Source organism: Nitrospira sp. Nam74 (assembly GCF_965152615.1).
On sequence record NZ_OZ224220.1, the window covers coordinates 4,052,753 to 4,168,095 of the forward strand.

102 protein-coding genes (2 of these 102 running past the window's edge) are annotated in these 115,343 nt (G+C 53.8%); 19 read left to right on the plus strand and 83 right to left on the minus strand.

Annotated features, from left to right (window positions below; all coding sequences use genetic code 11):
- The 3 genes from ACWHYZ_RS19165 to ACWHYZ_RS19175 all read left to right on the plus strand — a co-directional run.
- Nucleotides 1-116 carry the final stretch of a PEP-CTERM sorting domain-containing protein gene (locus ACWHYZ_RS19165; protein ID WP_447984264.1) on the plus strand. 598 nt of this gene lie to the left of the window's left edge, so the window shows 116 of its 714 coding nt (coding positions 599-714); the start codon falls outside the window, past its left edge; its stop codon occupies nucleotides 114-116.
- A gap of 341 nt (nucleotides 117-457) precedes the next feature.
- Nucleotides 458-967, plus strand: coding sequence for a hypothetical protein (locus ACWHYZ_RS19170; RefSeq protein ID WP_447984265.1), 510 nt, complete (start codon nucleotides 458-460; stop codon nucleotides 965-967).
- A 137-nt stretch (nucleotides 968-1,104) separates the two neighbouring features.
- Nucleotides 1,105-1,278 carry a hypothetical protein gene (locus ACWHYZ_RS19175; RefSeq protein WP_447984266.1) on the plus strand — a complete coding sequence of 58 codons (174 nt, stop codon included), beginning with the start codon at nucleotides 1,105-1,107 and terminating at the stop codon, nucleotides 1,276-1,278.
- A 410-nt stretch (nucleotides 1,279-1,688) separates the two neighbouring features.
- Here the strand turns inward: ACWHYZ_RS19175 and ACWHYZ_RS19180 are convergent, their stop codons facing one another.
- The 15 genes from ACWHYZ_RS19180 to ACWHYZ_RS19250 all read right to left on the minus strand — a co-directional run bounded on the left by ACWHYZ_RS19180 (nucleotide 1,689) and on the right by ACWHYZ_RS19250 (nucleotide 16,766).
- Nucleotides 1,689-1,964 carry a LuxR C-terminal-related transcriptional regulator gene (locus tag ACWHYZ_RS19180; protein ID WP_447984267.1) on the minus strand — a complete coding sequence of 92 codons (276 nt, stop codon included), beginning with the start codon at nucleotides 1,962-1,964 and terminating at the stop codon, nucleotides 1,689-1,691.
- A 343-nt stretch (nucleotides 1,965-2,307) separates the two neighbouring features.
- Complete coding sequence (mgtE, locus tag ACWHYZ_RS19185; protein WP_447984268.1) at nucleotides 2,308-3,738, minus strand: magnesium transporter; 1,431 nt, start codon at nucleotides 3,736-3,738, stop codon at nucleotides 2,308-2,310.
- 84 nt (nucleotides 3,739-3,822) lie between these two features.
- Complete coding sequence (era, locus tag ACWHYZ_RS19190; protein WP_447984269.1) at nucleotides 3,823-4,710, minus strand: GTPase Era; 888 nt, start codon at nucleotides 4,708-4,710, stop codon at nucleotides 3,823-3,825.
- A gap of 285 nt (nucleotides 4,711-4,995) precedes the next feature.
- Entirely contained in the window at nucleotides 4,996-5,328 is a 333-nt protein-coding gene (locus tag ACWHYZ_RS19195; RefSeq protein WP_447984270.1) for an FtsB family cell division protein, read from the minus strand.
- An 87-nt stretch (nucleotides 5,329-5,415) separates the two neighbouring features.
- A complete protein-coding gene (gene eno / locus ACWHYZ_RS19200; RefSeq protein WP_447984271.1) occupies nucleotides 5,416-6,693 on the minus strand; it encodes a phosphopyruvate hydratase in 1,278 nt (425 codons plus the stop codon).
- 71 nt (nucleotides 6,694-6,764) lie between these two features.
- Nucleotides 6,765-8,192, minus strand: a complete 1,428-nt coding sequence (gene gatB, locus ACWHYZ_RS19205; protein ID WP_447984272.1) for an Asp-tRNA(Asn)/Glu-tRNA(Gln) amidotransferase subunit GatB — start codon at nucleotides 8,190-8,192, stop codon at nucleotides 6,765-6,767.
- Complete coding sequence (locus ACWHYZ_RS19210) at nucleotides 8,192-8,518, minus strand: YtxH domain-containing protein (RefSeq protein ID WP_447984273.1); 327 nt, start codon at nucleotides 8,516-8,518, stop codon at nucleotides 8,192-8,194. The genes gatB and ACWHYZ_RS19210 overlap by 1 nt, the downstream gene beginning before the upstream one ends.
- 135 nt (nucleotides 8,519-8,653) lie before the next feature.
- Entirely contained in the window at nucleotides 8,654-9,307 is a 654-nt protein-coding gene (locus ACWHYZ_RS19215; RefSeq protein ID WP_447984274.1) for a DNA polymerase ligase N-terminal domain-containing protein, read from the minus strand.
- Nucleotides 9,308-9,506: 199 nt separating this feature from the next.
- Nucleotides 9,507-9,920 (minus strand): DUF948 domain-containing protein, encoded by a 414-nt coding sequence (locus ACWHYZ_RS19220; protein WP_447984275.1) that lies wholly within the window; start codon nucleotides 9,918-9,920, stop codon nucleotides 9,507-9,509.
- Nucleotides 9,921-10,001: 81 nt separating this feature from the next.
- Nucleotides 10,002-11,468 carry an Asp-tRNA(Asn)/Glu-tRNA(Gln) amidotransferase subunit GatA gene (gatA, locus tag ACWHYZ_RS19225; protein WP_447984276.1) on the minus strand — a complete coding sequence of 489 codons (1,467 nt, stop codon included), beginning with the start codon at nucleotides 11,466-11,468 and terminating at the stop codon, nucleotides 10,002-10,004.
- 36 nt (nucleotides 11,469-11,504) lie between these two features.
- Entirely contained in the window at nucleotides 11,505-11,885 is a 381-nt protein-coding gene (panD, locus tag ACWHYZ_RS19230; protein WP_447984277.1) for an aspartate 1-decarboxylase, read from the minus strand.
- 65 nt (nucleotides 11,886-11,950) lie between these two features.
- Nucleotides 11,951-12,244, minus strand: a complete 294-nt coding sequence (gatC, locus tag ACWHYZ_RS19235; RefSeq protein ID WP_447984278.1) for an Asp-tRNA(Asn)/Glu-tRNA(Gln) amidotransferase subunit GatC — start codon at nucleotides 12,242-12,244, stop codon at nucleotides 11,951-11,953.
- A 290-nt stretch (nucleotides 12,245-12,534) separates the two neighbouring features.
- A complete protein-coding gene (gene glmS, locus ACWHYZ_RS19240; RefSeq protein ID WP_447984279.1) occupies nucleotides 12,535-14,364 on the minus strand; it encodes a glutamine--fructose-6-phosphate transaminase (isomerizing) in 1,830 nt (609 codons plus the stop codon).
- 5 nt (nucleotides 14,365-14,369) lie between these two features.
- Nucleotides 14,370-16,028, minus strand: coding sequence for a bifunctional UDP-N-acetylglucosamine diphosphorylase/glucosamine-1-phosphate N-acetyltransferase GlmU (glmU, locus tag ACWHYZ_RS19245; RefSeq protein ID WP_447984280.1), 1,659 nt, complete (start codon nucleotides 16,026-16,028; stop codon nucleotides 14,370-14,372).
- A gap of 51 nt (nucleotides 16,029-16,079) precedes the next feature.
- Nucleotides 16,080-16,766: a DUF502 domain-containing protein gene (locus tag ACWHYZ_RS19250; RefSeq protein WP_447984281.1), complete on the minus strand. Its 687-nt coding sequence runs from the start codon at nucleotides 16,764-16,766 to the stop codon at nucleotides 16,080-16,082.
- Between the two features lie 96 nt (nucleotides 16,767-16,862).
- Here ACWHYZ_RS19250 and tmk point away from each other — a divergent pair, with 96 nt between their 5' ends.
- The 8 genes from tmk (at nucleotide 16,863) to ACWHYZ_RS19290 (ending at nucleotide 26,062) form a co-directional block, all read left to right on the plus strand.
- Complete coding sequence (tmk, locus tag ACWHYZ_RS19255) at nucleotides 16,863-17,600, plus strand: dTMP kinase (protein WP_447987616.1); 738 nt, start codon at nucleotides 16,863-16,865, stop codon at nucleotides 17,598-17,600.
- Nucleotides 17,601-17,639: 39 nt separating this feature from the next.
- On the plus strand, nucleotides 17,640-18,668 hold the full coding sequence (gene holB / locus ACWHYZ_RS19260; protein ID WP_447984282.1) for a DNA polymerase III subunit delta': 1,029 nt from the start codon (nucleotides 17,640-17,642) through the stop codon (nucleotides 18,666-18,668).
- A 41-nt stretch (nucleotides 18,669-18,709) separates the two neighbouring features.
- Complete coding sequence (gene metG, locus ACWHYZ_RS19265) at nucleotides 18,710-20,806, plus strand: methionine--tRNA ligase (protein ID WP_447984283.1); 2,097 nt, start codon at nucleotides 18,710-18,712, stop codon at nucleotides 20,804-20,806.
- Nucleotides 20,807-21,658, plus strand: coding sequence for a hypothetical protein (locus tag ACWHYZ_RS19270; protein ID WP_447984284.1), 852 nt, complete (start codon nucleotides 20,807-20,809; stop codon nucleotides 21,656-21,658).
- A 93-nt stretch (nucleotides 21,659-21,751) separates the two neighbouring features.
- Entirely contained in the window at nucleotides 21,752-23,644 is a 1,893-nt protein-coding gene (ftsH, locus tag ACWHYZ_RS19275; RefSeq protein ID WP_447984285.1) for an ATP-dependent zinc metalloprotease FtsH, read from the plus strand.
- Nucleotides 23,641-24,312, plus strand: coding sequence for an HAD family hydrolase (locus tag ACWHYZ_RS19280; RefSeq protein WP_447984286.1), 672 nt, complete (start codon nucleotides 23,641-23,643; stop codon nucleotides 24,310-24,312). Before ftsH ends, ACWHYZ_RS19280 begins: the two co-directional genes overlap by 4 nt.
- A gap of 46 nt (nucleotides 24,313-24,358) precedes the next feature.
- Nucleotides 24,359-25,072, plus strand: a complete 714-nt coding sequence (locus ACWHYZ_RS19285) for a class I SAM-dependent methyltransferase (protein ID WP_447984287.1) — start codon at nucleotides 24,359-24,361, stop codon at nucleotides 25,070-25,072.
- A gap of 60 nt (nucleotides 25,073-25,132) precedes the next feature.
- Complete coding sequence (locus ACWHYZ_RS19290) at nucleotides 25,133-26,062, plus strand: cation diffusion facilitator family transporter (RefSeq protein ID WP_447984288.1); 930 nt, start codon at nucleotides 25,133-25,135, stop codon at nucleotides 26,060-26,062.
- Here the strand turns inward: ACWHYZ_RS19290 and ACWHYZ_RS19295 are convergent.
- From ACWHYZ_RS19295 to ACWHYZ_RS19325, 7 genes are all read right to left on the minus strand, one after another.
- On the minus strand, nucleotides 26,028-26,606 hold the full coding sequence (locus tag ACWHYZ_RS19295; RefSeq protein ID WP_447984289.1) for a phosphatase PAP2 family protein: 579 nt from the start codon (nucleotides 26,604-26,606) through the stop codon (nucleotides 26,028-26,030). The two genes, ACWHYZ_RS19290 and ACWHYZ_RS19295, sit on opposite strands and share 35 nt — an antisense overlap.
- A gap of 265 nt (nucleotides 26,607-26,871) precedes the next feature.
- Nucleotides 26,872-27,303 (minus strand): energy transducer TonB, encoded by a 432-nt coding sequence (locus tag ACWHYZ_RS19300; protein ID WP_447984290.1) that lies wholly within the window; start codon nucleotides 27,301-27,303, stop codon nucleotides 26,872-26,874.
- A 102-nt stretch (nucleotides 27,304-27,405) separates the two neighbouring features.
- Complete coding sequence (locus ACWHYZ_RS19305) at nucleotides 27,406-29,844, minus strand: TonB-dependent receptor (protein ID WP_447984291.1); 2,439 nt, start codon at nucleotides 29,842-29,844, stop codon at nucleotides 27,406-27,408.
- Between the two features lie 86 nt (nucleotides 29,845-29,930).
- Nucleotides 29,931-30,248, minus strand: coding sequence for a hypothetical protein (locus ACWHYZ_RS19310; protein ID WP_447984292.1), 318 nt, complete (start codon nucleotides 30,246-30,248; stop codon nucleotides 29,931-29,933).
- 352 nt (nucleotides 30,249-30,600) lie between these two features.
- Nucleotides 30,601-32,388 (minus strand): all3515 family Zur-repressed PEP-CTERM protein, encoded by a 1,788-nt coding sequence (locus ACWHYZ_RS19315; RefSeq protein WP_447984293.1) that lies wholly within the window; start codon nucleotides 32,386-32,388, stop codon nucleotides 30,601-30,603.
- A 367-nt stretch (nucleotides 32,389-32,755) separates the two neighbouring features.
- Entirely contained in the window at nucleotides 32,756-33,085 is a 330-nt protein-coding gene (locus ACWHYZ_RS19320; protein WP_447984294.1) for a hypothetical protein, read from the minus strand.
- On the minus strand, nucleotides 33,064-33,486 hold the full coding sequence (locus tag ACWHYZ_RS19325; RefSeq protein ID WP_447984295.1) for a Fur family transcriptional regulator: 423 nt from the start codon (nucleotides 33,484-33,486) through the stop codon (nucleotides 33,064-33,066). The genes ACWHYZ_RS19320 and ACWHYZ_RS19325 overlap by 22 nt, the downstream gene beginning before the upstream one ends.
- Nucleotides 33,487-33,611: 125 nt before the next feature.
- On the opposite strand from ACWHYZ_RS19325, the gene ACWHYZ_RS19330 reads away from it, so the two are divergent.
- A complete protein-coding gene (locus tag ACWHYZ_RS19330) occupies nucleotides 33,612-34,388 on the plus strand; it encodes a TatD family hydrolase (protein WP_447984296.1) in 777 nt (258 codons plus the stop codon).
- On the opposite strand, the gene ACWHYZ_RS19335 is transcribed toward ACWHYZ_RS19330, so the two are convergent.
- On the minus strand, nucleotides 34,375-34,896 hold the full coding sequence (locus ACWHYZ_RS19335) for an NYN domain-containing protein (RefSeq protein WP_447984297.1): 522 nt from the start codon (nucleotides 34,894-34,896) through the stop codon (nucleotides 34,375-34,377). The two genes, ACWHYZ_RS19330 and ACWHYZ_RS19335, sit on opposite strands and share 14 nt — an antisense overlap.
- A 113-nt stretch (nucleotides 34,897-35,009) precedes the next feature.
- On the opposite strand from ACWHYZ_RS19335, the gene ACWHYZ_RS19340 reads away from it, so the two are divergent.
- Nucleotides 35,010-36,290, plus strand: coding sequence for an N-acetylmuramoyl-L-alanine amidase (locus tag ACWHYZ_RS19340; protein ID WP_447984298.1), 1,281 nt, complete (start codon nucleotides 35,010-35,012; stop codon nucleotides 36,288-36,290).
- Between the two features lie 126 nt (nucleotides 36,291-36,416).
- On the plus strand, nucleotides 36,417-37,151 hold the full coding sequence (gene truA, locus ACWHYZ_RS19345) for a tRNA pseudouridine(38-40) synthase TruA (protein WP_447984299.1): 735 nt from the start codon (nucleotides 36,417-36,419) through the stop codon (nucleotides 37,149-37,151).
- A gap of 63 nt (nucleotides 37,152-37,214) precedes the next feature.
- Here truA and cysE read toward each other — a convergent pair whose 3' ends face one another.
- The 21 genes from cysE to ACWHYZ_RS19450 all read right to left on the minus strand — a co-directional run bounded on the left by cysE (nucleotide 37,215) and on the right by ACWHYZ_RS19450 (nucleotide 57,312).
- Nucleotides 37,215-37,856: a serine O-acetyltransferase gene (gene cysE, locus ACWHYZ_RS19350; RefSeq protein WP_447984300.1), complete on the minus strand. Its 642-nt coding sequence runs from the start codon at nucleotides 37,854-37,856 to the stop codon at nucleotides 37,215-37,217.
- Nucleotides 37,857-37,885: 29 nt separating this feature from the next.
- Nucleotides 37,886-38,311, minus strand: a complete 426-nt coding sequence (locus tag ACWHYZ_RS19355; protein WP_447987617.1) for a four helix bundle protein — start codon at nucleotides 38,309-38,311, stop codon at nucleotides 37,886-37,888.
- Nucleotides 38,308-38,781: a 2-C-methyl-D-erythritol 2,4-cyclodiphosphate synthase gene (gene ispF / locus ACWHYZ_RS19360; protein WP_447984301.1), complete on the minus strand. Its 474-nt coding sequence runs from the start codon at nucleotides 38,779-38,781 to the stop codon at nucleotides 38,308-38,310. Before ispF ends, ACWHYZ_RS19355 begins: the two co-directional genes overlap by 4 nt.
- A gap of 19 nt (nucleotides 38,782-38,800) precedes the next feature.
- Nucleotides 38,801-39,583 carry a 2-C-methyl-D-erythritol 4-phosphate cytidylyltransferase gene (ispD, locus tag ACWHYZ_RS19365; RefSeq protein ID WP_447984302.1) on the minus strand — a complete coding sequence of 261 codons (783 nt, stop codon included), beginning with the start codon at nucleotides 39,581-39,583 and terminating at the stop codon, nucleotides 38,801-38,803.
- Nucleotides 39,576-40,598 (minus strand): PIN domain-containing protein, encoded by a 1,023-nt coding sequence (locus ACWHYZ_RS19370; RefSeq protein WP_447984303.1) that lies wholly within the window; start codon nucleotides 40,596-40,598, stop codon nucleotides 39,576-39,578. The genes ispD and ACWHYZ_RS19370 overlap by 8 nt, the downstream gene beginning before the upstream one ends.
- A gap of 63 nt (nucleotides 40,599-40,661) precedes the next feature.
- Nucleotides 40,662-42,218: a DegQ family serine endoprotease gene (locus tag ACWHYZ_RS19375; RefSeq protein WP_447984304.1), complete on the minus strand. Its 1,557-nt coding sequence runs from the start codon at nucleotides 42,216-42,218 to the stop codon at nucleotides 40,662-40,664.
- A gap of 56 nt (nucleotides 42,219-42,274) precedes the next feature.
- Nucleotides 42,275-43,198, minus strand: a complete 924-nt coding sequence (locus tag ACWHYZ_RS19380; protein ID WP_447984305.1) for a class I fructose-bisphosphate aldolase — start codon at nucleotides 43,196-43,198, stop codon at nucleotides 42,275-42,277.
- Nucleotides 43,199-43,284: 86 nt separating this feature from the next.
- Nucleotides 43,285-44,298 carry a class 1 fructose-bisphosphatase gene (gene fbp, locus ACWHYZ_RS19385; protein WP_447984306.1) on the minus strand — a complete coding sequence of 338 codons (1,014 nt, stop codon included), beginning with the start codon at nucleotides 44,296-44,298 and terminating at the stop codon, nucleotides 43,285-43,287.
- Nucleotides 44,299-44,409: 111 nt separating this feature from the next.
- Complete coding sequence (locus tag ACWHYZ_RS19390; RefSeq protein WP_447987618.1) at nucleotides 44,410-45,144, minus strand: DUF3108 domain-containing protein; 735 nt, start codon at nucleotides 45,142-45,144, stop codon at nucleotides 44,410-44,412.
- Nucleotides 45,145-45,209: 65 nt separating this feature from the next.
- Entirely contained in the window at nucleotides 45,210-46,610 is a 1,401-nt protein-coding gene (locus tag ACWHYZ_RS19395; RefSeq protein WP_447984307.1) for a phosphomannomutase/phosphoglucomutase, read from the minus strand.
- 25 nt (nucleotides 46,611-46,635) lie between these two features.
- Nucleotides 46,636-48,084, minus strand: coding sequence for a mannose-1-phosphate guanylyltransferase/mannose-6-phosphate isomerase (locus tag ACWHYZ_RS19400; RefSeq protein WP_447984308.1), 1,449 nt, complete (start codon nucleotides 48,082-48,084; stop codon nucleotides 46,636-46,638).
- A complete protein-coding gene (locus ACWHYZ_RS19405) occupies nucleotides 48,084-48,656 on the minus strand; it encodes a KdsC family phosphatase (protein WP_447984309.1) in 573 nt (190 codons plus the stop codon). The genes ACWHYZ_RS19400 and ACWHYZ_RS19405 overlap by 1 nt, the downstream gene beginning before the upstream one ends.
- 55 nt (nucleotides 48,657-48,711) lie before the next feature.
- Entirely contained in the window at nucleotides 48,712-49,689 is a 978-nt protein-coding gene (locus tag ACWHYZ_RS19410; protein ID WP_447984310.1) for a GDP-mannose 4,6-dehydratase, read from the minus strand.
- Nucleotides 49,686-50,603 carry a dTDP-4-dehydrorhamnose reductase gene (gene rfbD / locus ACWHYZ_RS19415; RefSeq protein ID WP_447984311.1) on the minus strand — a complete coding sequence of 306 codons (918 nt, stop codon included), beginning with the start codon at nucleotides 50,601-50,603 and terminating at the stop codon, nucleotides 49,686-49,688. The genes ACWHYZ_RS19410 and rfbD overlap by 4 nt, the downstream gene beginning before the upstream one ends.
- A 47-nt stretch (nucleotides 50,604-50,650) precedes the next feature.
- A complete protein-coding gene (gene rfbB, locus ACWHYZ_RS19420) occupies nucleotides 50,651-51,661 on the minus strand; it encodes a dTDP-glucose 4,6-dehydratase (RefSeq protein WP_447984312.1) in 1,011 nt (336 codons plus the stop codon).
- Entirely contained in the window at nucleotides 51,661-52,395 is a 735-nt protein-coding gene (locus tag ACWHYZ_RS19425) for a sugar phosphate nucleotidyltransferase (protein ID WP_447984313.1), read from the minus strand. Before ACWHYZ_RS19425 ends, rfbB begins: the two co-directional genes overlap by 1 nt.
- Nucleotides 52,392-53,441: a UDP-glucuronic acid decarboxylase family protein gene (locus tag ACWHYZ_RS19430; protein ID WP_447984314.1), complete on the minus strand. Its 1,050-nt coding sequence runs from the start codon at nucleotides 53,439-53,441 to the stop codon at nucleotides 52,392-52,394. Before ACWHYZ_RS19430 ends, ACWHYZ_RS19425 begins: the two co-directional genes overlap by 4 nt.
- Before the next feature lie 72 nt (nucleotides 53,442-53,513).
- Nucleotides 53,514-54,596, minus strand: a complete 1,083-nt coding sequence (locus ACWHYZ_RS19435) for a glycosyltransferase family 4 protein (protein ID WP_447984315.1) — start codon at nucleotides 54,594-54,596, stop codon at nucleotides 53,514-53,516.
- Between the two features lie 174 nt (nucleotides 54,597-54,770).
- Nucleotides 54,771-55,850 carry an AroB-related putative sugar phosphate phospholyase (cyclizing) gene (locus ACWHYZ_RS19440; protein ID WP_447984316.1) on the minus strand — a complete coding sequence of 360 codons (1,080 nt, stop codon included), beginning with the start codon at nucleotides 55,848-55,850 and terminating at the stop codon, nucleotides 54,771-54,773.
- Complete coding sequence (locus ACWHYZ_RS19445) at nucleotides 55,841-56,503, minus strand: SDR family NAD(P)-dependent oxidoreductase (protein WP_447984317.1); 663 nt, start codon at nucleotides 56,501-56,503, stop codon at nucleotides 55,841-55,843. Before ACWHYZ_RS19445 ends, ACWHYZ_RS19440 begins: the two co-directional genes overlap by 10 nt.
- Complete coding sequence (locus ACWHYZ_RS19450; RefSeq protein WP_447984318.1) at nucleotides 56,500-57,312, minus strand: aldolase/citrate lyase family protein; 813 nt, start codon at nucleotides 57,310-57,312, stop codon at nucleotides 56,500-56,502. Before ACWHYZ_RS19450 ends, ACWHYZ_RS19445 begins: the two co-directional genes overlap by 4 nt.
- Nucleotides 57,313-58,152: 840 nt before the next feature.
- Here ACWHYZ_RS19450 and ACWHYZ_RS19455 point away from each other — a divergent pair.
- Together ACWHYZ_RS19455 and asnB are read left to right on the plus strand one after the other, a co-directional pair.
- Nucleotides 58,153-60,132 (plus strand): hypothetical protein, encoded by a 1,980-nt coding sequence (locus ACWHYZ_RS19455; protein ID WP_447984319.1) that lies wholly within the window; start codon nucleotides 58,153-58,155, stop codon nucleotides 60,130-60,132.
- A gap of 160 nt (nucleotides 60,133-60,292) precedes the next feature.
- On the plus strand, nucleotides 60,293-62,173 hold the full coding sequence (gene asnB, locus ACWHYZ_RS19460; RefSeq protein ID WP_447984320.1) for an asparagine synthase (glutamine-hydrolyzing): 1,881 nt from the start codon (nucleotides 60,293-60,295) through the stop codon (nucleotides 62,171-62,173).
- A gap of 95 nt (nucleotides 62,174-62,268) precedes the next feature.
- Here the strand turns inward: asnB and ACWHYZ_RS19465 are convergent, their stop codons facing one another.
- The 39 genes from ACWHYZ_RS19465 to bamA all read right to left on the minus strand — a co-directional run bounded on the left by ACWHYZ_RS19465 (nucleotide 62,269) and on the right by bamA (nucleotide 110,867).
- Nucleotides 62,269-63,864, minus strand: a complete 1,596-nt coding sequence (locus ACWHYZ_RS19465) for a B12-binding domain-containing radical SAM protein (protein ID WP_447984321.1) — start codon at nucleotides 63,862-63,864, stop codon at nucleotides 62,269-62,271.
- Nucleotides 63,865-63,897: 33 nt separating this feature from the next.
- Complete coding sequence (locus ACWHYZ_RS19470; protein ID WP_447984322.1) at nucleotides 63,898-64,794, minus strand: glycosyltransferase family 2 protein; 897 nt, start codon at nucleotides 64,792-64,794, stop codon at nucleotides 63,898-63,900.
- Nucleotides 64,791-65,657: an NAD-dependent epimerase/dehydratase family protein gene (locus tag ACWHYZ_RS19475; protein WP_447987619.1), complete on the minus strand. Its 867-nt coding sequence runs from the start codon at nucleotides 65,655-65,657 to the stop codon at nucleotides 64,791-64,793. Before ACWHYZ_RS19475 ends, ACWHYZ_RS19470 begins: the two co-directional genes overlap by 4 nt.
- 63 nt (nucleotides 65,658-65,720) lie before the next feature.
- Complete coding sequence (locus ACWHYZ_RS19480) at nucleotides 65,721-67,271, minus strand: GMC oxidoreductase (protein WP_447984323.1); 1,551 nt, start codon at nucleotides 67,269-67,271, stop codon at nucleotides 65,721-65,723.
- Nucleotides 67,272-67,377: 106 nt separating this feature from the next.
- Entirely contained in the window at nucleotides 67,378-68,877 is a 1,500-nt protein-coding gene (locus tag ACWHYZ_RS19485) for a hypothetical protein (RefSeq protein WP_447984324.1), read from the minus strand.
- A 177-nt stretch (nucleotides 68,878-69,054) separates the two neighbouring features.
- A complete protein-coding gene (locus ACWHYZ_RS19490) occupies nucleotides 69,055-69,978 on the minus strand; it encodes a Rieske (2Fe-2S) protein (protein WP_447984325.1) in 924 nt (307 codons plus the stop codon).
- A gap of 30 nt (nucleotides 69,979-70,008) precedes the next feature.
- A complete protein-coding gene (locus ACWHYZ_RS19495) occupies nucleotides 70,009-70,833 on the minus strand; it encodes a class I SAM-dependent methyltransferase (protein WP_447984326.1) in 825 nt (274 codons plus the stop codon).
- A gap of 91 nt (nucleotides 70,834-70,924) precedes the next feature.
- Nucleotides 70,925-74,245, minus strand: coding sequence for a hypothetical protein (locus tag ACWHYZ_RS19500; RefSeq protein WP_447984327.1), 3,321 nt, complete (start codon nucleotides 74,243-74,245; stop codon nucleotides 70,925-70,927).
- Nucleotides 74,246-75,087: 842 nt separating this feature from the next.
- Nucleotides 75,088-77,097 carry a hypothetical protein gene (locus ACWHYZ_RS19505; RefSeq protein ID WP_447984328.1) on the minus strand — a complete coding sequence of 670 codons (2,010 nt, stop codon included), beginning with the start codon at nucleotides 77,095-77,097 and terminating at the stop codon, nucleotides 75,088-75,090.
- 602 nt (nucleotides 77,098-77,699) lie between these two features.
- Nucleotides 77,700-78,119: a GtrA family protein gene (locus ACWHYZ_RS19510; RefSeq protein ID WP_447984329.1), complete on the minus strand. Its 420-nt coding sequence runs from the start codon at nucleotides 78,117-78,119 to the stop codon at nucleotides 77,700-77,702.
- Complete coding sequence (locus ACWHYZ_RS19515) at nucleotides 78,116-79,048, minus strand: glycosyltransferase (RefSeq protein ID WP_447984330.1); 933 nt, start codon at nucleotides 79,046-79,048, stop codon at nucleotides 78,116-78,118. The genes ACWHYZ_RS19510 and ACWHYZ_RS19515 overlap by 4 nt, the downstream gene beginning before the upstream one ends.
- 43 nt (nucleotides 79,049-79,091) lie before the next feature.
- On the minus strand, nucleotides 79,092-80,909 hold the full coding sequence (locus tag ACWHYZ_RS19520) for a thiamine pyrophosphate-binding protein (protein WP_447984331.1): 1,818 nt from the start codon (nucleotides 80,907-80,909) through the stop codon (nucleotides 79,092-79,094).
- A 20-nt stretch (nucleotides 80,910-80,929) separates the two neighbouring features.
- Nucleotides 80,930-81,835: an NAD-dependent epimerase/dehydratase family protein gene (locus ACWHYZ_RS19525; RefSeq protein WP_447984332.1), complete on the minus strand. Its 906-nt coding sequence runs from the start codon at nucleotides 81,833-81,835 to the stop codon at nucleotides 80,930-80,932.
- On the minus strand, nucleotides 81,832-83,199 hold the full coding sequence (rfbH, locus tag ACWHYZ_RS19530) for a lipopolysaccharide biosynthesis protein RfbH (RefSeq protein WP_447984333.1): 1,368 nt from the start codon (nucleotides 83,197-83,199) through the stop codon (nucleotides 81,832-81,834). Before rfbH ends, ACWHYZ_RS19525 begins: the two co-directional genes overlap by 4 nt.
- A complete protein-coding gene (rfbG, locus tag ACWHYZ_RS19535) occupies nucleotides 83,196-84,326 on the minus strand; it encodes a CDP-glucose 4,6-dehydratase (RefSeq protein ID WP_447984334.1) in 1,131 nt (376 codons plus the stop codon). The genes rfbH and rfbG overlap by 4 nt, the downstream gene beginning before the upstream one ends.
- A gap of 2 nt (nucleotides 84,327-84,328) precedes the next feature.
- On the minus strand, nucleotides 84,329-85,099 hold the full coding sequence (gene rfbF / locus ACWHYZ_RS19540; RefSeq protein ID WP_447984335.1) for a glucose-1-phosphate cytidylyltransferase: 771 nt from the start codon (nucleotides 85,097-85,099) through the stop codon (nucleotides 84,329-84,331).
- Nucleotides 85,100-85,316: 217 nt separating this feature from the next.
- Entirely contained in the window at nucleotides 85,317-86,987 is a 1,671-nt protein-coding gene (locus ACWHYZ_RS19545) for a DUF2079 domain-containing protein (protein WP_447984336.1), read from the minus strand.
- 21 nt (nucleotides 86,988-87,008) lie between these two features.
- Nucleotides 87,009-88,064, minus strand: coding sequence for a putative lipopolysaccharide heptosyltransferase III (gene rfaQ / locus ACWHYZ_RS19550; RefSeq protein WP_447984337.1), 1,056 nt, complete (start codon nucleotides 88,062-88,064; stop codon nucleotides 87,009-87,011).
- Nucleotides 88,061-89,185, minus strand: coding sequence for a glycosyltransferase family 4 protein (locus tag ACWHYZ_RS19555; protein WP_447984338.1), 1,125 nt, complete (start codon nucleotides 89,183-89,185; stop codon nucleotides 88,061-88,063). The genes rfaQ and ACWHYZ_RS19555 overlap by 4 nt, the downstream gene beginning before the upstream one ends.
- Nucleotides 89,186-89,255: 70 nt before the next feature.
- On the minus strand, nucleotides 89,256-90,062 hold the full coding sequence (locus ACWHYZ_RS19560) for a glycosyltransferase family 2 protein (RefSeq protein ID WP_447984339.1): 807 nt from the start codon (nucleotides 90,060-90,062) through the stop codon (nucleotides 89,256-89,258).
- 109 nt (nucleotides 90,063-90,171) lie between these two features.
- A complete protein-coding gene (locus ACWHYZ_RS19565) occupies nucleotides 90,172-90,996 on the minus strand; it encodes a glycosyltransferase family 2 protein (protein ID WP_447984340.1) in 825 nt (274 codons plus the stop codon).
- Nucleotides 90,997-91,007: 11 nt separating this feature from the next.
- Nucleotides 91,008-91,853 carry a hypothetical protein gene (locus tag ACWHYZ_RS19570; RefSeq protein ID WP_447984341.1) on the minus strand — a complete coding sequence of 282 codons (846 nt, stop codon included), beginning with the start codon at nucleotides 91,851-91,853 and terminating at the stop codon, nucleotides 91,008-91,010.
- Nucleotides 91,850-92,626 (minus strand): glycosyltransferase family 2 protein, encoded by a 777-nt coding sequence (locus ACWHYZ_RS19575; RefSeq protein ID WP_447984342.1) that lies wholly within the window; start codon nucleotides 92,624-92,626, stop codon nucleotides 91,850-91,852. The genes ACWHYZ_RS19570 and ACWHYZ_RS19575 overlap by 4 nt, the downstream gene beginning before the upstream one ends.
- 61 nt (nucleotides 92,627-92,687) lie before the next feature.
- Entirely contained in the window at nucleotides 92,688-93,695 is a 1,008-nt protein-coding gene (locus ACWHYZ_RS19580) for a class I SAM-dependent methyltransferase (RefSeq protein WP_447984343.1), read from the minus strand.
- Between the two features lie 240 nt (nucleotides 93,696-93,935).
- Nucleotides 93,936-94,979, minus strand: coding sequence for a glycosyltransferase family 9 protein (locus tag ACWHYZ_RS19585; protein WP_447984344.1), 1,044 nt, complete (start codon nucleotides 94,977-94,979; stop codon nucleotides 93,936-93,938).
- Entirely contained in the window at nucleotides 94,976-96,007 is a 1,032-nt protein-coding gene (gene waaF, locus ACWHYZ_RS19590; protein WP_447984345.1) for a lipopolysaccharide heptosyltransferase II, read from the minus strand. The genes ACWHYZ_RS19585 and waaF (ACWHYZ_RS19590) overlap by 4 nt, the downstream gene beginning before the upstream one ends.
- Nucleotides 96,008-96,079: 72 nt before the next feature.
- Entirely contained in the window at nucleotides 96,080-97,852 is a 1,773-nt protein-coding gene (gene waaF, locus ACWHYZ_RS19595) for a lipopolysaccharide heptosyltransferase II (RefSeq protein WP_447984346.1), read from the minus strand.
- Nucleotides 97,849-98,940, minus strand: coding sequence for a tetraacyldisaccharide 4'-kinase (gene lpxK, locus ACWHYZ_RS19600; protein ID WP_447984347.1), 1,092 nt, complete (start codon nucleotides 98,938-98,940; stop codon nucleotides 97,849-97,851). The genes waaF (ACWHYZ_RS19595) and lpxK overlap by 4 nt, the downstream gene beginning before the upstream one ends.
- Nucleotides 98,941-98,949: 9 nt before the next feature.
- Complete coding sequence (locus tag ACWHYZ_RS19605) at nucleotides 98,950-100,305, minus strand: 3-deoxy-D-manno-octulosonic acid transferase (protein ID WP_447984348.1); 1,356 nt, start codon at nucleotides 100,303-100,305, stop codon at nucleotides 98,950-98,952.
- A 115-nt stretch (nucleotides 100,306-100,420) separates the two neighbouring features.
- Nucleotides 100,421-101,041, minus strand: coding sequence for a lysophospholipid acyltransferase family protein (locus tag ACWHYZ_RS19610; protein WP_447984349.1), 621 nt, complete (start codon nucleotides 101,039-101,041; stop codon nucleotides 100,421-100,423).
- A 30-nt stretch (nucleotides 101,042-101,071) separates the two neighbouring features.
- Nucleotides 101,072-102,805, minus strand: a complete 1,734-nt coding sequence (gene msbA / locus ACWHYZ_RS19615; protein ID WP_447984350.1) for a lipid A export permease/ATP-binding protein MsbA — start codon at nucleotides 102,803-102,805, stop codon at nucleotides 101,072-101,074.
- Nucleotides 102,802-103,932 carry a lipid-A-disaccharide synthase gene (gene lpxB / locus ACWHYZ_RS19620; RefSeq protein ID WP_447984351.1) on the minus strand — a complete coding sequence of 377 codons (1,131 nt, stop codon included), beginning with the start codon at nucleotides 103,930-103,932 and terminating at the stop codon, nucleotides 102,802-102,804. The genes msbA and lpxB overlap by 4 nt, the downstream gene beginning before the upstream one ends.
- Nucleotides 103,933-103,986: 54 nt before the next feature.
- Nucleotides 103,987-104,949 (minus strand): Gfo/Idh/MocA family protein, encoded by a 963-nt coding sequence (locus ACWHYZ_RS19625; protein ID WP_447984352.1) that lies wholly within the window; start codon nucleotides 104,947-104,949, stop codon nucleotides 103,987-103,989.
- Nucleotides 104,950-105,021: 72 nt separating this feature from the next.
- A complete protein-coding gene (locus ACWHYZ_RS19630) occupies nucleotides 105,022-105,873 on the minus strand; it encodes an LpxI family protein (protein ID WP_447984353.1) in 852 nt (283 codons plus the stop codon).
- Complete coding sequence (lpxA, locus tag ACWHYZ_RS19635; protein WP_447984354.1) at nucleotides 105,873-106,679, minus strand: acyl-ACP--UDP-N-acetylglucosamine O-acyltransferase; 807 nt, start codon at nucleotides 106,677-106,679, stop codon at nucleotides 105,873-105,875. The genes ACWHYZ_RS19630 and lpxA overlap by 1 nt, the downstream gene beginning before the upstream one ends.
- Nucleotides 106,680-106,795: 116 nt before the next feature.
- Nucleotides 106,796-107,239 (minus strand): 3-hydroxyacyl-ACP dehydratase FabZ, encoded by a 444-nt coding sequence (fabZ, locus tag ACWHYZ_RS19640; RefSeq protein ID WP_447984355.1) that lies wholly within the window; start codon nucleotides 107,237-107,239, stop codon nucleotides 106,796-106,798.
- 30 nt (nucleotides 107,240-107,269) lie between these two features.
- Nucleotides 107,270-107,812, minus strand: a complete 543-nt coding sequence (locus ACWHYZ_RS19645) for an OmpH family outer membrane protein (protein WP_447984356.1) — start codon at nucleotides 107,810-107,812, stop codon at nucleotides 107,270-107,272.
- 44 nt (nucleotides 107,813-107,856) lie between these two features.
- Nucleotides 107,857-108,489 (minus strand): OmpH family outer membrane protein, encoded by a 633-nt coding sequence (locus tag ACWHYZ_RS19650; protein ID WP_447984357.1) that lies wholly within the window; start codon nucleotides 108,487-108,489, stop codon nucleotides 107,857-107,859.
- Nucleotides 108,490-108,560: 71 nt separating this feature from the next.
- A complete protein-coding gene (gene bamA / locus ACWHYZ_RS19655; RefSeq protein WP_447984358.1) occupies nucleotides 108,561-110,867 on the minus strand; it encodes an outer membrane protein assembly factor BamA in 2,307 nt (768 codons plus the stop codon).
- A gap of 359 nt (nucleotides 110,868-111,226) precedes the next feature.
- Between bamA and galU the strand changes: the two genes are divergently transcribed.
- The 3 genes from galU to thiL form a co-directional block, all read left to right on the plus strand.
- The gene (gene galU / locus ACWHYZ_RS19660; protein WP_447984359.1) at nucleotides 111,227-112,120 is read left to right on the plus strand and encodes a UTP--glucose-1-phosphate uridylyltransferase GalU; all 894 of its coding nucleotides are present in this window, start codon (nucleotides 111,227-111,229) and stop codon (nucleotides 112,118-112,120) included.
- Between the two features lie 79 nt (nucleotides 112,121-112,199).
- Complete coding sequence (gene lon / locus ACWHYZ_RS19665) at nucleotides 112,200-114,698, plus strand: endopeptidase La (protein ID WP_447984360.1); 2,499 nt, start codon at nucleotides 112,200-112,202, stop codon at nucleotides 114,696-114,698.
- A 1-nt stretch (nucleotide 114,699) separates the two neighbouring features.
- Nucleotides 114,700-115,343, plus strand: the 5' portion of a protein-coding gene (gene thiL / locus ACWHYZ_RS19670; protein ID WP_447984361.1) for a thiamine-phosphate kinase. The gene runs 439 nt beyond the window's last position; the window shows 644 of its 1,083 coding nt (coding positions 1-644); the start codon lies at nucleotides 114,700-114,702; its stop codon lies off the right edge, out of view.

The following is a 115,343-nucleotide window of genomic DNA, read 5'->3' on the forward strand; positions in this document are numbered from 1 at the left end:
CCAGTCGATTGGTGCAGAACCCTGAGCCGTCCACACTCCTATTGTTTGCATCGGGGTGTGCGGCCCTGGCCTGGCGCCTCCGAAGAAGGGGTCGGAAGGCGGCCATCGAGAGATGATGGGCGGACTAAAGAGCGTTTAGGCTGATCTGCTACCGGGACTCGCATTTTTAGCCACTCCGGACACTTATCTGCCACAACGCGCGTCCCTACCCCCCTCCATATTGCTCGAGTTGATCCAGGTCCTATCGGAGGCGCTTTATCATAGCAGCATACGTATAAAAGATTGGCAAGAGACTGAACACCTCTCTAGTCAGGACGAGTCACTGGTATGCCAGGGCAGTAACACCCGGCCGATCATGCTCATAAGAGGGACGCGCTGTATGGAACATGGTGACTCCAGAACATCCTGCCTGCCAAACTCGTATGTGCCGAACAGTTATGTCATGTTACATTAACCGATGCTTTCTGACCCGCATACCCTGAGAACCAGTCGTTTCCTCATCCCTGTCACACTACTCTTGATCGCCGCCATCATGGTGGCCCAGTTCGCGATTCCTTTTGGCTGGGCATTGGCTGGACTCTATATTGTCCCTGTGAGCGTGTGCGCCTTTTGGTCTTCTTTCCGGCATGTATTTCTTGTCGTCTGGGTCGCCACTGTGTGCACCATTCTCAGCACCGTGATCTTTTTCGGTTCAGCATTTTGGGACAGCCATGCCACCATGGCCATGGCGTATGTGTTGCCCGTGGGGTCTATGTGGATCATCGCGATTCTTTCGGTTCTGCGCAAAACCTTGGAACGGAGATCTCAGCGGCGCACCAAGATTTACACTCTCTGTACCTCCTGCCGGCAGATCGGAAGTGAAGGCAAGATGTTGAGTATTGAAGAGTTCGGGCATCACAAACTTGGCACATTTGTCACTATAGGCGTGTGCGATGGATGTGCCCGAAAGCAAGGGATCCGATATTAGGCGAACCATATACCGTGTAGGACATGCGTCTCATCTCAAGGCGTGCAAAGGCGACAGATAAATGGAATCACCACCGATATCCTCGATGGCCGCGCTCCTTTATCTATACTCCTACCTTTGATTTTAGGAGGAGCAGCATGGAGAACTTCGTATCGATCGCCTTGTTGTTAATTGTCAAAGTAGCCGAACGTCCGCAAGCTCACCCGGTTCAGCTTCAACTCAGCCCGCCCGAGGATCTTCACGTCTCTCCACACCTTAGGCTTGCCCCAGGAAGCGGCGCAACGGTAAGCCATACCGGCATTGGAATATAGGATTGGAACATACAGTCAAGAAAAGGGGCCCTGGCATTGAAGCCGTGCCCGCTTCTATGCGGAAGCGATGACTTCAGACTCACCAGCGGAAGGAAGGAACTGGCTTCTGAGAGGAGGACACCACTTTTGCGGGCCTACTATGGGCAATACTACTTGATTAACACACGAGCACCGATGAACACCAACCGGGTACTAGTCGGAAGAGCCAGGGGGCGCCTCAAAAGCCATTCTCCCTTCGGCAATTGTGTCTCGGTGTGGATGGGGTGCAATTGCCACGTCTTCGGATGTAGTAAGACCGGTGACGTGGCAAAATGCCATCGCAAATAGTTAAGCAGTCGCAGCCACTTCTTCATGATCGTTTACCCGTTCAAGCGTGCCATCCCTCGCGCCTGACTCCAGAACCGCATAAGCTAAGATACTCGGCTATTCGCTGGATAGTTTTTCGGCAGGTACTTGAGCAACAGCGCCTGACGAATGAGTTGCGCAACATTTCTCACTTCCAGTCGCCGCATCAGATTAAACCGATGAACTTCGACCGTTTGCACACTGATTTGCAATTGTTCGGCGATTTCACGGCTGGTATGGCCTTGCGTAATCAGATGCAAGATCTGCTTTTGACGGGGGGTTAATGCGGGACCCGCGGGCGCCTTGCTCCTCGCTATCCGCTTCTCCATTAATCGATACATAGTAGTCCTCCTCTACGAGTGAGATGGGAGATGTGGCATCGTTGAGAGTAGGCCAGCAACATTCGTACCGATTTTCAAGCTATTGATTTTCAATACGTACGTTTACCGACAGATGAATAGGTGTAAATTTAAACGGCGTAGTCCTGATCAGGGCAACGTGAGTCCCATCTCCTAACCAGCTACTTTCGGCCTTTTTTAGTGATCCGGCAAGATCGAGTCGCGCAACGATGTGTCAAGGCTCCAAGACGTAGCCTCTGAACCTACAACAAAGGCATTACTATGCCTTCACAGTAGGGCCGAATGGACCGACGGCAATGTATTAGAAAACAAGGTCGAAGGAAGGTTATCTCAGGTAATCGAGTAAGGCCGTGGCAAGCGTCAGGTAAATAGTGATCCCTGAAATATCATTCGCCGTCGTCACGAAGGGTCCTGCAGCGACGGCCGGGTCGACACCGACTCGCTTCAGCATAATCGGCATAATCGTTGCCATACTGGTAGAGGCCAGAAAGGCAATCATGAGAGACGCACCGACGACCATTCCAAGAAACCATTGGCCATGCCATAGCCATCCGGCAGCGGTGAGCAATAACCCGCACGCAAGGCCAAGCAACATGCCGATCCGGACCTCCCTAAAAAAGACTTTCCACATATCGCCCAACTCAATACCCCCGGTCGCCAGCCCCCTGATAATCAGAGTGGACGACTGGAGCCCTACATTGCCGCCCATGGCCGCAATGACGGGGATAAAGCTTACGATGGCCACGACTTCCTGAATGGTGAAACGGAAGTACCAGAGAATGGCGCCCGACAAGAGACTGCCGATAAGATTGGTGAACAGCCACGGCAGACGAGAACGAGCCGCGTCGAAGCTGGAGGATCGCAAGAGCGCATCGCCTTCCGCGGCGCCGGCCATTTTCAGCATATCCTCGGTCGCCTCTTCGCGAATGACGTCCACGACATCATCGACTGTAATGATACCTACCAGAGTATTGTCTTTTTCGACGACCGGGATCGCGAGGAGATTGTACCGTGCCACCTGCCGGGACACTTCTTCTTGATCCATGTCGACGGCGACGCTGATGACATCGCGCGTCATAATATGTTTGAGCGGCGTCATGGGCGGCACCGTGAGCAACTGGCGCAGGGACAATACACCGACCAAATGATCTTCCTTATCCGTAACGTAGATATAAAACACCATTTCCGCATCGGTGGCATGCTGCAAGCGGCGGATCGCTTCCTGTGCCGTCGTATCCTCGGGAAGCGAGAGAAATTCCGTCGTCATGATACCGCCGGCTGTGTCCTTCCGGTATTTCAGAATTTCTTCGACTTCCGATGAATCCTCGGCCCGCATGCGCGTGAGGATCTCCTTGGCCTGTTCTTCCGGCAACAGGCCGAGAAGATAGGCCACGTCGTCCTTGCCGAGATCCTTCAACAGCATCGCGACGTCCCCAGGCGCAAAGTCCACCAGCACCTGCGACACATCGGCCGGGTCCATCTCGCTGAGCACCTTGCCGCGCAGTGTTTCCCCCCTGACCAACTCAAAGATTGTCCGTTTTTCCTTCTGGGAAGATAGATGCTCAATCAGCTTCGCGATATCAGCGGGATGCATCTTCCCCAGCATTTTGCTGATGTTCGTAATCGCCCCTCGACGCAGCAAACGCTGGAATGATGCCAAGACGAGGTCAAACCTGCTCTGGCCTCTATCCGACTCCTTGGGGAGATCCTTTGAAGGCTCGCGGTCAACTGAACGTGGACGCTCGGCAGGTTGCATAGTCTCTAGAAAGTCCGAATGTCTAAAAGTCTTCACGTCGAGACTTGATGACGTTATGACTTGATGTGATATTACGACGGTTTTCTAATATCCCAGTTCCCCTAGTACCTGTTCATCTTCGCGCCAGTCCGGCCTCACTTTGACCCACAATTTGAGAAACACCTTCATGCCGAAGATGTGCTCCATGTCGAGCCGTGCCTCGGTGCCGACCGTCTTCAAGCGTTCGCCGTTCTTTCCGATCACGATCGCCTTTTGCGAGTCTTTTTCGACGAGAATCGACGCGGCAATCCTGGCCAGACGGCCCTCCTCGACAAATTGTTCAATGTCCACCGCGACGGAATAAGGAATTTCTTCTCGTGTGTGATGGAGAATTTTTTCGCGAATCAGCTCAGACGCCAGGGTCCGCATCGTCTGATCTGTCAACATGTCTTGCTCGTACAGCCTGTCGCCCTCCGGCAACAACGCCACGGTCACATCCAGGAGACGATCAAGGTTGAACCCGGTCTGAGCCGAAATCGGGATAATCTCCGTCCACGGAAAGGTCGTGCGAACCGAATCGATCAGCGGCAAAATGCGGGACTTGTTCACTAAATCCACCTTATTAATTAACAAGAAGACGGGTTGCTGACTCTTGGCGGTCACCTCGCGAATGCGTTGGACAACCATACGGTCTTGAGGACCCAACGATGGCCGCAACGCCTCAATCATCACGTAGAGAAGATCCGCATCCGGCATGCTCTCCATGGCCGTCCGTACCATGCGCCGATTAAGCCGATGCTGCGGCTCATGGAGCCCCGGCGTATCGAGATACACAATCTCGGCATCAGGCCGATGGAGGACGCCTAGAATCCGCGTTCGTGTCGTCTGCGGCTTGTTGGAGACAATGGCAACCTTCTCCTTCAGCAATGCGTTCAACAGCGTCGATTTCCCGACGTTTGGACAACCTATGATCGCAACCGTCCCCGATTTCATCGTTCCCACCATGTTGATACATTCCCCGTACCGATTCTATCGGGCATTCTCCCCGCTGACCGAAGAAATGACAAGACTTTTCGACTCATTGTACCAAAAGATTGAAAGATCGCTGTCTGGATCACCGTGCGGGATCAGGTGAACAGACTTATTGGGAAAGGATCACATCCTGGGAGAGGCAGCTATTCGCGACCTATCCGGCCATAACCAAGGTAAAGGGTGAGAAGGCTCGTGTGAACGACGTCACATCCCGGATGCGACGATGATGACTGCTTCTATCCTCGTTCACTTCGAATCAGGCACGAGCTGGTACACGGTCTCCCCTTTTCTGACAAACCCCAGCCGTTCTCTGGCCAATTCTTCAATCCGGGCAGGATCGTGCTGAATACGTTTCACCTCGACACGGAGGGCACTATTCGTCTGCTCCAATTCCTTAATCTCCAACTCGAGCTCGCGAGCATGTTTCTGCATCGCCACATATCTGCGCACGCCCATCTCATCGAAAAAAAATGAAACGGTCAGTGCCACGGCAAAAATCGCACCGATGACGAAGGCAATCCTCGTTGCGGTCTGCCGAATCCGTTGTACGGACCGGTGAGTGCGATTGCGTCGACTCATGCTTTACTCGTCTTACAGTTGCACAGTCCGAACGTGTTCAGCGGGGAATGGAGACATGGCGCCGTGATGACGTTACGACATACTTTGTCACCGAATCACCGCGCATCCCGGGTAGACAGCGGCGCGTCCCAATTCCTCTTCAATTCGCAGGAGCTGGTTGTATTTGGCAATCCGGTCCGTCCTTGACAAGGATCCCGTTTTAATGAGGCCGGTGTTTAGCGCCACGGCGACATCCGCAATAGTCGTATCCTCGGTCTCACCGGAACGATGCGAGACGACGGCTGTATAGCCGGATCGCTTAGCCAGCTCAATGGCTTCCAGCGTTTCCGTCAGTGTCCCGATCTGATTCAACTTGATGAGAATCGAATTCCCGATGCCGTCCTTAATCCCTTGCGAGAAAATTTCCACATTCGTCACGAAAATATCGTCGCCGACCAACTGGACACGGTCGCCCAGTCGCTCAGTGAGCATCCGCCAGCCTTTCCAATCAAGCTCACTCAAGCCATCCTCGATGGAGACGATGGGGTACCGGTCCACAAGCCGCTGATAGTATCGAATCATCTCGTCTGACGAATGATCCGGTTGCTTCTCGGCTTCCAGGCGATACCGCCCCTTCCCATAGAACTCACTGGCCGCGGCGTCGAGCGCCAACACGACATCCTTTCCCGGCTTATACCCTGCCTGCGCAATGGCTTGGACGATCAATTCGAGAGCCTCTTCATTGGAGCCAAGATCAGGCGCAAAGCCGCCTTCATCCCCGACCGCCGTATTGAGTCCCTTCTTTTTTAAGATGCCTTTGAGCGTATGGAACACCTCAGTGGCGATGCGTAGCGCGTCACTGAACCGTGTCGCACCCACCGGCATAATCATAAACTCTTGGAGGTCAAGGCGGTTATCGGCATGGGCACCGCCATTGATAATATTCATCATCGGCACCGGCAGGGTTCGTGCGTTGGCCCCGCCCAGATACCGATACAATGGCTGGCCGGATTCTGCGGCAGCGGCTTTTGCCACGGCCAACGACACGCCAAGAATGGCATTCGCTCCCAGCCGCGCTTTCGTCTTGGTCCCGTCGAGCTCGATCATGGCCCGATCGACCGCAACTTGCTCGAAAGCCTCCATACCAAGCAATTTCGGGGCGATCAATTTGCTGATGTTCCCGACCGCTTTTGAGACACCCTTTCCCATCCACCGTTTTTTATCGCCATCCCGCAGCTCAATCGCTTCTTTCTCACCGGTAGACGCACCAGAGGGGACCGCCGCCCGTCCGTGCGCTCCGCTCTCCAGTACGACATCGACCTCAACCGTCGGATTTCCCCTGGAGTCGACAATTTGGCGGCCGGTAATTTTTCGAATTGCACTCATCGTCCTGACCTCATGAAACAATAAAATATAGGAGACAAATTATCCCAGACATATTTGTACTCGGACTGTGCTTATCCGGCGAGCTTTTTCTTGAGCAGTTCATTCACCTTGCCCGGATTTGCCTTGCCGCCGGACGTCTTCATGACCTGACCGACGAAAAAGCCCAACACCTGATCTTTTCCGGACCGGTACTGTGCCACTTGTCCGGCATTCTTTGCCATCACGTCGTCAATAATTTTTCCCAGTGTACCTTCATCGGAGACCTGCGTCAGTCCTTTTTCTTGCACCAGCTGCTCCGGCGACTGACCACTCGCATAAAGTTCAGGAAACAGGTCTCGGGCGACCTTGAGACTGACCGTCCCGTTGTCGACCAATTTCAGCAAGCTCACCAAGCGTTCCGGGGTGACAGGCGAGTCAGCGACCGGCGTGCCTGAATGATTCAGCTCACGCAGCAGCTCACCCATGACCCAATTGCTCACGGTTTTGGGCTGCGCAAAAAGCTTCACGCACGCTTCGAAATAATCCGCCAACTGACGAGACGACGTTACCACGCCGGCATCGTATTCCGGCAATCCATATTGCGAGACAAATCGTTCCTGTCGCGCGACCGGCAACTCCGGCAGCGTGCGTCTGGCCTCGTCGAGCCTGTCCGGCGTAATGTTGATGGGAACCAGATCGGGGTCAGGAAAATATCGATAGTCATGCGCCTCTTCTTTACTCCGCATGACGGCGGTCTGCTCCTTGTCAACATCCCACAATCTGGTTTCCTGATGAATCTTTCCGCCTTCGTTCAGAACCTTGGTCTGGCGCCTGATCTCGTATTCAATAGCGTCCTTGACAAACTTAAACGAATTGATGTTCTTGAGTTCGACCTTTGTGCCGAAGGCCCGCTGCCCGATCGGTCGCAACGACAGATTCGGTTCGCACCGGAGGCTGCCCTCTTCCATATTGCCGTCACAGACGTCCAAATACACGAGAAGATCTCTCAATGTCTTCAGATACGCCACCACCTCATCGGCTGACCGCATGTCGGGTTCGGTCACAATTTCCAACAATGGAGTTCCCGCGCGGTTGAGATCCACCCGGCTGCCGTCCATCCCGCCGCCATGCATATTTTTCCCGGCATCCTCTTCGAGATGTGCCCGGGTAATGCGAACCCGCTTCGTTGCACTGTCCGTCTTAATGTCGAGCCACCCGTTCTCACAGATCGGCGTCTCGTACTGAGAGATCTGATAGCCCTTCGGAAGGTCCGGATAGAAATAATTTTTTCGGGCAAACCGGTTGGACGCTACGGCGCAATTCAATGCCAGTCCGGTACGTATGGCCATCTCAACCGCAGCGCCGTTGATCACCGGCAAGCTGCCGGGCATGCCCAGACAGACTGGACACGTTTGCGTATTGGCCGGAAGCCCGAATCGGGTTCCGCAGCCACAAAACATTTTAGACTCGGTCAGGAGCTGGGCATGCACTTCCAGCCCAATCACGACTTCATAAGTCACTAGGTATTCCTCTGCTCCGTTTGCTGGCGCTGCTGCCGCATCGCCTCTCGACCGGCATCGACCGCTTCTTTGAAGATCGACTTTTGTTCTTGGACGACCTCCCGGCCTTTCTCAATCGCCGTTTCCCAGGTGTGACCCGCCTTGTCCGTGGCCTCACGCAGATTCTCTCCTGCCCGTCGAGCATACTCTTTCAATTGTTCGCGGGACTCGCGTCCCGACTGAGGCGCCATGAGGAACGCGGCCACTGCGCCCACGGCGGCTCCTCCTAAAAATGCCAAGACAATGGCGCTGCCGGACACACCTCGACGTCCATCATACTCACTCATGGCAATCCCTCCTCTAAACTTCCGCCTCTACAGAAAGGCCCTTTGATACTTTTCCTAATTTTGCTGAGAGTATTCGATACTCTGACTTCTGTCAACGATGAGATGCCGGCGCGTTCTATCATCGGGAATGAGGCATTACGACGTTTTGTTTCGCCGGGAAGGCCGCCCTGACGGCTTGGTCGATGATGTAGGAGAAGGTGGGCGATCGCCACTCGCGGCCTTCTCCACGTCGCCCCCTTCATCGGCCGCGATGTCTGCCAGCTTCCGTCCAGTCAAAACTGAGGCGGGCTGGGACACCGCGATGTCATCGGCCGAAGCGTGGTCATCGCGATGCTTGATCAACAACCACTGACGGTCCCGCGTGCGCACGAGCGCCCACGAGCCTTTAAGCTTGATCCCATGCAAGTTGAATTTCAGTTCGCCCTTCTTGAGCGCAGTCTCGACGTCGTCTTGCCCCTCTACTTGATATGTTCCTCGGTCCCATACCATGACGGTCCCACCACCGTATTCGCCTTCTGGGATAATGCCTTCAAAGTCAGAATAGTCCACCGGATGGTCTTCGACCGCCATGGCCAATCGCTTGACGCTCGGGTCGAGCGAGGGTCCTTTGGGGATCGCCCAAGACTTCAGGACACCATCGTGTTCCAGACGAAAATCGTAGTGCAGATGGCTGGCACGATGCTTTTGGACGACAAAGCTTCGCCCTGATGCGGACCGCTTGGACTCAGGCGGTGGCTCGGGAGTGGAGCCGAATCGGCGCTTCTTTTTATATTCGTCGAGAGGTATCATAAGAAAATGACAGATTCTAAATGTAGAATGAACAATGTTTCATATTGAATTTAGGTACTTAGCGCAGGTTTCACTGCCACGTCAGTCCAGCTACGGTACTCAGTCAGCATTTCGGCAAAGTGTACGAGAACGCATGTGTGGCGCGTAGTGGAAGAGGCGCATGCGCGCTGTAGGATACGTGCTGAGGAGAAAGCGCTTCCTAACGAGGGCTGGCCCCATTGCAGTCATCGTGTGATTTCGACAATCGGTCTTTGACCACGGCGGAAGCGGCTTTGACGCCGGCCACGACGCTGAACAACTTGGAGACGAGGCCTTCCCCTTGTCCTCTGACCAGCTCATGCACCTGCTCCACGGTCTCGCCTACGCCTCCGACGGCATGGAGAAAAACGGACGCATGATCGATCCCATCCCGGGCCTGCTCGCTGAGTGCATTCACATTTTCAGTCATGACGCGAAGGTCTTTCAGCAAAGAGGGTAGCTGACTGTTCAGTTGGACCAAAACAACCTCGAGTTCCACCAACGTCTTCCTGGCTTGAATAAGCGTGTAGACCACATAACCCACGAGCACAGCAAATGCGATGGCCGCGATGATACTGGCGATTTCAATCAACATGGGGCACCTCTTTTCTCAGGAATCTCTCAAGAGATCTTCAGCCCTTCAGCGCGAGGTCAAGCTGAAGCCTACAACTCTACGTTATCGTAGATTTGGCTTTTTTAACCGCCATTCCGTGGCTTGTTCGTACGCATGTGCGCCGCGCAAGACGATATCCTCCTCGAATTGGCGACCGATGAGCTGTAAACCAATCGGCAACCCACCCTTGCTGAAACCGCAAGGAACAGAAATGGCTGGAATGCCGGCTAAATTAATGGAAATCGTATAGATGTCGGACAGGTACATTTGAAGCGGGTCCTGAGCTTTCTCGCCGAGCTTGAACGCTGAGGTGGGAGTCACCGGCGTCGCGATAAGATCGACTTCTTTGAAGGCCGACTCAAAATCGCGGCGAATCAGTGTCCGAACCGCTTGCGCCTTTCCATAATACGCATCATAGTATCCCGCGCTCAGCGCATATGTACCGAGCATGATCCGACGCTTCACTTCCGGACCGAATCCCTCCTGCCTCGTCTTCATATACATGTCGAGCAGATCTTTCGATTGTTTTGCTCGAAGACCGTATTTCACGCCATCATAGCGTGCCAGGTTTGAACTCGCTTCAGCCGTGGCAATCAAATAGTACGCGGCGACGGCCGCCCCTGTCGTCGGCAACGAGATCTCCTTTATCTCGCCGCCCAATTCTTGGAGGACGTCGACCGCCTGCCGAACCGACTGTTCGACCTCCGGATTGAGCCCCTCCGCAAAAAATTCCTTTGGCATCCCGATTCTGAGCCTTTTCACATCCTTCTTCTTCAGCGCCTTTAGATAGTCGGGCACCGGAACGTTGGCGGATGTTGAGTCTGCGGGATCATGACCTGCAATGGCGTTCATCAGAATTGCGGCGTCGGTCACATCTTTCGTGATTGGCCCAATCTGATCCAAGGAGGAGGCAAACGCGACAAGTCCATAGCGGGACACGCGACCATATGTCGGCTTGAGTCCTACGACACCGCACAAGGCAGCCGGTTGACGGATCGAGCCACCGGTATCTGAGCCTAATGCGGCCGCACACTCATCTGCCGCCACCGCTGCCGCAGAGCCGCCGCTCGATCCACCGGGCACGTAGGCGGGATTCCATGGGTTTCGACTTGGGCCGAAGGCCGAATTTTCCGTCGAGGACCCCATGGCGAACTCATCCAGATTGGTCTTGCCCAAGAGAAGATAGCCCCGTTCCCGCAATTTCGAGACAACGGTCGCATTATATGGCGGTACGAACGTGGCCAGCATGCGCGACGCACAGGTTGTCAGGATGCCTTCCGTGCAGATATTGTCTTTCAGAGCAATCGGCATGCCCATCAGCGGAATGGTCTTCCGCCAGCCCTTCAGTCGTTCATCCAAGGCCTCGGCCTGCGCCATGGCGGAGTCCTTGGCGAGCGTCACATAGGCTTTGATTTTTGGTTCCACCTGATTGATGCGCAGACTATACGCTCGCACAATATCTTGCGCCGTTACGTCGCCCTTGGTGAACCGGTCTTGCAGTTCATGAAGTGTCAGTTTGTGAAGTGACATGGAGTTTCTTACGGTCGTCGTCCGCGATCAGATCGGTCAGTGCGCGGCTTGAGAGTGAGAAGGTTTGTGGTGTGAGATATGGTTCTTGTCATCAACCAAAATGATCTTCGGCTGATGACGCTTCGCCTCATCTTCGGCATAAAACTCGTAACAGAAGATAATGACTTTATCCCCCACGACGGCCTTACGAGCCGTCGGCCCATTCAAGACGATCTCCCCGCTGCCGCGCTTCCCCGCCATGGCATAGGTCGTGAACCGCTCACCGTTATTCAGGTTCGAAATCATGACTAATTCAAAGGGCAGAATGCCGGCGGCATCCAGCAAGTTTTCATCGATGGTGATACTTCCTTCATACTCCAGGCAGGCCTCAGTGACAGTAGCGCGATGAATTTTGGCCCGCAACATTTGTCGTAACATGATTATTCCTCGTCAGTCGTGAACCGTCTCGACACTCATCTATGAACTCCAATGAACCATACCGCTCAGCGTTCTTCCAAAATCCTCGGGACACGAAAATATCCGCCATCGGAATCAGGGGCATTCATCAAGGCCTGCTCTACCGGCAAGCTCGGCTGTGCCCGATCTTCCCGTAACACATTCGTCTGCTCCAGCACCGTCGCGGTAGGCTCAATCCCCGTCGTATCCCACGACTTTAGTTCCTCGATATAGGCCAAGATGTGGCTCAACTGTTTGCTGAACACGTCCTTCTCGCCCTCGCTAATTTCCAACCGGGCCAACTTTGCGACGCGCTCGACTTCTTCCTTCGAAATGTGCAAATGAATTCTCCGTAGTTCGACTATTCTACAACTAGGATGCTCAAAAAGGCCATCTATTACACCCGCACGCCTCAGACTCGCCAAAACGCGCTCCCTTCCCGAGGAAGGCCCAGGTGAAAACAACCCGGAGGCGTAGCGCTATTTCGCCCGGCCAGCCCTGAGCCGCCCCGAGACCGGCTCTTCCCCCCGGGCTACGCTAGGATTTTTTGAGGCGAGAACGAAGCCTGGCAAGGGTGTGTCTCGGCACGCCGGGGCAGGGTGGGTGCAATATGGACTTTTTCAGCATCCTCTCATTCGACGGTCACGCTCTTGGCCAAATTGCGTGGTTGATCCACATCCGTCCCACGTAACACGGCCACATGATACGCCAATAACTGCAGGGCGACGACAAAGAGGATCGGCGTCAAGAGTTGCGGCACGTCGGGAATCGTGAAGACGGCGTCGGCCGCTTTCCCTAAGTCACGCTCTCCCTCGCTCACGAAGGCGATGACCGGGGCATTTCTGGCCTTGACCTCCATGAGATTGCTCACCGTTTTCTCATACAGGCGATCGCGCGGCGCCAGGACGACCACCGGCATATCTTTGTCAATCAACGCGATCGGCCCATGCTTCATTTCCCCGGCGGCGTACCCTTCAGCATGAATGTATGAAATTTCTTTCAGCTTCAGCGAGCCTTCGAGCGCAATGGGGTAATTGATGCCCCGGCCAAGAAAGAGGAAATTGCGTTTCGTATAGTACCGCTTCGCAATCGCGACAATTTCAGCTTCCCGTTTCAGAATGTGCTCAACGCGCGTCGGCAACGCCACCACCCGCTCGAGCCAGATGCGCCCGTCGTTCGCGTTCAGCGTGCCGCGAACTCGGCCTAAATGGAGCGCCAGCATATATAGAGCGGTCAATTGACCCGTAAAGGCCTTCGTCGACGCAACCCCGATCTCCGGACCGCAATGGGTGTAGATCACCCCGTCGGACTCTCGAGCGAGCGTGCTGCCGACCACATTCACGATGGACATCACGCGTGCACCCTTGAGCTTGGCTTCGCGGGCAGCGGCAAGCGTATCGGCCGTCTCTCCTGATTGCGAGATCGTGATGAAGAGGTCATCTTTTTGCACCAAGGGATCGCGATAGCGAAACTCCGAGGCGATGTCAACCTGCACCGGGGCTTTCACCATCTCCTCCAACAAATACTTCCCGACCAACCCGGCATGCCAGGACGTGCCACAGGCGACGATCCAGATATTTCTGGCCGCCACGAGCTGCTCAGCTGTGAGGCTCAAATCGGGCAGATCAGCTTCACCAGTTTCAAAGGAATACCGACCGCGAAGCGTATCGAGAATGGTTTGCGGCTGCTCGTGGATTTCTTTCAGCATGAAGTGCGGATACCCGCTTTTCTCGGCCGCTTCCGAATCCCAGGTAATAGCCGTAGCGGTTCGTGTGACCGGACGCCCCTGTGCATCCATCATGCGGATGTCGGTCGGTGTGACGACCGCCAGGTCGCCTTCCTCTAAATAGAGGACATCGCGGGTGTGCGCGAGCATCGCCATGACATCGGACGCAACGAGACTCGATTTGCCGCTGCGCCCGATCACCAGCGGACACCCCGAACGAGCGACGACCAGGCTCTCGGGCTCTCCTTCACAGACGGCCGCGATGGCGTAGCTGCCGCGGATGTCCTTCGTCGCCGCCAGCACCGCATCGGACAAACACTTGCCTTGCTTCATGTATTTGGCCACGAGATGAGCCACGACCTCAGTGTCCGTTTCCGATTCAAACCGGTAGCCTTCTTTTTGAAGCTGTTGCTTGAGCGGCAAGTAGTTTTCGATGATGCCGTTATGGACCAGCACGCAACCGCCGGAACGATGCGGATGCGCATTTTGTTCCGAGGGTTTGCCATGGGTCGCCCATCGTGTGTGGCCGATCCCGGTCGTTCCACTGAGCCCCTTTTTGCTCAGCGTCTTTTCCAGATTGACTAACTTGCCGACACTGCGGCGGACCTCGATTTTGCCGTTGTGATGGATCGCGATGCCGGAAGAATCGTATCCGCGATATTCCAAGCGCTTCAAGCCATCTAAGAGAATCGGAACCGCGTCTTGATCACCGACGTATCCGACAATCCCGCACATGGTGCTTATCCTTTCTTCGTTCTGCGATTGACAGAGACTCTAGACGAGCGGCGCAGCGACGGAGGCTTCCTCTTTTGTTTGACCTGAGGAGCGGTCCGACTCACATTCGGGGTTATCGCCTTTGTCGCCTGGTCTTCGCCAGGTTTCCCGTGCGGACCGTTGTCATTCAGCAGCCCTCGGCGTTTTGACGCCCAACCCACACGATTCGCCTGCGCCGTCCTCGAAATGGCCAGCGAATCAGGCGGCACGTCTTGGGTGATGGTCGTGCCGGCGGCAATGACTGATCCCCGCCCGACCTTCACCGGTGCCACAAGTTGCGTATCGCTCCCGATAAACACCTCATCTTCGATCACGGTTTCGAATTTATGATAGCCATCGTAATTACAGGTAATTGTCCCCGCACCGATGTTCACGTTCTTGCCGATACGGGCATCGCCCAGATAGCTGAGATGGTTCGCTTTTGCCCCTTCGCCAAGTTCCGCTTTCTTCATCTCGACGAAATTGCCAACTTTCGCCTTCCGGCGCACGATAGAACCGGGCCGCAAATGGGCGAAGGGACCAACGGTAACGCTGTCTTCCAGTTGTGAGTCCGTAATCACACAGGAATCTTGTATGACGACACCCTTTCCCACGGTGGTATTGGCAACACGGGTGTGAGAACGAATCACGCAATCTTCTCCGAGTGATGTACGGCCTTCGAGAGCCACATGGGGGTACAGCACCGTGTCCTGCCCGATGCGCACATCGGCATCGATCCACGTCGTCGTCGGATCGTGCAACGTCACGCCTTCCTGCATCCATCGGGCTCGGATCCGCTCTCGAACCACGCGTTCCGCCATCGCCAATTGCTGGCGCGAATTGACACCGAGCCCTTCGTCAGCGTCTGCCACCGCCATCGCGGACACGCCAAGGCCCCGATCGACGGCCAATTTCACCACGTCGGTGAGATAATACTCCTGCTGCGCATTCTTGGGCTCGAGTTGATCCAAGGCCTGGAACAGAAAGGCCCCATCCACGACATAAGTGCCTACATTGATTTCCCGCACCGACGACTCCGGGACCGTGGCATCGCGGTCCTCGACAATCTTCAGCACCTGACGCGGCTCTCCGAGGGTATGCGCCCGGATGACCCGTCCGTAGCCGGTGGGATCGTCCAGCATGGCCGTCAAGATGGTCACCGCCGCCTTTTCGTCCGCATGCACCTTAAGGAGTTGCTCAACCGTCGCTTCAGCTAGAAGGGGTGTATCACCATTCAGAATCAGGTACGTACCGGCCGCGCGACCGCGGGCGCGCAGAATGGCGCTTCGAGCTTGCATCACAGCATGACCGGTGCCGAGTTGTTGCGTTTGTTCAGCAATAAGGATTGAAGAGCTTTTCGACGCCGGATTCTTGACATGGGCCGTCATTCCTTTTTCGCGTCCTATCACAGGACGAGACCCGACTGAGCCAAGTTTGACGGCACTATACGTATCCAGTACGGCTTTGACTTGATCGGCTTGATGGCCAACGACGACCGCGACGCCTTCATCGGTTAGTCGCTCGGCCAATTCAACGGCGTAGAGCACCATGGGACGACCGGCCACCGGATGGAGGACCTTGCCCAGCTTGGATCGCATGCGCTTCCCCAAGCCCGCAGCCATAATAATGGCCCCTACATTGTTCACGTCGACATCCTCACAGCCATGAGGCCAAAGACCAACATGTCATACAGACGTTCACGTGATTGGCACCTCAACATCCGTGCGTACTTTCGGGCCAGCGCCCAATCGAGCACTTACCGTTTCTTGAGTTGGTGGTGGGGAATAGAGGCCGCCCGATACGATCAGCTTCATAGCTTCTTCCACACTGATGTCGACCGGCATCACTTCTTTTTCGGGAACGAGCAGAAAATAACCGGACGTGGGATTCGGCGAGGTAGGCACGTAGACGTTCAAGAGCGGATCGGGAGCAATGTCCTGGATCTCCCCACGAGTCACTCCAGTGACAAAAGCGAAACAATAATGTCCATTTTTAGGAAATTGAATCAGCACCACACGATTGAATCGGTCTTTCTCCTTAAAGGAAAGAATATCCGTCATGGATTTGAGGGTGGAATAAATGCCGCGAACGACCGGGACACGATTGAGCCACTCCTCCCACCATTTGACAATTTGACCGCCGATAAAATTAGCCGCCAGTAAGCCGGTGCTAAAAATCAACAGGACCAGTGCGGCGATGCCGATGCCGGGCACATTGTACTGAGGGGGAACAATACCGCTAACCGCGTCCCCCAGAATACTATCGACCGCCACAAAGAGAGTCTTGAGAATGAGGACGGTGCCCCAGATGGGGGTAATCACCAACAAACCGGTCAGAAAATAGCGTTTGAGGGAGGCTCTGAATGACGTAACGCCGGTGTCCACAACGGAAAATGATACAAGCTTTCCCCGTATGCCGCAAGCCGTTTCTTGAGATTCTCAATGGGTTGGAATAGGATGCACCTTGGCTCCTTTCCCATCATGCCAACACAAACGACTCAGACAAAAAGACGCCGCCAGGGAGTCTTCATTACACTGGAAGGCATTGAAGGGAGCGGAAAAACGACGCAACTGGCCAGGCTCGCGAAGTTTCTTCGAGAGAAGGGGTACCGGGTGGTGGAAACGAGAGAGCCGGGTGGGACGCCGGTAGCAGAACAAATCCGCGGCGTCATGCTCAATCTTCCGCCTCCGACTCCAACCAAGCACAACAGAGCTGGTCTCGCTGAACTCATTACGCCCGAATGCGAAGCGGCATTGGTCTTGGCTGCTAGAGCGCAACATGTCACTCATGTCATCAACCCTTCCCTCGAGGAAGGCGCGATTGTGGTATGCGACCGATTTTCAGACTCCACGCTCGCGTATCAAGGATATGCGCGCGGATTGGACCTTCGAACTTTGAAGACGCTTAATCGGTTTGCCACCAGAGGCGTGGCACCTGATTTGACTCTTTTATTCGACTTGCCCGTGCAATGTGGACTCGCCAGGCGGCGACAGCATCATTTAGACCAAAACCGGCTTGATCGTGAAACGCGACAGTTTCATAACCGCGTACGGAAAGGGTTTTTAGACCTCGCAGCGCACGAACCGCATCGAATAAAAGTGATCGATGCGGCAGAGGACCTCGATGGCATTACGGCGGTTCTTACGGCAACAGTTCAAACGTTTCTTGGAAGAATCGGAAAGGCTCACCGGCGGAACGTCATCAAGTGTAAGACTTGAAGCCGTTCCGACTTGACAACTTTATAGAATTAGCAGGCCATGTTTAACGAAATCGTCGGGCATGAAGGACCCAAGGCCGTTTTGCAGGCCGCCATGAAGCATGACCGCGTCGCGCATGCCTATCTGTTTCATGGCGAAGAGCGGATCGGCAAACGCTTCACAGCCATGCGATTCGCCCAAGCCCTCAATTGCGAAGAAGGCCAGGACATGGAGAGCCCGGATGCCTGTGGCTTCTGCCGGTCCTGCACGCAGATTGAAGCGCACACACACCCTGACTTTATTCTAATCGAACCGGACCGCGAGTTGGCCAATCCGCAGATCAAGATTGAGCAAATCCGCGGTCTCGAGCAACAGATCATCTATCGTCCGTTGATCGGACGCTTCAAGATCGTGCTCATCGATGAAGCCGACCGCATGACAATCGGCGCGGCCAACGCGCTGCTCAAAACACTCGAAGAACCACCGGGGCATAGCATCTTCGTATTGACGACCAGCCGGCCGTATGCGCTTCCTCCGACGATTCAAAGCCGCTGTCAGAACCTACGCTTTGTCCCTGCTGCGCAGACACAGGTCGAAGCCGCGCTCATCGTGAAGCGAAATATTCCCCCGGACGATGCCCGATTGGTCGCCATTGCGAGTCAATCCCGGGTGGGACTGGCCTTACATACTGATGTCAAGAGCTTACGCTCGACTCAGGACGAGTTTCACACCCTCCTGTCTTCCGCGTCGCTGCGCTCTATCACAGTCCTTCTCGGCGCCGCCGAATCGCTCGCAAAGAGCGACCGAGCCGGCGAAGCATTGGAATGGATTGCGCAGTGGCTGCGCGATCTTATGCTCGTCACCATCGGGGCACAGTCCGACCTTCTGTTGAATTCGGAGCGCCGAGTGGAACTCAACGAGATCGCCCGCTCGGTACGGCTGGATGCTCTGTTGGACCTTCTGGCTGAAGTCGAGCGCATACAGCGCGCCTCGACACGGAACATCAATCTTCAGCTGGCACTCGAAACGCTGTTCCTGCAATTACGAGACGCCGTGCATCCGTCCGCAGCGCCGGCTGCGACGCACTAACCTAGATTTCCACCCGCGCCGCCTGTTATTTTACGTCCCATATGAACAATACGTTTTATATCACGACTCCGATTTACTACGTGAACGATGTCCCGCACATCGGCCACGCCTACACCACCGTCGCGGCGGATGTCCTAGCGCGGCATTATGGCCAGTGGGGCTACGATGTATTCTTTCTCACAGGTGTCGATGAGCATGGCCAGAAAGTACAGCAAGCGGCGGCAAAAGCCGGCATTGATCCGAAACTGTACTGCGACGGCATGGTGCCCCGGTTCCAGGAACTTTGGAAAAGACTCAACATCTCAAACGATGCCTTCATTCGGACGACGGATGCCGGGCATAAAGCTATCGTTCAGCAGTATCTTGAACAGCTTTACAACACAACGGATGATAAGAACGAAAGGCTGATCTACTCGGCCGACTACACAGGATGGTACTGCACCTTCGACGAGCGGTTTTGGACGGAAAAAGATGTCACTGAAGGACTGTGCCCAGACTGCAAGCGACCGGTCGAGAAGCTCAGCGAAAAGAATTACTTCTTCAAAATGAGTCTCTACCAGCAAAACCTGCAGAGGCACATCTTAAATCATCATAATCCGCCGGACCCTTACATTGGCCCTGAGTCGCGATGTAACGAGGTTATTGGGTTCCTTAAAAAGCCGCTTGAGGATTTATCCATTTCCCGTCCTAAAAGCAGGTTGTCTTGGGGCATTGAGCTCCCCTTTGACCCTAATTATGTGACCTATGTATGGTTCGATGCACTCGTCAATTACATCTCGGCATTAACGTACTTGACGCCGCAGAGCAAACACGACCCGAAGGCTTCGCTTCAACACTACTGGAGGCCACAGCCTTCGGGCACTGATATTCACAAAGTTGTGCATCTAGTAGGCAAGGATATTCTGACGACTCACGCGGTGTACTGGTCCACGATGCTCATGGCTCTGAATTTACCGCTCCCTACAACCATCTACGCACATGGGTGGTGGACCGTCAATGGAGAGAAAATGTCCAAGAGCCGTGGGAATGTCGTCGATCCCAACAGCATCGTCGACGAGTTTGGGGTAGATGCCTTCAGATACTTCCTATTGCGGGAAGTGCCGTTCGGTCAGGACGGTGATTTCTCTAAAAGCGCCCTTATTGGGCGCATCAATAGTGAACTGGCTGATGGTTTGGGAAATCTGTTGAGTCGTACGTTAACGATGATTGAACGCTTTTGTGGAGGCCGAATTCCCGAAGCAAGGGCCGACGTCACCACATTGGGTGAGGCAGAATTCCTCCAGGCTACTGGAAAGCTAAACGCAACTGCTAAGGATCATATCGAGCAATTACGGTTCAATCGAGCACTGGAGGCTATATGGGAGATTCTCCTCCAGCACTGCGATCAATATATTGAGAAGAACGCTCCATGGAAGCTCGCAAAGAAGCCAGAGGACAAGCCCAAGCTAGAAAAAGTACTGTTTAATGTTGCATGTTCAATAGCCTTCTCAATTCGATTCCTTTACCCGTTTATGCCAAACACGGCTCTTAAAATAGCTCGACAACTTGGGCTGGAACCACAAGTTGTAGGTAGGAGACTTGTTCTCAACGAGCTTACTCCTGGCACTGAAATCGCCAAAGGCAATCCTCTCTTTCCCAGGATTGAAACGCCTGTTGGCGCTATAGGAACTGGAGGAGCAGTCGAGCCGAAACTAAAAAAAGGAGACACTCGCGTGACCGATCAGCCCGTACCAGCACCATCATCAGCTTCGGCATCCCCTACTGCGACACCGGTGCCGGCAGCACAACAATCGGGTCCGACGCCCACGCCTGCTCCAACAATCACCATAGACGATTTCGTGAAGGTTCAGTTGAAGACGGCGGTCGTGCTGAGCGCTGAACGTGTTCCGAATTCCGAGAAGCTCATCAAACTGCAAGTCGATCTTGGCACCGAAAAACGGCAGATTGTGGCGGGGATTGGAAAGAAATACGAGCCGGACGTGCTGCTTGGAAAGCGAATCGTGATCGTCGCGAACTTGCAACCACGAAAGCTGATGGGCCTTGAGTCGCAAGGCATGGTGCTCGCCGCCGGCGATGCCAACGTCGAAGGGCTGATCACAGTATTGGAAGAAGTCGCTCCTGGCGTCAAGGTAAAGTAGTTGCTCCAAGCGAGACGGATCATAAGGCTGCTGCTGATTGCATTTCCGCCTCTGCTCACAGGCATCGTATGGGCGGCCGCCCCCGCTAAGCATACGACGCAGCCCGGCGGACCCATCGATACCGAAATCGTCATCCACGTCGTCGCACATGGAGCCATGGTATTAGGGGATGCAGTCGGTGGCGCACGGATCACGATCACCGATGTGTCGACCGGTCGCCTGCTGGCCACCGGCATTCAAACCGGCGAAGCGGGAGATCAAAATCAAATCATGCGCACACCGCGGCTGATGGAAGAGCCGCAATACTCGACGCGTCCGTCCGGCGCCTTCCGAACGACCTTGCCGCTCGATCGACCCACGGTGGTGGAGATCGCCGCGCAAGGCCCATTGGCCCATCCGGCTGCCATGCGTCGTGCAAGCACAACCGTGCTGCTTCTCCCCGGCCACGATCTGAAGAGCGATGGGATTGTGCTCTCGCTCTACGGCTACATCGTTCAAATTGAAAGCCCGCCGCCCGGCCAACCGCTGATGGCAAAAGATGACGTGAGGCTGAAGGCGTCGGTGCGGACGCTGTCCGGATCGCTTGTCCGCCCCCACGGCGACTGGGATTCGCGCAAGCTCGAGATTTATGGGGAGGTGCTGATCGGTGATCGAGTGATCGACCGGCTTCAGCTGTTCTATGCAGGCTCACACAGCCTTTTCGAAGCTCCCTTTTTCGTCCCGCTCCCCGCAGACGCTCCGAACGGGGTGACGCTTCGAGTAGTCGCGGCCGATGGCTCCGGGGGAAATTTTGGAATCGGCGAGGCCCATTACCCGGTCCAGCCTGAACTTCTGAAGCCAAAAAAGAATTAATCGCTCTTCCATCACACCGATTCCACAACTTTCCCGTCTCGGGTAGAATAGACTATCGTTCTCCCTTTGGTGGCAACTAGGCCTCTGTAAATTATGGATAAAAAGCAACGACAGTTTTCGATCTGGTATGTGTTCATCGCTATCTGGGCCATGATGCTGTTCCAGCTTTTTGTCACTCCCTATTTTAATCCGACAGAAATTCCGTACAGCGAATTCAAAGAGGCCGTCGCATCGGACAAAGTGGAAGAGGTCGCCATCTCTCCGATGGTCATTCATGGAAAGATGAAGCCAGACAAGAGTTCATCGCCTGACACAACTCCCGAGAAGTCGTCAGCGACCGAGACTTCAAGCCAGGCTGAGGGCCGCGCCTTTAATACCGTTCGCGTGGAAGACGCCGATCTGATCCGGGACCTGGAGGCGCACCGCGTCAAAGTCACAGGCGTCATCGAAAGCACATTCTTCCGTGACCTTCTGTCGTGGATCATCCCTATCGCCCTCTTTTTCGGCGTCTGGTTGTTTTTGCTCCGCCGGATGGGACAGGGCCAGGGCGGGTTCATGACGGTCGGTCGAAGCAAGGCGAAGATTTACATGGAAAAGGAAGTCAAGGTGACGTTCGCCGACGTCGCCGGCGTGGATGAGGCCAAGGAGGAACTGCGGGAGGTCATCGAATTTTTAAAGACCCCCGAAAAGTTCCGCCGTTTAGGCGGCAGAATCCCCAAGGGCATTCTTTTAGTGGGACCGCCAGGGACCGGGAAAACGTTGCTGGCTCGCGCGGTGGCCGGTGAGGCGGGAGTGCCCTTTTTCTCTATCAGTGGCTCGGAGTTCGTGGAGATGTTTGTCGGCGTCGGGGCGGCGCGAGTGCGTGATTTGTTCGAGCAGGCCAAAGAAAAAGCCCCATGCATTATCTTTATCGACGAATTAGATGCACTCGGCAAAGCCAGGGGCATGGGACCCATGGCGCATGAGGAACGCGAGCAGACGCTCAATCAGCTTTTGGTTGAAATGGATGGCTTCGATCCGCGCGTCGGCGTCATGCTCATGGCCGCGACGAACCGGCCGGAAATTCTGGACCCGGCCCTTCTTCGCGCAGGTCGATTCGATCGACATGTCCTCGTCGACCGTCCCGATAAGTCCGGTCGTCTGGCCATTCTCAAAGTCCACGCGCGAAATGTGCCGTTAGCCAACGAACAGGACCTGGAGATTATCGCCGCCATGACGCCGGGATTCGTCGGCGCAGATCTCGCCAACCTGATCAATGAGGCAGCCCTGTTGGCCGTACGGCGGGGAAAAGAAAAAGTGGAACTGGCCGAACTCCAGGAAGCGGTGGAACGCGTGATCGCCGGCTTGGAAAAAAAGAACCGCATACTGAACCCGGCGGAAAAGGAACGTGTCGCGCATCACGAGATCGGCCATGCCTTAGTCGCCTTATCTATTCCAGGCTCGGATGCCGTGCATAAGATTTCCATCATTCCCCGTGGCATTGCCGCCCTGGGCTATACGATGCAGTTGCCGACGGAAGATCGTTTCCTCATGACGCAGACGGAATTAAAAAACAAGATTGCCGTGCTGCTGGGGGGACGGGTGGCCGAAGAGACGGTGTACCAGGAGATTTCAACGGGCGCGCAAGACGATCTTCTGAAGGCCACGGACATCGCGAAAAGCATGATCAAAGCATACGGCATGAGTCAGAAGCTGGGGCAGGTGAGCTTCGAACGAGAACGCCGACCGCTGTTTCTCCAAGCGGCACAACCCGAGACGACCGGCGATTATAGCGAAGAGACGGCCCGCGAGATCGATTGTGAAGTGCGCAGGCTGATCGACGAACAATACGACCGCGTGAGAATCATTCTAGGCTCCCAAGTAAAGATCTTGCGGCAAGCTGCGTACGTCCTTCTCACGAAAGAAACCATGACCGGTGAAGACCTGAAGGACATCGTCGCGGAACTGGCCGACAAGCCTGTCGCGCCGACAGGTACCGAGCATTGAACCGTGGCGTCCTGTTTGATTTCGATGGCACGCTCATCGACACCTGGCGTCTCTACCTGGAGTCGTTCCGACGATCGCTGGAACCTCACTTTCAGCGCCGGCTCACCGATCCTGAAATTCTTGAGTACCAACCCATCGCCGAGCGGCGCCTCTTGCGTGACATCGTCGAGCATAGACATTTCATGGATTACTTCACATCATTTCTGTCCCATTACCGATCCCTCCACGAGACACATTGCGACGGACTGTACCGCGGGGCATCCGACCTGTTGAATGGCCTGAGAACGGAAGGGTACAAGATAGGTATCGTAACAGGCAAAAGCCGGGACGCCTGGGATGTGACGTGCCTTCATTCGAAACTCGAGCCATTCGATGTCGTGATCACGGATGATGATGTGATTCACCCGAAGCCCCATCCCGAAGGACTCATCGCGGCCTTGCATGCGATGGACGTTGAGCCTTCTCACGCGATTTACATTGGGGACTCCCTGCTGGATTGCCGAGCCGCCCACGCCGCCAAGATCCGGTTTGGGGCTGCGCTGTGGTCCAAGTCGGCAGAGGAAGTGAATACGTTTCGGAAGGCCGTCGGCGCCCTGGGAGACGCCTACTATTTCTCCGACCCGTCTGCCGTCCTAGAGGGCTTAAAACGCTGGGATGAGCGGGGGTGAGCCCCTTAATCGCGGCTCTGTTTGTCGTCTGTTGAGGAGACCTGCCGTGAACGCCTTCATTCGAACTACGGCCATCGTCACTCTGTTCATCACCGCCTGGACCATGGCTCCATTGCTCAATGAGCCATGGCCGCATGTTTACGCACAGCCACACGAAGGATCGCCTCATCACCGACGTCCAGCCGATATCCAGCAATATCTAGAACACCTCGACCGTGCAGAACGGGACACAGATCAACAGCCTGAAAAGGTGGTGGAGGCACTCAATCTCAAGCCCGGCCTGTCCGTGGCCGACATCGGAGCCGGCTCCGGATATTTTACGCGCCGATTCATCCAGGTTCTGACTGAGAAGGGGAAAGTCTATGCCATCGATATCGAGCCCGAGATGCTGCAGTACACGAAAGACAGCATCGCGCGCATGCCGATGCCTTCCACGGTGGAGTTCATCCTCGCTCAACCGGACAATCCCCAATTGCCGCCACAGTCGGTTGATCTGATCTTTCTCTGCAATGTCTATCATCATCTCGACCATCGCTCCGCCTATTTCTCGAATGTACGATCGGCGCTCAAGCCGGGAGGGCGGATCGCCATCGTGGATTTTTACCATGATGACCGTTCCGGGAACGTTGGGTTTCCGCGCAAGCATCTTGTCTCTCATGAGACCGTCGTAAAAGAAATGGCCGATGCCGGATTTCGATTGACGCGTAAGCATGAGTTCTTGCCCAGGCAATATTTTCTTGAATTTTCCCCGGCGCCGTAGCGCGGCCTACGATACCCGTATTGTTGCCTCTCTCTGATGATCGTGAGACACTAAGTCGTCATGGCGCATTCGCATCCAACCGTTTATCACCGGCTGCAGCACCGACTGTACCTGGCGCTGGGGTTGAACGCCGTCGTTATTGCGGCTGAATTTGCTGCGGGACTCTGGGTCAACAGCACGGGGTTGATGAGCGACGCAGGCCACAACCTGATCGACCAGGGCTCCTTATTCCTTGCCCTCTACGCCCATATATTGTGTGCACGACCTGCGACGGAAGCCCGCACGTTCGGCTATCATCGGGCTGGCATCGTCACGGCGTTCATCAACTCGATGGTCTTGTTGCTGACCGCTGTGGTCATTGCCATTTTAGCCGTCAAGCGGATTCTCGAACCGGTGCCGGTCGCGGGGGGCTGGGTTATGGTCGTGGCCCTGCTCAGTTTTGTGGCGAATATGAGTATCGCCCTGCTGCTTCAGCGCGACGCTGAAGGCGACCTCAACATCCGCGGTGCGTTTCTCCACATGTTGGCCGATGCGTGGGTTTCGCTGGGGGTTGTGGCAAGCGGGGCGGTGATTCTATTGACCGGCTGGTCCATTTTCGATCCGTTGATCAGCATCCTGGTCGTCGGTGTCATCATCAAGGGTGCATGGCCACTGCTGAAAGAATCGATGGAAGTGCTCCTGGAATCAACGCCGCCGGGCATCAAAACAGCGCATGTGGTGGAGGCCATCGAAAAAATTCACGGCGTCAAGAATGTGCACGATCTACACATTTGGGCCGTAGAACCGCGGCTCGTGATGTTGACGTGCCATGTGATGGTCGAGGGAGATGATTCGAACCTAACGGATGAGCTGTTGACGACGATTCGACTTCGAGTGGCATCCGAATTCGGTATCAAGCATCTGACGATCCAAATGGAAACCCAGTGCGGCCACGGGGAGGCCGTGCACTGCGATCTCAGCCAATTGACCTCTGCACATCCTTCCCATTGACCTGACCGCGCGGCTCAGAGCCCGGCTTAAAGACCGACCATCGGAGAAGCGAGAATCCGGCCACAGCTCCGAGCGCACCACCTAAAGCCCAGGCACCCACCACATCGCTGACGTAATGCGCGCCAACATACACGCGTGAAAACCCAATGAGCGCGACGAGCGGCCATGTCACCCACCCGCTGGCAGGATACAGCACCTGTGCAAACGCCGCCGCTGCGGCAGTGTTCATAGCATGATTCGAGGGGAAGCTGAATGTCCCGCCACAACCCGCCAGTTGATGAACCCCCTCTAACGCTCGGCATGGCCTTGGACGTGCGACCAGGTGTTTAAGCTGCGCGCCGATAAAATCATTGATCAGAATAACAGCGGCCAGTGTCAGACTTCCGACAATCGCCTGTCGCTTATCAGTCCACGCCCAGTAGGCAAACACGAGCACACCAGGGAAGAGGAGATTGGATGGCTGGGCCAGGGCCAACATAAACCAGTCGGCGATCGTAGATTGGCCGGCCAGTCCATTGATCGCCTGAAACAGCGCTTCGTCCATTGCAGCCTACTCCTCGTGCAGATGCTGAAACAGCTTGACTATCAGGGGCCACCTCAAACCTGACCAAAATACTCCGAGCAACGCCTCAGGGGAGAAAAAACTGCAGGCGTACCACATCTCACGCGCCCACCCATCCACGGGACCGGCCAACACCGGCCTTTTCCCATCTGCACATTGAGTTTTTTCCCACGCGAGAACGAAAGTCCCGGGAAGAGTGCGTCCGGACCTGGTCGAGGTGTAGAGATAGGACCTGTTGCAGCATCCGCTATTGGCTACGGAAATGGATACGAACCGTCAGCTCTCCGTCGATCGGCTCATCCCCGCGCATTTGTGGATTGAATTTCCATTGATTCAGTGCCGCCAAGCCGGCCACGGTCAGCTCTCTGTGCTTGCTAGGCTCTAACACCACCACCGTAATCTTGGAGTCCTTGCTGACAAGGAACCGCGCTTTCATCCAGTCATCTAAAGCGTGCCCATCCAACGAAGCCGGAATTTTCGGCCAGGGCGTGTACGTGGGCACAGGCCCACGTTGTTGATCCTTATTAAGAGGCAGTCCATGTACATGGACCTCCGGAATGTCGATCGCATCCTCTTCGTGGTCGGATTCATGAGTCGCGCGATCACCTTCAACGGCCTCTAATGGCGCCCACCATAACCAAAGTCCCGCCGTTATCGCAGCAATCGCAAAAGTCTTCATCACCATCCCTTCATGTTAGTGTTCTCAGCTATCAGCTCGCAGTTTTCAGCACTCAGAATAATCCTTCTCGAGGCTGATGCCTGATTGCTGGCAGCTTGACTGTCAGAAGACCCACTGCCCTCGCACAAAGAATGACCGCGGCATGCCGGCGTGGGCTACACCTAAGCCAATGTTGCCCTCACCTTGATTGATGAAATACTTTTCGTCAAGCAGATTGATCACATCGAACCCAATCAAAAACTTTTGATTATTCGGCAACGGAAAGACGTGGGTGATAGAAAGATTGTACGTCGTGTAGGAATCGGAATGCGATGAGTTTGTTTTGCCGCCCTCTGCGGCCGACCTGAGACCGTACCCGTAGAGCATTTGACCCGTAAGCGTCGTTCGTTCCCACAGCCGATAGCTCATAATGGCTGAGCTCGTCATAAACTGAGAATGATCGCAAAAGACGCCGCCTGGTGAATTGATATCGTCAATCTCTTTCTGTTCAAGAAGGAAGTGGCCGGACTGCAACCCATACCCTTTGCATTGTCCCCACGCGACATTGCCTCGCCCGGCCAGGCGATCGTTGAACTGTACTTTCAATGCCCCATCGATTCCGCGCTGCCAACCCCGCTCAAAAGCAAAGTAATTGAGCAACGGTGTCGTCCCGAATTGACCTGCGTCCTGCATGAAATGGTTCAGCTTGTAATAGGCCGCCACTTCCAACCAGATTCTTTGGGTGAGGGCATGATAACTGCCCACTTCGAAATAGTGCGCCCGCTCGGCCCTCACTTTATTGTTCGTCAAATTTTCCGGCTCAGCCGTCGTGCCGATGGTGTTCAACTTGGCAAATGAAATGGCTTCGAGATTCGGAGGCGTGAACATCCTTCCATAGAACGCGTGAAAGACGTTGTCCCTATTGGCTCGATAGGTCGCCCCGATTCTCGGGCTGGCCTGCCCCTCTGAGACGAGATACTGCACCTGATCGTAACGCAACCCCAGATTGAGAGTGACTTTGTCGGTCAACGTCCAGGCATCTTGGACCCAAAACTCCTGCCGCCAGCCGATGAGGCGATTATCGGCATCGCGATTCATGACGGATCCAACCGGATCGCCCGTGACCGGATCCCGATCGAAGACGAACAATCGCGTCTTATTAGTGGCCTGAGTGCGGTCAATTTGAAAACCCGTTTTGATGATGTGCCGGCTATTCGGGGTATAGGTGTAGTCTAGGCGTAGTCCCCCTGAATAGGCGGATCGGTCCTGATCGGCCGCGGAAAACGGCTCATCAATATCCCCGGTATACGCCAAGACGTTCAATGGGTCGGTTTTGAATATGGCTCTCGTATGGCGAAAATAGGCGGCGAGGCTAAAAAAGCTTTTCGCATTGACATCGTGCCGCCACACCATATGGCCATACTGATTATTTTCTTTCTGAAATTCATCGATACCTTGAGACGCAACAGGGCTGAATGTGGGATTTTGCGTTCGGATGAGCGAGAAGACGTCAGGATTCACCTCCAATCCCGGTGTCGTGGGAATCTGGTATTTGGCCACCGAGTTTAAGAACAGCCAGGTAAAATTATTCCGATTATCGTGCTGATAATCTCCGCGTAGATAGGTTTGATTCCGTTCGCTCTGCCCATGGAAGATCGAGTGTCCGAGGGTGGGCGGCTCAATGCCCCGATTCGTCGAGGTATAGCTGTTGAGCACGTAGTACCGGAACTTTTCGCCGATGGTGCCGCCGTATTCGAAGGACGGATTCAGCGTCTGGTTCGACCCGCCGAACATCTGTGCCGAGCCGAAACCTGGTTTGGTGCCGCTCTTGCTCGTAATGTCGATGATGGCCGCGGTGCGATTTCCGTATTGTGCCTCGGGTCCGCCTAGGATAATGTCGGCCCGTTCCCATGCGCGTGGGGTGATCACATCCGAAAACGTCGAGGTGACGGTATCGGGAATCGGCACCCCGTCGATGCGCAATTGAAGATTCGCATGGTCCTGCCGAATATGAACCTGCTTCAGCGCGCTTTGCGCCGCGCTGGGAATTGTATAAAGGAGATCATTGAGGTCGATATTATTGCCGCGCGGCAGGACTTCGATTTCTTTCCGGCTCAAGGAGTACGTTTCGCTCGAGGCCCTGTACTGTAGCGGCGGTAGCGGCGAGACAACTTCGATCGCGAGTTCAGTCGCCGGAGCCAACGTGAGCGACACCGGTACGGACGGTGGAGCATCACCCTTGACGATTAGATACTCGCTCCGAAGGTTTCCCTGCGCCGCGCTGAGTGAATAGGTGCCTTCCGAAGGGAGCGTGATCGAAAACTCCCCCGCATCATTGCTCACCGTATCCGACACGACTGCACCTTCTTGATCTCGGACCTGGACGGTGGCTTGGCCGACTCTTCTGAGATCGTGATACTGCACGATGCCGGCAACGACATGTGAACCATCGACTGATTCCACATCCCGATCCTCGGCCCAGGACGTTCCTCCAATACACAGTCCACACACCAATAATCTACTGGTGATAAGACACATTCTCTGCGTACGTACGCGGCTCATGACTCCTCCAATTTCTTTCGTAATGGCGCACGGATATGGTGGTCCGTGCGTCACCGCTGACTGTAGATGGGCTTAGAACGCGGCGATTAAGAAATCGGAGGAGCGCGTGAAGGACCAACGCGGATCAGGCGAACGGAAAGCAAGGGAGCCGGAATGCGACCCTGATAGGGAGCGAAGGCCACGAATGCGTGGACCGGCGGCGCGACGGAGAGGACGGACGTGCCTGTATGATGCTGAACCCACTGGCAGAGATCGAACTCTGAATGTTGATGGCCGTCAGAATCGGCCGCTGCGAATGCATGGTGGATTTCCAGTGCCGACACAAACGGCAGAAGGGACAAAAGGATGAGGACAACACCAAGGGCCACCCCTCGTCCGAAACGCTGGACCATGCCTCTGTGCACGTGGACGCTGCTCATAACGGGGTGGGTACGTACCATAGGCTTTCAGGGCTTGTCAATTTAGCGAGTCCTTCTCAAAGTGACGAGATTAGATCACGCTTGATTGTGCAGCGGCTGCGCCGTCGCGAGGAATGCCAAGTTGGCATCGGACGAAACGGCTCGCGGGCATTCAATGATCCTTTTGCCAAGGCTGCGGCTACGGAACCAGTTGAAGGCCTGCCCCCGCGTTCATTGTCCTCAATCCACGCAACGATCGGTTCCAGCCAAGCTACCCGGTCAAAAGTTTCGGAGTCTCCATGGTATCATTGTGATCATCATGGGTCCGTCACGATCCGCTCGGCTTCACTCAAACTCTTCAAAAACGTTCGACTTTAGTGAGTGCGTCTGAGGGGCCGGTATTTCCACGCCTAGAAACCATCCTTATTCTAACCCGAACCGGCTGTGGCCAATGCGGGTGGCGGCGTATAGCGGGGATCCCGAGTACGCCGATTCCCAGCGCAAAGAGGGTAGCGGTGGACGGTTCCGGCACAACTTGGAAGTCGATGTTGAAGGTTCCGGATGGTGCAAACGGAGACCTTCCCATGTCCGAACCGAGATCGACCAGCCGGAATTGGGCCGAGTACGTTCCAGACGGGGCGGTGCCCTCGGTCCAGAACGTCGGCGTAAATGCAAGGCTGTGTCCGGCACCGAGCACATACACATCCCCCACACTGTTCAAGATGGGATGGCCCAGCTCATTGTTGATGCGCAGACCCGCGGTCAAAGATATCAATTGCAGGCCAACCTGCGCCCCGGCCAACGATCCATTCCATCGTCCCCCCGAGCTGTTATACAGATAGTGCTCTGGGGCGCCGGCTGGAAATCCGTTCAGCAATTCAACAGAATGAATCGTCAGATCACTGTATTCGAGACCAGGAATGGCATCGCTCACCAGCAGTCCCGCATACGCGCCGATACCTGCCACAAGCGGCAATGGCGGCTGGCCGGTAGACGTTTCGGGGATTCTATTGTTGGCATTCGTCCAGATGATACTCTGACTGCCGGCGGGCCCCGTGTAGCTATAGGACCCGATACCATGAAAGTGATTTGTCGTCGGATCCGGTTCTATGTGCCCCCGAAGGTAGGTAAGGTGATTGTAATTGGGATTCGCCAACCCCGCATAGGTTCCGCTCGCGATTGTAGTGAGCTCGTCCACGGCGACATAAAACTCAGATGTGACCGCGTACGCCCCGGTCGCCGTCAACATCGACACGAGAACAAAGAAGTACAGGCCAAATACTTTTGCTATGATTGTCATGACTGTCCTTTCCGTGCTGAATGGTCGATGAACGCCTTCATAAGCATCCGAAGAACTCTCGTCCCTTCTCATGACGAGGGCTTCAGCACAACGTCTACGCCACGATGAGCACGGCATCAGACGATCGCTCGATGATCGGACAATTCGATGACGCGTGTCTTCACCGACCCGCCTTCCACGCGCGAAATACTTCGGCCCCGAGGGCAGGAGCACCCGTTGATGCGTGATGAACTCATTGACGTAACTCTCCATGCCGATGGAGGTGTCGCCGTCATCCGCAAAACGCGCCGTGACAAAATGGGAAACGTACAGCCTTCCATCGGATGATGCCTCATACCGTTCGATCGTATTGATGCGCCGCTCTCTATCCGGCATCCCACGGGAGATTTGCGCGTAGGCGTCATCTTTGATCCGGTACCACGATGCCAAACGACCATCATGCAATGTCACCAGTGTCCCTCGCGGATGATTCGCCTGGTGAGTGCGGTTCTCGCCGAAGGTCAAGACGTAGCGGCCGTCTCCCTCCTCGAAGGAGGTCCATATGAGATGCATGGCTTGGCTCCATAGCCGCTCATGAACCGATTCTTGAAGCATCGGCTCGCCGTCAACGCGGACAACGGTATGCAATCGTGGATTCACCGTCGCGTGACCGTGAACCAGGCATCCCGCGTCATTGACGGTCACGGTCGCTTTGTATCCCAGATATCCTATCGGCCACTTGTACATTCGGCTGTGGGCCTTTGTTAGCAATGCTCGGGCAGCCGAATCGTCTTGCGGCAGATACACGGTCGGTCGGTCGGAGCCGATGGGTTTGTCTCCAATTCGTCTCGCCAGATCGGTTTTCATGGATGATCCTCCAGGTGATGCGGCGCACTCTACATCGTTGTGAACCGTCGCTAAATCGGCCTCCAGCACTTCCGCAATAGCTGTATGGATGCTGGGTCGTGAGAATTCGGTTCAAGAGGGTCGCCTTGCCGGCGTCGAGAAAACGGGTCAACACCATAACCGGGCACACGTCGAAGAGATTTTGTCTTCATCTGGATGGCTCCTTATGAATAATTCAGACGCACGATGGCAGATCCAGGAGGGAAGAGCGGGCGCTCCAGGCGGCCCGTGCCTCAGGCATAGGATGAACGGCACACGACGGGGAACCGGAGGCGCACTCCTCCCTCACGGGATGGGCCATCAACGACTGTGTGAGAGAACGAAACGTCTAGAAGGAGACAGGCGGACCGCGGACCGGATCGCTGTGATCCTGCCGAAAGTACGAGAACACTGCGGGGAGGAGAGAAAGTGGAGCGCTATATTGAGTCACAACCGGTATGACGGCAGACGATTGCAAGGTACTGCCGGCGGCATGGTCCAGCCACGTGCAAAAGTCACGGTCGGCATGCGGCGCATCTGACGCGGCCGCTAATTCATGCTGCAGCACCACCGGATTGAGAAGCAGAACGAGCAGAACATAGCCGGCGATGAGGATAAGTCGGCCGGCCACCCCCCTGGATCTCGGCGGGATGGAGGCTACCGGCATTTTGGACACCATCCAAAAAACTCCAGCGCATGGCCTTCGACCAGAAAGCTGGTCTCACGTTCCACAAGAGCCGTCAACTTCTTCAGCGGGCACAGCATGAGGTCCGCGATGCGCCCGCAGCCGCGGCAGCGAATATGATGATGATGCTCGCGTCCGTGCCGAACCTCATACCGGAATTGTCCTTCCTGAAATTCCACTTGGGACACCAGCCCCAGCTCTTTGAGCACCGTCAATGTGCGATAGACCGTGACGAGGTCCACCGCGATGGTAGCCTGTTTGAGGCGAGCATCAACTTCGGAAGCACTAAGCGGGTATTGCGACCTCTGCAGCACTTGCAGAATGGCTTTGCGGGGACGCGTGAGCCGCCGTCCCTGGCCTTTCAGTCCATTCATCAGGTCATTAAGCTTCGCCATCAACTCACCACTTATTGCAACTGATATGCAATTACCACAAATAAAAATCGCGTGTCAATCATAAATCTTTCGGCGTAAATCCAATGCGCACCGCAGCTTGGTTATATCATCAAACACGTGCTACCATGCGCACCATGCTGATCGACACACATACGCATCTGGACGACGTTCGGTACAACGACGACCGCGACGCCATGATCGCCCGGGCCCAGGATGCCGGCGTCTCGACGTTCATCACCATCGGGTGCGATCTTGCGACGAGTCGATCCGCGGTCGATTTAGCACGCCACCATCCCTTCATCTACGCTACAGTCGGTGTGCACCCGCATGAAGTCAAGCACATCGCCGATGAGTGGTACGACGAGCTTCGCCGCCTGGCACAACACGACAAAGTGGTGGCGTACGGAGAGATCGGGTTGGATTATCATTACAATCACTCACCGCCTAAGCTTCAACGCGAACGGTTCCGCGAACAGGTGTGCCTTGCGCGCGACCTGCGCCTTCCCGTTGTGATTCATACGCGTGAGGCGCAAGACGACACGATTGCGATTCTGAAAGAAGAGCGCGCGGCGGACATTGGCGGGGTATTCCACTGCTTCTCAGGAGATGAGTGGCTGGCAAAGGACGCGCTGGACCTTGGCTTCTTCTTATCGTTTTCCGGCGTGATTACGTTTCAGAACGCGACCATGCTGCGAGACATCGTGAAGACCGTGCCGCTCGATCGGATGCTCATCGAAACGGATTGTCCCTATCTGACGCCGGTGCCACACCGGGGCAAACGGAATGAACCCGCCCATGTCCGGTACGTGGCCGACAAAATCGCAGAACTCCAGTCCCTCTCGGTGGAGGAAGTCGGACACATCACGACTCGGAATGCTCAGCGGTTATTTAAAATCCCCTGAGCTGTTGATTTCGCCGCCGGAGTTTCTTCGGTAACTTCCGCGCATTCCCTTTCTTTGCCGGGTCTCGCTTCGATGGACCATCCTCTTCCGCATCCTTCCCGCGATAGGCCGTTCGTTGCGTCGAGATCGCCCGTTCTCGCAGCCGCGATTCGAACTCCGATGCGCTGAGGACAAAAGCCTCGTGTGCCTTGGCGACACCTTGAATTTCATGGTCTGAAGAAACTACAGCACAGGATCGACCATACTCGGCTGCCAATCGCCCGATCACCTGATCCGCCTGCTCTCCTCGCTTTGAATAGATCACTTCGACGCCGCTACGATGTTCGCGGTGCTCGGAGCGAAGGCCCTGCTTCCAGCCGTCGAAGACCACCGTGATCGCATGGCCCTTTCGTTGCCGATACATCATGAGCTCTTGCACAAAATGCTCACGCGCCATCTCAGAATTCGGCCCGACCTGGCCTCGTTTCCCGAGGACGTTATAGCCGTCGATAATCAAATGCGTCGACATAGAGGGAGCCTAGTCACCGTCCGTTGGCCTGTCAAGTCGGCACGGCCGCTTCACGCTTGACAACCGGCAGAACATCTGAGAAAACCACTAATTGTATGCGGGTTTCGTTCGTCATGGCGCTACAGTCACTCCTGCTCATCGTCGCGCTACACGCCGGCATGGCCGGGCCCGTCCTCCCGACGCCACCACACGTTTCGTACGACGGACATCAGAATGTATCGGTCCACAAATCTCCCGCACTCAAGACGAAGCGGAAGTCATCAAAAACACCGTCGACTCCGGCCGTCATCCAAGACGTGCGCGTGACGCCATATCCGGATCATACGCGCGTCGTTTTGGATCTTCAGCGAGCCATCGCCTTTACGCAACACCGGCAAAAGGCCTCCAATCGGATCGTCATCGAACTTCAGAACGCGCTCCTAAGCAAAACGGCGAAGGCGAAGTTGACGCAGGGGGAGCTACCACAGGACATTGCGATTACGCAATCGAATCGTACCGCGCCTCAGTCAATCATGATTTCCTTGAACCTGGACACGATCAGCGATTATAAACTGCTGCCTCTCAATCGACCTTATCGTCTCGTCGTCGATGTCTACAACAAAATTCCCGTGGAAGAGATGCAACCGACGACAGCCGCTGAACCGCCACCTTCCATCATCGCACGGCCGCCTGAGGCAGCGAGGCGTCCCCTGCAGCGAGAGATCAAGACCATTGTCATTGATGCGGGTCATGGTGGGAAAGATCCTGGCGCCATCGGACGCGGCGGGACCGCCGAGAAAGACGTCACCTTGAAGGTGAGTCTCCTGCTTCGTGACCTCCTGACCAAACAGCTCGGTACACAGGTCGTTATGACGCGCGACCGCGATGTGTTCGTAGAATTGGAGGATCGGGCCAAGTTTGCCAACAAACAGAATGCCGATTTGTTCGTCTCCATTCACGTGAACGCCCACCCGCAACGCGGGACAAAGGGGTTGGAAGTCTACCATTTCGGAGAAGCCAGCGATCCCCGCGCCTTGGCGGTTGCCGCGCGTGAAAACGGCACACCGATCGAAAGTACAGGCGTCGGGGTGCAGTATTTTCTGGCCGATCTCTTGAGCACGAAAAGGATGCAGGAATCACTCGAGCTCGCATGGTCCACAAACGAAGCATTGGTCACTCATCTGAACTCTCATTATGAAGTGATCAATCATGGCGTCAAGACGGGTCCGTTCTACGTGCTCAGATTCACCGCGATGCCCAGCATTCTGGCCGAGATTGCCTTCATCTCGAACCCGACCGAGGAACGGCTGATGAAAGCCACTCCATTCCTCACCCGCATTGCCGAAGGCATCTTTGAAGGCATTAAGGCGTTCATCCATCCACTGCAAACCGCGAAACACGGAATTCAGGGATAGTATGGTATGGAGTAAGGCAAGAACTTATTCTTTTCGGCCCTAACCTTGCTTAGACAGATTCTATCCACTTACCCCCACGCCTCACATGACGCACCCTAGATCACTTTATCCCCTTACCCCATCTCAATGGCTACTTATAAGCTGACACTCGAGTATGACGGGACCGCGTATGCCGGATGGCAACGCCAACCTGAGCAACCCACGGTTCAGGCGGCTCTTGAAACCGCCCTTCACCGCATCACTCAAACCGATATTCCCGTCGTGGGCGCCGGTCGTACCGATTCGGGGGTACATGCCCTTGGTCAGGTGGCTAGCTTTCATTCTGATCGCCCCATGACGACGGACGAATGGACTCGCGCGCTGAATGCCCTCCTTCCGCCGGATATCAGTGCACTGTCCACTGAACAAGTTCCCGATGGCTTCAACGCCAGACGCCGGGCACAGAGCAAACTGTATGAATATCGCATCTTGAACCGTCGCGCACGCTCGGGCTTGGAGCGACAACGAGCATGGCACCTTTGGGGCCCCTTACATGTCGAGCACATGAGGGAAGGAGGAGCACTCCTGACCGGCCGACACGATTTCAGCTCCTTTGAAGGTCCTCAAGCGGACACAGAGAAGAAAGTGTGCGATCTACGCTGCTTAGAACTGATTCGACACGGGGACATCATCTGCGTTCGACTCGAAGCCGATCGATTCCTGAAACAGATGGTTCGGGCCATCGTGGGGACACTGGTTGAAGTCGGCCAGGGAAAACGTTCTCCGAAAACGATGAAGGAAATTTTAGAAGCCAAAGACCGCCGGGCTGCCGGCTATACTGCGCCGCCGCACGGATTATACCTCGTGCGGGTGGACTATTAGGGATTGAGCATTCACACGTTCGAAGGACTAGACCCTCTTCAGCCTATCATGCCATGGCGTTAGTTAACTGTCCTGCCGATTCTCGAGTTTTTTGCGCAGTTCAATAATTTCCTGCTCTAAAGCCAAGAAGCGATCCGCGATGGGATCGGGCAAGTTAATGTGATCCATGGTCGCTTCGGGAAGGCGGTTGCCTTCCACTTTAATTACGCGGGCCGGCACACCTGTCACGGTCGAATTGGCGGGCACGGATTTCAGAACGACCGAATTCGCCCCCACCTTGACGTTGTCTCCGATTCGGATACCGCCGAGGATTTTTGCGCCGGCTCCCACGACGACGTGGCTCCCTAACGTAGGATGTCGCTTACCTCGCTCCTTGCCGGTGCCTCCCAGCGTCACGCCCTGAAAGAGCGTCACGTAATCGCCGATTTCAGCCGTTTCACCAATCACGACGCCCATACCATGATCAATGAAAAAACCTTTTCCGATGATCGCCGCAGGATGGATTTCGATGCCGGTCAAGATTCGAGCCACCTGAGAAATCGCGCGTGGCAGAAACGGTACGCGATGGGTAGAAAGCCAATGCGACACGCGGTAGGCCAGAAGGGCGTGAAAGCCGGCATAGGTGAGAATGACTTCCAGTGTGCTGGTGGCTGCCGGATCACGATCGAATACCGCGCGTAAGTCTTGTCGAATAGTCGTCAACATAGCGTTTCTAAAGTCATCATGTCATGCGTCTAAGTCGTCGATAAAATACTACACGGTTCGGTTGCCATACAAATAGGAGATAAAACCTGAAAGGGAGTGGAAAGCTCCTCGGCCTTAACTCTCCAAGCAATAAATTCATCTGGGGTAACGTAGGGGAGCTCTCTTGCAACGACTAGGTGACTTCGGAATTCCCAACCTTTCGCCATATAGAGAAATCGATCAAATTCTTTGTCCGATGATCGCTTGAACCCTTCCGCGATATTAGCCATCACTGAGATAGAGGCTCTTCTCATGTGATCTCGAAGAGCAAAATCTCTTGCAAAGTCGCCCTTTCCGCTTGCGCAATACATTTCAGCAACCAAGTCTTTCCCCATTTTGCAAGCCCGGATCTCTTCAAACCGTTCTCGGTCATCGCTTCCCTGACCTGACGATTTTCTGACTCGATGAACTTTCAGACCGTTTCAATGAGACAAATAGCCTGTGCCGCAATGGCTTCCTCTCGTCCCACGGCATCCAAACCCTCGCCACTCTTGACCTTGACATTGACCTGAGTTCCCTCGACTTTGAGGACTTCTGCAATCCGTGCGCGCATGGCGTCCAGATGGGGACTTAACCGTGGCGCTTGGGCGATAATGACCGTATCGAGGTTGACCAAGCGAAATCCATTTTTGGCCAGCATCCTTGATACATCCTCGAGAAGCGTGAAACTTGAAACATCTTTGTATCGTGGATCGGAGCTCGGATAATGGCGTCCAAGATCCCCTTCCCCCATGGCCCCAAGCATGGCATCACACACGGCATGTACCAATACATCCGCATCTGAGTGGCCGACCAATCCTTGTGTATGCGGTATGTTCAAGCCGCCCAGTATCAACTTGCGGCCCTTCCCAAGCGGGTGAATGTCGTAGCCGAATCCAATTCTCATGCGTCCTCATTCTTCCTATTCATGTGGGGCGATCAGGTGGCGACCCTTGTAAGGTTTCCAAACTAATGCAACCATGTCGGCCACGGGCCGCCACGATCGCCTCGCCAATCCCGAGATCTTCGGGCCGGGTGATCTTGATATTTTCGCCGCTCCCTTCGACAATCGCCACGCGATGTCCAAGCCATTCCATCAATTGAGCGTCATCCGTCGCATGGTATTTCTCCAGCTGAGCCTTGCGGTGTGCCATCTGCAGCAGTGAACGCTGGAAGGCCTGCGGTGTTTGCGCTAACCACAACTGGCTGCGATCGACTGTGGATTCGATGAAACCATCGGCTCCCACTCGCTTGATGGTATCCCGCATCGGTATGGCGACGATGGCGGCCCCATGCTGAGCCGCCGCATCCACGACGCGAGCAACCATGTCCGTCGTCAGGAAGGGGCGAACCGCATCATGAATGAGGACGACGTCGGCGTTATCATCCAGCTCCGCAAGCCCGTGGCGCACTGAGTCCTGTCGCTGCTCACCCCCCGGCACAACTTTGGTGATCTTATGAATCTTGTAGCGGGCAACGATTTCGTTGAGGCAGTATTCTCGATCGGCCGCCGGCACGGTCAGGATGATTTCCTTGACAGCGGGCGCATTCTCCAATACACGAAGTGAGTGCACAAGAATCGGCAGGCCATCTAGGGTCAGAAATTGCTTGGGAATGGTCCCCCTCATGCGAAGACCCCGCCCGGCGGCAGGAACCACCGCAACGGTTCGAGGAGGCAGCCTGACTGCACCGTCCTGACCACTAGCCACGCGCGCTTTGGAACTCCTCCTTCTCGGTTTCCTCTTTCAGTCGCGTGAAAATCATTCGTCCGGCCGTGGTTTGCAGAACACTCGTGACCATCACATCGACGTTGCGTCCGATGCACCGTTTGGCATTATCGACGACTATCATCGTCCCGTCATCCAAATAGGCCACACCTTGTCCCGCTTCCTTTCCTTCCTTCAGCACAAAGACGCGGATCGTTTCACCAGGCAGGACGACGGGTCTGAGCGCATTGCACAATTCGTTGATATTGAGGACGCGTACACCTTGCAGCTCTGCCACCTTATTCAGGTTCAGATCGTTGGTAATGACCTTCGCGCCGATTTTCTTGGCCAGGACGACAATCTTGGAATCTACATCTTTCACATGCGGAAAGTCATCGTCGATGATTCGCACGTCGACGTCGACCATCTTTTGAATTTTGTTCAAAATGTCGAGCCCACGCCGGCCGCGGGCACGTTTCAGGGAATCCGAAGAGTCGGCAATGTGCTGCAGCTCGTGCAAGATGAACTGAGGCACTAAAAACGTCCCTTCCAAAAATCCCGTTTCCACAAGGTCTGACACGCGCCCGTCAATGATCACACTGGTGTCGAGAATCTTTCGACTGAGTGTCTCGACGCCATGCTCGGGACGTTTGACCGGACTGGCAATCTTCTCCTGTCCAAATTTTGCCCCGAGTACAAGACCTAAATAAGGAAGACCCAATAAAAACACGAGCCCGGTGATATGAAAAAGGACGGTTTCGACATCAAACACGACACTTCCAACCCATTCAACCAACCCGGTAAGTAAGAGTCCGACCGCCAGCCCGAGCGTTCCGCCGACAACGACGCCATAGGATAATCGCTGAAGCGCATATTCACCGAGCAATATAAATCCGCCGGTTGCGGCGCCGATTGCGAAGCCCTGAAGTAAGAACGCACCGTTGGGCTCTTCTCCTCGCAGGAATAGGGCCATTCCCGCAAGGGCACTGAGGAGGACGAAACTTATTCGTCGTACCATCGTTGCACCCCCTTTCGATGTGACTGACCCCATCAAGACTGTGCTCCTCGGAATAATTCGTCGTTATGATTTCAGCGTAATATACAGCGTGCGGCCCTGTCGTTTGATGAGTAGCAGTATCGGCTGATCTTTAGCGACGTGCGACGCCGCACTTTCAAAGGATCGAAGGTTCGCGACCGGCCGCCGGTTAAGCTCGAGAACGAGGTCCCCCTCCTTCAAGCCCGCCTCATCTGCCGCACTGCCCGGGCGAACCTGGACGATGACCACTCCCTTTTCCGCATTGGACAGTCCGAGTCGACGTGCAACTTCGGTGGTCATGTCCCGAACTTCTATGTCGGATAACATGCCCGCTGGGCTCGCGGACTCTTCTGACTCTTCGCCGCCGGCCTTGGCAATGGATTTGGGCTGCTCGTCGATCGCAATGTCGACGGTTTTCATTCTCTTGTCCCGAATATACTTGACAGTAACCTTCTTCCCGACTCCGGTCCGAGCGACCGCATTGCGGAGCTGGCTGGGGCTCTCGACGGGCTTCCCGTCATATTCCAGGATGACGTCACCACGATCGAGACCGGCCCGTTTAGCTGGGCTGCCGTCCAGAACCTCGCTGACCAGGACGCCCCTCGTCTCGGTCACGCCGAACTGCTGGGCCAGCTCAGGCGACAGGTCTTGAATCGACACCCCCAGCCATCCCCGCACAACCTTTCCGCTCTTGATCAATTGTTCAAGGACAGACCGTGCCATGCCGCTCGGCACGGCAAACCCGATGCCCATGTTGCCGCCGCTTTGACTGAAGATAGCCGTGTTGATGCCGATAAGCTCTCCTCTGGCATTGACCAGAGCCCCGCCTGAATTGCCGGGATTGATGGCTGCATCGGTTTGAATAAAATCTTCGTACTCGGCAATTCCCATGCTGGCTCGTCCGATCGCACTGACGATGCCCATGGTGACGGTCTGGTTGAGTCCGAACGGGTTGCCGACCGCCAAGACAAATTCCCCGACTTCCAGTGTATCGGAATCGCCCCATGGAATTGTGTGAAGGCCATCGGCCTCCACTCGCAGGAGCGCGAGATCCGTCTTGGAATCCGTCCCAACCAGCTTCGCCTTAAATTCACGTTTATCCGCCAGCATGACCTTGATTTCGTCCGCCTTACTCACCACGTGGTTGTTCGTGACAATCAGCCCGCTCGCATCGACAATCACGCCAGATCCCAGGCTGCGTTCCTTGCGCTCTCTCGGCGCTTCGAACCGACGAAAGAACTCGTCGCCGAAAAACCGACGAAAGAATGGATCGTCAAATGGGGTGCCATGCTGTCCACCGCCCTCTCGCCCCTGCCGAGTCGTTGAAATGTTCACCACGCCGGGTGTCACCGCTTTCGATACCCGCACGAAGTTCTGCTCGGAAGCCGGGACATTGGCGGGCGGGATAGCCACCGGTGTCGGAGGCGGCACACTAGTCGGTACGGTACTCGGCTCCGGCACCGCATGACCGAACGGCAACCATCCTAAATCGGATGCCACCGCCAAACCGATGACGCCTCCGGCTCCTAACAAAAGCAGGCTGACCCAAAACGATCGAGAAGGACGGTCTTCTGATGACTTGGGCGATTGGTATCCGTTCAAGTGTCGCTCCTGATCGCTGAAGTCACAACGTCCGCTCCTTGCTCTTCGTGTTGCTCTTACTTGATCTCGCCCGCATAAATGCCCATTACTGTTTGTAAAAATTTAATGGCCTCACCCTTGGGGCGTTGGAAGGAATTACGGCCAATGATTGAGCCGAAGCCCCCGCCGTCACGGATGGCGCGAGCTTCTTCGAACACATTCTCGTCCTCGCTCTTCGCCCCTCCGGAGAAAATCACAATACGCCGGCCATTAAAGGCGCTTTGAATGACATGGCGAACACGATCCGCCAGGGTTTTAATCGGCACCTTTTCGCTTTCATAGACTTTCTTGGCCGCCGCCTGCTCGAGATGGTCCGTCGGTAATTTGACCTTAATGACATGGGCGCCGAGCTGCGCGGCGATCTGCGCGGCATACGCCACGACGTCGATGGCCGTTTCGCCTTCCTTGCTCAGGCCTGAGCCGCGCGGATACGACCAGACGACGACGGCCAGTCCGCACGCTTTCGCTTCCTCCGCAATGTCACGAAGCTGCTCGTACATGGCAGTGCTATGAGCAGATCCCGGATAAATCGTAAACCCTACAGCGACACAGCCGAGCCGAAGCGCATCCTGTACGCTGCCGGTCACCGCCGACAGAGGATCTTTCTCATCATGCAAGACATCATGGTTGTTCAGCTTAAGGATCAGCGGAATCGCACCGGCATACTGGTCGGCCCCTGCCTCTAAAAACCCGAGGGGCGCGGCATAGGCGTTACAACCCGCTTCCATCGCAAGTTCAAAATGATAGAGCGGATTATATCCGGCCGGATTCGGTGCAAAACTTCTGGCCGGCCCGTGTTCGAAGCCTTGGTCGACAGGAAGAATCACCAATCGGCCGGTGCCGGCGAGCTTGCCATGCGTGAGCAACCGTGCCAGATTTGCCTTTGTGCCGGGATGGTCGCTTCCGTACCAGCTTAAAATCTCGCGGACGCGATGTGTCATAATTCAACCTCCGATAGAGACGTGATCATTACACGTGATGCATCTCATCACGCACGCAACCATAGTCTACGGCCCTTATGGCAGTATTATCGCTTGCCTTGAACGAATTCCTCAGCGCAGTTGACATCCTCGTGGCAACCGATGATTAATGGCACGCGCTGATGCACTGCCGTGGGGATAATATCGCCAATTCGCTCGGTGCCCGTGCTGGCGAGACCTCCGGCTTGTTCGATAATAAACCCAAGCGGCGCAGCTTCATACATCAATCGGAGCTTACCCTCAGGCTTGCTGATTTCACCGGGATACAGATACACGCCGCCGGTGCTCAGAAACCGATGGACATCTGCCACCAGACAACCGGAGTAGCGAGAGGCATAGGTCCGGCCCGTCACCGCGTCTTTTTCCCGAAGATAGTCGACAAATCGTTGCACGCCGCGGGGCCACTTCGCATAATTCCCCTCGTTCGCGCTGTAAACCTTTCCCCTTGCCGGCATTTTGAGTCGGGTCCCGGACAGGACAAACTCGCCGATCCCTCGATCCAATGTAAGCTGATACACGCCTGCCCCACAGGTGTACACTAAAACGGTACTCGGCCCATAGAGCACATAGCCGGCTGCAACCTGGTCCCTTCCGCGCTTGAGCAACCCGGTCTCTAGATCCGTTCGAAGGTGGTTCTGCACGGAGTGAATCGAAAAAATCGACCCCACGGTCATATTGGCATCAAGGTTCGATGAGCCGTCGAGAGGATCGACAAAGATGACGTGTTCCCCGGAACGACCGCCGGCATATCCGCCGATTTCGAATGGCTTTTCCATCTCTTCGGACACGATGGCCCTGACCACGTCGCCCTGACCTTCAAACGCCTGAACGAAAATATCGTTGGCCCGATTATCGAGTTTTTGAACGACTTCCCCCTGCACATTGGTTTCACCCGTGAGACCGAGCCCGCCATGCAGTGCCGCTTCACTCAGTTCTCGACCGATGACCTTCCCGGCTAGCGCAATTTGACCCATAATGGTTGAAAGACCGTGGGTCAGCGCGGGGTGAATGCTGCGCTGCTGGAGAAGATGGGTCGCTAAGGTCGTGGATGCTATCGACATACGGGTCCTTATATAGATATAGGAATTTTACGATTATATCGGTTTTTGAAAAGAAGGCGCAATCAGACGTTGAGAAAGAGGCACATGAGACCACGGACCTCTAGCAAGGCACTAGCGGATCAGTCGAGCGACGACCGAGCCGATGATGATTTTCGCCTTCATCACAAGAGGAATACGTTGCGCGTCATTCGTCAACCACACGCGGATATTGCCTTCGTTCAGAAAGAGCCCTTGGAAGGGCATGATGACTAACAGCCGAATGGCTTCCACCTCCCCATGTAATCCATGGACTTTTTCAACCGCTTCCGCGCGCACTTCCACCCGATAATTCTTCTTATCATGATGCAAGTTCAGGACGACGGACGAGCCCGGCTGAATGGATGGAAGACTGCGGATGTAATAGAGGCACGAGATCAGGTCATGGGTGCCCGGTGGGATCGTCAACGTCTCGCTAACCCCATCTTTGATCGATAGCACTGTGCCTTCTGCGTGGTGAAAGGTCACGTCGAAGTCGTTTTTTTTCTTGCCCTCCCGTCGATTGAACACCAAATGATACGGCGCTAGGCTTTCGGCATCGACAATGGATTCGACTCGATTATCGACCGGATAGATTTTCGTGACGGCGGAACTCGACTTTGCCGTCGTGACGAGTTTTAGAGCGGCATGATTCGCTATGGGCGCGGTCTCCTGGATTTCCATGACGGCTGTTCCGGCCCGCATCCCGAGGTACGTGAGCGCGTATGTCAGCCGTTCCCCACCGGCGAAGCGACGCGCCGAAGTATGATCTTCTCTGGCATTCGAGTCAGGATGGGCGAGGTCAACCGGACAGAGGAAGAGTGCGATCAGAAGAGGGACGAGCCAGGAACGCGAGCGCCTTCGGGCGCCGTGGTGTAACGATCGCGGTCCCGTGGCTACCTTTCCAGCGAACGCTTAGCCGTTTCCAGCTCGGATTCAATTAGTGTTTGGATGATACCCAGACGCTCCGGTGTCGAGGCTTCAAACCTCAGCACCAAGGCAGGTTGTGTATTCGAGGCACGGATGAGGCCCCACCCGTCATCAAAGCTCACACGGATTCCGTCGATCGTCACGACATCCCGAATCGTGAGTCCCGACCCCGGCAAGGGCCGCTTGGTCGTGGCCTGCTCCACTAACCGGGCCTGGACACGTCTGACGAGCTCGAACTTGTGTGCGTCCGGACAATCGACGCGAATCTCAGGCGTCACGGCGGTATCGGGAAGGTCGGCAATTAACGACGACAGCGGCTTGCCGGCCTTCGAGAGAATCTCAATGAGCCGACAGGACGCATAGATGGCATCATCATAGCCGAAGTAGCGGTCCGCGAAAAACATGTGCCCGGACATCTCCCCTGCCAGGACGGCGCCTTCCTCTTTCATTTTGGCTTTAATCAAGGAGTGTCCGGTCTTCCACATAATAGGACGACCGCCATGTTGTCGAATATCATCATAGAGGCTTTGCGATGCCTTGACCTCCGAGAGAATCGCGCTGCCCGGTCGGCTCGCTAAAATATCGCGCGAAAAAATGACCATGAGGCGATCGCCCCACAAAATGTTACCCCGCTCATCCACCGCTCCGATGCGGTCGGCATCGCCATCATAGCCGATCCCCAGGTCCGCACCCGTCTCTTTCACGGTGCCGATTAGATCTTTCAAATTGTCCACAACCGTCGGATCAGGATGATGGTGAGGAAAGTTTCCATCCACCTCGCAGTATAATCCGCTGACGCGGCAACCCAATTGCACCATCGCTTGCTCAGCGACAAGACCTGCTGCCCCATTGCCACAATCGATAACGACGTGCAGCGAATCACCTTTCACCGCTGCAAAGCTTCGTTTGAGATACGCGAGATATTCCGGCAGCATCGATTCCTCGGTCAGTCGGCCTGCGCCCGATGCAAACTTGCCAACCTCCATGACCTTTTTTAACTGCTGGATAGCGTCGCCATGCATGGCCTCTTTCCCGAGGCAGAGCTTAAAGCCATTGTACTCGGCAGCGTTATGACTCCCCGTGATCATCACGCCACCATCGGCTTTCAGATGGAAGAGGGAGAAGTAGAGGACCGGCGTGGGGACGATCCCGATATCGATCACATGCAAGCCACCGGCGGTGAGGCCACGAATCAGCCGATCACGCAATCCAGGAGAACTATGCCGGCCATCACGTCCAACCGTCACCGTCTTGGCGCCCTGATCCCGTGCGATTGTAGCGAAGGCTCGGCCAATCTGTTCGGCCACGGGTTCCGTGAGCTCCTGACCCACTATGCCTCGAATATCATACTCGCGAAATAACGCCATACCCGTTTACTCGTCCCTCATTACATCACTGTTTAGTTCGGCCGTAGTCATCGTGAAATCTGACAATGTCGTCTTCCCCAAGATAGGGACCGTTTTGCACTTCAATAATATGAAGGGTCTCGGGGCCTAAGTTTTCCAATCGATGCCGTGTTTCCGTTGGTATCGCGGTGCTGTGCCCCACGGTGACATCGTAGACCTTTTTACCGCATGTCACCCGTGCCGTTCCCGCGATCACCACCCAATGCTCACTCCGTTGATGATGCAATTGCAGCGAGAGCCGACCTCCCGGATTGACGGTCACGCGTTTGACTTTATACCCGGGGCCTTCTTCCAAGACCGTATAGGATCCCCATGGACGAAACACCGTTCGATGTTCAAGATGTTCCGGGGCGCCTTGCTTCTTCAGGATGTCCACCACCTTTTTGACATCCTGCGCCCGTGACTTTGGACACACCAAGGTGGCGTCCGCCGTGTCGACGACAATCATATCGGAGAGACCGATTGTGGCAACGACTCGCTGGTCGGCGTAGAGCACCGAATTGCGGCTTTCCACATCCACGACTTTCCCACTCACCACATTGTTGTTTCGATCGAGGGAAGCCACCTCTTCCAAACTGCTCCAATTGCCGACGTCGGACCAGGTAAAAGTCACGGGAATGACGGCCGCTCGCGACGAGCGCTCCATGACGCCGTGGTCAATGGAGATCGACGGCAGCTTCTGATAGGCGCGGGTGAACTCCTCGGAGACGTTATTCGGTTTTGCCATGGGCGCCAAGGCCTGCACGGCGCGCGTGAGCGCGGGTTGGCAGCATGCCAACTCCTCCAGAATCACCGAGGCACGCCACACGAACATTCCGCTATTCCAATAGTAATTCCCGGAGCGGAGATAACGCCTGGCCGTGATCGCATCGGGTTTTTCCACGAACCGGGCGACGGGATGACCAACGAGCGTGCGCGCTTCATGAAGCCGGACCCTTCGATTCGGCTGAATATATCCGTAGCCGGTTTCCGGCCGGCTCGGTTTCACGCCAAAGGTCACCAGATGGCCGTCTGCCGCCAGTCGAGTGGCCAGGGAGACCGACGCCTGAAACCGCCTCTCTTCCTTGATGACATGGTCGGCCGGAAGCACTAACATCACGCCGTCTGGATCGCGTTGCATCACGCGATATGCCGCGAGAGCAATCGCGGGAGCCGTATTGCGACCTTCGGGCTCCAAGAGAAAATTACACTGAAGTGCATCCTTCCATTCCGCGAGTTGGAAGCGGATGGATTCGGCCTGCAAGGAATTGGTGGAAATAAGGGTATGGTCAGGCATCACGCAGCCCAACACACGGCGCATCGTTTGCTGAATCAAGGTCTCGCCACCCATGATGCGCAAGAGTTGCTTGGGATAGAGATGACGGCTCAACGGCCAAAATCGCGTCCCGCTTCCGCCTGCGAGAATGACGGCATACAAATGAGGATTGGGTGGCATCACCCTTCTCCCCGCTTGGCAGCTCGAACTTTCTCCACCGGTGGCCGCTGCGCGGCCAAGATCATATCGATCACTTCCCGCACGGCACCTTCTCCCCCCTTGAGGCGGCAGATATAGCGAACCGCCTTTTTCACCGGCGGCATTCCATCAGCCGGCGTAGCTGAGAAGCCGACAGCCTGGAGCGTTTCCAAATCATTGACATCGTCGCCCATATAGGCCACTTCGTTCAGTCCAATCTGATACCGGGCCGCAATATCCCGCAACCTCGACAGCTTGTCGAAGACTCGTTGGTGGACCTCGGGAATAGTCAGTCTCTCCCCGCGTCGGGCTACCAATTTAGTTTCTTCCTGGGTGATGAACGCGGTGATCAAACCTGCCCGCTGTAATAATTTAAGACCCATGCCGTCACGAGTGTTGAATTTCTTCAACTCATCGCCGGACTCGGTATAGTACATCCCCCCATCAGTCAGCACGCCGTCCACATCGGTGGCGAACAAGCGGATACGTTTTAACAATACGCGTAGGGATTCGGAAGGGTTTTTTGAGGAACGCGTCACTCGTAGAGGCGCCATAGCCGACAACGATATTAGCAGAGGAGAATGGTGAAGGACAACTTGATGAGATGACTTAGCGCATTTGGGAGAAGAATCGCAGGTCGGCCTCAACCATTTCTCGAACTAGTTCGGAAAAGGACGCCCGGTGACTCCATTGAAGACTGTGCTTCGCTAAAGCGGAATTTCCCAGTAATGTTTCCACATCAGCAGGGCGAAGGAGCAGAGGATCGACGACGACATAATCCTCATAGTTCAGGGATAGATGTGAAAAAGCGACTTGAGCAAACTCTCGAACAGAATGTTGTTCACCTGTGGCAATCACATAATCGTCCGGCTTGTCTTGTTGAAGCATCAACCACATAGCACGAACATAGTCTCGCGCATGTCCCCAGTCGCGCTTTGCATCCAAGTTGCCCAGACGGAGCTCCTTGGCCAGCCCTAACTTAATGCGGGCGGCATGTGACGTAATCTTCCGCGTGACAAACTCAAAGCCTCGGCGTGGAGATTCATGGTTGTATAAAATTCCCGAAGAGGCCTGAATGCTATACGCTTCACGATAATTGCGCGTGAGGTGGAAGCCGGCGACTTTTGAAATGCCATAAGCTGATCGTGGATGAAATGGCGTTCTCTCAGTCTGCGGCACCTCTGCGACCTTCCCGAACATTTCACTGGATGCGGCGAAATAAAAACGGCACGTGGGCGCACAATCCCGCAAGGCGGATAGGACATGATGCGTCCCATTGATGTTGGCGTTCAGCGTCGAAAATTCATCTTCAAAGGAATAGGTCACAAAACTTTGCGCCGCCAGATGGTAGCATTCATCAGGCTTCACGGTTTGAAACACGCGGTAAATGCTCGGCAGACTTTCTAAAGACGCCGCGTGAAGGTGTAACCGGTCTTTTATATGCAGAATCCTCCAAAGTCGATGCTCGGGATCTTCGATAGCAACACGGCGAATAATGCCATGGACTTCATACCCCTTTTCCAACAGCAGCTCAGCGAGATAGGACCCATCTTGTCCGGTGATTCCTGTTATGAGTGCACGTGTCATACTGGTGGTTGCCTTTTTTCAACGGTTTTCATAAACCGGCCTAGAGAACTTTTCCAATGGGGTAACATCATGCCGGCCTGGGACAAGGCCTCATTCGCCAAGACTGAATAACTCGGCCTTCGCGCCGGCCGATTCGCCTCTTGAGTGGTAATCGGATACACAGGGATAGAGGCCCCCATTAAGGCGACTATCTCGGCAGCAAATTCTTGCCAGGTGCATTCCCCTCGTCCAGTTGCATGTATAATCCCCGTGAACTGACGAGACACCATCTGCGATAGGACAGCTGCTAAATCCGAGGCGAGCGTCGGACAGCCATGCTGATCCGCGACCACTCGAAGTGCTGGTTCGCTGAAAGCCAGACGCATAATGGTTTTGACGAAGTTGGCGCCGTGCATGCTATATAACCATGCCGTCCGTACAACAAGCGTATTCGCACAGGCCGCCAATGCGCGCTCTTCTCCCTCTCGCTTCGAGCGTCCGTAAATATTGAGCGGATTGGTGCGATCGCCTTCTTCATATGGACGACCCTTCATCCCATCAAACACATAGTCGGTCGAAATATAAATCAATCGCGCGCCGACTTTATCGGCCGCCCTGGCAACCCGTTCTGTTCCATCCGCATTGACCGCCATGGCAATATCGGGCTCCTGCTCAGCTTTGTCGACATTAGTGTAGGCCGCTGTATGGATGATGACATCGGGAGCCGCAGCGACAATCTGTCCTTCAACGTCGGGCTTCAGGAGATCAAATGCCGGCCACACGAATGGAATGATGGTCTGGTTCCTGAGCGCTTGCTGCAATTCTAAGCCAAGCTGGCCATCTGCTCCGGTGATGACGATGCGCATTATTAAGAAGGGGTAGCGGGTAAAGTGGTACAGTGAGAAAGCAAAGTAAGTAATCGGGGCCGGGCCCATCGATATCGTATCAGATTCTCCACTCTAGTCCATTCCTCTCTGTCACTTTACCCCTTCCTGAGTCGCTCCCCGTATGCTTGCGCGTAATAGGTTCGGAACTCTCCACTCTTGATCGTCCGCCACCAGGCCGCATGCTCAACGTACCAGTCGATCGTCGCTCGCAATCCTTCTTCAAATGACATGGCTGGCGTCCAGCCAAGCATTTTCAGCCTGGCGCAATCAATTGCATACCGACGATCGTGACCGGGACGATCTTGAACGTAGCGAATCAAGGACAGGGGCTTATTGAGATGTTTGAGAATCATTTCGGCAACCGTAACGTTTTCTCGTTCGTTTCCCCCGCCGACGTTGTAGATCATTCCTGGTTCTCCATGCGTCAAGACGAATTCAATCCCGCTGCAGTGATCGAAGACCGAGAGCCAGTCGCGACGGTACCGCCCATCCCCGTATAACGGTAAAGGCTGATCTTCCAGCGCATTCGTCACAAAAAGGGGAATGAATTTTTCCGGATATTGATTGGGCCCATAGGTATTGCTGCCCCTCGTGATGAGCACAGGAAACCGATAGGTGGTCCAATAGCTGCGGGCCAGCAGATCGGCTCCCGCTTTACTCGCGGAATAAGGGCTGCGTGGATCCAAGGCATCGTCTTCGTTTGAGCAACCCTGCTCCACACTCCCATAGACTTCATCCGTGCTGACTTGCACAAACCGGCCGATGTTGGCTTTCCGGGCTTCTTCCAGCAGCGTCGCAGTCCCAACCACATCAGTCTTAGCAAAGGCGCTCGGATCAAGAATCGAACGATCGACATGGGTTTCGGCCGCACAATTGATGACGGCCTCCGGACGGTGCTCTTCAAAAATCTTCGCGACGGCCGGCTGATCGCAAATGTCGCCTTTCACGAAGGTATACTGGCTATTCGCTTCTACCTCGCGGAGGTTCTCTAAATTGCCGGAGTATCGGAGCGCATCCAGATTGATGACATGATGTCCATTCCTCAGTAGTTGACGTACCAAGTGAGAACCAATAAAGCCAGCACCGCCAGTGACCAGAATACGCATTATGGCTCCAACTTATTCGCGCCTGTTTCAGCCACAAGCTGATTGGCAAAAAAGAGAGATTCGATGGTGCCGGCATCGGTCCACCACCCCTCCAACACATCCCACGTTAACTGACCGGCTCGGATGTAAGCATTGTTCACGTCCGTGATTTCCAACTCGCCTCTGCCTGAGGGCTTCAGGGTTTTGATGATGTCGAAGACCGCCGAATCATAAAAATAAATACCGGTGACGGCGTAGGGCGAGCGGGGGTTATGGGGTTTTTCTTCGATGTTCACGACCTGTTTGCCCTCAAGAACGGGAACACCGAATCGCTGCGGATCCTTCACTTCTTTGAGGAGAATCTTCGCCCCACTTTTCTGTTCATGAAATGCCTCGGCAGCCTTCACGATGTTACGTTCAATGAGATTATCACCCAGCACCACACACACCGGCTCGCCATCCGCGAAGAACTCAGCCAACCGTAGGGCATCGGCAATGCCCCCCTCCCCCTCTTGATACGTATAGTCGAGGTGACGCAGCCCAAACTCTTTGCCGTTTCCGAGCAATTTAAGAAAATCTCCGGCGCTGTTTCCACCGGTCACAAGGAGAATTTCCCGGATACCGGCATTGACCAGCGTTTGAATCGGGTAATAGATCATCGGCTTGTTGTACACGGGCAGCAAATGTTTATTCGTCACGCGGGTCAAAGGAGATAATCGCGTCCCAAGTCCACCCGCCAACACAACTCCTTTCATGATCCCCTCATAGACTGATGCATACCGTGCTCAACATCGTTCGAAAAGATGGCGCGGAAGTATTGGATCGTTTTCTTCAACCCTTCATCCAACGTGACCGCCGGTTCCCAGCCAAGCAGTGTTTTGGCGCGACGAATGTCCGGACGCCTAACTTTAGGATCATCGACCGGCAATGGGTTGTGCTGAATTTGTGCCGGCGATCCCGTCAACTTCAGCACGAGTCGGGCAATATCCATCACCGTCAATTCGCAAGGGTTTCCAATATTCACCGGATCATGGATCGTCTCGGGAAGGACCTCTCCTTGAGTCGACAAAAAGCCTGTTCGGTCCGTGCGCTGTGCTACAGTCCTATCTGAATTAATCATCAGCAGCGCGATGATGCCGCGCACGAGGTCATCGACATAACAAAAACTTCGCGTCTGCTGTCCGTCACCGAAAACGGTCAAGGTCTTGTCTTGCAGCGCCTGAACGATAAAATTGGAGACCACCCGTCCGTCGTTTGGGCGCATGCGGGGGCCGAACGTATTAAAGATACGAACAATGCGGGTATCCACACCATGATAGCGGTGGTAGGCCATGGTCATCGCTTCCGCAAATCGCTTCGCCTCGTCATACACACCACGCGGGCTGAGCGGATTCACATTGCCCCAATAGCTTTCCGGTTGAGGATTCACCAACGGATCGCCATACACCTCGGATGTGCTGGCCAGTAAAAATCGCGCCCCTTTTGCTTTGGCCAGGCCAAGGGCTTTGTGGGTCCCGAGCGCACCGACCTTCAGGGTCGCTATGGGAAATTCCAAGTAGTCCCGTGGACTGGCAGGTGACGCGAAGTGCATCACCGCATCCAATGGCCCATCAACATGGAGGTAATCGCAGACGTTGTATTTCAAAAAACTGAAGCGTTCGTTGCCGAGGAGATGTGAGATATTTTCTGGTCGGCCGGTAATGAAGTTATCGAGACAAATAATGGCGTGCCCTTGTCGGACCAACTGTTCGCACAGATGGCTGCCTAAAAATCCTGCGCCGCCCGTAATTAAGATGCGCATCCGATATCACTGAAGGATTGTAGAATGGCAAACATACTCGAACATGGCGAATTAGGCAAGAATGTCCATGGGTCATGACGTTGCTGAAGCGACCTTGCCATAGAGTGCGACAAGTTCTCGCGCGGTCCGTTCCCATGAGAATTGAGCGGCCCGACTGATTCCTTGATCGCGTAATTGTCTGCGACGAGATGCATCGCTGAGCACGAGCGTGATGTCTTCTGCAAAACCATCGACGTCTGAGGGATCACGTAGTAATCCAGCGGACCCTACGACTTCCGGCAAGGATGAGGCATTCGAGCTCACGACCGGACAGCCGCACGCCATTGCCTCAAGGACAGGCAATCCAAACCCCTCATACCGAGAAGGAAAGACGAAAACGGCCGCATGCTGATACAGCTCGATCAATTGATCATCCGTAACGATCCCGGCAAAAACGGTTTGAGGACCAATACCAAGTTCCTTCACCAATTGTCCGAGCTCCGGCCTCCTGCGAAAATCTCCGGCCAGCACAAGTCTGTGCCGCTCCCTCAGGAAAGACGGTACCCGCGCAAACGCCTTGATAAGAGTTTCAATATTTTTAGTGGGATCCGCGCCCGCCACCGCAAGAACATATGGGAAATCGGTCTCACCAGATGGGACGGTGGGACGAAACCGCTCGAGATCAACGCCAGGGTAAATCACCGTTACACGTTCGGCGGGATAGCGAAGAAGACGCTGAATATCTAAGGATGATGCAACGGAATCTGTGACTACATGGTCGATAACCGCACGGCGGTCCGGTACTACTATCCGCTCGATCAAGGGCCTGGTGTAACGTCCCGTATTGAACAACAGCGGCTTCACGTCATGGATCGTCACGATCAACTTGCCCCGTTTTCCCATCACGCAGGAATCATAGGGAAGATGAAGAACGTCATGGCGACCACACAGCCAAGGAACCACTTGTTCCCATACACGGCGTTTAAAGATCGGAATCTCCACAGTCCGATAGCGCACGTTTGGCCATTTTGTAAAAAGAGGCTGTTCAACCGGCATGACGATCTCATACTCATTCTCACGATCAAAGGCGGTGAGCGCATCAATGAGAGATCGCACGTATCGACCCAACCCAACGTTGAAGTCCTTAAGGTGCCAGGCCGCGAGCAGTATCTTCACAATCAGATGTGGGAAAGATTTTGATGAGCCATTAGCAATGGATAGTGACTAAACTGCGCAGCCGTTGAGAGGACACATGCTGCTGTTTCAGCAACTCACATGGAGACCGAGCCTGAAGCGAGGTGACTAATCGGCTTGTAGAGACAGAAACCAACGCCAGGGAGCGAGCATCAACTACGATACCGGAATATTGAGCGTGCACCCGAGTTCGTGAATTCCCCTGGCTAACTCATCATACCGGAGATCCTGGACTTTTATCATACTGAAGTCAGTACGCATCATGATTAAAGCCAATCCTTGCCCCTCCCGCTTTTTATCCATTTTCATTGCCTCGAAGATCTCTTGAGTGCGGAAGCGAAGCCCTGTCCTGTCGATATGGATATTCTCAAGAATCAAAGCCCTATTCAAAGACTCATATCTCATTTCCGACATCAACCCGCGGAGCTTTGCAATCATGTTCGCAAAAAGGATACCGATCAAAACTGCCTGTCCGTGAGGAATCGCAAAATCGGTTGTGGACTCGAGGGCATGCCCCAAGCAATGACCAAAATTCAGGAGATTGCGACGCCCGGTGTCAAACTCGTCTTCCTGAATGTACTGAAGTTTAATAGAAAGCACGTCGCGGATCGCGTTCAGGAGGGCTGCCTGGTCTCGCGCTTTAATTTTTGGCATCTCTTTGCGAAGAGCCGTTGCGCTGGATTCGCCGCCCATCAAGTACAATTTGATAATCTCACCGAGACCACTGTAAAAATCTTCAGGCTCCAGCGTCGCTAAGAAACCGGTATGGATATAAATCTGCGTTGGCGGATAAAACGTCCCGATCAGGTTTTTGTATCGTTGATAATTGAGGGACGTCTTACTTCCGATACAGCTATCGCCCTGTGCCAGCAACGTCGTAGGCACATAGATCCAATGGATCCCGCGGTAAAGCGTAGACGCGACAAACCCCGTAACATCCTGAATAATGCCGCCGCCGATCGAGATCATGGTCATATTCCGTTTTGCAGCAGATTTCATCAGGGCGTCATAGATCGCCATCACGGTGTCCAGGCACTTCGCTTCCTCACTGATAGGCAAAATCAGGAGTCGCTGTTCGTCCAGATGGTCCAATGCGGCCGAGTACAGGTCCCAAACCTTCTTATCGATAATGTAAAAACAGTTGTTGATCTGCTCACATTCCTCTAGAAAGCCCATCGTTTCTACGAAGGCCACCTTGTAATTTCGGATTGACGACGCCACAGTGATTATTTGCACAGGTATCCCCCGTCAATAACAATCACTTGACCAGTAATATAAGAATTTTTTGGCGAGCATAAGAAGGCGATGCAATCGGCAATCTCCGCTGGTTCTGCCAGCCGCCCCAAGGGGATCTGCTTGGAGATCGCCTCCAATTCAACTGAGGTGTTATTTTTCTTCGTCAGATCGGTATTGACATAGCCTGGAGCCACCGCATTGACCAGGATATTATAGGGTGCCAGTTCAACAGCCATCGCTCGTGTCAGCCCATTAAGACCCGACTTCGCCGCGGAATAGCTCATGCGACGTTCACGAGACACCAGGCTCCAGATGGAACTGATATTGACGATATGCCCATGCCTTCTAGCTTTCATGCTCTTCAGCAAACCTCGTGTGAGCCGGAAGTGTCCCAGGAGATTGATTTGGATCACTTCCTCAAAATCTTTGCTCGATATCTCATCAATGGACCCGAGACGATTTATCCCCGCATTATTTATTAGAATATCGACTGGATCGGCAAGCGTGGACAAATATCCATCAATCGATACGGTAGAGGATAAATCCAACGCCTTGCTTGAAGGACAAAGGATCCGTACCCCTTCCTCTTGCAAGCGAGCGGCAATGGCGGCTCCGATGCCGCGTGACGCACCCGTGATAAGAGCGGTTCTCATACTGACAGGCCGGCATTCTGAATCCCATTCTTATACCGCTCTTCAAGCATCTGAATGCGCATGTCGTCCTCGAGTGAGATTCCCCTGTAGTAGTCGCGCTTGTTCTTCAGCCAGAGAAGTTCGAAGCCGACGGCTTTCAGGATGCCCTTTTCGCAATCCTGCGCTAATGCACCGGGACAACTGAAAATCACTTTACGGGTTTCGTAACGGTCAAGATGTCCGTCCGGCAGCGCTCGGAAGAAAGATAACGAATCTGCCGAGACACCTCCGCCTATGGCAACCTCTAATCCGCGGGACTTGGCCTTAGCTGCCAGGTCCTTCGTAATGCCAAACACCTCTTCACCATTGATGTGATTGCGGCTCAGCCCCAGCGAACCGGAAAGGTCTACACGACCTATCACGATACCGTCCAGAATCCCGATCTCGGGCATCGTCAACATTTCATCGAAATGGCGATATGCCGTCACGGTTTCGATATTGACAGCAAACTCCACTTCTTCTTGCTCGTCCTTCGGAAAGGCGGAACTTACAGCGGCAAGAAACTTACTTAAGGCGTACGGTGTCTCAATCATAGGCGCAACGATGCGCGAGACGCCGACGACTCGAGCCTCGTACATATCCCGCAACGCTTCGCAGCCGCCAATCTTAAGAGTCAGCCCAAGATCGGCCTTCATCAGAACTTCCTTCAACCGGAGCGCTTCATCCATCCGGGTTCCTTCGGCCTCGAACTCGGCTTTGACGCCTACGACATCATGGTGCTCCTTCAAGTTACGAAGGATATCCACCATCTTCCTTTCGGTTAAATTCATGGCCTACTCCTTTGAGATGAATATGGGACTGATAAAAATCAGCACTGTTTCTTCTGTCAGGGGCTGCCGGTAGACATGTTCCTGGTTAGACAAACTAGCCACGAACGGGCGGTGGCAAAACACTGAGCCGACGCCATACTGTTAACTCTGTGCCTGCCGCCACGTATGCCTCGAATTTTCCCGCAGTATGCCATGTGGCAAAAGACTATTAATTTCCTTGGAAAATAGCAAGTTCAGTCCAGTCATGGTCGTGCATCTCATCCACATAGCTGATCACTTTTTGTGATCTCATCACAACGCAGGTTTTAGCTGGTCTGCCCCCACTGCGTTTCATTGAGTAAACCGTTCAACTATGGCAAGATACACGCGTTGCGAACAAGCCGGATTCTCAATCCAGCGTTGAATCTCAAAGATTCCAATCGGCCACGCTACTATGCCGCCTAGTAAATTCATATCTTAGGCAGTCCCCTATTGAGAGAGGCTCATGGACACACCGACAATGCCAAGCCAAAACGCTACGAATCCCTTCCTTTTAGAGCGGCGGTATCCTAATCGGCCCGCTGATCTACTCACTTGCGACACGCGATAGGATCATCTCCGCCATACCATTGCGGTCCGTGCTTTTGCAGTTGGTTACCTCAAAGAGCCGTACAATTCGCGCGGCAAAGCATCCGGCGCTGTGCCAACCGCTCCGCATGTTGACACCTATGGAATACGAAGAGCATCTCAGATTCTATTGTTTGACAGTTTCAAAATCCGGGCAACCTGTCTGACCGGAGGCGTTCACCCGCCGGGCAGATCAAGCCTTCCCTTTATTGAGCCGAAGGTTCGGGAGACACAGTGGCTGACATTCTTTTTTCCAAGCTCATTCTGTGGAGTATTATTTTCTTGTCGATTTGCCTTGTAATGGGCAGATCGATACCCGACAGGTGGCTATTCTCCAATCTTTCACGCCCTCTGCAGCAAATTCTGGTCGGGTTTTCCCTTCTCGTTATCATTCTCCGATTCTCATTCCGGGAACATACGCCTCTAGCTATTGCCTTCGCAATCATTGCCGGGGTGGGGGCATTGGGACTGACGCGAATCGTTCTCGCTTTCATGAAACTCGGCGATTCCTCTCGAACTACTACTCCGAAGACTCACCTTTGGCTATATCTCTTGCTTGTGCTACCGGCAATGACAATTACTTTTTTCCCCTTAATCGGAAGCGGCACGGTGTTCTTCCAGAATCGCGGCCCCGATCTGGACGGGCATCTCTTAAGCGCTGCGTATGTGTTTGACGGAAACTCCTACCCCAGGCTTCTTCGGTCTTTCGAACAAGCGTCAGGAAGTTTTGAATGGTGGAATTATAAGAACGCTCATTGGCATCTTCCTGATTTCCGCGAATCGATTGCCGTGGAAGTGTTCATCCGGTCAGGAAGATACTCCCACGCAATGCTCTCTAGCATGATTTCCTGGATATCTGGAGAGCCGATCTGGTTCGGCTATTTTGTTTTAATGGCTTGCTCAACGTTGTTATGTTCCATAGTAATTTTTGGTGCTTGTAAGGTACGGGGTATTCAGCCAATACATTGCGTTCTCTTAACGGTTCTACTGGCTAGTTCGCACACGTATGCATTGATGGTATACGAGGGCATTGCGGGGCATCTTGTCGCAATGCCTATCCTGTTGTTCATCACACTGAATTACCGATGGCTCTCCGTTGGAACGTCCAGTACTGCTCAAAGGTTCGTCCTGGCAATGCTGCTAAGCGCGCTCATCAGCACGTTCGGGGAGGGAATTCAGATTCTTGCGATCTTCGCCATTCTCTTCGTCCTTCTTTCTTTTGTCTTGCGAAATGGGATGGGATTTTGGACACCCCAGATTCTGTCTTCCTTGATAACCGTATTGGGCCTCTTGATTACAATAAGCCCTTCAATATTTTCCGACTTCATTTTATGGAGTTACTACCGTTTCATGCAGAACTTCTCCGGGGGCGCCCTTCATGCTAATTGGTCAATATTGTCGATCGTAAGTTCGATTCCGTATGTCAAAGTGCCTTTCAGCGGGTCGACAAAGCCCCTTATCCTCGCTTCCTACGGTACCAGGTTGCTCGAGGCAGGTGCCCTGATTGTGCTTGGATCAATCTTGATATACCGGAAACACCCGTCTGGAATAGACATCACCCTAGCCGCCACTACGTTGTTCGTTTTTACCGTACCCGACCACTCCTATGCCACGTGGAAAGTTGCCGCAATCTTTCAACCCTTGATTACCATAAGTGCATTCCAGGTATTACCGGAACGACTGTCCGTGTTTCGCAAAAACTGGCTTTTGTACTGCCTTGTAGTCCTTTCAGTGACTGGACTGATTTACCTTCTATGGCAATATGATCGATATGCCGTTCATTTTCACCAGGAACAGGTTGAAACGAGTAGAAATCCCTTACATAGGGAAACGTTTGCCATCGTCACACCTTCGCCGTCTCATATTTATCTTAAACTTGGCACTACAGGCGAAACATACTTGCCGAGCCTTGACTGGGCACGAGACTGGCGCCAAGATTTTTCTATAGGCAAGGCTCCACAGCTCAACATTGCGTTGTACTATGACTGTGCGGCAGAAGGTGACAGCAGATGCAAGATGATCACTCAGTATCTCGGAGAAAGCGTAAGACCAAGGACATTATTTCCGACGGCTATACCCATAACACGACTGCTTGACGAGAATGGGTTGATAAATCAGGTGGCGCTCGATGCTTTTGTTCGAGAAACGTACGGGGTAGAACGATGGTGCGACCGTGGACCGGCCGAGCATGCGCCGAATTTACCGTGCCACTGAAAAGACGTCACAATTGTGCGTCATATCCCAATACGAGGCGGTTCGAATGTGACAATTGGCGAATTCGCGATTCTGATTTGACCGTCTTTATGATATGGCAGTTGCGCTAACACGCGCTACCAGAGTAGCACCTGAATAACAATCGGGCCGGCAACTAACAATGTGTGGAATATGTGGCGTCGTTAACTGGGAAGGGTCTGATGTGGACGCGGTGCTGGCAATGTCCAGCGCCATGGTGCACCGCGGACCAAACGCCCATGGATTGGCAATCAGGACTCCGGCGGTACTTGCGCACAGAAGACTTTCAATCATTGATCTCACCGATGATGCAAACCAGCCCATGGCGGACCAGTCGGGGCGTTACTGGATCACATTCAACGGCGAGATATACAACTATCGCATCATCCGGGCCGAACTTGAAAGCAGTGGGTTGAGGTTTCGGACCCAAAGCGACACGGAAGTTCTACTCTATGCCTATATCATCTGGGGCGTTGAATGCTTACAGCATCTGAACGGGATGTTTGCATTTGCGGTATGGGATGATCTTGAGAAACGCCTCTTTCTCGCGCGCGACAGACTAGGTGAAAAGCCCCTTTACTATAGTCGGCTTCCCGGGGGCGGCCTTGTATTTGCCTCGGAACTCAAGGCGCTTCGACTCCACCCCATGGTATCACGCCGCATCAATCCACGCGCGATTTCCCAGTTTCTGTCCCTTAACTATGTACTGACCGATGAATGTATCATCGATGGTGTGCAAAAACTGCCTCCAGCTCATTTTCTAATCGCCGAAGCCGGCAAGAACAATGCGCCTCAATGCTACTGGGATCTTGCCGTGTATTTCCGTACAAAACGCAACTTCGGCTCCGATGAAGAAGCGACAGCCGAACTGAACGCGTTGATCAAAGATGCCGTGGATATGCGCCTCGTAAGCGATGTACCGCTAGGAGCCTTTCTGAGCGGCGGGCTCGATTCTTCGACCATTGTTGCCGCAATGAGTCGTCTTCGCCCCCCGGGCCAGAATCTGACATTCAGTAGCGGCTTTTCTGAGGAAAGCTTTAGCGAACTCCCAAAGGCACGGTTTGTCGCACAATACCTTGGCGTTCACCACTACGATCAGATTGTGGACGGCAACACGGCAACCGCTTTGCAAGCGATAGTCCGATATGCCGACGAACCCTTTGCCGATACTTCTATCATTCCAACTTTCTTCCTTTCCAGGTTTGCCGCAAAACATGTCACTGTTTGCCTGACTGGGGACGGCGGTGATGAACTATTTGGCGGTTACGAAACCTACATCGCGGACAAGATACACGGGCCACTTCACCGACTTCCCGGCCCAATGATCGAGATGCTTAACCTCTTGGCACATGCCTTAGTGCCCAACAGCTTCGACAAAGTAAGCCTCGACTATAAGCTAAAAAAACTTTTATCCGGTGCACGCCTTGAGCAGGACTGTGCCCATTACCACTGGCGGACCATTTTCAGTCAAGCTGAAAAACGCGAACTCATCCGTGCCGAGCACCATGATGACATGCTTGGCGTAGATCCTTGCCTTTCCTTCCTAACGCACGCGCGTAAGCTCGCCGACGCCGATTTCCTCGACCGTGCCATGTACACTGACATCAAGACTTGGCTAGTTGATGACGTACTCCATAAGGTAGACAGGGCATCTATGGCTCATTCGCTCGAAACCCGCGCACCGTTTCTCGACCACAAGTTGGTGGAATTCGCCGCATCACTACCGGTGCACTTGAAAGTTCATGGGTTGCAAAAGAAATATCTGCTAAAGAACAGCCAGCGTCAGGTCCTTCCCGCACATATCATTGATGCAAAAAAACAGGGATTCAATGCCCCTGTATCGCACTGGTTAAACAGTGCACTTGAAAAAACAACCATGCGAGTTATGCGTGAAGGGCCACTGCTTGACTGGCTGAAGCGTGACACAATGACCAAGTTATGGGAAGATCACAAACACAGACGCCAAGACAATGGACTCAAACTGTTCGGAATATTGTGCCTAGGGTTGTGGCTGGAAAACTAGAAAGGCCTTACGGATTGGGCAGCAGGATGTCGAATGGTATAAGCAATGCCATGCGCGAGCGCTGCGAAGCCACATCTACATGCCCTAACCAACCGTCAAATCCCGCCCGGGGCACCGACGGACGCGGAGCGGGATGCCGCGGGATTGAGGAGATGGTCGTGTCTCTTCGTAGCCTTTTGGTAATCCACTATAACAAGCGGGTGAGCTTCGTAATCGTGCCGAGGCCAGCGATGCTTGGCGTAATATTCACTCGATTGTTTGCAGTCACCGGTAGCCGGGAGGAGCGCAAATTTAATCCCATAGTAGGCATCCCAAAAGAATTCTCCGGTACGGATACCCCGTACAAGCCTTCTCCATATGAAGCTAGGGTTCGTCAGAATTGCCCTGCGGTAAGCAATTGACATGTACCGCAATATCGTCTCGTAATCTAAATAGCGGTGTGCAAACAGCGGACGCTCCGTGTAGATGTGGTATTCGTCCCACTCGTATGACTTCACCAAGTTTTCACGAGCGTAATCGTTGAACATAGGCGTGCCCGGGAAAGCGATTGTGATACCGAATTTGAGCATGTCCAGTTCCAAGGCACGAGCAAATTCAATGGTGTCCAGCATGCTCGCTTCGGTATCCGGCGATAAGCCCAAGAGAAAGAAACCGTTAGTATCAATGCCGGCAGCCCGTGCCTTGCGTACAGCCACTTTGCCCTGTTCGACAGTTGCTTTACCCCCTTTGCCGAACGACTTAAGAATGCCATCATTACCCGACTCAAATCCAAAGGATACCCGATAGCAGCCGGCTCTACGCATGGCCGTGAACAGTTCATCGTCGGCAGACTCGACGCGAATTCCGTTCGTACAGGACCAGGCCATATCGACTCCACTCGCAGTAATGGCATTGCAGACACGGACAGCCCAATTATGATCTGAAGTAAAGATGTCGTCCGCCAGCATGAACTCGCGCCACCCCAGTCGGCTCATGACTCTCACTTCTTCCGCGCACCGTTCGGGCGATTTTTTCCTATAGCCCAATGCCATCGTCATCTTTGATGCACAAAAGTCACACTTAAAAACACACCCTCGCGAAAACTCCGCCATGGTCACAGGAGGTCGCCTTGCCAATAAGCGGCTCATCCTACTCTTATATTCCCCTGCATCAAACAAATGCCATGCTGGTATAGGGAGGTCATCTATATTTTCAATCAAAGGCCGAGGACCGGTATAGGTTATCGTCCCTTCGGCATCGCGGTAATACAAACCGAGCACGCGCTTGGGATCACTCCCATCACAAATCTCTCCGAATGTAATATCCGCCTCCCCGGTCAACGCAAGATCAAGCATGCTCTCTTCCATGCTTTCCAGGGGCATTGCCGAGATATGAGCTCCACCGCCGACGACCAATATATCTTTGGAAATATCCTTGCAAAGAACGGTAATGTCTCGCAGCTGATTCATCAATGGAGTCGTCGCGGTAATGCCGACGATATCAGGCTTCGACTTCAATATTTCCGACCGGATTAGCTTCCAGTCATAAGACCGGAAACTAAGATCCAAGATATTGACGTCATGGCCCCTTTCAAGAGCCACGGCAGCTATGGTCATAAGCCCCAAGGTCGGGTGTACTGGATTGGTAATACTGGCTTTAGCCGACCCATAACTTGCAATATAGGACGGATTGATAAGAAGTACTTTAGACATAGTACGGCGCTCACTCGTCTCGATAATGTCGCATTACTTGGCCGCCCGATTCGGCGCTGTCCGCTCCGTGTCTTGCAAGTGTAGCAATTGCTTCAACTGAATGGAAACCAAACCGATACCGAACATCAAGACCGACAGCGTGACGCATCCGACTCCCAGCAAAAACGCACTATGATGCCCTAATATGATAGCATCAAGAAAACATACTGAGGCGAGTCCTACGAGACAGACTGAGAAGGCCAGAAAGATCTTAATCGGATTGTAATACAAAATGGCTTCGACGATGAATTGCAGTGTACGAAGCGAATCCCTAAACAGTCTAACTTTTGTCATCCCCACCCTTTTCTGATACTCAATGGGGATATATGTCACGAACATTCCATTCATCATGTACGCCAAGGTAAGAGACGTCGTAAAGCTGAACGTCTCACATAGGTACTGAAAGTACGGCACGATGTCCTGTCGTGAAAATATTCGCAATCCGGAATTAATGTCGGGTATTTTTCGCCCTGCCGTAAACTCGACCAGAGCCTTCAGCAGAACGCGAAGCATCTTTTTGCCGAATGATTCGTCATAATGTTTGCCCTGTCGGGCACCCACGACCATATGAAATCCGGCGAGATGCGCACGGAAAAGGTCTGGGATACGGTCCACCGGGTACGTCCCATCTGCATCGGCAATTACTATGGTATCGTAGGTAGCTGCAAGTATCCCATCCTTGAGGGAACGGCCGTAACCGAGGTTGTGAGGATGCCGGATTATCCGAGCACCAGCCGCCACCGCCGCGCCTGAGGTATTGTCCGATGAGCCATCGTCGACGACGATGATCTCGTATTCGCCACCCAATTGAGCGAGCGCCTTCACGCAAGCATCAACGGTCCCCGCGATTGCCGGCTCTTCGTTGTAGGCTGGAATGATAACCGAAATCATTGCAACAAGCTCGGATCGAAATTTCGAAATGTCATGCCTACGGCCTGTAATTCCCTGAAAGAGGGCCGTGGGTTAGGATACACAAGCCCGAGCACGCTGTCACTGCGAAAATCTATTCGAATTCTCAGTGACTCCATCAGCCGAAGTCCAAGCCAGACCATACGCCATGGCACAGGGACGAAAACTGGATGATTACCGTGTGCCCTCGCGAGATCTACTAGTAATTCCTTAAATGACTTCCCTCGTGAACATGCCGCCGTAATAGCGCCAAGGGGCTGATCGCCATTCATTTCACAAAGCCTGTACATCAGCGCACATAGGTCTTCATCGAAGGCCAGGTACAACCTCCACGAGCCATCACCGATCAAAGGGACCACCTTGGAGCAAGTCGCCTTTCGGTTCAAAGAGCCAAGCATGCCTCCAGCGTTTCTGCCGTAGACAAGTCCGGGACGGACAACGACGGCACCCACTTTAAGCGCTTCATCTTCAATAGCCAATTTTGCTCTTCCATAGAGTGATCGGCAGCCAGCATACGCGCTAATTGTCGATACGCACAAAACTTTATGCACGGCCGCCTTACGGGCTGAATCGAATAAGCGAGCCGCCCCTTCTACATTAATACGCCAGATATCGTTTTGTATAACGGGGTGGAAGTCATAGGCGCAGTGGATTAGCGCATCGACGCCCTGAAGTCGGTCTGACGAAATACCGTCTTCCAATGAGTAAAAGGCACATTGAGCCTGCCGATGCGGGGCAGGGGTTCGGGTCAACTCTAGCACGTCCCACCCATGACTTCGCATGTGCGTCACGATCCTGGAGCCGACGTAACCATTAGCTCCTGTCACAGCACATTTACGCTTCATCTTCAACCACCCGTGGCGCCATGGCACTGCATCTCTTTAAAATCAGAGTAAATGTCGGCGAATCTAATTGACTGCCGGCGCATACAAGCTGCCAATACGATGAGCATTGGCCATGACGCTGAGCGTGATCGTCGTGGGGGGAACACTGGGGAACACACTTGCGTCAACAATATGGACTCGCCGCATTCCCGAAAATCGACCATGGACATCGGTCTCAAACCTTTCAGGAGAACGTCGCATAGGAAATGTTCCGCCAATATGGGACCCTTGGCCTGGTTTCCCTATCTGAAGAAGCGGAAGGATAGGCACGGCACGCAAATGTCGGCTGCACCTGAGTAGTTTTCGGCTAATACTCTCGACATGGGCCTTCGACCGGGGATTGATCATTGCTTCCAATACTAGTTGATCCGCAACCTCGCGATGTTCAAGTCGAACCGAAAGGGCGGATGAATCGTTCGAGTGTAGATATCCTTGCAAGATGATTATCCGTCCGAGCAATGAATCAGACAGTCGTCCGCTAATCTGAAAAAGCGCCCCGAACCGGCTTTCAAGAGTGCGTTGATATAGGTCATTGTAGGTATAGGCTTGGAGATGCGCCGGATTCCCTTGAGGGATGCACGCGCCTATCTCAAAAAATGTTTGAGCCAAGGTATGCAGGGGCTCGCGGGCTACTTCCTTAGTACGCTTGAAACGTAAGAGAGGCAGCAAAAAGTATTGGCTGTCCTTGATCGTCAATCGCTTGCCGTAAGCGCCGACAGATGCCAACATAATCTTCGCGGTGCCTATGACTCCTCCGGCAAGATACACGCGTTCTCCGCGAAGAGTAAACGGCAGCTGATTTGACGGATGGCGGCACACTAATTCAATTCCATTTGCATTCTCGACCACGCGATCTACAGCCACGTCGGTACGATAGTCAAACCCTGTCTGAGCCTTCAGGGTTTCAACGCTCTGAGCAGAATTGTAAATCAGCTTTCGTGGACAGCCATACAAGCACATTCCGCAGTAGATACATCCCCCTTGCTCTGGGAAAGCGCCGGCTTGAACGGCGAGTCGTGCCTGGCCATACCGGATCCCCTCTTTTCTGAGCACTTCTCGTGACGCATGCAAGTCATACATCAACGCTCTGGCTTGGCTGCTCGGCTTTAGCGGCGCATAGTGTCGCGAATACAGAGGGAATTCACCTTCAAGGTCATCCCGTTGGGCGGCGAGAGGCATGAAATCGAATACAGCCTGATAGTGTGGCGCAAGTTCATCGACATTGATTGGCCAATCTCGAATGTCCCCTGCACGATAGGGCAGCACAGCGCTTCCCCAAACATTGCTCAATCCGCCACGTGCACAGGACGAAACGACCTCGACCCCTGACTGAATAACCTTAAGACCGCCTTTGACATCCCGGTAGGGAAAGTCCGATCCATACGACAGCTTTCTGGGCATTGCGCGCACATAGCCCGCCACATGCCCTTTTAACAGTGACAGAGAGGTCTCCGACCATTTATCCGGTGTGCTGGATGAAAGGGTATCAAGAACTTTAGAGCGCTCCGGCTCAAGTTCCACCCCGGCATCGAGCATGGTCACTTCTGCTCCTTGCTTCAACAGAGCATGTGCCACAGACACGCCTGATGGACCCGATCCTACGACGTAAACCATTCCATTTGTCGGCATTACCCGACAACCTTGATTGCAGTGACAACGCCCCACTGCTTAGTGGACGCGCTTAAGATTGTGGGGCAACAAACCTATATCTTCGCCCGCATGATTCATCTTTCCCCGTAGGAACCGGTTGCGCGTCTGGTCGTAAACCTTCGAAAGTTTTTCTCATATAGATTGTGACTAGGATACCGAGCAGTGAGAAGGGAACTAAGAAACTCTTCGGGGTAGCACTATTAAACATCCCTTCAGTGTTTACCTTTACCAGCGATATCACGATTCCACCTGAAAGCATCAGGAACAGACCTGAAAAACGGAGCATGGTATGGTTGTATAGGGTTGCTTCCCTAGAGGCGACGAGCATCACTGCCGGCATCAACAACAATAGGTTGTACTCGGCGGAAGCCGAATGAAACAGCAGCGGGATCGTCGTCAAGACCATTACTTCGTCCAGCCAATCGGCGGTCTTACGGCATATAACATAAAAGGAAATAATGAAAGCCCCTCCCATGGCCAATAGGAAAAGATTCCACACCGGTATATCAGAGGTTAAGTTGGCATTGACGGAAAGGAACAGCGTGCGTAAAAGCACGCGAAAAGCTTCTATACCAGCCGCACCCCCTTGCAACTTCCCCCCGTCGGTGGTGACGAAGAGCTGCTGCGCAACATCCGGGACCATATGACCAAAGGGCGCCACGAGCGCATATTTAAAGATGGCCCACCTCGCGAAGTCGAATCCGAAAAGAGCTATCAGAGAAGCACACGTTACGGATACGACAACGCCTAGAAACACACCCAGCTGGCGGAAGCAGTAACGGGCCACAAACACTACAAATAGGAGGTTCACAACCTTGAGAGATACCAGAAAACCGGCGCATACGGCACACCAACGAAGCTTCCCACGATTGTAAAAATACAGCATCAGTGAAAGGAAGAAAAACGAGATGATCGCATAGTTTCCTCTCTCAATGGCGAACAGGACCGGATAGCAAATGGCAAGGAACAGTCCTAGAAAGAAGACTGCGTCACCCCTGAGCCCCTTGGCGACGAGAATCTCCCTCGCGAGGAGAACCAATGGCGAAAGGAACACGACCAAGAATAGGAAGTAAATGAGTATGGTCCCTGATCTAATATTATGAAATCCTGGCCTCCAGCCGGCAAGGACTGCGAATAGCTTAGATAGCGCATAAGAAAATGGAAAATAGCCGGTATTCACCGCTTCAAAAGTTCCCTCTGCCGCCGTTAGGGCCTGGTAATAAAAGTCCCAAAAATTGCTATAGGTAAAGCCAACCTTGAAATCATTACGCTTGAAGCCAAATTCGAATCCTGAATAGTAAAACAGCACGACAATTACGAGATTGAAAAACAACACCGGCTTTAGGATTTCGACTGGACCATCAGCCGCCTGGCGTACAAACACCAAATAATAGGAAAAGATCAGCAGGAACGCGGTGGCGAAAAATCCATATCCACCTCTGGCATCCCCCTCGGAAACTAGCGTATTGAAGGCGATGGCCACCAACAATAAAGTGGCACATATATAATAGACCGCCTTCAGAAACCTCATTCTGCCTCCAGCGTTCATCGTTATAAGTGCACAGCAGTCGACTCGCAACCGCGACCGATTCTGCTCAGTCTATACAGGACAATATCGACGGGCTGTTGAGCCACAAACAGCTCCATATTGTTGCCTAGCTTGAGTTTCTTGACCGCTGCAATGTGGAAGGACAGAGGAAACAAAGGATCAAGCCTTAACGACTTCTTTGATACTTATACTCAAGACATTTTTCTCAAGACTCATTTCGTGGAAGTCAGTTAAAACTCTTTGAATGTCCGAACATAGCAAGTTGAACTGTGCAATAGGTGGAAATACTCGCCCATGCCAAGGGCAAGTAAGCCTTCCTCTCACACACGGATGTGGGTCCAAACTCGCGCCCTCGTGCGGACACATGCGGGCAAACACGCAAAGCTTCTTATCTTGCCGCACCAACCTTAATCCTAAGTGATCATCTCGTCCAATCAGCCATTCATTCTGTAGGCCCTGGTCAGCCTCAATCTTCAACTGAACGGGTGGGAAGGAGGACGCTTCTTTTGGAAGGATCACATTTGCACACGACAGGTTCATCGTTTGTTCAAAGCCGTATCCATCTGGAGGCCTTAAAAATGTATAGCCCCATGACCGCAGTTGGCCTCGGCGCTGCCGCATGGGTATGTCGGTCGACATAAGATTCTTGTAATTTCTTTTTATAACCCAAGTGATGAGCGGAAACAAAAACTGCAGGGCCCTAGGCGTTCCGATGCTATACCTAGTCACAACCCTTGCTTGATTCTCACTTAAGGAGTCGTATGTGGTTTCAACGATTAAGGCAAAGAATAGAAAGGTCGTATAATAAATCTGAGTCCGCTCATCGAATGAATAATTAAACACTGCCATGGGTACCTTCAATCCGAGAACTTTCTGGATATTGATCGTCGCAATTTCATGCGTGCTCGCATGGGAAATGATAGCTTCCACTAGCTCGTGCACACAATGGAGATGAGGAATATCTTTATAGTTCCATTCCGCATCAGCTGCAGCGTAAGTCCCTTCGTGCTCCAAGGAAAAGGATGAGAAATAGAGGCCTTGCGCCTTAAGCTGGGCGATAAGTTGGTCTGTATTTCGTTTCATGGCTGCTTGCCAAAGGGAATTGTAAATGGATCATCTTCTGGACGGAGTAGCAACCGTAATAATATTGCCAAGTCTTAGAGGAAGCCTGAACCAATCCGGGAGCCACATGGCACGAACACCGACGGCCCAGGCTACGTGTTTAAGCAAATATCCAAGCGGATAATGGTTATGAGATTTTCTAACACAAAGAACCTGATAGCCGGCTAAATCAAGAAGCCGCGTGATTGTGTTGGGATTAAATAATTGTGGATGCTGAAGACAATATGGCGGCCATTTTTTTTGAAGAAGTCGGCAGAGCAAAGATGACTCGTCATGAGTGACAAATACGACGACGGCATTATCCACGAGCGTGGGCTTCATGTCTTCCAGAATGCGTCGAGGTTCTACCAGATGATCGAGAACGTGAACCATACTTAATACCGAAATACGACTCTTTGGGATCTCAGCGAAATCGAACATGCCAGCGAATATCCTATGGGGTATCCCGGCAACCTTCCTTTCTAGCTCCGGGTGGACCGTTAGATTGGGTTCAAACAGCCAAAAGTGCTTGAACCTGCCTTGTTGTGCGCAAAGTTGCGCCAAAAATCCTTGGTCCGGGCCTACCTCGAGATAGTCTCCCTCTAATGAAGAAAACCGTCTAAGAATCTCAAAGTACCCTTGTTGGGTCCTTTGCAATGCCTTCAATGGTAGCCCAGCCATGTTGTGGGGCATGACACTGTAAAGCTGAGTCAACTGATCATTCGAAAAAAACTTTGGGCAGTATAAAGCTTTACAATTGTTGCACCGGTAATAGGAAAAGAAGACTTTGTCTCGAAAAAATCCGCTCCAGTGCTCTTTTAACGTCTCAATGCTCATCGATTCTGCCGCAGGAGTGGAGCAACAGCTTGGGCTCGAACCCATCTGCTTACTTTCACAGACTGGGCAACATCGGGTCATGTAGGCTGGCTTAGTTTCGGCCATGGGAATCGAAGTCTTCGATTAATGATTCCTTTTTCCTTTTATAGGCAGTGAGCAAAATCCCTTTTTTTACCGGCTCATACTCATCCTTTATTGCAGAGTAAATCATTTTTAGCAAATTGAGTCTTTCAACTCGCATACGAGATTCAATTCCAATTCCGTCTTCATAATTTCCTTCAATGGGGAATCTACCCACGACTATGTCTCCATTAAGGCTGCGTTCAATATCCGAGTCGACAAAAATGTAGGAGGGTTTTGAGTCCACCAAGCGCTGTATGCAAAGGTTGAGCTCCTTGGTTGTGATCAAGAACCAAGGAACGTCAAAAAATGGCATTGCGCTGTATTTTTCAGCTAAAAACGGGATGAAATTATCATACTTTGAGATGATATAAACAGCGGGGTCGGCGCCTGAGAACTCTTTGATGAGAGATACGGAGTCGAGGAATGGCTGTGGATCCATAGTGGACTCAAAATTAGCGGTCTTGAGTGTCCACTGATAGGTCTTATGATCCACAAACACATTGTCGAACGTTTGCTTCGCGGAGTAATAGGCAAAAGATGCTGGAATATACACGGCGCAGATAGCAATTATTGTGAGTGTGAGAACAATCAGTTTTTGAAACTTCTCCGCCCTTACACCTTCGAGAAAGATTTTGAGAAATCCGACTGCACACAACACCAAAATCGGGGCGATGTTCAAAATATGAGGCGGCGTACTGCCCCAGGTGTAATAGAGGAACAAACCTTGAGAATAGAACAACAGCAACATACTAATGTATTTCGTGTCTTTGGCTGAGTGTTCGAAATACACAAGACAGAAATACGCCGCGCTCACAGCCATCATGGTCCAAACCAAACGGTTCACAGACAAGGGAGGACCAACGAACCCTGCCAGGTAGTAGGTCAGCATGCTGTTCTTTGCTGGGCCAGAGGGCGGCGCAGACAATAAATGTCCTATACCAATCATCAGAAGCGCCGCCAATCCACCATAAATAGCTGCCGTCCGAACACTCACAATTTCCCCGTCGACCGCCGCCATAATGAAAACCGTGGCTGCCAAAGCCACGGCGAGCGCTAAGCCGAATTGAACATTGTTCAGTATTCCTAACACAGCAAATAATACTGCTCCTATAAGGAATCCAATTTTGCGCTTTCGTATGAACATGCACAGAGCAGCGAGGACAGGGAGATCAAAAAAATGGCGGATCGGGTTTAGTCCAGGCCCTAGAGAAAGAAATTGAAAGTCAATCATTATGATATAGCCAAAAGCCAAAACGCAGACGAGGGTCACATAAAAGACATTCCGAAAAAGCAGCACGGCGCAGCCAACAAATAAAGCAAAGTAGATCAACCAAAAACAGTACCAAACCAGGAAATAATTGGCGTATGAAATTCCGCCGGCCCACTTTAACAAATTCGCCATTATCACGACGTTTAGGGAACCATATTGGGCGTTAATATCATTGAGAGGTTTTCCCTTCGCGTATTCGCTAATGGGGCCAAGAACGAAATTATGATGATGAATCACCCATCTGTTCAGAATCTGATTGTGCATTTCGAAACGATTCTTGCCGAAGAATTCCATTTCCGTAGGAGTATACTCCCTTTTCATTAGAGCTCGATGTTCCTTCCTGGATGTTTGAAACAGTTGAGCTATTTTGTGTCCGTCCTGCGTGTTCGGGTAGATCGAAGCCAACTGGCTGTATTCTTCCGAGGTCATGCCGCGATTGACTACTAATGCATGCAAGTCATCATTGTAGTAATAGGCCGTGTCATGATCATTAATGAATGACTCTAACATCTCTGTCATTGGAACATGCACATACATGCTCGGCCTGGGCGTTGGAGTCCTTCCCCTATCAAGCAGCGGGTCATACTTATTTAACCCCGCCAACTGATGGCTGTTGATGTATTCCGTATTGCCAACGAGCGTCTCACCTAAATAAGTATATTCAGGAATGTCCAGATATTCGTTGATGATTTTTAGCTGCCCCACAAGAAAGGGGGAAAAAATAAAAGCCAGATGAAAGCACACGAGACCCAACATAGACGCTACAATGACGAACGCAGTACGTGATTGAACCCATTGATTCATCCGCCCCACTAGATTCTCGCAGACAGCACGGCCCCGCGTAACACTAGCCCGCGCATCGGAGAGCGCAAACAAGGGAAAAATTACGGTGAACATCCAGAGGAGGACGAGTACGAAGGAGGTAATGGAGAGAACCGGGTTATTTTTTGCGCGAAACCATGCAAAAACAAATCCATTCACCGCAATCAACAGCACCGCAATCAACACGTAAAACAGCCTTTTACCGTTAGATATGATTTCTACTCGAAACTCATTTAGTCCACCTCCTTTAGGAACAAAAGTGTATAGAGTGATGTAATAAAGGAATAGGGCAATCCACGCTCCTGCTACAAAAGCAAGCTCCTGCGGTTTTCCCTGGAACAGCCAAGGAAGGGCCCACTGGTTGTAACTTGCCGATCGAGTGGTTAACAATAAATTAAGTTGTAGTTGCCGGGATATGCCATAAAGGATCCCAATTAAACCGAGGCTACAAACAAACCAATACGTCCAAAGAAATGTCCTGGCACCCGGATGTATCGGCAGTACTGCGGCAACTAAGAAATGTTTTTTTAAAAGAGAGGCAAGAAGGCGAAGAATGCCAGCCAGGCAAGCGGCGACAACTGCTATCTTAGCGAGGAGAGCGTCAGGGTGCCTGAAGAACTTAGCCTGGAGGTCAAATTCTAATATTTCTCCTAAGAACGGTCTCTTTCCGTTATACCCATTCTTATATTTAAAATCGGCAAAACGCGCCATGAGCTTTGAAATATGATGGCCACCAGCTATTACCTCTTTATTTGCGGTCCCCCGGAACACGCCCTTCTCATCAAAGGCCATTTCGAGATCAAAGGGGCGATCAAATTCGCAGTGGGCTAAGAGAATCGTTGTAGGCCCGTCCACCAAACTTGCAATCAAGCTGATATCGCACTGAGGCGATACTTCCAGTCGCATTCCACTATCTAGACTCGCTGTTTGAAATACGTCCTGGTATTCTTTGCTACGGTACGGAATAAAGTTCAATCTTATCGCGACCGAAATGAAGTCATAAGATGAAGGGAGTTTTTCGAGAGGCGGATCAAAAACAATCTCATTTAATTGGCCTAATGTAATATGGGCCTGACCAACCTGCCGGTCGCCGAAAGGTACCTGCCACCAAAGCACGAGACAGAAAATGGCAATGAGTGCGCCTGCTGCTGCCCAAAGATGATGCTCACGGCTTAATCTCTCAAAGATCCTATTCATCTCAACGCTTCCTCGTATCTGCGCCTTTGCTGAAGGCTCGCCCACTTCATGATCGCTGAAATTCGAATGGGAGCGGCTCTTTTACCGGTAAATGATATGCATCCCTTCTTCATTACAACTGTTATGCAACGCACATGGATATGCCGACTGCCGAACCGGGAAGATGCCGCGCTATTTCGGGCGGCGCCCCGGAATGGCGTGCACCATCGCTGGAATAATACCGGTAAAGTACCGTCTGCGGCTCGCGCGTTTTGGAACACTCTACCGACAAACCACTCATTGAAGCCGAACCCTGAATGTAACTTTGCAATACCAAAGTGACTGCAGGCGATTGCATGACACACCGACAGCCTTTGGCTGGACACCTGAGGCCGTTGGAGAAATTTCACTAGAAAAGTAAGTGGTACCATGCTCGCGCATGAGGACAGGCAGGAACTTGCCGAATGCTCTCAAAAACATTTTCCTGAGTTTTAAAAAAGTCGTGTTCAAGACAAAGGCGTATGTCAGGCTAATGAACTCTCTGTTCTTTAAACACCACCATACAATGAAGTCGGACGCCGTGATACCAAGGGTGGCTAGTATCGACACGCAAAGAGCGTGCAGGAGAAAACAATGTCTAGCCCGACTAAGGCATATGCGATTTTTGCCAATGCCGGTTAACAAATTTCATCACAGCCCTAGTTTCCTTCGCATGATCTGGCAGTTCCTTCATGTCCTCATACATCAGTCCCATATAGGTGGGAGAGACTTGGGTGCCATTATCGTAATCAATATGAGAAGCAGCATAGCCTGGTTCTACAGGATCAATGGCAACTCTACAGAACGATGCGGTTCAGGGGCGTTTAAGACGTCCTCTTGTACACGGTGAGCAAAACCCCTTTTTGGGCAGGCATATAGTCTCCCTTTACCGCCTTGAAGATATCCTTTAACAAGTTCAATCTCTGAACGCGCTGTAAAGATTCTTCGGCCGGTTGACCGATAGATTTGAGCTCTGCCAACAGAATCTCGCCATTAAAGTCGCGTTCAATGTCCGTATCGACAAACAAGTAGCGGGGTTTGTCAGTTCTAATACGTTCAATACAGAGGTTCACTTCCTTGGCGGTGAGGAGAAACCACTGAAGGTCAAAAAACGGCATGGCGCTATATTTTTTAGCGAGAAACGGCAAGAAATTGTCGTATTTCGAGATGAGATGAATCGAATTATCGGAGGGCGCATATTGTTGGATCAGAGAGATTGAGTCAACATAATATGCCGGATCCATGGTGGAGCGAAACTTTGCGGCCTCCAGATTCCAATCGTAGGTCTTATGATTCACAAAAATACTGTCATATTCGTGCCGCGTCGTATAGTAGGATCGAAGGCCTGGGATATAGATAGTAAGGAGGACCCCTGCAATAAGGGCCCCGACCAGCACTTTCTCAAAGCGCTTCCAAGAACTGTACTCAATAACCAGTTTGATGAATGCTGCCCCGGCTAAAGCAAGGATTGATGCAATGTTGAGCAAATGCTTGTCGTCCCCCCCCCAGATGTAATAAATCAATACACCTTGCGAATAGACGAGCAGAAACAGAGCGGTATATTTCAATTCATTTAACGCGCTCTCAAGCTTCAGGAGTACCACATAACACGCGCTAATTGTCAGCATCGTAACGATAAGTCTGCTGGGGTCTATAAGATTCCCTAAGAACCCTTCAAAATAGTATGAGGCCATTTCATTTTTACCGAAGGTACCGACCTTTACGATGATGCCCGAAGTTACCAATGTTAGGGATCCGCACACGATTTCACGCCACCAAGTCGCTCCTCTGTTCTGAAGGGCCTTTACGAGCAGCGTGACGAAGAGAGCGCCCACAAGGAACAACCCAAATTGCTGATTATTGAGGATGCTGACCAGCCCTAATAGTGAGGCCAGAATTAAAAGGCCAGTTCTGCCGTTTTTGAAATAGAGGTAGATGCACGCAATGACCGGAATGTCGAACACATGACGTACGGGGTTCAGTCCTGGGGCGAGAAACAAGTGTTGATAGTCGATCTTGTTTATCAAACCGAACGCCAGGAGGCAGGTAAAGGCAACGTAATAAACGTCACGCAATATTAAAAAGGCGAGCCCGATGAACAAGATGTAATAGAGCGGCCAGAATGCGTACCATTTTTGAAAGTAATTCTCATAGGAGATGCCACCCGTTGTTTCGAGCACATGTTTCATGAGCACGATGCTCAATATCCCATATTGGATATTGATGTCTTTGAGAGGCTTACCAAGTGAGTATTCATTAATGGGACCAAGGACAAAATTATGGTGATGGATGACCCACCGGTTGAGGATCTGCCAATGCAACTCCAAGCGATTCTTCGCTAGAAAATCCAACTCTTCAGCGCTGTAAAGCCGGTTAGCTAGCCGTTCAGACTGATCCCTGGAACTGTAATACAAGGAAATGATCTTCCCCGACTGTTCGTGCGGGACCATAGCGCTCAATTCACTCCGTTCATCGGCAGACATAGGACCGTGAATGACCAAGGCGTGCAGCGCCTCGTTATAGTAGTATTTTGTCCTGTTCTTCTTGATGAACTCCCCAAGCAATTCGGTTTTGGGGACGTCCACAAATGTCCCGGGCCGGGGCATGGGGGAAACCCCATGGTCTATGTTGGGGTCATACTTCAACAACCCTCCCAGGTGGTGATTATTGATGTACTCGGTATTCGAAACATCTTTCCCGCCCAACAGCGTGTGTTCCGGCACATCGAAGTGTTCGTTCATCATCAGAAGGTCGCCACGTAAGAAGGGAAGAAACATGGTGAGCAATTGAACAAAAGAGAGAACGACCAGTCCACCTACACACCATATCGACACCTGTCCTTCAAGGCGTCGGTTCGCCCTCACAGTTGCCTGCCAAAGCCTTTCTTTGCCATGGCGAAAATTTTCGCTCGCGTCGCTGAACGACGGACAAAATGGCAACATCACTGCGCCGGCCCAAAGAAGCGCTAGGAAATACGCAGACAAAGGAATGCGAGGACGGGGAGCGGATGGAAAACCTCCCAGTACAATGCCGTTAATTATAAGAGGGAGGACTACATATATGATAATGAACCCCGTGCTTTGGAACTCCGCCATGTGATAACAGGCCGACCGGTTCCCATCTCGTTTTTTTAATAAAAAGTAAAGGCAGGAATAATACAGAAAGAGACTCACTCCGGTGGCGATAAAGAAAATGAACTGCTGCGGTTTATTGGGAAAGAAAAACGGAACTGCCCACTCGTGATACTTCGTTATCGTCCTGGTACCGAGCAGAGCGGCATGTATCTTCCATGAGAGCCCGTAAACGATTCCCGTTAGGCCTATGCTGCAGACAAACCAGTGCACTAAAAGCAGCGTATCCTTAGACACGTTCTTTCTTGTAGCCACAGGAGCGTTGGATGACATAGGTAATGGGGTGTTGGGTAGGTGCAGGAGATCTAGCTGGGCCCGGCCTTACGGGCAAAGCTGAAGGTATGGTTGGCATGCCAAAAATAGCTTGTCACAGCGCTCAGGACTATAAGCAGGGCTTGGCTGAGGATGAGGTCTTGGTGCAGCACTTCCACCAACAAGGGTAATAGCACGACATTTGCAAGAAGCGAGAGCCAATAGAACGCCCAAAACCGGCAATATTCTTGGAAGTAATGTCCTTTTGTTCGAAACACGAATTTCTTATATAAAAGATAGGCACTCGTGACGCTGATAATTTGACTCAGGATAAGCACCACTTCATAGTGAATATGAAGGGGGACAGTCGCATAATGTAGGACGACAAATACGCCATAACCAAAAATAGTGTTCCATCCACCAACAAGTAAGTAATGTAGCTTGACACCATGCTTTTCATAGAGTGCCTTCACAGCCCTAGCTTCTCGCTCACGATGAAGTTCGGCCGCTGCTTGACTTCTTCGTAGATCAGTCCGATGTATTCTGCGATGACCCCTAGTGCGGTGAAGGCAAATCCGAACATTAACAGCATAACCGCCATGATGGTCCCAAAGCCGGGAAACGGCACTCCCCACCAGAACGACTTCACGACGATGGCTACCAGCAGCAGAAAGGACACGGTGGAAATGGCGATTCCCATGAGTGTGATCAACTTAATAGGGACATAGGAGTATGCGAAAATACCCTTGAGCGCAAGTTCAATGACGTGCAAGGTATAGGCTTTTGACTTCCCTGCAAACCGTGGTGCTCTCTCAAACTCAATTCCAATTGATTTAAATCCAGCCCATACAAACAGGCCGCGAAGATACCGGTTGCGCTCTGCCATCCCATTAATGGTCTGGTACACCTTTTTGTCGACCAGACGAAAGTCGCTCACATTTTTCGGCATTACGCCGCCAGTCAAGGTATTGATCAACCAATAGAATACTTGGGAATTGAACCTGCGCGCCAAACCCGTTCCCGGCCGCTTCGTCACAATGCCATAGACGTTTTCGTACCCCTCTTCCCATTTTTTGAGAAACTGCGCGATCAGTTCGGGAGGATCCTTTAGGGCTGCAGTCATGATAATGGCGGCATCTCCGGAGGCATGGGCCAGTCCGGCGGTGATGCCACCGTCCATGCGAAAATTACGTGACAATCTGAGAATCTTAAACCGCGAATCTTTCGCACGTATGCTTAACATCCGGTCATAGGTCCGATCGGTGGACCCGTTTTCAATCAGAATGACCTCGAACTCATAGCCGCTGTTGGCAGCGAACACTATTTGAAGCCGCTCGGCCATGGCTTCAATTGATTCTTCTTCATTATAGGCAGGTATGACTACGGAGACCTTCTTGGGCACAACTCCTCCAACGGATAGGCGTGCATGCCGATACTTAGCTGACTTACTTTTGGCCGGAATCCCATGGCTTGATAATCATATTCTCCATGAATTCGTCCCGATCCAGAAAGGGATACATGTCTTCCAGTGGCTTCGAGACCATGGTGCCATCCGGCCGGATCTCGCTCGCCAGTTTGGGATAGAGCGTTTGGGTCGGCGACATATTGATTTCACACAGCATCGGCCCTGGGTGGTCGAGAACCATTTGAATAGACTTCTCCATGCCCCTGTGATTTGCGATCCGTGCGGTCGCCAACCCATAGGCCTCGGCAATCTTCACGAAGTCCGGGAGAGTCACACCGCTCGACGGGTCGGACGCCACATAATGCCCTCCAAAATACGCGTCCTGAGTCGTCCTAATCGCCAGATACCCACCGTTATTCAGCACAAAAATCTTGATGGGCAACCGATGGTGCATAATGGTCTGCAGTTCTTGGATGTTCAGATGAATACTGCCGTCCCCCGTAATACATACGACCTGCTTCTTGCCGATTGCGAAACAGGCACCCACGGCAGCCGGCAAATCATACCCCATCGAGGCGCATCCAGAATTCGTAAAGAGTCGTTGCCCTTTCTTAAGGCTAATGGCCTGAAAGGTGCACGTGTTCGCCGTTCCGTCTCCCAAGACAATCACATCGGTCGGGGACATCAGTTTTGAAAGGACCTCCACGAAGTGATAGGAGTTCACATAATCGGTCAGCTCGCGATATTCCGGCACGACGCTGGGATACCGCTGCCGTCGGCTTGCACACCACTCCATCCATTCCACCTTCGGCGCCAGAGGCTTGTTTCGTAATTGACGAGCCATTTCTTCGAGCAGGATCTTTGCATCACAATGGACTCTCATATCAGGAAAGATAGTCGGCTTCTGCAATTCGTAGGGATCGATGTCCACCGAGATCTTGTAGGCGTCCCTCGCAAAGGCCTTATACAGATAAGTGACCTGCCTGACACCGAGTCGCGAGCCGAGGGTGAAGAGCAGATCTGAATTTTGAATGATGAAGTTGCTGGACCGGTCGCCTGTGACACTGGGACGACCGAAAAATAATTTGTGATCGCTCCAGATCAGGTCGTGTGCGCCGATCGCGGTTTGTACGGGAATCTGTAGCAGCTCGATGACTTCATGAAAAGTCTCTATAGCCTTGCTGAGACGAATCCCGTTTCCCGCCAATAAGACCGGCCGTTTGGCTTCGCGAATTCGCTCAATGATACTCGCTGCCTGAACCTTCACCTCGTCCATATTGAAACAAATCCGATCTTCGGCCGGATCATAGGCGGGTAGGTTGCGGGGATCGATCAATGCAGCCTGCACATCTAGCGGCACGTCAAGCCACACCGGCCCCGGTCTTCCCGTACGTGCCAATGTCACGGCCTTGTCAAAATGATACCGAATAGTTTGCGGGTCCTTGATCATCTCCGCATACTTCGTGATGGATTGGACAATCGCGACGATATTTGCTTCCTGATCACCTAATTGCCGGAGCGGGAGTCCGGTGCTCTCGACGGTCGTGCCGTACTTGATTTGGCCGGACAGAAATAAGGCCGGGATGGAGTCCAGCCATGCGCCCAGGACACCGGTAATCGTATTGGTTCCTCCCGGACCGCTCGTGACGATAGCCACGCCGATATTGCCGTTCGTTCGAGCATATCCTTCCACCGCCATGGCGCAAGCTTGCTCATGATGATTGCAGACATACTGCAACTCCGACGATCTGCCGAAGGAATCATTCAGGTGCATGGCTCCGCCTCCGGAGACCATAAAGACGTGCCTCACGCCGAGCTGCGCGACGCGTTCGGCAAGATAATCAGAGACTTTAATCATGCCGGATTTACCCTTTTCTATTACTTGTCGACCAAGAGTAGATCTCTGTCGATGAGGTGATGATGTTTCTCATACCAGGAGTAGAGGCTCGGAATACTTCTGCTCAACGGCGTGAAATGTAAATGAGGCAGCGACTCCCGCAGGCGAGTATTGTCGCCGCTATACTCCATTCCACATCCCTCTTCTTTGATGATGATGTCGGTTTGATGGCCGGCGGCTTGCCTGACTATTTCAGCCACCGACTTGAGATCCATCACCTCCCCGGCAGTCACATTGTACGTCTTGTGCGGTGCGTCATGCAGTATGAAATGGTTCACAACCGTCGCGAGATCATCGACATAGAGGTAATCAAAGCGACGATTCTGTTTAATGGTAATAGGAAGCCTCATGATGCTTTTACAAATCGCATTCGAAATGAATCGAATCTCATAATCTTCGTACTTACCGAACACCCCGAACAATCTCAGCTCCAGAATCTTATCGGCCTCCTCAATGTATTTCGCACAGACATATTTAGAAAATCCGTGCTCATCGATAGGCACATGCGTATCGAAATAGTCCTCGTTCATGTTCGGCAGATAATGTCTCATGTCGTAGACTGCGCCGGAGCTGAGAAAAATCAATTTGCCATAGCGGTCACGGTTTCGAACCAGGCCAAAAAACATCTTTTGATTTCTTACAGCCAGGTCTGCGATAGGTTTGGCGTTGCGATGGCCGGGAGTCGTCGCTGAATGGACGACCACATCGATATGATGTTGGATGAAGTATTGGCGAACGGCCTGTTCATCCAGCAGATTGAGCTCTTGTCGGCTGGGAGAAAGAATTTTGTACTTGCCCTGAAGCGACTCGACAAGATTTTTCCCAATAAAACCGCTGCCACCCGTAATTAAAACGATCACGCGCGCCACCAATTCGATTCCAGTCACAAAACGGATCTGCTGCCGGGAGCTGCTTCAGAAGCAGTTCTAGTCGCGCAAAATATCCGGATCATCTCGATCATGTAGGCAACCATCTCGTCAGTCAGACCCGGATATACCCCGATCCACAAAGCCCGTTCCATGATTGTGTTCGTGTTCAGCAGGTCGCCGATAACCCGGTAGCCGGTTTTGTTCCTCCGCATGGCGTCGAAGCAAGGATGTTTCACGATATTCCCGGCAAATAACATCCGCGTCTGGATCTGATGATCCTCCAACCACTTCACCATGTCGCTTCTTGTAAAGCCAGCGCGCTCGCGCACGGTCATCAGGAATCCGAACCATGATGGCTCACTTCCCGGCGTCGCTTCTGAAAAAATAAAATGATCTTCCAAAGATTTGAGTCCTTCGAACAGTCTGCTAAAATTCTGACGGCGCTGAGCGATGAACTTTGGCAGTTTGGCCAGTTGTGCACAACCTACCGCTGCTTGCATATCCGTGGCCTTGAGATTGTAGCCAAACTCCGAATAGGTATATTTGTGGTCGTATCCGAAAGGCAGGTCGCCCAGTTGGTGCTCAAAGCGTTTGCCGCATGTATTGTCATTGCCGGAGGGACACCAACAATCTCGACCCCAGTCTCGCATGGATTCAATGATTCGAGCCAAGTCTTTGTTATTGGTATACACGGCTCCACCTTCGCCCATCGTGATATGGTGAGGCGGGTAGAAACTACTGGTGGCAATATCGCCGAACGTGCCGGTATACCGTCCCCGATACTTTGAGCCCAGCGCGTCGCAGTTATCCTCGATAAGCCAAAGGCCATGCTTCCGGCAGAATTGTTTGACAGCGTCAACATCAAAGGGATTGCCGAGTGTATGCGCCAGCATGATCGCCTTGGTTTTTGGCCCACGTGCCAGTTCTAATTGTTCGACATCGACATTCAACGTCCGGGGATTCACATCGATAAAGACAGGAACCGCTCCGTACTGGACTATTGGCGCAATGGTGGTGGGAAAGCCTGCGGCGACGGTAATGACCTCATCCCCGCGGCGGATTTTCCTGTCCCCTAATTGGTCCGAGGTGAGTGTCATAAATGCCAGAAGGTTCGCAGATGATCCAGAGTTCACCAGACTGCAGAAACGGACGCCCAAAAATTCCGATAATTTCTTTTCGAACTCCTTCGAGAATCGGCCGTAGGTGAGCCAGCATTCAAGGGACGCCTCAATGAGGTTCAGGATTTCACGCTCGTCAAACACGCGACCGGCATAGCCGATCTTTGAGACACCGGGCGCAAAGGGCTTGTCCTGACCATGAGCAAGCTGGACGTATTCCTTCGCTTTGCTCAAGATGTCGTGCTTCACATCATCGTGATTCATAGAGACTCGTGTCCCTTAGCGGTCCAGACAGCATTCTTGGCTGTTGCCGCCTGCACAAAATGATTGATCCGAGTCAGAGTCGCAGCCTTGACATCGAGCGCGGGATTGCGATGTTGCTCAAGATACCAACCAATTGTTTCCGTGATGGCTTGAGCCACGCTCGTGACGGGCTCCCATCCCAGAAAGGTACTGGACTTTGTAATATCCAATGTCAACGTGCGGGCTTCATGAGGCGCTGGAGACTGGTCCTGACAGGCATGTTTCCATTCACCTTCTCCCCACATGGCCACGACCTGGTTCACGATCTCACGAACGGTGACATTCCCTGCAGGATGAGGGCCAAAATTCCAGCTTCCTTCAAACGTGCCTGGCTTATTCCACAAGCAGGCCCCTAACCACAAATATCCCGAAAGCGGTTCCAGCACATACTGCCAAGGGCGAATCGCTTCTGGATTCCTCACGATAATGGCATTTTTCGCAGCCAGTGAGCGCATGCAGTCAGGAATAAGGCGATCGCGAGACCAATCCCCGCCGCCAATGACATTTCCAGCCCTCACACTAGCAAGACGCACGCTGGAGGAATCGGCAACTTTGAAAAATGACCTCCGGTATGCTGCCGTGATCAGCTCCGCACATCCCTTGCTTGAACTATAGGGATCGTATCCTCCCATGGAATCGTTCTCACGATACGAGTACTCCCATTCCCGGTTCTCATAGCATTTATCGCTGGTCACGTTGACGCAGACACGCACACTCGGAGTCGCTCGAATCGCCTCTAGGAGATGGATCGTCCCCATCACGTTGGTCTCATATGTCTCAACAGGATGCTCGTAAGAGTACCGAACTAAAGATTGTGCCGCGAGATGAAACACGAAATCCGGCCGGTAGGTCTGACACACCTCACGTACTTTCGATATATCTCTTGTATCCCCGAGTATATGAGTGATTCCCTCTTGCGCATTCGAGAGATGGAACAGACTCGGCTCGGTGTGCGGAGCGAGCGCATACCCGATGACCCGAGCCCCTAGCAACTGCAGCCAGAGCACCAACCAGGTTCCTTTGAACCCGGTATGGCCGGTCACGAGAACCGTCTTCCCTGAATAGACACCCGAGAAAAGCGTCTCCATCCCTACCATAGCTTCCAGGGGGCCTTATGACTCCCCCAAAGATCTTCGAGATGATTCTTGTCCCGCAATGTATCCATGGCCTGCCAAAAGCCATAGTGTTTGAATGCTACGAGCTGTCCTTCGCCGGCAAGTTTCTCCATCGGTTCCCGCTCGAGCGTAGTTGAATCATCGGCGATATAGCGGAACACTTCGGGCTGCATCACAAAGAACCCGCCATTAATCCACCCGCCATCTCCAATGGGTTTTTCCATGAAGCTTTTGACGACATTGTCTCTCTCCAGGGTCAACGCACCAAATCGACCAATGGGTTGTGTGGCGGTCACGGTGACATGCTTACGATGCGACTGATGAAAGGCTAGTAACTGAGCGATGTTCAGATCAGCCACACCGTCCCCATACGTCAAGAGGAACGGCTCTCCATCGACGTATGGCTGAATGCGCTTGACCCGGCCTCCGGTCATCGTTTGATCGCCCGTATCAACTAAAGTCACCTTCCAAGGCTCTGCATATTTCTGGTGTACCTCCATCTGGTTGTGCAGGATATCGAACGTCACATCGCTCGTATGGAGAAAGTAGTTGGCGAAGTATTCCTTGATCATATAGCCTTTGTAACCCAGGCAAATGATGAAGTCGTTGAAGCCATAGTGAGAATACATCTTCATGATGTGCCACAAAATAGGCTTCCCCCCTATTTCCACCATGGGTTTCGGTCTCACCACAGTTTCTTCGGATAGTCGGGTTCCCATCCCTCCAGCGAGCAGCACAACTTTCATCGCTCCTCCACTTTTAGACGACCTCCTATGCCGCAACAATATCTAATATAGGATGCTACATCGAAGCGGCGTGCGTGCGCTTCCGCATGCCGGCAATAACGAGAAGTTCATCTTGCAGGAGTGACCGACGGAAACACTATAAAGGCCTGTTCCTGTGTTTGCGCCACAGGCATGCCTTCAAGCATTCAGGCTACTTAACAAACTTTCGTCAATTCCGTCAATCATTCTTTTCACTCAGCTGTTCGCCCGTGCTCAACTGAAATCTTGAACGAAATAGACGAATGCCATTTTCGCTCCTTATTTCTTGATAACCCTTACTGTCCGTCAACCACTTCGCGTACTGCGCCTGCTCGTTTGATTTTTCAGACGTCGTTTTGTCTGGCTCTGCTCCAATTAGGACATACTGAGGCTCCCAAAGAGGTTTAGACCAATTCGGTCCGGACAACAGTTCTACCTGCCATACACATACCTCTCCCGGACGTGCGGAAATACGGCAAATATGATGACGGTTGGCGACGAGTGGCCCGAACCGCAGATCCGTGGCCACAGAGGCATCCGCGGGAACAAGACTAGATAGCTCAAAGGCGGACGACGCGAATTGTGGGTCCGTCTGTCCAAGATCGTAACCTGGCGACCGGTACGTATTTAAGGCCAAGAGGAGGAAGATCCCGGACAGAACAATCCTGCCATGCTTTTGCCAGAGACGAGGCCAGAATTGATAGTCAGGAAGCTTGGAGAGACCATAAATGACGCCATAGAACAAAAAGGGCAATGCGAGGGCGCTGTAGTGAAAACCAAGCTTGTACATTCCAGGGTCCTGACTCAGAAACATGATTGTGAGAGGGGCTATGATAAGAGCGGCCTCCTGTAAGGAAAAAAGCGGAAGAAAGAGGACAGGAAGTAAAAAGTACAATAGATACACATATTGGTTGCGCCGGATAAGAGCTTCGGTCGCAGCCCAAAGCGGGTGAGAAAGAAGATTACGGATTGCGTCATGAAGGTTGCTCCCGAGGTTGGCATAACGATCCCAAAAGAAGAGGCCCTGCCCGGGGACAAACATTGGCATCAATACTTTCGTGATGACCACAAAGTACGCGAGCGAGAGGAATGCGAGGCCCAATCCGAACATTCTCCATTGAGGTCGAAACGCGACAAGATAGAGACCCATCCCCACGAGTGGGAGAAGAATGCTTTCCTCCACCGTGAAGGAGAGCAAGGCCATCGTTCCCGCCTTCCAACGCTGAGTCGAGTCGATAAAGTAGAGCATCCATAATATCGATGGGATGGCTAAAGGAGACAGATGAAAATCATGCGCGCTGATATGGTGGATATACGGATTAAACATGTAGAGGAACATCGCAAGCAACGCCACCGATGTCGTTGTCTGACGCGCCAGAGCCAAATAGTACACAGCCACGGCTCCGCCTCCGAGGGCGAGACTCTGAATGACCAGGAGCGTAATTGGATGCTCCGCCCAACGATAGATGGCGCCGATCAAAACAAAGACAAGAGAAAAATGACCCCCAAGAAAGGAATCATGGTCTAAAGAATTAAAAAACCACGGGCCATGCACCATATGCCAGGCCACGTTGGCCTCAACGGTCATATCGTACATCGTTTGTAGTTCGAAATATTGCCTGACGCGCAGATAGATCAAGAATGCTGTAAAAACCAAGCCCACGCCGCATCCAATCATGGATTGTTCCTGTAGGGTGGCAGCATTCAACCGACGAGTGAAATTTAGAAGGCGCTTAGAGGCTCGATCGGTGGCCAGGATAGAGACACCAATCGTCACCAAAAGTGCAATCATTCCTCCCTTAAAGAGATTAAGGTGAAAGGCCTTGAGGCCCAACACATTGACGTTCACATACGTCAGCAGATCAACCATGAGGTCCGGTCCATTCAATAGTCAAATTTTCGTTCTGCTCTTATCCGAATGACCATCCAATACTGTGAGGCTTCGGCAGGACGCCATAACTTCATCGACCGAAATCCGTCTCATGCAACTCTCTTCACCCCGAAAGCACGTAGGATGGAAACACCGGCGACAGTCGAGCTCTTTGTAAATCACGCGCATACGCTGCCCTCGCGGCCCCCACTCTAATGGATTCGACGGCCCGAAGAGCCCCACTAAGGGTGTTCCGAGTGCCGCGGCCATATGCATCGCCCCGTTGTCGTTCCCGACAAAGAGAGCGCACCGCTTGAGCACTGCCGCAAATTGAAGGAGCGTCGCGCGTCCAGCCAGCACAATGGGAGATGACTGTGCCCGGCCATAAATGACGCGTACCGCCTCAACATCCCTGATACCACCGCCCAACAGGATCCGGCAGCCGTGCTCATCTGTCAGGCGATCCGCCAACTCCGAAAACCGCTCCAGCGGCCAGGATTTAAACCAATAGCGGGCGCCAGGATGGAACAAAACCAACGGCCGGGGAATGTGGCCATCACCGTTCATCACGCCAACGTCCTTGAGGAGTCTGTCGGCCTGATGCTCATCCTCGGCAGACGTTCGGAGAATGAGCGGGCTGGCCTTCGGCTCAATCCCCAAGGGCCTTAACGCCGCCAGGTCGCGTTCAAGACGATGGACTGATCCGGGTGTAGATCGGACGATCGTGCTGTAAAGCATCCCTCTCCACCGGAGCTCTTCATTGAAGCCAATACGCACGGGCGCCCCGCTTGCACGGGTGAGAAGAGCGGAGCGATCACCGTCGGTGAGGTCAATCACGGCATCAAAACGGCGCCGTCGAAGCTGATGAAGTAACCGGATCTGACCAGCAAGTCCGTCCCGCTCAACGATGATGAGGTCATTCAGATATGGATTCCATTTAATGACGTCTTCTGTTCCGCGATTGACAGCCATGGTCAGGCGGGCATCGGGAAATCGTTCCCGCAGTGCCCGAAGGACAGGCGTAGCCAGGAGGACATCACCGATATATCGAAGCTTGATGATCAACAGATTCTTCATGACGAGAAAGGGCCCGATGACCGGCAAACCTCTCGATACACGTCGAGGGTCAGGCGTGCCGCATGCTGCCAGGTGAATTGCTTCGCCCGCTCGAATCCCTTTGCTCGAAGCGTCTCTCGCAATGCGCGATCAGTCAACACGCGTACAAGGGCTTCGGCCATCTGTTCGGGAGAATGCGGGTCAATCAGCACCGCCGCGTCGCCGGCGACCTCACGGAGTGCGGTCGTTGCGGAAGTAATCACCGGTGCACCGGATGCCATCGCTTCCAAAACCGGCATTCCGAATCCTTCGTACAACGAGGGAAACACAAACAGATCGGCATGAGCGTATAAAACCCGAAGCTCCTGAGCCGATAAGTGTCCAACGCAGATCACCCGCTCGTTCAATCCGAACCGTTGCGCACTGCCATGGATATTACCGAACCGGTGAGTCGGGTCGCCGAGCATGACCAGACAATGGGATCTTAATTGGGTCGCCCGCATCGCATAGGCCTGGAGCAAGGCGCTGTGATTTTTTCTTGGGTCCGCCCCACCGGCGAAGAGAATGAAGCGGTCGGTCGGCCAGTCAAATCGGGTACGTAGTTGAGCCAATTTCGTTGGGTCGGACAGAGGTCTGAAGGCATCCGAGACTCCGTTATGAATGACGGCAATCTTCTCTCGAGGTACCCCGTAGAGCGTCGTAATATCCTGAGCCGAATATTCAGACACCGTGATCACCTTCCGCGCGTTCGATACCGTGCGTTTGGTGCGGTAGAACGACCACCGCTGGCCAAAGAGTTTGCGGGAATATTGCGGAAACCGGTCCATCCACAGGTCGTGGATCGTAACAACTCCTCCGAATCGGCCGGTCGTTTGCATTTTGAAGTTCGTTCCATGATAGAGATCCAGTCCATCACGTGCGCCCATCCTACCAACGGCCCATTGACCCGCCTCAGCCCAACGCACAGTATTCCACCTGTCCCATTCCTCCCTCCGCATACGAAGAAGGGTCCCTGGCCGCACATATCCCACAAACTCGATGTCTTCTTTCAGATTGAGTAAGGCCTGGAGCAGATGAAAGGTATGCCAACCGACGCCGCCTCGATCTCCGACAAGCGGCGCTGCATCAATTCCAATCCTCATGGGCAGTCTTGTCTGGATTTGGTTCTCCTACGCAGAGCGCGAATGCCAGACCGCTTCATTAAAGCGTTCATCAGCGCTTTTCTTTTTCCACCAATGTATGGCCGTATCGCATGTTCTCGAAACGTTTGCGCATCGATGATCTGAGATCGTCCCACCTGCGGGTAGCCCAATTTCCACGAACCGTCCGATTCCACTTCGATTGAAAATGCGACAAGTTCTGCAGGGGATAGGCTTTCGTTTCCGTCGACTTGATGGCATCCTGCGTCACCATTGCAAAATGATGAATCAAGACGGAGCCCGTCATACCGACTGAAAATCCGGCCTTCTTGGCACGCCACAAGAAATCGATGTCTTCACAGCCACCATACGCAAACCCCTCGTCGAACAGACCGATTCGCTCGAACACCGCACGACGAATGATCATACAAGCACCATAAATCTCGGGCCGGGTGGCACGGCCGCAGGCGCGAACAAAATCAAGCGCGTAACCCTCCAGATCGTAATTCAGCCGTCCTTCTCGTGCAGCGGGGCTCACGATCCCATGGCCTGTCCGATCCATAAACGTCAGCAGGTCTCTGAGCCATCCCGGGGTCACGACGATATCATTGTTCAGAATGCCGACAACGGCGCCTCGGCTGGCTCGCACTCCTTGATTCCATGCTTTAGCGCAGCCCAAATTCACCGGGTTTGTGATGATCGTCGCCTTTTGCGAATTCAAATACGTACTGGTTCCATCCGTAGATCCATTGTCCACCACAATGATCTCGTATGGAAGATCGGTACACCGATAGAGCGCGTCAAGACACTGCTCGGTATAGTGAAGCTGATTGTAAACAGGAATGACAAGACTGACGACATCTTGATTTGATGAAGTCATGGGGCGCTCGTCGCCAGAGGCGGCATTGATGGCGCCCTTACGGATTGATGGCATGAAACGAGTCGGTCGATCAAATCGGTCTTCAACATGAAAGCTTTCTGGTCCAGGACTACAGCCATAGAGAGCTGCCCATCCACCAAATGATGACACACCTATGACCCTGACGATAAATCCCTTGGCTCACCGTACCGGACAAACGCTCCCACGCTTTTGCGTACTTTACGAATGTGTGCAGACCGGCGAAGAGCGCCACGATTGCCCCATGGATGCCGTCGCGATAGCCTTTTCGAAAGACATACGTCTTGATGATCGTGACAATATGGCTCGCGGCTATATCGAGTGCCGTCACCTTCGATCGTACTTTCAGCTTTTCCTGCGCCCCCAGCGTCGTGTATCGCATCATCTTGCCGACATGATCTTTGATCGTCGGCATGCTGTAATGATCCAGCGGAGCCGCCAAGCGGTCGATCCGGCCCCGCACCTCCAAGTGTTCGTGTAGCAGCACGTCATCGTATCGGCCGGCCTGGCGCCGAAACAGGCGCAATTGGGGATCCGGATACAGCCCTCCCCCTTGAATCCAGCGACCGTAGAAAAAATTCCGCCGAGGGATATCGAATCCAGCGAGATCGTCAGACGCCGCGTCGATAGATCGCATGATTTCTTCGCGCAGGCCATCCGTCACACGTTCATCTGCATCGACGATCAAGATCCAATCCGCTGTCGCACGATCGATCCCGTAATTCTTTTGTGGACCGAAGCCCGGCCATGATCGGATAAACACACGAGGTGTATACTCTCGTACAATTTCAACGGTCCGGTCCGTACTGCAGGCATCCACCACAATGAGATCATGCACCCATCGCAGCGACTCTAAACAGGCGCCGATGTTCCGCGCTTCGTCTTTTGTGATCACCACCGCTGCAATGGTCGGCATAGGCCGGCTTACTATCCTCTGAATCCCCGTTTCAGGACCGCGCGGTAGAACGCTGGCTCCAGCCAGCGGTTTCGTTTCGGATCCAATACCGGATAGCGCCCCACACGGTCTGCCATGACGGCAGGATGTGACCCTGAAAACCTCTTCATGATCGCGTACTCATCAAAGTCGTAGGCTTCCTTTGCCAAGAGCACCTTTTGTTCAGGCCCTGGTGCATCGCCATGGTGGCGTGCAACTTGATACCGAAACTTGTCCAACAGGATACGCGGGGGTTTGACCCACCCGTAATGATACATGGTCGCTCCCGAAGCCTGAACGCGATCTCGATGCACGCTTTGCAGATACCCCTGATCCGCTTTGAGCCAAAAGCCGACTGCATCGCCACACGATTCGACTTGCCCGTCGTTTCGTATCACCCGGACCGCTCGATGATAAAACCAGGGATTGCAGGACTGATAGTCACCGTAAAAATGCAGATAGCGGAAGGTAAATCCGAGCACGGATGGATTGGACACCTGGTCCCGCAAATTTTTGCACAAGGCGTTATAGTCCTGTTCATGCAGGACCTCATCGGCTTGTAGATACAGCGCCCAATCACCGGAACAGCGCGCCAAGGCCTTATTCGTCTCCTGGGAGAAGAGCAGGCCGTCTTTCTTCATCGAATCGTCCCACACCGTTTCAACTATTCGAACTTTATCCGATCCAATGGAGCGGATCAGTTCCAGCGTCCCATCATCCGACTGGCCGACGTTGACCACAAATTCATCCACGATGGGCAATGCGGATTGAATCGCCTCCACGATCGGGTAGTCAAACTTCACGGCATTCCGGCAGATGGAAAACCCGCTGACCTTCATGATTGGCGCACACTCCCGTCCCGGCTCAACTCCCAAAACTTCGCGTACTTGATGAATGTGTAATAGGCGTACAGGCCCGACAGAATCAAGCCGGGCATCCCGTCACGAAAGCCCGCGCGGAGCAGATACATTTTGACGAATGTGAACATGGGATGGGTGACAAGTTGATGCGGATGAAACCGCTTTCCCTGCTCCACCATCCGCTTGGCCATAAGATCGGAATACCGATCCATTTTGGCCAGATAGTGATCGACGTCACGAAATGGATACTGCAGCGCCGGTGAATTGAGATATCCGATCGATCCATCCACGTCGAAGCTTTCATGGACCAACTCGTCACGATACTGCAGCCGATGTTTCCGAAATAGCTGTGGCTGACGGTAATCAGGATACCAGCCGCAGTGGCGAATCCAGCGGCCGAGAAAGTAATTTTTGCGCGGCACGAAATACGCGTCGGCGGCCCCGGCACTGCTGATCACACGATAGAGTTCCTCCCGTAGCTCCGGCGTTGCACGCTCGTCCGTATCCAGACTGAAGACCCAGTCATGGCTGGCATGCGCCACCGCCTCGTTCCGAAGACGGCCAAAGCCGTGAAATTCATGTTGGAACACCTTATCGGTAAACTCGCGACTAATCTTTTCCGTCGCGTCGGTGCTATGGGAATCGACCACGATGAGTTCATCCGCCCATGCCACCGATTCCAGACAGGCCCGCATGTTTGGCTCATCGTTATAGGCGATCACGTAGACCGACAGTTTGGTGCGACCGCTCATCCTAATGGTTCTCAGGAGTCGACAAAGATTCTCTCACACGCCCTCAACCTTACAGATCCCCTCATCCGGCTTTCTCGGCATACACCTTCATCTCGGTGCCATAGCCAAGATGACCGGCCAGCAGGCACAGAGGACGAGCAATGAGATGCTTCATAAGAATGCCATGCCCCTTCTGCCTATGCAAAAGATGCTTGTAGACAGCATCCACGCTGCCGAGAAAAAACGTCGTTCCGACCCCAGACTTTATCGTCCCGAGTCGAAACCCCGCATCAGTGACAAGCCGACTCATGGTCGTCTTGTTGAAATGGTACAGATGCCGCGGTGTATCCCAATGGACCCACCACTTGCCGAAAAGCCTTGCCTCCAGGCCTCCGGCATTGGGGATGCTGATGAAGAGAAGACCTCCGGGCTTCATGATTCGATGGGCTTCTTTCAGCATTTCAAGAGGATTGTAGATGTGCTCCAGCGAATGGTTAAACATCACCACATCAAAGAATCCGTCCTCATATCCGGCCTGAAACAGGTCGCCTAATCTGACGTCGAGGCCATGCTGGCTTCTGGCATAGTTAGCCGCAACGGGACTGAAGTCCACCCCATAGACTTGCCACCCGTGTTCCCGCAAATCAGACAGCAATTTTCCGGCCCCACACCCCACATCGAGAATCCTTCCCTCGCCTCGATAGGGAGTACTCTCTCGTCCGGCAAACTTCAGATGCAGATATTCAGGGTACAGCAAAATGCGACGCACTAGGGAACGGAAGGGAGCATGTGATGACACCGGATATCCATAAAACTCCTCGCGGATCGCTTTCTTCAACGCCCTAGAAAAACGTTTGATTATCCGGTCAATGGCTTTGCGCTGAACAGTTCCACCCAGGGGATAGTATTGGGGAGGATAATAAGTATGAATTTCATCAGCGGTCGGCCGTGGATTCAAATAGAGCAACCCACACCCGTCGCACCGGACGATGGTGAACACCTCATCCGTCTTGCCTAAGTTGATATCGCTCCGCGTCAGCTGTTCAGTGAACTTCGGTTCGAGGCATAACACGCACGTCGCTGCTTCCACTACTGCTCCTCTGTAGAAACGGCGGGACGGGACACGACTCGTGTTGACGTTTTATATATACCGAGCCTCGGATGAGTCAAGCTAGAGCCACTTATAGGTTATCGAGAACGCGACGGATAGATCGCAAGACGTGCCGGTTGTGAGCATGTGGAGCTATGATCCTCCCTAATCCTCTTTGTGCCGCCGCACGAGTTCCGAATCTGAGGCTCATCGTTATAAGCTCACAAGACCACCGATAGTTTAGACATGCAACACTCTGAGGGGCTCCGGCTTGGTCACAATAGCTTCCAGATGCTGAAGGACCAGATTGGAATCGATTCGATCCAAGCAGTCCCAGTATGGACACGCCTCATAGATACACTTTTCACACGTCGGCACGTCAGGCCGCAAAACGACGCCGGTTCCCAATGGACGCCATCGCGTGGGCAGATTGTTCCGACGAGGATCGAAGAGGCTCACGGTGGGCACGCCAAGCGCCGCCGCCATATGGGCCGGACCGGTTGCGCCTGAGACGATGGCATGGCTCGTTGCAATCACGCCCATGAGTTCCCGCACGGATAATTGTCCCATCAAATCCAACATGCCCGCCATATCGGGAACCGCGCCGACCTCGGCAAAGAACCGCTCGCGCTCTGCCGTCGTACCCGTCAGCACCACACCAAAACCCGCCCGGGTCACTCGATCTGCCAAAGCCCAATAGTGTTGCCCCTTCCATCGCCGTGCGGCGAATCCACCTGGATGCAGCACCACGCGAGGCGCCGGCACGGCGGCTGTGCGCCTGATCGCCGATTGCCGTTCCTGCTGAGTGAGCACCAACGAAGGTCGGATAGTCACGCCACCATTGAGGCCCACCCCAGCAAGGAGGGCGACATTATAATCTGCTTCATGCTGGGAAAAATCACTCCGATGTTGATAGACGCGCCGATTGGCGAACACGCTGTACCACCGATATCCGGTAGCCACCCGCAACGGCACCCGCGCGAGCCAAGCGGCGGTCATCAGACGCCGGAACGGTTTCAGAAAGATCGCCGCATCGAATCCGTCCCGAAACAGGCGAGTGAGATCTCGTAGCGATTCGTGGCCCGTCACGGCCACCACTTCATCCACATCGGGATGATGATCGAAGACCGGTGCGGCATAGGCGCTGGACAGAAAGGCAATCCTCGCCTGTGGCAGGAGCCCGCGTAACGCGGTCGCGACCGGGAGGCACAGAATCTGGTCGCCAATGCCGTCCGGTCTGACCAGAAGAATCTTTTTGAGTGGTGAAGTTCCGGTCGGTCTCAATGTGCGACTCGCAAGGCAAGTTGTTCGCGTACGGCCTCTATGACTCTCTTTGGATCAATTGACACTAAGCATTCAAGCGGCACGGGATTCCGACACGTCCGACTAAAACAGGGACTGCATGAAATCCCGCTCCTCAGCACTCGATGGTCGGCTCCGTACGGACCGGTTCGTAACGGACTTGTCGGACCGAAGAGGGCCACCACCGGCGTTCCCATCGCTGCAGCAATATGCATCGGGCCCGAATCATTCGTCAGCAGCAGAGAGGCGGAGGCCAGAAGAGCCGGCAATAGGTCAGGGCTGGTTTGACCGGTAAGGTCGACAGGCCTTGTCCGCATGCTCCTAAGCACCGCCTGAGTCGCCGCTCGGTCATCAGGGCTGCCGATCAAGGCCACAGGACCAAGGCGTTCCTCTTGTAAGGCATCCGCCACTGCAGCGAAACGCTCGGGTGGCCAACGTTTCGTGTCCCATCGCCCCGACACATTGATGGCGATCCACCGAGATCCGGGAGCGAGGCCGCAATCTTTGAGGAGTTGGGCAATTTGTTCACGATCGATGGAGCATAACCTCGTGCGGAATTGGGGGGGGCCTTTCGGTGTAGCACCCAACGCCGAAGCGATGAGCAGATATCGATCCACGGCATGCATATCCAATGTAGGAACCATGACGCGTTCCGTATAACATAAAAAGCTGCCTTCCCGGGCATTGGCAAAACCAACCCGTGTAGGGCAACCGGTCAGCCATGCAATTGCCCCACTGCGAAAAAGGCCCTGGAGGTCGATGACCAGATCGAATGCGGCTGCGCGGAGGGGGGGAACCACCCTTAGCCATCCCGACAGACCCGGTTCGATCGGCCAAATCCGGTCCAATCCTTCTGCCCGCTCAAGCACGCCGGCCCACTGGCGCTTAACGAGCCAGGTAATATGAGACGATGGAAACCGATCGCGCAAGGCCGCAAGGGTCGGCAGCGCATGGATGACGTCGCCCAGGGAGCTGGGTTTAATAATGAGAATGCGCCGGTAATCTGACATGGCAAGAGCCCTGAGCGTCAGGCGTCAGCATTCCGCTTGGCCCTCTAAGATAACAGTTCAAGAAGATCCTTGTCAGGGCTGACCATTGAAAGCTGATGCCTGACGGCTTGTGTGCACGTCGCGAAAAATCCACGCCACGGCATCACCGAGACCTTCCGCCACAAAATGTGGGGCCATCGCGCCCGGTTCCATGTCATGGACTGCCTCTCGAGCGGTTTGACCAGACAGGACCAGGATACCTCGCGCCCCAACTTGCCGGGCTAATTCAATATCACGCGGCTGATCACCAATCACATAGGCATGTGAGAGGTCTACAGCAAGGTCTGCTACCGCTCGATGAATCATAGCGGGTTGCGGCTTTCGGCAACGACAGCCGTCATTCGGATGATGTGGACAATAATAGATGGCATCCAGGCGCGCTCCGCCCGCCTCGAACCGGTTGAGCAGGACCGCATGAATCGTCTTCAATTGATCCACGGTGATGAAGCCTCGGGCAATAGCGGATTGATTGGTGACCAGCACTACCCTGGCTCCCGCTCGATTCAGACTTGCCACCGCCTCCACCACTCCGGGCAGCAGGTCTAATTCCAGAGGGGTTCGGATGTAGCCCGTGTCACGATTCACCGTGCCATCCCGATCGAGAAATACGGTCACACCGGCCAACGAGACGTGCTGAGTGCTGAGTACTGAGTGCTGAGTATTCATTCCAGAAAGCTGATGGTTGATGGCGGATGGCTGACAGCTCACATCTTTTAGTTGTCTCGCCGCTGCCTCATAGACCTGCTCCACTGTCACGCCGGTCATGCATCGATGATCGATCGGACATTCTCGTAGTAAACAGGGCGAACACTCCACAGAGTGCCGGACAATCTGATGCCCGTCACCAAAGGGCGACGTCGTCCGAGAATCCGTGGGCCCAAAGACCGCGACGATCGGCACGCCGAACGCCGCGGCAATATGCATCGGCCCCGTATCATTCGTGACAAAGAGCCGGCACCCTTTAATGACCGCCATCAATTCGCGGATCGATGTCCGACCTGACAACACCACCGGCTTCGTCCGCATCTTCTCCGCAATCGCCTCTCCTAAGGCTTCTTCACCCTTCGCTCCCACGATCACGACACGCCCTCCGAGTCGCTCCACCATCCGATCGACTGCTTCAGCAAACCGCTCGGGCAACCAACGTTTTGCCCCCCCGTATGTCGAACCTGGATTGACGCCGATCAGCCGCTCGGTCGCCTGAATTCCTGCGTCCGCAAGCCGTTGCCTCATAGTATCTTCTTCAGCCTCGCTGACAAACAGCCGAGGAGCCGCCGGCGAAGGTGTGATACCGAGAGGACGGAGGAGCTGGACATAATACTGGGTCTGATGCCCAAGTGCAGTCGGATCCGGCACCCTAATGGAATCGCTCAACAAGAATCCGCGGCCATCGGTGCCATAGCCATAGCGGCGAGGAATTCCGGCCAGGAAGGTGAGCAGGGCGGCTTCAAACGCATTTTGAAAGAGAATGGCGAGATCGAACCGACCACGCCTGAGTTCGGCACCTAACGCCCACTTCCCGCTTAATCCGGCATGGCGTCCACGATGCTCGTAGACACATATGTGATCGATCGCAGGATGCTGCTGAAACAATTCCGCGACGGCTGGTTTCACCAATAACGTGATCTCGGCCTTGGGGAAGGCATGGCGAATCGCCGACAAAGCCGGCTCACTCATGACTGCATCGCCGATCCAATTCGTGCCCCGAATAAGAATGCGATTCATGGCGTGTTGACCAAGCGAGTGCTCAGACCGCTTCGCGGCGGAGGTGAGCACACTGGTCACAGTCTGCACGTCATTACTCATGATGGATCACTCAAGGCCAGCACGTGTTTCAGCCGTTCCTCGCCCTCAAGAATCTGCGTATCCAGCCGCATCGCCCAGACAGGCGTACTCAAATGAGGAAGGGACCGTAATTTTACGGCATCTTTCTCGGTCGTGACCAGCACCGGCGCCCCGACCCGCTCCACCCGCGTTCTGATGCGATTGAGATCCGATGTCGTATAAGCATGATGATCGGGAAACACCACTTCATCCACCACGATCAGTCCCTGACGGAGCACCGAAGTCCGAAATGCGCCGGCGTTGCCGACACCGCTGAAGATCACCGCCCTCTGCCCCCTGAGTGTGTCTAATGGGACAGCCGTTCCCTTGTGCGCGTCGACAAACCCCTGCGCGGTAAAGCGAATGAGGATCGGCTTCACCTCACGACCCAATGCCTGTTGAATCAGTGAAAGGACTGGTTGTGCATCGGCCCTCGATTCCACTCGCGTCACGAGCAAGGCCGTGGCCCGGGCAGCACCGGACACCGGCTCACGAAGCCGACCGGCGGGGATCAGCGCTCGAATCCCATGCTGATCGGTCGCGTCGACAAGCAAAAGATCCACATCGCGATAGAGTGCCCGATGCTGAAATCCATCGTCAAGCACCACGCAATCAATAGAGCCTTGCGCCAAGACCCACAGGCCTAGCTCATAGCGATTCGATCCCACCGCCACCACAGCTCCGGGACAGCGCTGGGCGATTAGAAATGGTTCGTCTCCGGCCTCCTCCGGGCCCATTAAGATCGTGCGGCCATCCGACACCAGGGCACGAGGCGTCCGGCTGCGGCGCCGATATCCACGGCTGAGCACGGCGACGCGATGGCCGGCGGCTAGGAGCGCTTCCGTCACTGCAATCGTGACCGGCGTTTTGCCGGTGCCACCGACCGTGAGATTACCTATGCTCACGACACGACAGGGCAGTTGCCGCTGAGACAACCACCCTCGATCGTAAAGCGTGTTGCGACCTTGGGTCGCCCATCTATAGGGAATCGATAGCGCGCGCAGAAACCACCTCAAGCCGTCCGTGTGGAACAATGAACGGTCGGATACAAACAGACTCCGAGCACTCATCGCGTAGACTCATCGTTCATCATGACTTTCGGCCAGCCGTTTGATATGAAAGGAGTCTGGCTGACGCGTCGCAGCTGCCGTTTGGGCACTGAGCAATCGCGTGATAACCTCGACGGTTCGTTCAAGGGCTCCTCTGTTCTCAAGGACTACCTGTTGAGCGGCACGGCCCATTCGTTCGAGTGCCGAGCGATCATTCAAAACGGCGGCCGCATACGTGGCCAGCTGTGCGCCATCCGCCACTTGTCGTCCCCCCTCAGCCCGAAGCAGCAGATCGGCAATCTCGGCACAATGATCGGTGTACGGACCGAAAAATACAGGCTTGCCCCAGATAGCGGGTTCCAACAGATTGTGGCCCCCGATAGGCACGAAGGTCCCTCCCACAAACGTGGCGACGGCATAGCGATACACCGTCGCCAGCTCCCCTCTGGTGTCGAGAATGATGACCCTTGGCCCTTTCGCCGGAGCGCAGCGACTCGGCAACAGACTCCTGCGAACGACCGCAAAGCCTTGCGCGATGGCAACCGCTTCAACCTGAGCGGCTCGCTCGATGTGGCGAGGCGCCAACAGAAAGACCAGGCCAGGATATTGCGGCAGCAATGTCCGATAGGAGGCCAATAATTGCTCTTCCTCGCCGGGATGGGTGCTGCCGGCGACGAACAATTCCTCTCCATCCGCGAGCAAGAGATTTTGCAGGTCACCGCCGTCTGTCTGTTCGATCTGAGGAACCGGCTGGTCGAATTTGATGTTACCGGTACACAGGACGCGGTCTGCAGGCGCGCCCAAGTCCGTAATGCGCTTCGCATCGCGATCCGATTGCATGAGACAGGAGGTCACACAAGCGAGCATCTGCTTCATGAGCGGACGGATGAACCGGTAGCCGCGGTATGACTGTGACGATAAGCGGCCATTCACTAAGACCACGGGCACGCCGCGGCTTGAAAGTATCCGCAACAGATTCGGCCACAGTTCCGTTTCGACGCAGATAAACAGCGCGGGACGCAATTGTTTGGTCACACGGGACACCACCCAGGGGAAGTCCAACGGCACATAGCGATGCTCGGCGACCCCGGCCAAGCGCTGTTCAACCGCTTCACGCCCCGTTTCGGTCACGGTCGTGATAATCAATCGGTATTCTGCATGCCGTGCGCGAAGCATTCGTACGAGCGGCACCGCTGCCACGACTTCGCCCAAGGAGACCGCATGCACCCAGATGACCGGCTGTGTCGATTCAGCGTGCGCTGGCTTCGAACCATGCCATCCAAGCCGCTGGGGAATGCCACGACGACATCGTTTTTTGGCCAATAGGATCAGGAAAATGACCGGTGAGGCCACAATCAGCAGCATATTGTAGAGGAGGTACCACATGATCGTGTCAAACGTCCGAATGTCTTAAGTCATACGGTCACGACTTGAAGACTTTAGGAGCTTGCGACCTCACGACTGCCCATTACCATGTCATCTGCTTCCGCGGTCAGCCGATTCAACGCTGTTTCCAGCTCACGTCGCTTGGCTTCCATCTCCGTGGGGTCGGCATCTCGCGGCACCCAAATCGGACTTCCCCAGAGGAAGACACCTTGTCCAAATGGGTATGGGACCAGGAACCGATCCCAACTGGCGAAGAGTTTTTTTTTGAGCAGCTGAACGTGAGCGGCAAGATCGGAAGGCCGGTGACCTTGGCGATTTGGATCGCTCCCGGCTGCGCGACGTACCGCGGTCCTTTTGGCCCGTCGGGAGTGATGGCGAGATCGACACCGGACCGCCCTAATTTAATCAGTTGCCGCAGCGCCGCTGTCCCGCCTCGCGTCGAAGACCCTCTGACGGAATGATAGCCAAACCGCGACATGATTCGGCTAATCAGTTCGCCGTCGCGATGCTGACTGATGAGAATATGCACCTCCTTGCCATGGTAGGCCAGGGGAATCATCAATTGGCGGCCGTGCCAAAATGCCAGGATCATATGCTGTCCGTCACGATAGAGGTTTTCGACCGTGTCGGCTCCGCGAACCGTCATGCGCATGGTCTTTCCTAACAGTCTAATGATGGATGCGCCGACAGGGGGGAGTAAGGCCGCTGCGAGTCGATTGAGGCGTACTAATTTCATCTCACTTTTCAGTTTTCAATTTGCATTGCATTAGAGTGCCACATCTTGAAACTGCATCGCGTGAAGCCGTTTATACTGTCCATCACGTTTCAGCAATTCCTGGTGAGAGCCGATCTCGACAATCCGGCCGCGATCGAGCACGACGATGCGATCGGCATTCTGGATGGTGGACAACCGATGCGCAATGACGAGGGTGGTTCGATTTTTCATCAGATTGGTGAGTGCAAGTTGAACGATGCGTTCGGACTCCGAGTCCAAAGCCGATGTCGCTTCATCTAAAATGAGGATCGGAGCATCTCGCAAGATGGCCCGAGCAATGGCCAACCGCTGGCGCTCACCGCCCGACAGCTTGACGCCATTTTCGCCGATCAGCGTGTCATATCCATTTGGGAGGCGTTGAATAAAGTCGTGGGCATAGGCTGCCTTGGCCGCCTCGATTACCTCTTTCTCGGGAGCATCCATCCGTCCGTAGGCGATGTTGTACTTGATCGTTTCATCAAACAGCACCGTACTCTGTGACACGATGCCGATCTGTCGACGTAAAGACTGTAAGGTGTAGTCCCGGATATCATGGCCATCGATCACGAGGCTTCCTCCGCTTGGCTCATAGAAGCGAGGGACGAGGCTGACTAAGGTCGTCTTTCCGCTCCCGCTGCTGCCGACGAGCGCGACGACTTCCCCGGCCGATACGCTCAGATCGATTCCCATCAGTGCCGGCGCTTCACTGCTCTCGTACTGAAATGTCACGCCGCGAAACTCCAGTGAACGGGACATCGGCATCAGTTCCTTCAAGCCCAGATCGCGGCTTCGCTCATTCTCCAGATCCAGGACATCAAAGACCCGCTCGGCTGCAGACAGGGCCTGTTGGACGGTATTATTTGCACTTGAAAGCCGCCGGATCGGCGTGTACGCCATGAACATGGCCGTTAAAAACGAGAAGAAGGCGCCGGGTGTCATGGCACCCTGGATCACCAGGTATCCGCCGTACCAGATAATCACCGCAACCCCAACGACGCCGATCACCTCCATGTGAGAATTCCCCAACGAGGAGACTTGAATGGCTTTCATGGTCATGCGGAGAAAGGCTTCATTGCTATGCCGAAAGCGTTTGCCCTCGGCATCCTCGCGTCCAAAGGCTTTGACGATTCGGATGCCCGCCAGGGTTTCCTGCAGCGTGGAGGCCATGTCGCCCATGCGCTCCTGCCCGCGTGTGGCCAGCTTCCGTAACCGTTGCCCCATCCGCACCATGGTGTACGAAGAGATCGGAATCACAAACAAGGAGACTGCCGCCAGTTTCCAGTTCTGGTAAAAAATGACGACAAACATGGCCAGAAACGTCAGGCCTTGCTGAAACAGGTCCTTCAACACCCCGACGACGGCATTGGCCATGAGAGAGACATCGTTGATCACACGCGATACCAATCGCCCTGACGTATTTGCATCATGAAAGCGAACCGGTAGACGCATCAATTGAAGGAATAGCCGCTCGCGGATATCGGTGACGACTTGGTTCCCCACATAGTTCATCAGATAGTTCTGTCCGTAGCTGAAGGCCGCTTTTAGCACGGCCACGACGAGAATGGCGATCGGCAGCACGTTCAGCAGAAACGTGTCTTTATTAATGAAGATGCCGTCCAGGACCGGGCGGACAAGCCAGGCATAGGCACCGGTCAAGCCGGCGACCATCCCGGAGAAGATAAATGCCGCAATCAGACGCACCTTATACGGCTTGAAAAACTCGAGGAGCCGAAGAAACGACTTCATTTTCTGCACTCCGCCAGGACGACAGCCGCCGCCCGTTGTGAGGCGCCTGGTTGGCCAAGTGACGCCCGCACCTGTTGAAGGGCCTCTCGCATTTGCCGATACGCGACACGGTCACGCAGCAAGCGCGACGCTTCCTCGGTCAACCGTTCCGCGGTGACATCGTCTTGCAGGACCTCGGGAACAATAGCCCGTTCTGCGATCAGGTTCGCCAGCCCGATCCATTTCACCTGGACCAGGTGTCGAGCCAACCAGAACGTGAATCTCGGGACGCGATAGACGATGATCATGGGTGTGCCAACGAGGGCGGCCTGGAGCGTTGCAGTCCCGGAGGCGATCAACAGCAAATCGGCCGCCGCCATGACTTCATTGGGCTGATGTTTCACGACGCGGACTTTTACGGAACTGCCCGCCAAGAGCTGATCCACGAGACGATCTTGAATCGTTCCGGCTTGCGCCATGAGGACTTGAAGACCCGGATACAGGTCGGCCAACCGGGCAATGGTCTGGAGCAGGACGGGAAGCAGCAACTGCACTTCGCCGACCCGGCTTCCCGGCAGAAGGCCGATCACAGGAGCCGACGACTCCAGGCCGAATTCCTTTCGGAGCGCGGCTTGGTCGTAGGATGGCGCGACGGCATCCAACAGGGGGTGCCCCACGAACGTGCAGGGAACTCCGGCGCGATCATAGAGGGCTTTTTCAAAGGGCAACGTAACGACCACATGATCCACCCGCCGTTGCATCCAGCGCATCCGCCCTGGCCGCCACGCCCAGAGCTGTGGCGCAATGTAATAGACCACTCGATGGCCGGCTTTTTTGGCGACGCGGGCAAAATGAAAGTTCAGACCAGGATTGTCAATCAACACGACGACATCCAGGGGCTCGGTTCGCAACAGATGCCGCACCCTTTTGAGCCGGTGGATCACCGCACGGAGCGCGCTGGGACCGATGAGGCCGATAATATCCAGATGGCCGATGCCCTCCACCACCTCCACGCCGGCTGCCTGCATGCGAGCGCCGCCGACTCCGAGCAGCGTTGCATCCGGCGCCATAGCCTTAATGGCAATAGCGAGGTTGGCACCATGCAAGTCGCCTGAGGCCTCCCCCGTGATAATCAGAATTCGTGGCATAGTTTTAAGAAGGCAGAGGTTAGGGTATAGGTTGAGGCCGTCTCAGCCTTAGCCTTAACCTTCTGCATCGCCGCCGTGTCGCTGCACAAATGAGCCGATCGAAGCCAAAACTTGGTGAGCGAGCGCCAGCGCGGCGGCGCCATCTTCGCCTGAAACAACAGGCGGCGTGCGTGATGCGATCGCGTGGAGGAACGCCTCCAACTCCAGCTTCAACGGTTCTTCGTCGATTGTCTTGGCGGGCTCCATGAAGATTTCAGGCCGCTGGTTGGTCCCGAGCTGCCGACGCAAAATCGCTGCTTGCCGCGCCTGGTAGTCCACGGACAGATAGGCATCGCGCTGAAACAACCGGAGTTTCCGCATCCGCGTCGTGGACACACGACTCGCCGTAAAATTGGCGACACACCCGCTGGTAAAGGCAATGCGAGCGTTCGCAATATCGATCGTGGACGACAAGACCGGTACCCCGGCGGCTCGGACTTCTTCCACCCCGCCGGGATTGAAGGAAAGCACCATATCGAGATCATGGATCATGAGATCCAGTACGACATCGACGTCCGTGCCGCGGTCTCCGTACGGACTCAACCGATGACACTCGATGAACCCGGGGCTCTTGATTTCAGATCGCACCGCACGAATCGCCGGATTGAACCGTTCGATGTGTCCAACTTGTAGGACACATCCGCGATGGCGGGCCAGTTCAATGAGCTCGGCAGCCTCGGCGAGCGTGACGGTAATAGGCTTTTCCACCAATACATGGACGCCTGCATCGAGGCATAGTTTTGCCACCCCATGATGAGCGGAGGTCGGAACGGCAATGCTGACCGCATCGACCTCCGCAAGGAGTGCAGCCACCTCCGGGTAGAGGCGCACGCCATGCTTGTCGGCTATCGTCTGCGCGCGCTTGGCATCGTGATCCGTCACCCCAACCAGATTCGACCCGGGCAAGGTGGCGTATAGACGGGCATGGTGTTGGCCCAGATGGCCAACCCCGATCACGCCGACTCGTAGTGTACGCATGGAGTGATCAGTGATCGGGTGAATAGTGATCGAAGGTTGTTCTGCTGAAATCGGACATCACAAAACCCTGCGTCAAGGTTTCTTGCCTATTCCGACGATCGCAATGCCCGCTCCTTCGGCGCAGCGCACGGTCTCGTCTCGGTCGAGAAGAACAGTGCGGCCGGCCTCAAGGGCGAGAACCGATGCATGCACGGCTTCCATCGTCTCAATCGTCCGCGGTCCGACTGCTGGGAGGTCGAAACGCAAGTCCTGTTGCGGCTTGCATCGTTTCACCACCACCACCCCTTCACGACCCAGTGCACCGGCACGGCGAATGGTCTCATCCGTACCCTCTACCGCTTCTACGGCCACCACCACTCGGTCTTTAATGACCACGCACTGGCCGATGTCCAGTCTCCCGATTTCATGCGCCATGTCCCAGCCGAACTCGATATCCTCCCATTCCTTTTTCGTAGGACTTCGTTTGGTAAGGGCTCCCTCTTCAACAAGAATACCGGTCAGTCCGAACGTCGACTCACGGATTTGTATCCCTTCGCGCTCCAACTCCGCAGCGATCTCACGAAGGATCGCATCATCCTTCCAGACCCGAAGACGGCTCGCCAGAGCCAACGCTCGGAAGTCCGGCCGTACTGTCGTAAACACATGCGTCTTTTTCATACCGCCCAACATGACGGCGTGCTGGACCCCATCTTCTTTCAAGGCATTAATCAACTTGTTGAATTGCCCGATCTTAATCCAATGGATGCGTTCGACATGCTGTTCCAATTCAGGAACCGTCTCACCGATATGCGCGACGGCCGACACCGTATACCCTAACCGTTTGGCATTATCTGCAAAAATGATGGGAAATCGGCCATTGCCTGCGATGAGCCCAATCCTCTGTCCGGCCTTGAGTGATGCGTGTCCGTCTTCAGCTGCCTGCACTATTCTTCCTCCTCATGCCCCACCCCGACAGACCGACAAATGCCACGCTTGGTCCCTTCGACAAAGGTGACCACTTCCTGGACATCCGGCTGATCTTTAAATTCTTCCCGGGCCCGCTTGAGGGCTTCCGCCATCATCAAACCCGAGCGGAACAGCAGCTCATAGGCGTGCTTCAATGCAGAAATGCGATCAAACGTGAAGCCTTGCCGTTTGAGTCCGATGGAATTGAGGCCGTAGAGGTGCGCTCGATATCCTCCTGCCGCACGCATAAAGGGAGGGACATCCCGTCCGACCGCTGAGCATCCACCGATCATGACGTGCGACCCGATGCGGACGTATTGATGAATCCCGGATAGTCCACCAATAATCGCATGGTCCCCCACGGTAATATGTCCTGCCAAGGTGGCCGCATTCGCCATGATGATATGCGCGCCCAACTCGCAATCGTGTGCGACATGGACATAGGCCATCAAAAAATTATGAGGCCCGATGATGGTCGCGCCACCGCCGAATACCGTGCCTCGATTGACAGTGACATATTCTCGCAGAATGGAATCATGTCCGATAGCCACGCGTGTCGGCTCACCTTTATATTGCAAATGTTGGGGCGCCGTCCCGATCGACGCAAACGGATAGATCTGACACCGCTCCCCGATGTCCGTCCAGCCTTCGACGTTGACGTGGGACATGAGCTGCGTCCCTCGCCCGATACGGACATGTTCCCCGATGACGGAGTACGGCCCAATCGACACGTCCTCACCGAGTTGTGCCTTTGGGTGCACGATTGCGGTTGGGTGAATCTGCACGCTATCCTCCAGTATAAGACATGACCCGTGAATCGTTCTTCGTTCCTCGCATCGCCATCAGCCTGCAACGAGACAACAAGTGCACACACGTTTGCTGAACGTTTCGAGGCATGGCCTTACTCCTTCTGCTGTTCCTGCGTCACCATCGCCGTCATCTCTGCCTCGCAGACCAAGTCGGACTCGACATAGGCCTTGGCCTGCATTTTCCAGAACGGCGGACGTTTCTTCAGGACCTCTATTTCAAATCTGAGCTGATCGCCGGGCACCACGGGTTTTCTGAACTTTGCGCTATCCACGCCTGTGAGATACACAACCGGACGGCCTTCCGTTCGGACCGATTTCATGGCCAGGACCCCGCCCACCTGGGCCATCGCCTCCAGGATCAACACACCCGGCATAATAGGACGGTCGGGAAAGTGTCCCTGAAAAAACGGCTCATTGATCGTGACATTTTTGATACCCACGATTCGTCGATCCACTTCCAGTTCGCGAATGCGATCGACCAGCAGAAAAGGGTATCGATGCGGAAGCGTTGCCCGAATCTCTTCGATGGATATCATAGTGATCTTGTCTCCTTGCAGTTGCCCTTCCTACTTGTTTTGCCGATCGAATTCCTTGACCACCTGATCGGTGATATCAAGCGAGTCCTGAGCGTAGATGACGATTTTCAGTGTGTTCTCACTGCCCCTATCCAGCACGGCCGCCAACCCATTTTTTTCGGCGACGACGGCTGCGGCCTGGTCGATCTTCTTCTGGTATTCTTCGACCAACTGCTTCTGCTTTGTTTGAATCTCGCGATTGAAATCCTGAAGCCGGCGCTGATAGTTTTCGAACTTCACGCGGAATTGCTCCTGTTTCTCCCGCTTCATGACATCGCTGACGGTCGGATCTTCTTTCTTCAATTCGCTCTCTATTCTTTTGAGTTCTTCGTCGTCAGCCGAGACGATACGCTGCCGGGCAGCCGAAAATTCCTTGAGCCCCTCTAAGGCGCGTTTCCCGGCCTTGGACCGCTCCAGGATGGCCTGCTGATCGACGACGCCGACTTTTACTGATTCGGCGGCGGAGCCAAACGAATAGGGCCACATGATCGTTACGGCCATGGCCGCAATAATGATCCTGACCTGTTTGCTCATGCTATCTCCTTTGTTCTCGCCTCACTGCGTGGACCGGGGGGGATCTACGGTGTATCTTTTTCTTTATTGAACTCTTCAATGACCTTGGTCGAAATATCAAGGGCGGCATCATGATACACCGTTGGGCCGCCTTTCCCCTTTTCCACCACGACGACCAGGCCCAATTGTTGCGCGACTTTCGCCACGACACGTTCAGCTTTTTCCCGGAACCCTTCGAGCACTTCCTTTTGCTTATCCTGGACTTCACGATTCATTTCAGCGGCGCGCTGTTGGAATTCCGCCACGCGGCGGCGCAGGAGATCTTCTCGGTCTTTTCTACCGCCCGGGCTCAGGACGCTGGCTTGCTTGACGAGGTCGTCCTCCATACGCTTCAGCTCTTTTTCCTCCAACTCGATGACCGCTTGGCGGTTTTTCATGAAATTGCTCAGGACGTCTCGCGCTCTCCTTCCGGCCTCGGTGTCCAGGAGCACCCGCTGAAGATCGACGACAGCGATTTGTGCCGGAAGTCGCGACACCATGGCAGTCGATGAACCGGATTGTACGGCAGGCAACGATTGGACCGGTTGTCCCAGGTGACTCGCTTGAGTCGATTCACTATGGCCGGCGCATCCCGCGCTCAGCCAAATGATCCCCAGACTGACGACCATGCCGTGCCCTGTAAGATGATGCTTACTCATAGTGGTCCATTATGTATATGTGGCCGACCCGATTACCAGCTATCGGGGTGACCGGTTCTCTTCTCACCCCATTAGAACAGGGAGCCGACAGAGAACTCAAATACGCCCTTACGCTCACCTTCACGTGGATCAAGGTTCAATCCATAGGCGACACGGAGTGGCCCGAATGGAGAGATCCATCGTAGCTCGATGCCTGCCGCCGGTCGTAAATGGAAGCTCAACTTCTCGCCCTCTCCGAACCCTTTGCCGTAATCAAAGAAAATGACGCCATTGAGTTTGGCTTCACTGGAAATCGGGAAAATGAAATCGTTATTGATGATGATTTCACGATCGGCACCCAGCAAGGAGTGATCCGGCGTGACCGGACCGGCCCGGCCGAACGAGAATCCGCGCATGGTATTGATACCGCCGACAAAGTACCGTTCCGTGAGGGGAATTGCCTTCCCACCCAACCCGTCTACGATGCCGAAACGTCCGCGAATGGAATGCCGAGTATCCCAGAACAACGGCGTGTATTTGATGGTATCAAGCGTGACCTTATAAAAATTGGTGGTGCCGCCAAGCGCCGGCGTGCCGAAGTCGAAGTTAATGGCATTGCGCATGCCTCTACGAGGATCAAGAAAATAGTCTCGTGTATCGCGGGCCATGGACGTCCGAAATCCGGTCGTGGTAAAGGAACCGATCTGACTCAGGATGAACGCGGGCGCCGATCCGAGCGGGTTGCTGTATTTAAAATGCTCGACGACCGGGCTGAAACTCCCGGAGACATACTCCGAAAACCACCGTCCGAAGGTCACACTGGCGCCCGCCTTGTCTTCCGTATAGGTAAGATAATTCGTCAGCGACCGGTACACGTCCAACTGGAGCGATGTCAATGAGTCGTTGAGATAGGGATTGCGGAACGAGATCAACCCAAGTGATCGCCGTTGACCTAATTGGCCGCGGACGCGCACCAAGTTTCCGGTGCCCATGATGTTGCCTTCGGTAATGTCTGCGATCGCCACCAGGCGATCCAGTGTGCTGAAGCCACCGCCGATGCTGAAGGCCCCAGTCGACTTTTCCTTCACTTTGACGTCCAGATCGACCTTGTCCGGCTCCACCTGCTTGGGAAGAATTTCAACCGTCTCGAAAAAGTTCAGGTTGTTCAATCGCTGAAAGCTGCGCTTCATGGCAACGGTATCGATAATTTCCTGCTCGTTGACCCGCAATTCACGCCGAATGACGTTATCGCGCGTCTTGTCGTTGCCGCTGATCCGAATCTCTCGGATTCGAATGAGGTCTCCTTCCTTGATATGGAAGAGAAGCGCGGCCGTTTTCGTTTTCGCATCTGGGTTGACGACCGGGTTGACGTCGGTGAAGGCGTAGCCCTTGGCGCCGTATACTTCCGTCAGCCGCGTGATCTCGTCCCGGATTTTTGCGCGCTGAAAGATGTCCCCGGTCTTAAACCCCATCCCGGATCTGAGTTCTTCGTCTTCAAAAACCGTATTGCCGCGGAACCCGATGTCGCCGAACGTATACCGATCGCCCTCGACAATCGAAAAGGTAATGATGAACCACTTCTGATCTTCGGTCAGTTCGATGGTCGGCAGACCCACTTGGACATTGAGGAATCCCTTATTGAGATACACTTCCTTGATCCGCTCGACGTCATTCGCCAACTCTTCGCGCTTCAGAATACCGGCGTCCGTAAACAGGGACGGCAAACCTTTCCCCGTCAACGTTCCCCAAACGGACACCCATTCACGGGTCGCCAAAACCTTGAACAGTTCTTTCCTTGTCGCCGATTCCGACCCTTCGAAATTGACGGTCTTGATGCGTGCGCGATCCCCTTCCTTCACGAAGAATGTCAGCCGCTTACGGTCCTCCTCCAAGCTTTGAATGATCGGGATGACTTGCGCATGATAATACCCGTCTTCCTGGTACATCAGCCGAATCTTCTCGGCACTCTCCTTCACTTGCTGCTGATCGAGGAACGTCTGGCTCCGAATCGTGATCTTTTCCTTCAGCTTGTCATCGCTGAAGTTCTCGTTTCCATCAAAGACCACCTCAGTGATAAACGGCTTTTCCGTGAGGATGAACGCGACGCCGATTCCGTTGGGTAGCCGATCTGTTTCGATCTGAACGTCTTCAAAAAATCCCATTTCATAGATGATCCGGATTTGGGACCGAATCGCATCGAGCGTATACGGATCTCCGACTTTCAGCGTCAAGCGGCCACGAATGGCTTGATCTTCAATACGCTTATTCCCGCGAATGTCGATGGATGCCACGGTCTCCGTGCTCTCTTGAGCATAGATCAGAGAGACGGGGACACTGGCGAACAAGAGCGTGACCATCGTGATGTGTGCGATCAGCCAACTGCTTAATGGAATAGTCACCGAGGCCTTTCTACACGGACCGGTGGCCTATTCTCTTGGGACTTGATATCGAATGCTTGATGATCCACAGGATGAGCATATCGGACGATGGCAGAACCCAGTGCAGCAATTCGAACACCCAGCCACACACCGGGAGTCATATTGATCGAGCCTGATAGGGTAAGACGACGGGGCTGCTCCAAAGCCCCAGGGAACCTTTCCGTAAGAGGATTGAAAAAACTGGGGAATTATAGAGACGACTCGCCCTAATGTAAAGAACCTTCATGAAGTCGGCCGCGATGCCGGCACCGTGACGCTCGATCGCCTTACAGGGCTCCAGTTTCTTGACTTTCCGTTCACCCATCCCCTAGTATCCGTTCATGCCCGTTCTACCCGTTCGAAAAGCCGTGCTTCCCGCAGCAGGCCTCGGCACGCGGTTCCTGCCTGCGACGAAGGCCTCTCCCAAAGAAATGCTTCCCTTGGTGGATAAACCGCTTATTCAATATGCCGTGGAAGAAGCCGTCGCTTCGGGAATTGAAGACATTATTATCGTAACCGGACGGGGAAAACGCGCGATTGAGGACCATTTCGACCGTTCGTTCGAGCTGGAGGAGAACCTCAAAGGCAACAAGAAAGACGGCATGTTGAAAGAGGTGCGTCGGATTTCTGAATTGGCGAATTTCTGCTATGTCCGCCAACCGGAAGCGCGTGGACTTGGCCATGCCGTTCTCTGCGCCCAGCATCTCCTTGGTGATGAACCGTTTGCGGTTATGTTAGGCGATGAGGTGATCGACGCACAAATTCCTGGGTTGGCGCAACTGATCAAGATGTTTCAGGAACGGGAAGGACCGGTCTTGGGTGTCAAGAAAGTGCCTCTCCAAGAAGTGAGTCGCTACGGCATCATCGCCAATCGACGCATCGCTCCAGGACTTCATCACGTGGATGACCTTATTGAAAAGCCGGACCCGCAGCAGGCCCCTTCTCGATACGCGGTCATTGGGCGGTACGTCCTGTCCCCGGATATCTTTCCCATTTTGCGACGCATTCCTCCAGGCAAAAACGGAGAGATCCAACTGACGGATGCCCTGCGCATTCTGGCGAAAAAACGGGCCATGTACGCTCAAGAAATGCAAGGCCAACGCCACGATGCCGGTGAGAAATTGGGCTTCTTAAAAGCCACCGTCGAGTTTGCCCTCAAGAATCCCACGCTGGGGCCTCCTTTTAGGAAATACCTTAAAGAGCTGCACCATCGCGGCACGAAGTCTGATGCGTGACTCATCGCCAGAGCCGTGAACCTGTGTGCATCAGCCCTTACATGCAACTCACTTGATAACAGACGAGTAACAAAACCCCATGGCCTCCGAAACACCTGAACCCGACATCCAAAATCTCGATATTCCGGAGCAACTCCCTCTGCTCCCCGTGCGCGATATTGTCGTCTTTCCCTATATGGTCCTGCCGCTCTTCGTCGGCCGGGACATGTCTATTAAAGCGATTGAGGCCGCGCTCGCCGGCAATCGTATGATCTTTCTTGCCACGCAAAAGGCTCTCGACGTAGAAAACCCCACTCCGGATGATATCCACAGTGTCGGGACCATCGGCATCATCATGCGCATGCTCAAGCTCCCGGACGAGCGGATCAAGATTTTGGTCCAAGGGATCTCCAAGGGACGCATTCAAGAATATATTCAGAACGAGCCTTACTATTCCGTTCGCATGATCAAAATGCAGGACAGCAAACCCGCCGGGTCGTCGTTGGAGGCGGAGGCGGTCATGCGGACCGTGAAGGAGCAGCTCGAACGCATCGTCGGACTCGGCAAAGTCCTCATGCCGGACGTCATGGTCGTGATCGAAAATTTGGACGATCCCGGCCGGCTCGCCGATATGGTGGTTTCCAATCTCGGCGTCAAAGTAGACGTCTCGCAATCGGTGCTGGAAATCGAAGATCCCATCGCTCGATTGAAACGCGTCAGCGAAATTCTCAGCAAAGAAGTCGATGTCCTCTCCATGCAGCAGAAAATCCAAGCCCAAGCCAAGGGCGAGATGGACAAGACGCAGCGAGAGTATTTCCTGCGGGAGCAGCTCAAAGCGATTCAGAAAGAACTGGGCGAGCTGGATGAACGTGGCGAGGAAGTGGCGGAATTTCGGAAGCGGATCAAAGATGCCAAGATGCCCGAAAAAGTCCTCAAAGAGTGCGAAAAGCAACTCAAGCGCTTGGAGAAGATGCACCCGGACACGGCAGAATCCGCAACCGTCCGCACATACCTCGAATGGATGGTCGACCTTCCCTGGAGCAAGAAGTCAAAAGATACGCTCGACATTAAAGCCGCCGCCAAGGTCTTGGACGAGGACCATTACGATCTGGAAAAGGTGAAGGAACGGATCCTCGAATATTTGGCGGTTCGTAAGCTCAAAGACAAGATGAAAGGCCCGATTCTCTGCTTCGTCGGCCCACCCGGCGTCGGAAAGACGTCCCTGGGTAAATCAATTGCCCGCTCACTCGGCCGGGAATTTGTCCGGATCAGCTTGGGCGGCGTGCGGGATGAAGCTGAGATTCGCGGTCATCGCCGAACCTATGTTGGAGCATTGCCGGGCCGCATTATTCAAGGTCTCAAACAGGCCGGGACCAACAACCCCGTGTTTATGATGGATGAAGTCGATAAAGTCGGACAAGATTTTCGCGGGGACCCTTCCGCGGCCTTGTTGGAAGTCCTGGATCCTGAACAGAACCATGCATTCAGCGATCATTATCTCGGCGTGCCGTTTGACTTAAGCGAAGTCATGTTCATCACGACCGCGAATCTCATGGATCCCATCCTTTCCGCTCTCCGCGATCGCATGGAAATTATCGAGATCCCCGGCTATACAGAGGAGGAAAAACTTGGCATCGCCCAGCGCTACCTGATTCCTCGCCAGCTCAAAGAGCACGGCATCACCGAGGAGCACATCCGCATTACGGAATCGGGACTCCATACGATCGTGTCTCACTACACGCGCGAAGCGGGCGTGAGAAGTTTAGATCGAGAAATCGCAAACGTGATGCGGAAGGTCGCCAAAAAAGTGGCCGAGGGCAAGGTGCAATGCTACAGTATCACCCCGGCCAACGTGCATAAGTTTCTTGGCGTGCCGAAATATCTACCGGAAGCCGAACAAGAGGACGATGAGATCGGTGTTTCCACCGGACTTGCGTGGACCGAGAGCGGCGGGGATGTACTCTATATCGAAGCGACCGTGATGAAAGGCAAAGGACAGCTCACGTTGACCGGTCACCTCGGCGAAGTCATGAAAGAATCGGCCCAGGCGGCCCTGAGTTACGTGCGCTCACGTGAGAAATTACTCGGCATCAAGCCCGATGTCTTTTCGAAGATCGATATCCACATTCATGTGCCGGCCGGCGCGATTCCGAAAGACGGTCCTTCAGCGGGCATCACGATGGCCACTGCCATTGCCTCCATTCTATCCGGCATCCCCGTTCGCCGCGACGTCGCCATGACAGGAGAAATCACGTTGCGAGGCCGCGTGCTTCCGATTGGCGGTCTCAAAGAAAAAATACTCGCCGCAAAACGAGCCAAGATTTCTACGGTAATTCTGCCTCAGCGCAATGAAAAGGATATCGAAGAAATCCCGAAACATCTGTTGCGGGGCGTCACGTTGGTCTTTGCCAAGACGATGGATGATGTGCTGAAAGGAGCGCTACGGTCATCTAGGACGTCTTCAGGGAAAATCAAATCCATGCGCCGGTCCGGACGAAATCGGTCGAAGAGCAATGGGTTGGGGTTGCCCCGGCGTGCACCGCGGCCGCATACCATCTCACCGTCGCTCTCCGTATCGCCGCCATCATCTTTTCACTGACATGCCTCTTTCTCGATCGAGGCGGCCAACTTCACTCCATGAATTTCAGCTGATCGAGACTCTTCACCGGCGGTACGGGACGACCGGCCCCAATGTTGTGCACGGAATCGGTGATGACGCGGCCGTCGTGGCCCCGATCAAAGGGCATGAATTAGTATTCACGACGGACCTGTTGGCCGAGGGGGTGCACTTCGATCACAAAACCGCCACATTTCAAGATATCGGCTATAAAGCAGCTGTCGCCAGCCTGAGCGATATTGCCGCCATGGGCGCGAAGCCGGACTATCTCCTCGTGTCGCTCGCGATCCCGCCCTCGCGGATCGCCTCTGACATTCAACAACTGTATCGTGGCCTCATGCTGGCGTGCCGCCCTCACGGGGTTGAACTGATCGGTGGCGACACGTCAGCTTCTCGTCACGGTTTGTTTGTCAATATTGTGCTCATAGGGAGCATGAACGCCGGCCGCGCACTGACTCGTGCCGGAGCGCAGGTCGGCGATCTCATCTATGTCACCGGTACGCTCGGTGACTCTCTGGCCGGTCTCAGACTGCTTTCGGCTCGGCCGAGCAGCAAGAGATCATGGCTCGCTGCCAAAACAGGTCCAGCCAAAGAATTGATCGGTCGCCATCTCAGGCCCACACCGCG

Excerpts from the sequence above, each read along its gene's own strand:
- ACWHYZ_RS19170 (WP_447984265.1), top strand. The coding sequence starts at position 458 with ATGCTTTCTGACCCGCATACCCTGAGAACCAGTCGTTTCCTCATCCCT.
- ACWHYZ_RS19175 (WP_447984266.1), top strand. The coding sequence starts at position 1,105 with ATGGAGAACTTCGTATCGATCGCCTTGTTGTTAATTGTCAAAGTAGCC.
- ACWHYZ_RS19180 (WP_447984267.1), bottom strand. The coding sequence starts at position 1,964 with ATGTATCGATTAATGGAGAAGCGGATAGCGAGGAGCAAGGCGCCCGCG.
- mgtE (WP_447984268.1), bottom strand. The coding sequence starts at position 3,738 with ATGCAACCTGCCGAGCGTCCACGTTCAGTTGACCGCGAGCCTTCAAAG.
- era (WP_447984269.1), bottom strand. The coding sequence starts at position 4,710 with ATGAAATCGGGGACGGTTGCGATCATAGGTTGTCCAAACGTCGGGAAA.
- ACWHYZ_RS19195 (WP_447984270.1), bottom strand. The coding sequence starts at position 5,328 with ATGAGTCGACGCAATCGCACTCACCGGTCCGTACAACGGATTCGGCAG.
- eno (WP_447984271.1), bottom strand. The coding sequence starts at position 6,693 with ATGAGTGCAATTCGAAAAATTACCGGCCGCCAAATTGTCGACTCCAGG.
- ACWHYZ_RS19210 (WP_447984273.1), bottom strand. The coding sequence starts at position 8,518 with ATGAGTGAGTATGATGGACGTCGAGGTGTGTCCGGCAGCGCCATTGTC.
- ACWHYZ_RS19215 (WP_447984274.1), bottom strand. The coding sequence starts at position 9,307 with ATGATACCTCTCGACGAATATAAAAAGAAGCGCCGATTCGGCTCCACT.
- ACWHYZ_RS19220 (WP_447984275.1), bottom strand. The coding sequence starts at position 9,920 with ATGTTGATTGAAATCGCCAGTATCATCGCGGCCATCGCATTTGCTGTG.
- gatA (WP_447984276.1), bottom strand. The coding sequence starts at position 11,468 with ATGTCACTTCACAAACTGACACTTCATGAACTGCAAGACCGGTTCACC.
- panD (WP_447984277.1), bottom strand. The coding sequence starts at position 11,885 with ATGTTACGACAAATGTTGCGGGCCAAAATTCATCGCGCTACTGTCACT.
- glmS (WP_447984279.1), bottom strand. The coding sequence starts at position 14,364 with ATGTGCGGGATTGTCGGATACGTCGGTGATCAAGACGCGGTTCCGATT.
- tmk (WP_447987616.1), top strand. The coding sequence starts at position 16,863 with ATGCCAACACAAACGACTCAGACAAAAAGACGCCGCCAGGGAGTCTTC.
- holB (WP_447984282.1), top strand. The coding sequence starts at position 17,640 with ATGTTTAACGAAATCGTCGGGCATGAAGGACCCAAGGCCGTTTTGCAG.
- metG (WP_447984283.1), top strand. The coding sequence starts at position 18,710 with ATGAACAATACGTTTTATATCACGACTCCGATTTACTACGTGAACGAT.
- ftsH (WP_447984285.1), top strand. The coding sequence starts at position 21,752 with ATGGATAAAAAGCAACGACAGTTTTCGATCTGGTATGTGTTCATCGCT.
- ACWHYZ_RS19290 (WP_447984288.1), top strand. The coding sequence starts at position 25,133 with ATGGCGCATTCGCATCCAACCGTTTATCACCGGCTGCAGCACCGACTG.
- ACWHYZ_RS19295 (WP_447984289.1), bottom strand. The coding sequence starts at position 26,606 with ATGGACGAAGCGCTGTTTCAGGCGATCAATGGACTGGCCGGCCAATCT.
- ACWHYZ_RS19300 (WP_447984290.1), bottom strand. The coding sequence starts at position 27,303 with ATGAAGACTTTTGCGATTGCTGCGATAACGGCGGGACTTTGGTTATGG.
- ACWHYZ_RS19305 (WP_447984291.1), bottom strand. The coding sequence starts at position 29,844 with ATGAGCCGCGTACGTACGCAGAGAATGTGTCTTATCACCAGTAGATTA.
- ACWHYZ_RS19315 (WP_447984293.1), bottom strand. The coding sequence starts at position 32,388 with ATGAAAACCGATCTGGCGAGACGAATTGGAGACAAACCCATCGGCTCC.
- ACWHYZ_RS19320 (WP_447984294.1), bottom strand. The coding sequence starts at position 33,085 with ATGGTGTCCAAAATGCCGGTAGCCTCCATCCCGCCGAGATCCAGGGGG.
- ACWHYZ_RS19325 (WP_447984295.1), bottom strand. The coding sequence starts at position 33,486 with ATGGCGAAGCTTAATGACCTGATGAATGGACTGAAAGGCCAGGGACGG.
- ACWHYZ_RS19330 (WP_447984296.1), top strand. The coding sequence starts at position 33,612 with ATGCGCACCATGCTGATCGACACACATACGCATCTGGACGACGTTCGG.
- ACWHYZ_RS19335 (WP_447984297.1), bottom strand. The coding sequence starts at position 34,896 with ATGTCGACGCATTTGATTATCGACGGCTATAACGTCCTCGGGAAACGA.
- ACWHYZ_RS19340 (WP_447984298.1), top strand. The coding sequence starts at position 35,010 with ATGGCGCTACAGTCACTCCTGCTCATCGTCGCGCTACACGCCGGCATG.
- truA (WP_447984299.1), top strand. The coding sequence starts at position 36,417 with ATGGCTACTTATAAGCTGACACTCGAGTATGACGGGACCGCGTATGCC.
- cysE (WP_447984300.1), bottom strand. The coding sequence starts at position 37,856 with ATGTTGACGACTATTCGACAAGACTTACGCGCGGTATTCGATCGTGAT.
- ispF (WP_447984301.1), bottom strand. The coding sequence starts at position 38,781 with ATGAGAATTGGATTCGGCTACGACATTCACCCGCTTGGGAAGGGCCGC.
- ACWHYZ_RS19370 (WP_447984303.1), bottom strand. The coding sequence starts at position 40,598 with ATGGTACGACGAATAAGTTTCGTCCTCCTCAGTGCCCTTGCGGGAATG.
- ACWHYZ_RS19380 (WP_447984305.1), bottom strand. The coding sequence starts at position 43,198 with ATGACACATCGCGTCCGCGAGATTTTAAGCTGGTACGGAAGCGACCAT.
- fbp (WP_447984306.1), bottom strand. The coding sequence starts at position 44,298 with ATGTCGATAGCATCCACGACCTTAGCGACCCATCTTCTCCAGCAGCGC.
- ACWHYZ_RS19395 (WP_447984307.1), bottom strand. The coding sequence starts at position 46,610 with ATGGCGTTATTTCGCGAGTATGATATTCGAGGCATAGTGGGTCAGGAG.
- ACWHYZ_RS19400 (WP_447984308.1), bottom strand. The coding sequence starts at position 48,084 with ATGCCACCCAATCCTCATTTGTATGCCGTCATTCTCGCAGGCGGAAGC.
- ACWHYZ_RS19405 (WP_447984309.1), bottom strand. The coding sequence starts at position 48,656 with ATGGCGCCTCTACGAGTGACGCGTTCCTCAAAAAACCCTTCCGAATCC.
- ACWHYZ_RS19410 (WP_447984310.1), bottom strand. The coding sequence starts at position 49,689 with ATGACACGTGCACTCATAACAGGAATCACCGGACAAGATGGGTCCTAT.
- rfbD (WP_447984311.1), bottom strand. The coding sequence starts at position 50,603 with ATGGGCCCGGCCCCGATTACTTACTTTGCTTTCTCACTGTACCACTTT.
- rfbB (WP_447984312.1), bottom strand. The coding sequence starts at position 51,661 with ATGCGTATTCTGGTCACTGGCGGTGCTGGCTTTATTGGTTCTCACTTG.
- ACWHYZ_RS19425 (WP_447984313.1), bottom strand. The coding sequence starts at position 52,395 with ATGAAAGGAGTTGTGTTGGCGGGTGGACTTGGGACGCGATTATCTCCT.
- ACWHYZ_RS19430 (WP_447984314.1), bottom strand. The coding sequence starts at position 53,441 with ATGCGCATCTTAATTACGGGCGGCGCAGGATTTTTAGGCAGCCATCTG.
- ACWHYZ_RS19445 (WP_447984317.1), bottom strand. The coding sequence starts at position 56,503 with ATGAGAACCGCTCTTATCACGGGTGCGTCACGCGGCATCGGAGCCGCC.
- ACWHYZ_RS19450 (WP_447984318.1), bottom strand. The coding sequence starts at position 57,312 with ATGAATTTAACCGAAAGGAAGATGGTGGATATCCTTCGTAACTTGAAG.
- asnB (WP_447984320.1), top strand. The coding sequence starts at position 60,293 with ATGTGTGGAATATGTGGCGTCGTTAACTGGGAAGGGTCTGATGTGGAC.
- ACWHYZ_RS19465 (WP_447984321.1), bottom strand. The coding sequence starts at position 63,864 with ATGTCTAAAGTACTTCTTATCAATCCGTCCTATATTGCAAGTTATGGG.
- ACWHYZ_RS19470 (WP_447984322.1), bottom strand. The coding sequence starts at position 64,794 with ATGATTTCGGTTATCATTCCAGCCTACAACGAAGAGCCGGCAATCGCG.
- ACWHYZ_RS19475 (WP_447987619.1), bottom strand. The coding sequence starts at position 65,657 with ATGAAGCGTAAATGTGCTGTGACAGGAGCTAATGGTTACGTCGGCTCC.
- ACWHYZ_RS19485 (WP_447984324.1), bottom strand. The coding sequence starts at position 68,877 with ATGAGGTTTCTGAAGGCGGTCTATTATATATGTGCCACTTTATTGTTG.
- ACWHYZ_RS19490 (WP_447984325.1), bottom strand. The coding sequence starts at position 69,978 with ATGAAACGAAATACAGACCAACTTATCGCCCAGCTTAAGGCGCAAGGC.
- ACWHYZ_RS19495 (WP_447984326.1), bottom strand. The coding sequence starts at position 70,833 with ATGAGCATTGAGACGTTAAAAGAGCACTGGAGCGGATTTTTTCGAGAC.
- ACWHYZ_RS19500 (WP_447984327.1), bottom strand. The coding sequence starts at position 74,245 with ATGAATAGGATCTTTGAGAGATTAAGCCGTGAGCATCATCTTTGGGCA.
- ACWHYZ_RS19520 (WP_447984331.1), bottom strand. The coding sequence starts at position 80,909 with ATGATTAAAGTCTCTGATTATCTTGCCGAACGCGTCGCGCAGCTCGGC.
- rfbH (WP_447984333.1), bottom strand. The coding sequence starts at position 83,199 with ATGAATCACGATGATGTGAAGCACGACATCTTGAGCAAAGCGAAGGAA.
- rfbG (WP_447984334.1), bottom strand. The coding sequence starts at position 84,326 with ATGGAGACGCTTTTCTCGGGTGTCTATTCAGGGAAGACGGTTCTCGTG.
- rfbF (WP_447984335.1), bottom strand. The coding sequence starts at position 85,099 with ATGAAAGTTGTGCTGCTCGCTGGAGGGATGGGAACCCGACTATCCGAA.
- ACWHYZ_RS19545 (WP_447984336.1), bottom strand. The coding sequence starts at position 86,987 with ATGGTTGATCTGCTGACGTATGTGAACGTCAATGTGTTGGGCCTCAAG.
- rfaQ (WP_447984337.1), bottom strand. The coding sequence starts at position 88,064 with ATGAAGAATCTGTTGATCATCAAGCTTCGATATATCGGTGATGTCCTC.
- ACWHYZ_RS19555 (WP_447984338.1), bottom strand. The coding sequence starts at position 89,185 with ATGAGGATTGGAATTGATGCAGCGCCGCTTGTCGGAGATCGAGGCGGC.
- ACWHYZ_RS19560 (WP_447984339.1), bottom strand. The coding sequence starts at position 90,062 with ATGACTTCATCAAATCAAGATGTCGTCAGTCTTGTCATTCCTGTTTAC.
- ACWHYZ_RS19565 (WP_447984340.1), bottom strand. The coding sequence starts at position 90,996 with ATGCCGACCATTGCAGCGGTGGTGATCACAAAAGACGAAGCGCGGAAC.
- ACWHYZ_RS19570 (WP_447984341.1), bottom strand. The coding sequence starts at position 91,853 with ATGAAGGTCAGCGGGTTTTCCATCTGCCGGAATGCCGTGAAGTTTGAC.
- ACWHYZ_RS19575 (WP_447984342.1), bottom strand. The coding sequence starts at position 92,626 with ATGAGCGGTCGCACCAAACTGTCGGTCTACGTGATCGCCTATAACGAT.
- waaF (WP_447984345.1), bottom strand. The coding sequence starts at position 96,007 with ATGTCAGATTACCGGCGCATTCTCATTATTAAACCCAGCTCCCTGGGC.
- waaF (WP_447984346.1), bottom strand. The coding sequence starts at position 97,852 with ATGAGTAATGACGTGCAGACTGTGACCAGTGTGCTCACCTCCGCCGCG.
- lpxK (WP_447984347.1), bottom strand. The coding sequence starts at position 98,940 with ATGAGTGCTCGGAGTCTGTTTGTATCCGACCGTTCATTGTTCCACACG.
- ACWHYZ_RS19605 (WP_447984348.1), bottom strand. The coding sequence starts at position 100,305 with ATGTGGTACCTCCTCTACAATATGCTGCTGATTGTGGCCTCACCGGTC.
- ACWHYZ_RS19610 (WP_447984349.1), bottom strand. The coding sequence starts at position 101,041 with ATGAAATTAGTACGCCTCAATCGACTCGCAGCGGCCTTACTCCCCCCT.
- msbA (WP_447984350.1), bottom strand. The coding sequence starts at position 102,805 with ATGAAGTCGTTTCTTCGGCTCCTCGAGTTTTTCAAGCCGTATAAGGTG.
- lpxB (WP_447984351.1), bottom strand. The coding sequence starts at position 103,932 with ATGCCACGAATTCTGATTATCACGGGGGAGGCCTCAGGCGACTTGCAT.
- ACWHYZ_RS19625 (WP_447984352.1), bottom strand. The coding sequence starts at position 104,949 with ATGCGTACACTACGAGTCGGCGTGATCGGGGTTGGCCATCTGGGCCAA.
- fabZ (WP_447984355.1), bottom strand. The coding sequence starts at position 107,239 with ATGATATCCATCGAAGAGATTCGGGCAACGCTTCCGCATCGATACCCT.
- ACWHYZ_RS19645 (WP_447984356.1), bottom strand. The coding sequence starts at position 107,812 with ATGAGCAAACAGGTCAGGATCATTATTGCGGCCATGGCCGTAACGATC.
- ACWHYZ_RS19650 (WP_447984357.1), bottom strand. The coding sequence starts at position 108,489 with ATGAGTAAGCATCATCTTACAGGGCACGGCATGGTCGTCAGTCTGGGG.
- galU (WP_447984359.1), top strand. The coding sequence starts at position 111,227 with ATGCCCGTTCTACCCGTTCGAAAAGCCGTGCTTCCCGCAGCAGGCCTC.
- lon (WP_447984360.1), top strand. The coding sequence starts at position 112,200 with ATGGCCTCCGAAACACCTGAACCCGACATCCAAAATCTCGATATTCCG.